The sequence below is a fragment of the Anabaena sp. 90 genome, from assembly GCF_000312705.1.
Classification (GTDB): Bacteria; Cyanobacteriota; Cyanobacteriia; order Cyanobacteriales; family Nostocaceae; genus Dolichospermum; species Dolichospermum lemmermannii.
The window spans coordinates 1,721,201-1,836,543 of sequence record NC_019427.1; the positions used below are offsets into that span (position 1 = coordinate 1,721,201).

At 38.1% G+C, this 115,343-nt stretch carries 100 protein-coding genes, 1 tRNA gene and 11 pseudogenes (2 of these 112 running past the window's edge); 50 read left to right on the plus strand and 62 right to left on the minus strand.

Annotated elements, in window-relative coordinates; all coding sequences use genetic code 11:
* Positions 1-1,781 carry the 3' portion of a type IV pilus secretin family protein gene (locus ANA_RS07785; RefSeq protein ID WP_015079514.1) on the plus strand. 520 nt of this gene lie to the left of the window's left edge, so the window shows 1,781 of its 2,301 coding nt (coding positions 521-2,301); its start codon lies off the left edge, out of view; the stop codon is at positions 1,779-1,781.
* Positions 1,782-2,083: 302 nt separating this feature from the next.
* Here ANA_RS07785 and pyrR read toward each other — a convergent pair whose 3' ends face one another.
* The 3 genes from pyrR to ANA_RS07800 form a co-directional block, all read right to left on the minus strand.
* Positions 2,084-2,620, minus strand: a complete 537-nt coding sequence (gene pyrR, locus ANA_RS07790) for a bifunctional pyr operon transcriptional regulator/uracil phosphoribosyltransferase PyrR (RefSeq protein ID WP_015079515.1) — start codon at positions 2,618-2,620, stop codon at positions 2,084-2,086.
* Positions 2,621-2,793: 173 nt separating this feature from the next.
* Positions 2,794-3,744 (minus strand): adenosylcobinamide-phosphate synthase CbiB, encoded by a 951-nt coding sequence (cbiB, locus tag ANA_RS07795; RefSeq protein WP_015079516.1) that lies wholly within the window; start codon positions 3,742-3,744, stop codon positions 2,794-2,796.
* Positions 3,745-3,807: 63 nt separating this feature from the next.
* A complete protein-coding gene (locus ANA_RS07800) occupies positions 3,808-4,251 on the minus strand; it encodes an Rrf2 family transcriptional regulator (protein WP_015079517.1) in 444 nt (147 codons plus the stop codon).
* A gap of 303 nt (positions 4,252-4,554) precedes the next feature.
* On the opposite strand from ANA_RS07800, the gene ANA_RS07810 reads away from it, so the two are divergent.
* Positions 4,555-4,965: an AbrB family transcriptional regulator gene (locus ANA_RS07810; protein WP_015079519.1), complete on the plus strand. Its 411-nt coding sequence runs from the start codon at positions 4,555-4,557 to the stop codon at positions 4,963-4,965.
* A gap of 18 nt (positions 4,966-4,983) precedes the next feature.
* Here the strand turns inward: ANA_RS07810 and ANA_RS26480 are convergent, their stop codons facing one another.
* Together ANA_RS26480 and ANA_RS07815 are read right to left on the minus strand one after the other, a co-directional pair.
* Positions 4,984-5,148 carry a hypothetical protein gene (locus ANA_RS26480; RefSeq protein ID WP_015079520.1) on the minus strand — a complete coding sequence of 55 codons (165 nt, stop codon included), beginning with the start codon at positions 5,146-5,148 and terminating at the stop codon, positions 4,984-4,986.
* A 57-nt stretch (positions 5,149-5,205) separates the two neighbouring features.
* Positions 5,206-7,122, minus strand: a complete 1,917-nt coding sequence (locus ANA_RS07815; protein ID WP_015079521.1) for a chloride channel protein — start codon at positions 7,120-7,122, stop codon at positions 5,206-5,208.
* A gap of 415 nt (positions 7,123-7,537) precedes the next feature.
* Between ANA_RS07815 and ANA_RS07820 the strand changes: the two genes are divergently transcribed.
* Complete coding sequence (locus ANA_RS07820) at positions 7,538-7,915, plus strand: hypothetical protein (RefSeq protein WP_015079522.1); 378 nt, start codon at positions 7,538-7,540, stop codon at positions 7,913-7,915.
* Positions 7,916-8,065: 150 nt separating this feature from the next.
* Here the strand turns inward: ANA_RS07820 and ANA_RS07825 are convergent, their stop codons facing one another.
* Positions 8,066-9,679, minus strand: a complete 1,614-nt coding sequence (locus ANA_RS07825; RefSeq protein ID WP_015079523.1) for an ArnT family glycosyltransferase — start codon at positions 9,677-9,679, stop codon at positions 8,066-8,068.
* 258 nt (positions 9,680-9,937) lie between these two features.
* On the opposite strand from ANA_RS07825, the gene ANA_RS07830 reads away from it, so the two are divergent.
* The 3 genes from ANA_RS07830 (at position 9,938) to ANA_RS26975 (ending at position 13,358) form a co-directional block, all read left to right on the plus strand.
* Positions 9,938-11,464, plus strand: coding sequence for a hypothetical protein (locus tag ANA_RS07830; RefSeq protein ID WP_015079524.1), 1,527 nt, complete (start codon positions 9,938-9,940; stop codon positions 11,462-11,464).
* A gap of 331 nt (positions 11,465-11,795) precedes the next feature.
* The gene (locus ANA_RS07835; RefSeq protein WP_015079525.1) at positions 11,796-13,169 is read left to right on the plus strand and encodes an MFS transporter; all 1,374 of its coding nucleotides are present in this window, start codon (positions 11,796-11,798) and stop codon (positions 13,167-13,169) included.
* Between the two features lie 24 nt (positions 13,170-13,193).
* Positions 13,194-13,358: a hypothetical protein gene (locus ANA_RS26975; protein WP_168204347.1), complete on the plus strand. Its 165-nt coding sequence runs from the start codon at positions 13,194-13,196 to the stop codon at positions 13,356-13,358.
* On the opposite strand, the gene accD is transcribed toward ANA_RS26975, so the two are convergent.
* From accD to ANA_RS26985, 9 genes and pseudogenes are all read right to left on the minus strand, one after another.
* Positions 13,345-14,298: an acetyl-CoA carboxylase, carboxyltransferase subunit beta gene (gene accD / locus ANA_RS07840; RefSeq protein WP_015079526.1), complete on the minus strand. Its 954-nt coding sequence runs from the start codon at positions 14,296-14,298 to the stop codon at positions 13,345-13,347. The genes ANA_RS26975 and accD overlap by 14 nt on opposite strands.
* A 1,387-nt stretch (positions 14,299-15,685) precedes the next feature.
* A complete protein-coding gene (locus ANA_RS07845; protein ID WP_015079527.1) occupies positions 15,686-16,507 on the minus strand; it encodes a prepilin peptidase in 822 nt (273 codons plus the stop codon).
* 26 nt (positions 16,508-16,533) lie between these two features.
* A complete protein-coding gene (locus ANA_RS07850; protein WP_015079528.1) occupies positions 16,534-16,794 on the minus strand; it encodes a hypothetical protein in 261 nt (86 codons plus the stop codon).
* A gap of 88 nt (positions 16,795-16,882) precedes the next feature.
* On the minus strand, positions 16,883-17,977 hold the full coding sequence (gene leuB, locus ANA_RS07855; RefSeq protein ID WP_015079529.1) for a 3-isopropylmalate dehydrogenase: 1,095 nt from the start codon (positions 17,975-17,977) through the stop codon (positions 16,883-16,885).
* Positions 17,978-18,064: 87 nt separating this feature from the next.
* Positions 18,065-18,289, minus strand: a complete 225-nt coding sequence (locus ANA_RS07860; RefSeq protein ID WP_015079530.1) for a DUF167 domain-containing protein — start codon at positions 18,287-18,289, stop codon at positions 18,065-18,067.
* Positions 18,267-18,431: pseudogene (locus ANA_RS27470) on the minus strand (DUF2809 domain-containing protein); the annotation flags it as partial. The pseudogene ANA_RS27470 and the gene ANA_RS07860, both read right to left, overlap by 23 nt.
* Before the next feature lie 64 nt (positions 18,432-18,495).
* Complete coding sequence (locus ANA_RS07865; RefSeq protein WP_015079531.1) at positions 18,496-19,371, minus strand: hypothetical protein; 876 nt, start codon at positions 19,369-19,371, stop codon at positions 18,496-18,498.
* A gap of 3 nt (positions 19,372-19,374) precedes the next feature.
* The gene (locus ANA_RS26980; protein WP_200863844.1) at positions 19,375-19,632 is read right to left on the minus strand and encodes a hypothetical protein; all 258 of its coding nucleotides are present in this window, start codon (positions 19,630-19,632) and stop codon (positions 19,375-19,377) included.
* A 35-nt stretch (positions 19,633-19,667) separates the two neighbouring features.
* Entirely contained in the window at positions 19,668-19,973 is a 306-nt protein-coding gene (locus tag ANA_RS26985) for a hypothetical protein (RefSeq protein WP_015079533.1), read from the minus strand.
* Between the two features lie 630 nt (positions 19,974-20,603).
* On the opposite strand from ANA_RS26985, the gene ANA_RS07880 reads away from it, so the two are divergent.
* Positions 20,604-21,008 (plus strand): DUF1308 domain-containing protein, encoded by a 405-nt coding sequence (locus tag ANA_RS07880; RefSeq protein WP_041458306.1) that lies wholly within the window; start codon positions 20,604-20,606, stop codon positions 21,006-21,008.
* Positions 21,009-21,010: 2 nt separating this feature from the next.
* Positions 21,011-21,304, plus strand: coding sequence for a DUF3349 domain-containing protein (locus ANA_RS07885; RefSeq protein WP_015079535.1), 294 nt, complete (start codon positions 21,011-21,013; stop codon positions 21,302-21,304).
* A 306-nt stretch (positions 21,305-21,610) separates the two neighbouring features.
* Here ANA_RS07885 and ANA_RS07890 read toward each other — a convergent pair whose 3' ends face one another.
* From ANA_RS07890 to ANA_RS07905, 4 genes are all read right to left on the minus strand, one after another.
* On the minus strand, positions 21,611-21,925 hold the full coding sequence (locus ANA_RS07890; RefSeq protein WP_015079536.1) for a hypothetical protein: 315 nt from the start codon (positions 21,923-21,925) through the stop codon (positions 21,611-21,613).
* A gap of 125 nt (positions 21,926-22,050) precedes the next feature.
* Positions 22,051-23,241: a M20 family metallopeptidase gene (locus tag ANA_RS07895; RefSeq protein WP_015079537.1), complete on the minus strand. Its 1,191-nt coding sequence runs from the start codon at positions 23,239-23,241 to the stop codon at positions 22,051-22,053.
* A 31-nt stretch (positions 23,242-23,272) separates the two neighbouring features.
* On the minus strand, positions 23,273-23,458 hold the full coding sequence (locus ANA_RS26485) for a hypothetical protein (RefSeq protein ID WP_015079538.1): 186 nt from the start codon (positions 23,456-23,458) through the stop codon (positions 23,273-23,275).
* 105 nt (positions 23,459-23,563) lie between these two features.
* The gene (locus ANA_RS07905; RefSeq protein ID WP_015079539.1) at positions 23,564-23,803 is read right to left on the minus strand and encodes a hypothetical protein; all 240 of its coding nucleotides are present in this window, start codon (positions 23,801-23,803) and stop codon (positions 23,564-23,566) included.
* 232 nt (positions 23,804-24,035) lie between these two features.
* Between ANA_RS07905 and ANA_RS24305 the strand changes: the two are divergent.
* The 4 genes and pseudogenes from ANA_RS24305 to glp all read left to right on the plus strand — a co-directional run.
* Positions 24,036-24,188: pseudogene (locus ANA_RS24305) on the plus strand (HlyD family secretion protein); the annotation flags it as partial.
* 206 nt (positions 24,189-24,394) lie between these two features.
* Positions 24,395-25,120 carry a DevA family ABC transporter ATP-binding protein gene (locus tag ANA_RS07910; protein ID WP_015079540.1) on the plus strand — a complete coding sequence of 242 codons (726 nt, stop codon included), beginning with the start codon at positions 24,395-24,397 and terminating at the stop codon, positions 25,118-25,120.
* A gap of 57 nt (positions 25,121-25,177) precedes the next feature.
* Positions 25,178-28,765, plus strand: coding sequence for a hydantoinase B/oxoprolinase family protein (locus ANA_RS07915; RefSeq protein ID WP_015079541.1), 3,588 nt, complete (start codon positions 25,178-25,180; stop codon positions 28,763-28,765).
* A 309-nt stretch (positions 28,766-29,074) separates the two neighbouring features.
* Positions 29,075-30,301: a molybdopterin molybdotransferase MoeA gene (gene glp, locus ANA_RS07920; RefSeq protein ID WP_015079542.1), complete on the plus strand. Its 1,227-nt coding sequence runs from the start codon at positions 29,075-29,077 to the stop codon at positions 30,299-30,301.
* 68 nt (positions 30,302-30,369) lie between these two features.
* Here glp and ANA_RS07925 read toward each other — a convergent pair whose 3' ends face one another.
* The 8 genes from ANA_RS07925 to ANA_RS07950 form a co-directional block, all read right to left on the minus strand.
* The gene (locus tag ANA_RS07925; protein ID WP_015079543.1) at positions 30,370-30,747 is read right to left on the minus strand and encodes a hypothetical protein; all 378 of its coding nucleotides are present in this window, start codon (positions 30,745-30,747) and stop codon (positions 30,370-30,372) included.
* Positions 30,748-31,001: 254 nt separating this feature from the next.
* Positions 31,002-32,846, minus strand: coding sequence for an ATP-dependent zinc metalloprotease FtsH3 (gene ftsH3, locus ANA_RS07930; protein ID WP_015079544.1), 1,845 nt, complete (start codon positions 32,844-32,846; stop codon positions 31,002-31,004).
* 236 nt (positions 32,847-33,082) lie between these two features.
* Positions 33,083-33,229, minus strand: coding sequence for a hypothetical protein (locus ANA_RS24310; RefSeq protein WP_235081980.1), 147 nt, complete (start codon positions 33,227-33,229; stop codon positions 33,083-33,085).
* Positions 33,174-33,308, minus strand: a complete 135-nt coding sequence (locus tag ANA_RS28130; protein ID WP_256370256.1) for a hypothetical protein — start codon at positions 33,306-33,308, stop codon at positions 33,174-33,176. Before ANA_RS28130 ends, ANA_RS24310 begins: the two co-directional genes overlap by 56 nt.
* Positions 33,309-34,094, minus strand: coding sequence for a hypothetical protein (locus ANA_RS07935; protein ID WP_015079545.1), 786 nt, complete (start codon positions 34,092-34,094; stop codon positions 33,309-33,311). It lies immediately after the preceding gene.
* Positions 34,095-34,155: 61 nt separating this feature from the next.
* Positions 34,156-35,370: an acetate kinase gene (locus ANA_RS07940; RefSeq protein ID WP_015079546.1), complete on the minus strand. Its 1,215-nt coding sequence runs from the start codon at positions 35,368-35,370 to the stop codon at positions 34,156-34,158.
* 44 nt (positions 35,371-35,414) lie between these two features.
* A complete protein-coding gene (locus tag ANA_RS07945) occupies positions 35,415-36,089 on the minus strand; it encodes a DUF4231 domain-containing protein (RefSeq protein WP_015079547.1) in 675 nt (224 codons plus the stop codon).
* 10 nt (positions 36,090-36,099) lie between these two features.
* Positions 36,100-36,840: a hypothetical protein gene (locus ANA_RS07950; protein WP_015079548.1), complete on the minus strand. Its 741-nt coding sequence runs from the start codon at positions 36,838-36,840 to the stop codon at positions 36,100-36,102.
* A 77-nt stretch (positions 36,841-36,917) separates the two neighbouring features.
* Here ANA_RS07950 and ANA_RS07955 point away from each other — a divergent pair, with 77 nt between their 5' ends.
* The 4 genes from ANA_RS07955 to ANA_RS07970 all read left to right on the plus strand — a co-directional run bounded on the left by ANA_RS07955 (position 36,918) and on the right by ANA_RS07970 (position 49,386).
* Positions 36,918-41,495, plus strand: coding sequence for a two-partner secretion domain-containing protein (locus tag ANA_RS07955; RefSeq protein WP_015079549.1), 4,578 nt, complete (start codon positions 36,918-36,920; stop codon positions 41,493-41,495).
* Entirely contained in the window at positions 41,492-43,258 is a 1,767-nt protein-coding gene (locus tag ANA_RS07960) for a ShlB/FhaC/HecB family hemolysin secretion/activation protein (RefSeq protein WP_015079550.1), read from the plus strand. The genes ANA_RS07955 and ANA_RS07960 overlap by 4 nt, the downstream gene beginning before the upstream one ends.
* 198 nt (positions 43,259-43,456) lie before the next feature.
* Positions 43,457-46,123, plus strand: a complete 2,667-nt coding sequence (locus ANA_RS07965) for a CHAT domain-containing protein (RefSeq protein WP_015079551.1) — start codon at positions 43,457-43,459, stop codon at positions 46,121-46,123.
* Between the two features lie 110 nt (positions 46,124-46,233).
* Complete coding sequence (locus ANA_RS07970) at positions 46,234-49,386, plus strand: TIR domain-containing protein (protein ID WP_015079552.1); 3,153 nt, start codon at positions 46,234-46,236, stop codon at positions 49,384-49,386.
* 124 nt (positions 49,387-49,510) lie between these two features.
* Here ANA_RS07970 and ANA_RS27475 read toward each other — a convergent pair whose 3' ends face one another.
* Both ANA_RS27475 and ANA_RS07975 read right to left on the minus strand, forming a co-directional pair.
* On the minus strand, positions 49,511-49,810 hold the full coding sequence (locus ANA_RS27475; protein ID WP_235081987.1) for a hypothetical protein: 300 nt from the start codon (positions 49,808-49,810) through the stop codon (positions 49,511-49,513).
* A 144-nt stretch (positions 49,811-49,954) separates the two neighbouring features.
* The gene (locus ANA_RS07975) at positions 49,955-51,841 is read right to left on the minus strand and encodes an exonuclease domain-containing protein (RefSeq protein WP_235081990.1); all 1,887 of its coding nucleotides are present in this window, start codon (positions 51,839-51,841) and stop codon (positions 49,955-49,957) included.
* Between the two features lie 151 nt (positions 51,842-51,992).
* On the opposite strand from ANA_RS07975, the gene ANA_RS07980 reads away from it, so the two are divergent.
* Positions 51,993-52,736: a DUF928 domain-containing protein gene (locus ANA_RS07980; RefSeq protein ID WP_015079553.1), complete on the plus strand. Its 744-nt coding sequence runs from the start codon at positions 51,993-51,995 to the stop codon at positions 52,734-52,736.
* 265 nt (positions 52,737-53,001) lie between these two features.
* On the opposite strand, the gene ANA_RS07985 is transcribed toward ANA_RS07980, so the two are convergent.
* Positions 53,002-54,342: a DEAD/DEAH box helicase gene (locus ANA_RS07985; RefSeq protein WP_015079554.1), complete on the minus strand. Its 1,341-nt coding sequence runs from the start codon at positions 54,340-54,342 to the stop codon at positions 53,002-53,004.
* Positions 54,343-54,621: 279 nt separating this feature from the next.
* A complete protein-coding gene (locus ANA_RS07990; protein ID WP_015079555.1) occupies positions 54,622-55,536 on the minus strand; it encodes a DUF4351 domain-containing protein in 915 nt (304 codons plus the stop codon).
* Positions 55,537-55,688: 152 nt separating this feature from the next.
* Here ANA_RS07990 and ANA_RS07995 point away from each other — a divergent pair, with 152 nt between their 5' ends.
* The gene (locus ANA_RS07995) at positions 55,689-56,423 is read left to right on the plus strand and encodes a DUF1995 family protein (protein WP_015079556.1); all 735 of its coding nucleotides are present in this window, start codon (positions 55,689-55,691) and stop codon (positions 56,421-56,423) included.
* A gap of 95 nt (positions 56,424-56,518) precedes the next feature.
* Positions 56,519-57,670, plus strand: coding sequence for a DNA polymerase III subunit beta (dnaN, locus tag ANA_RS08000; RefSeq protein WP_015079557.1), 1,152 nt, complete (start codon positions 56,519-56,521; stop codon positions 57,668-57,670).
* A gap of 231 nt (positions 57,671-57,901) precedes the next feature.
* Here dnaN and psbV read toward each other — a convergent pair whose 3' ends face one another.
* Together psbV and ANA_RS08010 are read right to left on the minus strand one after the other, a co-directional pair.
* Complete coding sequence (psbV, locus tag ANA_RS08005) at positions 57,902-58,393, minus strand: photosystem II cytochrome c-550 (RefSeq protein ID WP_015079558.1); 492 nt, start codon at positions 58,391-58,393, stop codon at positions 57,902-57,904.
* Positions 58,394-58,531: 138 nt separating this feature from the next.
* On the minus strand, positions 58,532-58,972 hold the full coding sequence (locus tag ANA_RS08010; protein ID WP_015079559.1) for a hypothetical protein: 441 nt from the start codon (positions 58,970-58,972) through the stop codon (positions 58,532-58,534).
* An 864-nt stretch (positions 58,973-59,836) separates the two neighbouring features.
* On the opposite strand from ANA_RS08010, the gene ANA_RS08015 reads away from it, so the two are divergent.
* Positions 59,837-60,679 carry a lysophospholipid acyltransferase family protein gene (locus tag ANA_RS08015; RefSeq protein ID WP_015079560.1) on the plus strand — a complete coding sequence of 281 codons (843 nt, stop codon included), beginning with the start codon at positions 59,837-59,839 and terminating at the stop codon, positions 60,677-60,679.
* Between the two features lie 241 nt (positions 60,680-60,920).
* A pseudogene (locus tag ANA_RS08020) lies at positions 60,921-61,813 on the plus strand (bestrophin family protein).
* A 154-nt stretch (positions 61,814-61,967) separates the two neighbouring features.
* Here the strand turns inward: ANA_RS08020 and ANA_RS08025 are convergent.
* The 5 genes and pseudogenes from ANA_RS08025 to ANA_RS25735 form a co-directional block, all read right to left on the minus strand.
* The gene (locus ANA_RS08025) at positions 61,968-62,888 is read right to left on the minus strand and encodes an alpha/beta fold hydrolase (protein ID WP_015079562.1); all 921 of its coding nucleotides are present in this window, start codon (positions 62,886-62,888) and stop codon (positions 61,968-61,970) included.
* A gap of 21 nt (positions 62,889-62,909) precedes the next feature.
* Entirely contained in the window at positions 62,910-63,734 is an 825-nt protein-coding gene (locus ANA_RS08030) for an NAD-dependent epimerase/dehydratase family protein (RefSeq protein WP_015079563.1), read from the minus strand.
* Between the two features lie 357 nt (positions 63,735-64,091).
* A complete protein-coding gene (locus ANA_RS08035; RefSeq protein WP_015079564.1) occupies positions 64,092-64,766 on the minus strand; it encodes a pentapeptide repeat-containing protein in 675 nt (224 codons plus the stop codon).
* Positions 64,767-65,676: 910 nt separating this feature from the next.
* Positions 65,677-66,459 (minus strand): DUF5331 domain-containing protein, encoded by a 783-nt coding sequence (locus ANA_RS08045; RefSeq protein ID WP_015079565.1) that lies wholly within the window; start codon positions 66,457-66,459, stop codon positions 65,677-65,679.
* Positions 66,460-66,488: 29 nt separating this feature from the next.
* Positions 66,489-66,611 (minus strand): annotated as a pseudogene (locus tag ANA_RS25735) (ferredoxin:protochlorophyllide reductase (ATP-dependent) iron-sulfur ATP-binding protein); the annotation flags it as partial.
* 149 nt (positions 66,612-66,760) lie between these two features.
* On the opposite strand from ANA_RS25735, the gene ANA_RS08050 reads away from it, so the two are divergent.
* Positions 66,761-67,039, plus strand: coding sequence for a TIGR02450 family Trp-rich protein (locus ANA_RS08050; protein ID WP_015079566.1), 279 nt, complete (start codon positions 66,761-66,763; stop codon positions 67,037-67,039).
* 76 nt (positions 67,040-67,115) lie between these two features.
* On the opposite strand, the gene ANA_RS08055 is transcribed toward ANA_RS08050, so the two are convergent.
* The 3 genes from ANA_RS08055 to tmk all read right to left on the minus strand — a co-directional run bounded on the left by ANA_RS08055 (position 67,116) and on the right by tmk (position 70,206).
* Complete coding sequence (locus ANA_RS08055; RefSeq protein WP_015079567.1) at positions 67,116-68,003, minus strand: hypothetical protein; 888 nt, start codon at positions 68,001-68,003, stop codon at positions 67,116-67,118.
* A gap of 622 nt (positions 68,004-68,625) precedes the next feature.
* Positions 68,626-69,576, minus strand: coding sequence for a DNA polymerase III subunit delta' (locus ANA_RS08060; protein WP_015079568.1), 951 nt, complete (start codon positions 69,574-69,576; stop codon positions 68,626-68,628).
* A gap of 3 nt (positions 69,577-69,579) precedes the next feature.
* Positions 69,580-70,206, minus strand: a complete 627-nt coding sequence (tmk, locus tag ANA_RS08065; protein ID WP_015079569.1) for a dTMP kinase — start codon at positions 70,204-70,206, stop codon at positions 69,580-69,582.
* Between the two features lie 551 nt (positions 70,207-70,757).
* Here tmk and ANA_RS08070 point away from each other — a divergent pair.
* From ANA_RS08070 to ANA_RS08085, 4 genes and pseudogenes are all read left to right on the plus strand, one after another.
* Positions 70,758-71,147, plus strand: a complete 390-nt coding sequence (locus tag ANA_RS08070) for a hypothetical protein (protein WP_015079571.1) — start codon at positions 70,758-70,760, stop codon at positions 71,145-71,147.
* 3 nt (positions 71,148-71,150) lie between these two features.
* Entirely contained in the window at positions 71,151-71,579 is a 429-nt protein-coding gene (locus tag ANA_RS08075) for an NUDIX hydrolase (RefSeq protein WP_015079572.1), read from the plus strand.
* 73 nt (positions 71,580-71,652) lie between these two features.
* Positions 71,653-72,735: an AI-2E family transporter gene (locus ANA_RS08080; protein WP_015079573.1), complete on the plus strand. Its 1,083-nt coding sequence runs from the start codon at positions 71,653-71,655 to the stop codon at positions 72,733-72,735.
* A gap of 31 nt (positions 72,736-72,766) precedes the next feature.
* Positions 72,767-72,958 (plus strand): annotated as a pseudogene (locus ANA_RS08085) (Uma2 family endonuclease); the annotation flags it as partial.
* 60 nt (positions 72,959-73,018) lie between these two features.
* Here the strand turns inward: ANA_RS08085 and tnpA are convergent.
* Positions 73,019-73,294: pseudogene (gene tnpA / locus ANA_RS24320) on the minus strand (IS200/IS605 family transposase); the annotation flags it as partial.
* A 51-nt stretch (positions 73,295-73,345) separates the two neighbouring features.
* On the opposite strand from tnpA, the gene ANA_RS08090 reads away from it, so the two are divergent.
* From ANA_RS08090 to ANA_RS08110, 4 genes and pseudogenes are all read left to right on the plus strand, one after another.
* Positions 73,346-74,512 carry an RNA-guided endonuclease InsQ/TnpB family protein gene (locus ANA_RS08090; RefSeq protein ID WP_015079574.1) on the plus strand — a complete coding sequence of 389 codons (1,167 nt, stop codon included), beginning with the start codon at positions 73,346-73,348 and terminating at the stop codon, positions 74,510-74,512.
* A 47-nt stretch (positions 74,513-74,559) separates the two neighbouring features.
* Positions 74,560-75,426: pseudogene (locus ANA_RS08095) on the plus strand (iron-containing alcohol dehydrogenase); the annotation flags it as partial.
* A 214-nt stretch (positions 75,427-75,640) separates the two neighbouring features.
* Positions 75,641-76,918: a phosphoribosylamine--glycine ligase gene (purD, locus tag ANA_RS08100; RefSeq protein WP_015079576.1), complete on the plus strand. Its 1,278-nt coding sequence runs from the start codon at positions 75,641-75,643 to the stop codon at positions 76,916-76,918.
* 218 nt (positions 76,919-77,136) lie between these two features.
* The gene (locus ANA_RS08110; protein WP_015079578.1) at positions 77,137-79,164 is read left to right on the plus strand and encodes a cation:proton antiporter domain-containing protein; all 2,028 of its coding nucleotides are present in this window, start codon (positions 77,137-77,139) and stop codon (positions 79,162-79,164) included.
* A gap of 121 nt (positions 79,165-79,285) precedes the next feature.
* Here ANA_RS08110 and ANA_RS08115 read toward each other — a convergent pair whose 3' ends face one another.
* The 3 genes from ANA_RS08115 to ANA_RS24325 all read right to left on the minus strand — a co-directional run bounded on the left by ANA_RS08115 (position 79,286) and on the right by ANA_RS24325 (position 80,040).
* Positions 79,286-79,513 carry a hypothetical protein gene (locus tag ANA_RS08115; protein ID WP_015079579.1) on the minus strand — a complete coding sequence of 76 codons (228 nt, stop codon included), beginning with the start codon at positions 79,511-79,513 and terminating at the stop codon, positions 79,286-79,288.
* Between the two features lie 144 nt (positions 79,514-79,657).
* Positions 79,658-79,816, minus strand: a complete 159-nt coding sequence (locus ANA_RS08120) for an Hfq-related RNA-binding protein (protein WP_235081992.1) — start codon at positions 79,814-79,816, stop codon at positions 79,658-79,660.
* Positions 79,816-80,040 (minus strand): hypothetical protein, encoded by a 225-nt coding sequence (locus ANA_RS24325; RefSeq protein WP_162471193.1) that lies wholly within the window; start codon positions 80,038-80,040, stop codon positions 79,816-79,818. The genes ANA_RS08120 and ANA_RS24325 overlap by 1 nt, the downstream gene beginning before the upstream one ends.
* A gap of 68 nt (positions 80,041-80,108) precedes the next feature.
* Here ANA_RS24325 and dapF point away from each other — a divergent pair, with 68 nt between their 5' ends.
* The 9 genes and pseudogenes from dapF to ANA_RS08165 all read left to right on the plus strand — a co-directional run bounded on the left by dapF (position 80,109) and on the right by ANA_RS08165 (position 90,527).
* On the plus strand, positions 80,109-80,948 hold the full coding sequence (dapF, locus tag ANA_RS08125; protein ID WP_015079581.1) for a diaminopimelate epimerase: 840 nt from the start codon (positions 80,109-80,111) through the stop codon (positions 80,946-80,948).
* Between the two features lie 236 nt (positions 80,949-81,184).
* On the plus strand, positions 81,185-81,403 hold the full coding sequence (locus tag ANA_RS08130; RefSeq protein ID WP_015079582.1) for a hypothetical protein: 219 nt from the start codon (positions 81,185-81,187) through the stop codon (positions 81,401-81,403).
* Positions 81,404-83,527: 2,124 nt separating this feature from the next.
* Complete coding sequence (hetF, locus tag ANA_RS08135; RefSeq protein WP_015079583.1) at positions 83,528-86,014, plus strand: cell division protein HetF; 2,487 nt, start codon at positions 83,528-83,530, stop codon at positions 86,012-86,014.
* A 137-nt stretch (positions 86,015-86,151) separates the two neighbouring features.
* The gene (locus tag ANA_RS08140) at positions 86,152-86,490 is read left to right on the plus strand and encodes a P-II family nitrogen regulator (RefSeq protein WP_015079584.1); all 339 of its coding nucleotides are present in this window, start codon (positions 86,152-86,154) and stop codon (positions 86,488-86,490) included.
* Positions 86,491-86,890: 400 nt separating this feature from the next.
* Positions 86,891-87,036 (plus strand): annotated as a pseudogene (locus tag ANA_RS27480) (M23 family metallopeptidase); the annotation flags it as partial.
* A 49-nt stretch (positions 87,037-87,085) separates the two neighbouring features.
* Positions 87,086-87,158 (plus strand) — tRNA-Arg (locus ANA_RS08150).
* Between the two features lie 363 nt (positions 87,159-87,521).
* A complete protein-coding gene (locus tag ANA_RS24335; RefSeq protein ID WP_235082019.1) occupies positions 87,522-87,695 on the plus strand; it encodes a MerR family transcriptional regulator in 174 nt (57 codons plus the stop codon).
* Positions 87,696-88,058: 363 nt separating this feature from the next.
* Complete coding sequence (locus tag ANA_RS08160; RefSeq protein WP_015079586.1) at positions 88,059-90,086, plus strand: ATP-binding protein; 2,028 nt, start codon at positions 88,059-88,061, stop codon at positions 90,084-90,086.
* Positions 90,087-90,302: 216 nt separating this feature from the next.
* A complete protein-coding gene (locus tag ANA_RS08165) occupies positions 90,303-90,527 on the plus strand; it encodes a hypothetical protein (RefSeq protein WP_235081993.1) in 225 nt (74 codons plus the stop codon).
* Between the two features lie 84 nt (positions 90,528-90,611).
* Here ANA_RS08165 and ANA_RS27485 read toward each other — a convergent pair whose 3' ends face one another.
* The 3 genes and pseudogenes from ANA_RS27485 to ANA_RS28465 form a co-directional block, all read right to left on the minus strand.
* The gene (locus ANA_RS27485) at positions 90,612-90,848 is read right to left on the minus strand and encodes a TniB family NTP-binding protein (RefSeq protein WP_235081994.1); all 237 of its coding nucleotides are present in this window, start codon (positions 90,846-90,848) and stop codon (positions 90,612-90,614) included.
* 39 nt (positions 90,849-90,887) lie between these two features.
* Positions 90,888-91,016 (minus strand): hypothetical protein, encoded by a 129-nt coding sequence (locus ANA_RS28135; RefSeq protein WP_256370257.1) that lies wholly within the window; start codon positions 91,014-91,016, stop codon positions 90,888-90,890.
* A gap of 140 nt (positions 91,017-91,156) precedes the next feature.
* Positions 91,157-91,255 (minus strand): annotated as a pseudogene (locus ANA_RS28465) (hypothetical protein); the annotation flags it as partial.
* 317 nt (positions 91,256-91,572) lie between these two features.
* On the opposite strand from ANA_RS28465, the gene hrcA reads away from it, so the two are divergent.
* The 4 genes from hrcA (at position 91,573) to ANA_RS08190 (ending at position 94,901) form a co-directional block, all read left to right on the plus strand.
* Positions 91,573-92,649, plus strand: coding sequence for a heat-inducible transcriptional repressor HrcA (hrcA, locus tag ANA_RS08175; RefSeq protein ID WP_015079588.1), 1,077 nt, complete (start codon positions 91,573-91,575; stop codon positions 92,647-92,649).
* A gap of 13 nt (positions 92,650-92,662) precedes the next feature.
* Complete coding sequence (locus tag ANA_RS08180) at positions 92,663-93,331, plus strand: hypothetical protein (RefSeq protein WP_015079589.1); 669 nt, start codon at positions 92,663-92,665, stop codon at positions 93,329-93,331.
* 74 nt (positions 93,332-93,405) lie between these two features.
* A complete protein-coding gene (locus tag ANA_RS08185) occupies positions 93,406-93,987 on the plus strand; it encodes a DUF1517 domain-containing protein (RefSeq protein WP_015079590.1) in 582 nt (193 codons plus the stop codon).
* 47 nt (positions 93,988-94,034) lie between these two features.
* A complete protein-coding gene (locus ANA_RS08190; RefSeq protein WP_041458312.1) occupies positions 94,035-94,901 on the plus strand; it encodes a hypothetical protein in 867 nt (288 codons plus the stop codon).
* Positions 94,902-95,052: 151 nt separating this feature from the next.
* Here ANA_RS08190 and ctpB read toward each other — a convergent pair whose 3' ends face one another.
* On the minus strand, positions 95,053-96,387 hold the full coding sequence (ctpB, locus tag ANA_RS08195) for a carboxyl-terminal processing protease CtpB (RefSeq protein WP_015079592.1): 1,335 nt from the start codon (positions 96,385-96,387) through the stop codon (positions 95,053-95,055).
* 817 nt (positions 96,388-97,204) lie between these two features.
* On the opposite strand from ctpB, the pseudogene ANA_RS08200 reads away from it, so the two are divergent.
* The 5 genes and pseudogenes from ANA_RS08200 to minE all read left to right on the plus strand — a co-directional run.
* Positions 97,205-97,567 (plus strand): annotated as a pseudogene (locus ANA_RS08200) (hypothetical protein); the annotation flags it as partial.
* Positions 97,568-97,577: 10 nt separating this feature from the next.
* On the plus strand, positions 97,578-98,906 hold the full coding sequence (locus ANA_RS08205) for a four-carbon acid sugar kinase family protein (protein WP_015079595.1): 1,329 nt from the start codon (positions 97,578-97,580) through the stop codon (positions 98,904-98,906).
* 125 nt (positions 98,907-99,031) lie between these two features.
* On the plus strand, positions 99,032-100,210 hold the full coding sequence (minC, locus tag ANA_RS08210) for a septum site-determining protein MinC (protein ID WP_015079596.1): 1,179 nt from the start codon (positions 99,032-99,034) through the stop codon (positions 100,208-100,210).
* Positions 100,211-100,418: 208 nt separating this feature from the next.
* Positions 100,419-101,225, plus strand: a complete 807-nt coding sequence (minD, locus tag ANA_RS08215; protein WP_015079597.1) for a septum site-determining protein MinD — start codon at positions 100,419-100,421, stop codon at positions 101,223-101,225.
* 37 nt (positions 101,226-101,262) lie between these two features.
* The gene (minE, locus tag ANA_RS08220) at positions 101,263-101,568 is read left to right on the plus strand and encodes a cell division topological specificity factor MinE (RefSeq protein ID WP_015079598.1); all 306 of its coding nucleotides are present in this window, start codon (positions 101,263-101,265) and stop codon (positions 101,566-101,568) included.
* Between the two features lie 60 nt (positions 101,569-101,628).
* Here the strand turns inward: minE and aroF are convergent, their stop codons facing one another.
* Positions 101,629-102,669, minus strand: coding sequence for a 3-deoxy-7-phosphoheptulonate synthase (aroF, locus tag ANA_RS08225; RefSeq protein WP_015079599.1), 1,041 nt, complete (start codon positions 102,667-102,669; stop codon positions 101,629-101,631).
* 501 nt (positions 102,670-103,170) lie between these two features.
* Here aroF and ANA_RS08230 point away from each other — a divergent pair.
* The gene (locus ANA_RS08230; RefSeq protein ID WP_041458313.1) at positions 103,171-103,983 is read left to right on the plus strand and encodes a DUF2887 domain-containing protein; all 813 of its coding nucleotides are present in this window, start codon (positions 103,171-103,173) and stop codon (positions 103,981-103,983) included.
* A gap of 322 nt (positions 103,984-104,305) precedes the next feature.
* Here ANA_RS08230 and ANA_RS23470 read toward each other — a convergent pair whose 3' ends face one another.
* The 10 genes and pseudogenes from ANA_RS23470 to ANA_RS08265 all read right to left on the minus strand — a co-directional run bounded on the left by ANA_RS23470 (position 104,306) and on the right by ANA_RS08265 (position 110,596).
* Positions 104,306-104,764, minus strand: coding sequence for a tetratricopeptide repeat protein (locus ANA_RS23470; protein WP_371260402.1), 459 nt, complete (start codon positions 104,762-104,764; stop codon positions 104,306-104,308).
* A gap of 24 nt (positions 104,765-104,788) precedes the next feature.
* Positions 104,789-105,019, minus strand: a pseudogene (locus ANA_RS28140) (tetratricopeptide repeat protein); the annotation flags it as partial.
* A gap of 15 nt (positions 105,020-105,034) precedes the next feature.
* Positions 105,035-105,679 (minus strand): hypothetical protein, encoded by a 645-nt coding sequence (locus ANA_RS26990; RefSeq protein ID WP_015079602.1) that lies wholly within the window; start codon positions 105,677-105,679, stop codon positions 105,035-105,037.
* A 148-nt stretch (positions 105,680-105,827) separates the two neighbouring features.
* A complete protein-coding gene (locus tag ANA_RS08240; protein WP_015079603.1) occupies positions 105,828-106,616 on the minus strand; it encodes an NB-ARC domain-containing protein in 789 nt (262 codons plus the stop codon).
* 141 nt (positions 106,617-106,757) lie between these two features.
* Positions 106,758-107,156, minus strand: a complete 399-nt coding sequence (locus tag ANA_RS08245) for a hypothetical protein (RefSeq protein ID WP_015079604.1) — start codon at positions 107,154-107,156, stop codon at positions 106,758-106,760.
* 711 nt (positions 107,157-107,867) lie between these two features.
* On the minus strand, positions 107,868-108,338 hold the full coding sequence (locus tag ANA_RS08250; protein WP_015079605.1) for a PAM68 family protein: 471 nt from the start codon (positions 108,336-108,338) through the stop codon (positions 107,868-107,870).
* Positions 108,339-108,350: 12 nt separating this feature from the next.
* Positions 108,351-108,620 (minus strand): 30S ribosomal protein S15, encoded by a 270-nt coding sequence (rpsO, locus tag ANA_RS08255; RefSeq protein WP_015079606.1) that lies wholly within the window; start codon positions 108,618-108,620, stop codon positions 108,351-108,353.
* Between the two features lie 153 nt (positions 108,621-108,773).
* Entirely contained in the window at positions 108,774-109,184 is a 411-nt protein-coding gene (locus ANA_RS08260) for a YggT family protein (RefSeq protein ID WP_015079607.1), read from the minus strand.
* Between the two features lie 80 nt (positions 109,185-109,264).
* Positions 109,265-109,420, minus strand: coding sequence for a lmo0937 family membrane protein (locus ANA_RS25750; protein ID WP_148279107.1), 156 nt, complete (start codon positions 109,418-109,420; stop codon positions 109,265-109,267).
* A gap of 699 nt (positions 109,421-110,119) precedes the next feature.
* Entirely contained in the window at positions 110,120-110,596 is a 477-nt protein-coding gene (locus ANA_RS08265; RefSeq protein ID WP_015079608.1) for a hypothetical protein, read from the minus strand.
* Positions 110,597-110,723: 127 nt separating this feature from the next.
* On the opposite strand from ANA_RS08265, the gene ANA_RS08270 reads away from it, so the two are divergent.
* Entirely contained in the window at positions 110,724-112,007 is a 1,284-nt protein-coding gene (locus ANA_RS08270) for a hypothetical protein (RefSeq protein ID WP_015079609.1), read from the plus strand.
* A gap of 130 nt (positions 112,008-112,137) precedes the next feature.
* On the opposite strand, the gene ANA_RS08275 is transcribed toward ANA_RS08270, so the two are convergent.
* Entirely contained in the window at positions 112,138-113,283 is a 1,146-nt protein-coding gene (locus tag ANA_RS08275) for a SpoIID/LytB domain-containing protein (protein ID WP_041457843.1), read from the minus strand.
* 130 nt (positions 113,284-113,413) lie between these two features.
* On the minus strand, positions 113,414-115,343 hold the 3' portion of the coding sequence (locus ANA_RS08280; protein WP_015079611.1) for a GumC family protein. 275 nt of this gene lie beyond the right edge of the window; only the last 1,930 of its 2,205 coding nucleotides appear in the window; the start codon falls outside the window, past its right edge; its stop codon occupies positions 113,414-113,416.

Consider the following 115,343-nt stretch of genomic DNA (forward strand, 5'->3'; position numbering starts at 1 on the left):
AACCAGATGAACCAGGTAAACAGCCGGATGTTCTAGTTCCTAACCCCCAAGTTACAATTGACGGGAAAATTACCCAAACCCCAAATCCTGGTCAAGCTTATAAGCAAAGTCCTGTTTTTTTACCTAAGGCTGTCGCCCCACCTGTAGGAGATATTACTCAATCTAATATTGATACATCTCCTGTGGTGATTAATTTAGGTACAAAAGAACGAGTTCGTCGGTTGGTGTTGCGTGATGCACCTGTAAGAGAGGTTTTATCTTTATTAGCTCGTGCTGCTGGGCTGAATTTGGCTTATATAGGTGGGGAAGCAGAAAAACCGCAAGATGCTGAAAATGTAACTAAAACATCTCAGAAGATTTCCTTGGATATAGAAAATGAACCCGTACAAGATGTTTTTAATTACGTCCTGCGTTTGAGTGGTTTGGAAGCTAACCGCAGTGGACGGACAATTTTTGTTGGGACTCAATTACCTAATTCTAGTCGTAATCTTGTGATGCGTAATCTCCGACTAAATCAGGTAACGGTGGATGTGGCGTTAAATTTCTTAGTAGCTTTGGGTGCGGAAAGTGCTGTCAGTCGAGAACGACTAGTTACTAGTGTTAATGCTGTACCTGTGGGTGGTGCTGCTAACACCGCAGTTACTCAAGCTCAAACGACGACAGAAACAAAAATTGAGACTCAACGGATTACATATACAGATTCAACACCTATACTCAGAGGGTTACAAGCTTCAGGAGACGAGCGGACAAATTCTGTTACATTAATTGGTAGTCCTAAGATGGTTGAGATGGCAGTATCTCAATTAACACAGCTTGATATCCGTCGTCGTCAAGTGGTAGTGAATGTCAAAATTATTGATGTCAACCTGACAGGTACTCAAGGGTACAATACCAGTTTTTCTTTTGGGGTTGGTAACAACTTCTTTGTTAATGATGGTGGTGCTGCATCTTTAAATTTTGGTGGTTCTCGACCAGCTAATTCTAATGAAGTAAACAATACTGTGACTGAAACACCAGTTACAAATAATCCACTTCAGGCTGGAGATGTTGTGAACTCTGCTGCTGGTATTAATCGAGATCCCACAGTTGCAGGAAACAAAACGGGAGGTATACCAACTTTATACCAATTCCCTAGACGGCTTCTTACGAGTTTACAAGCTCAAGTTATCAGTGGTAACGCTAAGATTCTCACAGATCCTACCTTAATTGTTCAAGAAGGACAAAATGCAGTAGTTAACTTAACTACAGAGGTATATGCTGGATTAAAAATTTCATCACAAAGTACAGGAACTACATCATCAACCACATCATCCTCTGTCAGCGAACCTATCATCAAGAAAGCAGGTCTATCCCTGAATGTGAAGGTAGAAAGAATTGATGATAACGGTTTTGTATCTTTGTCCGTTGCCCCTACTGTATCTGCTCCGGGTGGTACAGCACCAGCCGGTGGTGATAATGGCACAATAACTCTTTTATCCGAAAGAAGCCTGGCATCCGGTGTATTGCGTTTGCGGGATAGTCAAACGCTTATTCTTTCCGGTATTATTCAAGACACAGATCGAACAAGTGTTTCTAAATTACCTATTTTGGGTGATATTCCCCTGCTGGGTGCGCTGTTTAGGAAAACAAACAAACAGAACGAACGTAGAGAGGTAATTATTTTACTGACACCGCAAATAATGGATGATTCCCAGAGTTCTGGCTATGGTTATAATTATACACCCAGTCCCACAGCGCGGGAAATGTTGGAACGTCGGGGGGTGAAGCTGCAACCGCGTTAGTTAGTTCTTAGAGGGTGTTTGAAAAGTTATGGTTGATGTATCAAATATTTTTTACCCCACCCTAACCCTCCCCTTGTAAAGGGGAGGGAACTGGATTTTTATTGTTTCCCCCCTTGTAAAGGGGGGACTAAGGGGGGTAGCAATGTGATGAAAATTACGGAATACCACTTTTCAAACATCCTCTTAGTTCTTGTTTTCCAAATACCCGATTTATGGGAGAAGTAAATAATGTAGAGACGTTACATGGAACGTCTCTACAACTAGAAAATATACTTTTGAGTTTAAGTCTAAAAAAGGAAATTTCAATTACTAATTAACTCCACACCATCTCGTCCATCACTATCCTGTAAATAAACTTTAACAATTTCCTCCTTAGCTGTGGGTAACTTTTTACCGATGAAATCTGGATGGATTGGTAACTCTCTATGACCTCTATCTACTAATATAGCTAAACGAATTACCTCTGGTCTACCATATTCATTCACGGCATTTAAAGCAGCCCGAATAGTTCTCCCTTTAAAAATGACATCATCTACAAGTACCACCGTTTTTCCGGTTAAATCAAAGGGAATATCCGTTTTTTCTGGAGTTCTCAAGCCGATTTTATCAAGATCATCACGATAAAATGTAATATCCAAAGAGCCTACAGAAACATTAACATCTTCCAGAATTTCTATTTGACGGGCTAATGAATAAGCTAATGGGACTCCTCTAGTATGAATACCCAGAAGTAACAATTGAGATAAATCTCGCGTTCTTTCCACAATCTGAGAAGCCATACGAGTTAATGTCCGACGCAGTTCTTCTGATGAGAGAATTTCAACTACTTTGGTAGACATAAGATAGGTAATTGGTGATTGGTAATTGGTGTCAACTTAAGCTACAGATGTCTTATTTTTTTCTCGTTCCCATACTCTGTATGGGAATGAATGCTAGAAGGCTCTGCCTTCAATCACACTGGAGGCAGAGCCTCTTTGATAGCATTCCCAGTCAGAGACTGGGAACGAGATAACTAACGAATTAAAAATATTGCTAGTCCTAACCATAGTAAAAACGCATATCGGGTTAATTGTAAAGCTTGATCAATGGAATCTGGGGTAATGGGATAAATAGCATCTCCTAAAAGTGGTTTCTCTTTAGCTACTCCACGATACCAATTTATTCCTCCCACTTGCACACCTAAAACCGCAGCATAAGCGCATTCACTCCAACCAGAATTGGGACTGGGATCTTTAATTGCGTCGCGGCGACAAATTCGCCAAACATTTAAGGGTTTTAAGGATAGTAATGATAAAGTGATCACTGTTAACCGACAGGGCAACCAAGTAAAACCATCTTCCCACCGCGCACTAAACCAACCAAGATAAGTATAAGGTAGTTCTTTATAACCGACCATTGAATCTAAAGTGCTACTAGCTTTATATGCTAAAGCCAAAGGGACAGCACCAATAACAGGGATAAATGCACCAACAATAGTATAAAAAAGAGGAGCCATTACGCCATCAGTGGCATTTTCTGTAACGGTTTCTAACACTGCTCTGAGAATTTCCGCTGGGGAAAGATTGGCTGTGTCTCTCCCGACGTAATTACTTAAAACCTGTCGCGCTGATTCTAATTCTCCATTTTTTAAAGGTTGGAGAACTTCCACTGCTGCATTTCGTAAACTTTTGAAAGCAAAACAACTAGCTAGAAGAATACTTTCTACAGCAATTCCTAACAATGGATGTACCCACTTGGCACTTTGAACTATTATCCAACCTACCAAGCCACTACCAGTAATTACAATCACACCTAGGAAAATTCCTGCAAGCCTCTGAGAAAGAGGATTTTGGCAATATTGCAGAGCTAATTTACTCAAGTGGGAAATTACCCATCCCATGACTCGCACCGGATGAGGCCAACCCCAAGGATCTCCGATTAAGTAATCTAACAATGCAGCCAAAACCAAAACAGTAGATGTCATTTTTTATTGATTGTTGATTATTTATTCTTCTTTCTTGCTTTTTCCTTTCTTCTGACTCGGTGACTAAACCACAAAATTGGCTTCTTCCCCTTGAGATGCTTGCCAACTGCGAGCATCATAATAAAGGTCTGCCAGGGTAATATTGTACAAGGCTTCTTTGAGCTTTTGGTTGAGTCTGTTCCAGAGACTGGATGTCACCCAATCTGCTGTTTGAGCGGGTGTGGGATTATTTAGAGGTAAGTTAGTGATATTTTCACCAACAGCCTCTAAAATTTGGCCAATAGATATTTGTGCCGGTTTTTTTGCTAATTTATATCCACCGACGCTACCACGAATTGAAGTTACTAAGCCGGCACGACGCATTTCTATGAGCAGCTTTTCTAGATAGGGAGCAGGAATATCTTGACGTTTAGCGATCGCTCTGACCGATTCAGGTCCATACTTGGGCTGTAAACTCAAATCTAGCAATGCTTTCACGCTGTAATGTCCTCTCGTAGTTAGTTTCATATAGCAGTTATGATTAATTTGATTTCCCCAATCGTTCTGCCCTCATCCCTCTTAATCTGCCTATCTTTAATAATTTAAAGAATCAAAACCGGATTCCTCTCTATAGTAGCTATCAGCATCATTGTAATTATATTTCATATAATTTTTTAAGAATATTGATAATAATGCAACAATTTTGTCTATGAGTGTAATATACTTGGCTAGGCTGATCCCAAAACTCAAGAATTCTGTTCTTATTAGTTCAATGTCAGCTAAAATAAAATCCACTTGACAACAAACAACATTCATTTTCGACCTAAGTTGATGCCTAAACAAAAAAAAATTGAACTCCTAGTCGGTGACGAACTGCTCAAAAAAGTTAAAGAGCTAGAAGCCATCAGCAAAGACGAAAAAGCTAAACAGTGTGGCTACTATACTGTTACCAAAAATGGTATAGAGCGCGTCAATATGATGAAATTCTTGAATGCCCTAATTGATGCTGAGGGTATTCAGTTGGATAGTTCACCCAGTGCGAATGGACGTGGTGGACGCAGTGCCAGCTATAGAATTGGTGTGCAGTCAAACGGCAACTTATTAATCGGTGCAGCTTACACAAAACAGATGAATCTTCAACCTGGTGATGAGTTTGTCATCACTTTAGGCAAAAAGCACATTCGACTCCGACAAGTAGATTCGGAATCTATAGAAGATGTGGAAGTAGAAGCTACAGCTTAATGAATATTCATTAGTCAGTTATGGGTTGTCAGTTGTCAGTGGTTTTGTTTTACCCCTGACTGCTGCATAACTAATAACTGACCAATTACCAAAATTTAGAGAACAAGGAATAGGGAACAGGGAACAGGGAACAGGCAATAAGAAGATATTTGCCACTGACAACCAACAACTAACAACTAACAACTAACAACTAACAACTAACAACTGACCAATCACCAATCACCAATCACCAATCACCAATCACCAATTCCCAATTTCCTCTATATATTCAGTGGTTGTAATCACTGGTAGATATTGATGTAGTACCTTAGTGATTGCCGTTAAATTACAAGTTAATTCAATTTGTTCTCTTTCTAATAAACCCAGAATAAAATCAGGATTGTCTTTAGCTACCACTGGTAATTGATGTAACCCACGTAATGCCATGCGGTCTAAGGCTTCAGATAAAGGTTCATCTTCCCAAGCATAGAGAATATCCGTAGTACAAATATCTATAAGTTTTTGACTAGATAAATATTCCTGAATTTCAGTAGATGAATTAGAAAGATTTTGCCATAGAGCCAGAGTCCGTTTAATATCTTCTAAGGACAGAATTCCCACCAACTTGCCAGCATCATCATCAATTATCAACGCACTGCGAATTCGTTCCCGTGTCATTGCTACCGCAGCTTCTAATACTCCCAGAGTAGCTGATAATTTTTTGGGGTAAGCGTGCATAGCATCTGCGACTAACATTTGCTGCCAAAGTTCTACTTTTTCATCTTTCAATTCTGGCAAACCAATCTGTTGCAGATTAGCATTAGCATCTAAAGTTGGTTTAATTCGTTCTACTAACCAAACACTTAAACCCACCGCTGCCATTAAAGGTAAAACAATCCGATAATCGCGGGTTAATTCAAATAACATTAAAATTGCTGTCAATGGCGCTCTGACACTACCTGCCAAAACCGCTGCCATACCTACCATTGCATAAGCTGGAGGAGCAGCCATATAGTCTCCAATTCCTGGTGCTACCAAAGCCAAAAATTTAGCATAAGCGGACCCAAAGGACGCACCTAAAAACATCGCTGGTGCAAATAATCCACCGACAAAACCACTCCCTGAACTTACCGCTGTCATCAGCAATTTTAACACCAGTAATATTAGTAACAGGTTCAGCGAAAAATCCTCATCCTGGAGCATAGCTTCTACGGTTTCATAGCCAATCCCCAAAATTTGCGGGTAGCGCCAACCGACTATACCAATGATTACACCACCGAGAATAGGCTGAATTGATTGAGGAATTTTACCTAGTAATTTCAACCCTGGTAAATTACCAGCAAAGGCGGATTTGGCTAACCGAATTGATTCAGTATAGGTGAGAGAAATTAAACTTGCACCTAAACCTAAACCCAGATAAAGAGGTAATTCTAGGTAACTGCGAACTTGATAAGCAGGTAAAGCAAAAGCCGGTTGTGAACCTAAACCAATTTGAGCAATTAAGGCGGCGACAACGGCGGCAAGTAACACCACACTTACCGCAGAAGTAGCAAAATATGTAGTTCCCATGACTACTTCTAAGGCAAAAAATACGCCAGCAATGGGGGCATTAAAACCAGCAGCTAAACCAGCCGCCGCCCCAGCACCTAAGAGCAACCGCTGACGTTCTTGAGAAACTTGTAATATATCAGACAATAAAACTCCGAAATTAGTCCCAATTTCTACACTTGGACCTTCGGGACCCAAGGATGCACCACTGCCGATAGAAACAGCCGCAGCGATCATTTTTGTGACCGGTCGGAGGGGTTTCTTGGCTTCTTTGCCTTGAGCAACAGCTATGAGAGAAGAAAGTCCTGGACCAAAATCCTGAGTGCGCCAACGCATGAGGCCAACAATGATACCACCCAAAGTGGGAACAGCAGCTAAAGTCCAAGCACCCCAGATCCCAATTTGTCCCATGAGATTTTCCAGCATGAAGTTGTTAATTAGCTGGATTAAATAGTGAAAGGTGACTATCCCCATAGCTGTACTACCGCCAATTAGCACGGCCAAAAAAAGCACTACTGTTTCTGAGGAGGGCTGAAAACGATTAATTAACTGAGTGAACCGCATGGAAGGTGGGGAAAAAGTATCGGATTCCGTGACCTTCGTCTGCGAAGTCGGAGGCAAGAGAGTCATTGATAACCGAGGTAAATGTCAGAAAAAACGATTTTTTATCTGTTATTTCTTATTGTGGTTTATTATGGGAAAAACTGCCTGCTCAATAATTAATTAGCAAAAATCACAAAATATTTAGAAAAAAATAATTCCGTCCTGCGGTGCTAGCAACTTGAGTTAGTATATAAGGGAGTATGTCCTTAGGTCAATTTCATTCTTAAAGTCTACATAGTAGGGAGCAGGGAATAGGCAACAGAGTTGAAAGTCTTTTGGTGTTTCAGTTTTAGGTAAATTTTGGATCTCATGCAATTGCATATCGCTATCATAGTATTTTGCCAATAACTATCAGTGACTATGGCATAACCGCTGGATTTTCAGTAAAATTCAATACAGATATTGTTATAAATAGAATCAAGGGAATAGGCGGACGAGGTAGATGAGTACAAATACTTTTCATGATCATTATGTTACTTGCCCAATTTGCCAAAGAAATAACAGAACCACGCCAATAAAATCCTATATTGGTTTGTTTTCCTGTCCTTATTGCCAAGAAAAGTTAGTTGTTTGTCAAAGCGGACATTATGTCCGTGACCCATTTATTTGGAAACAAATGATGATCTCTTCAGCTTTACGTCGTCAAAGCCGACCTTTGGCGCGGATAATCAGAGATTTTATCTTCATTAAGCGTCCTTTTTTGTCTTTGGTTGTGGGAAGTGCGATTTTTTTCGGGATTGTGACTATGACTCAAGATAATATGAGTCATGATGGCCAAGAAATTCCCCAAATTGAAAGAATGAACAAGGGTGAAAAATAGATTTCTTGTGGAACCTTAAAAAATACTTTCGCCAAATTGAAAAAAGCCTGAATTCCCAGGTTGGGTTGTATTACAGGAAAGACAACATCAGCGTTGGATTTTGCTTCGCTCAACCCAACCTCCGAAACAATAAAAATGGCGAAGGTATTGTTAAAATGAGTTATTTTCTTTGGTAATTAATTGCCAATCTTCTACTTGATCTATGACTTTGATAGAGTTGAATTGGAGGTTTTCTAAGGTAGATATATTGAGGAGAAAATAAGGTTGGCTATCATACTGCCAGTAATATTGTAACTCACCAATAGAAGCAGGAATAATAGTGCGATCGCTATAAAAATCCAAAGAAGCACGATGGTAGGGAAAAGATGTATAGATTTCCTTAATTGCTGGATTTATTTTAGTGATCATTGCTGCTACTGGTTTAACAGGATAAGCTGTATTTAATTCCCCAACCCAGTAATGAGATTTCATTAATAACAATAGAGAAATATAACTTCCCCAAATTAAAATTTTCAGAAATTGTCTATCACCTCGCTCTGCTAAAATTGCCGCTAAAGTCATGGTTAAAGCCACTGCTGCAAAAATTATCTGTAATTCTACTTTGTCTAAAGTTCTCCAACTAAAATAAATACTGCCTGCAGAAGCCACCACAGCCAATATTGCTAAACTCGTTACCCAAGCGCGGGGATAGCCAGAAACTACAGGCACATTTTCTATTTCTGCTAATTGAAACCCCAAAGCTAAAGCTAAACTTGGATAAATAGGAACTATATACCAGGGAAGTTTAAAGCTAATGAGGGAAATAATTAATAGATAAACACCACACCAAACAATAATCAATTTTGCCCAACTTAAATTATTATTCTCCCAGGTAATGCGGATAGTTTGAGGGAGAAATATCAACCAAGGCCATGTCCACTTGGCGATTTCTAAAAGATAATACCAAGGTGCTTGGAAACTGCCATTAGTAATAGTTTGGATATGGTTTAAAGATGTATTCACATCAATATTGAAGGGATAGCCATAGTGCCATACTTGAAATCCGTACCAACAGCATACAGGTAGACAACCGATGAAAATACCTGTCCAGAAATAATAACTTGCGAGTAGTCTAGGTGTATCCCAGTAAAGAAAGACTAAAACAACTGCACCTAAATAAACACCCATCACGCCTTGGGTTAGACAAATTAACCCGAAACTAATGCCTACACCTAAGCAGTAACGCAAATCCCGGCGCGATCGCAAGACAAACCACATCATCAAAATCAAAAAACTGGCAACTGCCCCATCTAACACTGCTAACCTGCCATAACGCACCACTGGCAGCATTGTTAGATAAATTAAGGAACTATAAATAGCTGCCCAACGGTGCCGAAATATCTCTCTCCCCATGCAATACAACAAAGGTACAGAAGTTGCCATCAAAATTGCACTAGGTAGGCGAGTTGTCCATTCATTAACACCACCCAGAGCATAAGCCCCAGCAATTAACCAGTGCATTAGCGGTGGGGTGTGGTGATATGGTTCACCGCCCAAAGTGGGGTAAAGCCAGCGCATTGAATCTGCTGGAGCTTGCCAAATTTCCCGCGCTACCCTGGCTACAGTTGCCTCATCCCCATCTTGTAAGGGCAAACCGCCAAGATTGATGCTAAACAAGATCACCGCTGCCAATAACAAGAGGATTAGCCATAGCCAATCAATCTTTCTTTCAACCACACGGTGCTGTTTTTCTAGATGAGTCCAAATAAAGCTTCCTTCTTGCATATTCTATGCGAATCTTATAATTGTTAGGTTTAATCACATAGAGATCAAAGCGAATCTCCTATGTTGCCATCCGGGAACAATCTATTTTTAAAGGCAATGGCTAGATCCCAAATTAGCTCAGTTTCTCAGGAACAGAGATAATTTTTTGGCGAAGATTTTCTGATTAATTTTTTTCAGGAAGTTTACAGGCATCCTGCCGATTAAATGATATAAATACTACCATTAGCATTTGCTCAATTACCCTGAAGGAGAATGTCAATGAACCTACCTTTTATTTTAGATGTGGCACTGGGTTTAATTTTTATTTACTTAATTTTAAGTTTACTGGCTTCAGAAATTCAAGAACTATTGACAACTGTACTGCAATGGCGGGCTGAACACTTGAGAAGATCAATTGAAATTCTTTTAGCTGGTGATGCTCAAAACTCAGAAAAACCGGAAGTAATTCAACTAGTTAATAAAATTTATGGCAATCCTTTAATTCAAAGTATTAATCAAGAGGCTAAAGGTTTATTAGCAACTTTACCTCGGCAAGCAACTTGGGCAATTGGCTCATTCTTTAGTCTGTTTAGAAAGTCTACTTCTAGATTTAGAAAAGAAACTGTTTTTGGTGATCAAAAACGCAGTGCGCCTTCCTATATTGGTGGTGAAAATTTTGCTAATACTTTTATGGATACACTCCAACTGCCAGTATTGGTCAAAAAATTAACTGAAATCAGACTAGAACAATTCAAAAATGAACGTTTAGATGATATCAGACAAATTTTAATTCAGTTGCAGGTTTACATTAATAATCAAGAGTTATCTAGTGAATTTGCTACTGATATTGCCACAGATTATAAACAGTTAGAATTAGAGTATAACCGCATTACTGATGAGTTTAATAAGGATAAATATGATATCTACATGGCGATAAATAGGATGAGAGATAGCCTAGATAAATATATAGATAGTTTCCAAGCAAACATAGGCAATCATGAAGATATTTTAGATAAACCTTTGCGGGAACTAAAATTCGTCAGACAAGATATTTTTGCAGATGCAGAAAAAGCCATAGTGCTAGGAGGATTAAAACCTAATATCAATGAAATTGTCAAATCTATTAAAAAAGGTAGTGATATTCATGGTGAAGTTATAGCAGCTATTCAAGATAAAGATAGTGAAACCTATAAAAAAGTTCAAGAACTAATTGATATTCTGCCAGATTCTGTTGTTGATAGTATTGAAACTATGGCAAAACGCGCCCAAATGAGAGCTAAAAGCACGGAAGAAGGGATTATTCTTTTACGGAAAGAAATTGAAAATAGTTTTGATAGCTCTATGGAAAGAGCCGGTGGTGTTTACAAACGTAATGCTAAGGGAGTAGCAATTATCATTGGCATAACTTTAGCTATTACAGCCAATGCCGATACTTTTCATATCATTAATCGCTTATCTAAGGATTCTTTATTACGAGAAATAATTATTAATAAGGCTGTACAAGTAGTACCACAAGGATCTAATCCTTCAGATATGAGTAAAGTAGATCCTAACGAGATTTTAAAGGAAGTTGAATTACCAATTGGTTGGACTAACGCTAACGTACGACAGCAAATCAACGTAACAAAATATAGAATTCATGGGTTGCCTGTTTTCAGTGTTTTGAGTATGATTGCTGGTTGGCTTGTGAGTGGGATTGCGATTGCTATGGGTGCGCCTTTTTGGTTTGATTTACTGGGTAAAGTCATGAATGTGCGGAATGCAGGTAAAAAAGGCAAACAAGCTCCTAGAAATCAAGATGAATAATTCAGATCCCCGACTTCTGAGAGAAGTCGGGGATCTGGTGTTATGGTTTCGTTTTCCCAAATCTTCATAAATTTTATCTACTTCCCAACCCCAGTCATTTTGGTTGGGAACAGTATCTAGGAATGGATCAGTATAAATATAAACAATTATTTTCATAAAGAGAAATGGGGAAGAATTAGATCTTTTCCTCAATTATTAATTGCAAAAGCTTGATTAATCTCCCAATTATGAAATACTGATGACATTTTTTCAGGTGTTTTATAGACTGTGAGTCTGCAAACTGATATTGAAAAATATAAGAACAAAAGATAGCTCTGTAATTTATGATAATATGAATTCCCTTCCGGTTGACACAGTTGAAGCACTGGATATTCAAACTCCCAATCTTGACTCTTTACTAACTAAACAGTTTCCTCAGCAATTTACTAAAAACGATATTCGTACCAGTTTACAAGCTTCTACCATAGATGCTGTTTTTGCATCTATTTTTGGTCTGAGTACCGGGGGAATTTTAGTCAGTAATTTGTTAGTCGAGTTGGATGCTACTCCGGTGATCTTTGGAATGTTATCCTCAATTCCCATGCTGGTAAATTTTATTCAACCTGTGGGGGCTTACATTTCTGAACAAACTACCAGTAGATTTCAATATTCTCTATTAACTTTTGGAACTTCTCGGTTATTGTGGTTAATTCTAGTTATTGGCATTTTTGCTAACAATTCCAGTTTACTAGATTCTCAACAATTGGTAGTATTAACACTGTCAATTGTTCTTTTTAGTCATCTTCTGGGAGGATTAGGAAGTGCATCTTGGCTAAGTTGGTTAGCAATTATTGTTCCCCGCAGGTTACGAGGGAGATATTTTGGTATTCGGAATAGTGCTTGTAATCTGACTAATTTAGTATGTGTACCTTTAGCGGGATTAGTAATATCAAATTGGCATGGTGGAACTATCCAAGGTTATGGATTAGTTCTATCTTTAGGAACTATTTGTGGAATTATTAGTTTGTGTTGTCAATATTTTCAAGCAGACGTAAATCCGCAATTACAAAATCAGCATAGTTTGAATTTTTGTGAAAATCCTCCTCAAGATATTTGCAAAGAAGAAATTAATTGGACTACTATTATTGGGCAGAACTCTAAATTTTTACTATTTCTGCTTTATTTCAGTATCTGGATGTTGGCTGTGCATTTGAGCGCACCTTTTTTCAACTTCTATTTATTAGATACTTTAGATTTAGATGTGACTTTAGTAACTATTTATAGCAGTCTTCAGACCGGGGCAAATCTGTTAGTGTTGATTATATGGGGGAAATTAGCCGATAGAATCGGTAATCGTCCTATTCTTATCTGTGTGGGTATTTTAGTCGCAATTACGCCATTATTATGGTTAGGAATTGGTCATCATCAACTTGATTTTTGGTTATGGTTGCCGCTTTTACATATTTTTACTGGCATCACTTGGGCAGGAGTTGATTTATGTAGCACTAATATGTATTTAGGAATTGCCCCCGTGAGAAATAAATCTATCTATTTTGCCATTGTTGCGGCTGTCGGGGGCGTGAGTGGAGCTTTAGGGACAACTATCGGCGGTTTTATTGCCCAAAATCAGGAATTTGGCGGTTTATTAGGCTTATTTGCGCTATCTAGCCTATGCAGACTACTAGGGCTAATTCCGCTAATTTTTGTCCAAGAACCGGGTAAGTAGAAGGAGTCAGTTGTCAGTTGTCCGTTGTTAGTAGGGGCGAAGCATTTGGAAGATAAATTATCGGTCATTGCCAAAAATAGTTCTCCAAATGCTTCGCCCGTACAGTTGTCAGTTGTCAGTTGTCCGTTGTTAGTTGTTGAAGGAAGAAGGAAATTTCTTCCCTCATTTCCGTTTTTTATTCAACAGTAGCGGAACTTAATTTCATTGTTTCCCACAAAACCATACTTGGTGTCGTTGTGGGGAGAGGTTGATGTAGCGCAATTAATTGTGTCAAAGTAGTTTTTAATTGAGTACGGGAGACGATATCATCAACAAATCCGTGTTTAAGTAAGTCCTCAGCGGTTTGAAAATCTTCAGGGAGTTTTTCTCTAAGAGTTTGTTCAATTACCCGTCTTCCCGCAAAACCAATAGTTGCTTTGGGTTCAGCGATGATAATATCACCCAACATGGCGAAACTAGCGGTAACACCTCCGGTAGTTGGGTTGGTTAAAACAGGAATATATAATAGTTTAGAATCTCGGTGACGTTGGAGGGCGGCGGAAATTTTCGCCATTTGCATTAAAGACAGCATTCCTTCCTGCATTCTCGCACCACCTGATGTGCAAATAATGACGACAGGATAACGCCGTTGGGTGGCTTGTTCAATCATGCGGGTGAGTTTTTCCCCGACAACAGAACCCATGCTTCCACCCATAAACCGGAAATCCATGACTCCTAAAGCTATGGGTAAGCTGTTAATTTGTCCTAACCCAGTTTTAACAGCATCTATCAGTCCTAGTTTTTCTTGTGTTTCTCGCAAGCGATCGCTATATAGTTTACGATCACGGAATTGTAAGGGATCAGTGGGGCGCAAATGCTCATCCAATGGATTCCAGGTATTAGCATCAATTAATTGGCGAATTCGTTCATCACTATCAACGCGATTATGATGACCACAATCAACGCAAACCATTTGATTAGCTTTTAAATCTTTTGTATAGCTAAGAACACCACATTTAGGGCATTTATGCCATAAACCATCAGCAATTTCCCGTTCTTGGCGTTCTGAATTGGGACTTCCTGATTTACGCCGATTTGCGAACCAATCAAATAGAGACTTTAAACCGCGTGATTCTTCGTTGTTTGCCATTTTTATCTTATGTAATTAGGTGTGAGGACAAAATCAGAACTATGATTTAGATGATTAAATGTCTTAACTATGATTGATTTGATTATTTTGATTTGGATGATTAGTTAATCATAAAAATCACAAAAATCATAAAAATCATAGTTTAGACATATTTAAATCTCAATGGGGTAATCACAGCTACAGTCAGGTGCGATACAGGTTTAAGTGGATAAAACCATAAGCAATGTCATAACTATGATTTGCGTGATTGTTTTGATTGGGATGATTGATTTGATTATTTTGATTTGGATGATTAGTTAATCATAAAAATCATAAAAATCACAAAAATCATAAAAATCATAGTTTAGACATATTTAAATCTCAATGGGGTAATCACAGCTACAGTCAGGTGCGATACAGGTTTAAGTGGATAAAACCATAAGCAATGTCATAACTATGATTTGCGTGATTGTTTTGATTGGGATGATTGATTTGATTATTTTGATTTGGATGATTAGTTAATCATAAAAATCACAAAAATCATAAAAATCATAGTTTAGACATATTTAAATCTCAATGGGGTAATCACAGCTACAGTCAGGTGCGATACAGGTTTAAGTGGATAAAACCATAAGCAATGTCATAACTATGATTTGTGTGATTGTTTTGATTGGGATGATTGATTTGACTGTTTTGATTTGGATGATTAGTTAATCATAAAAATCACAAAAATCATAAAAATCATAGTTTAGACATATTTAAATCTCAATGGGGTAATCACAGCTACAGTCAGGTGCGATACAGGTTTAAGTGGATAAAACCATAAGCAATGTCATAACTATGATTTGTGTGATTGTTTTGATTGGGATGATTGATTTGACTGTTTTGATTTGGATGATTAGTTAATCATAAAAATCACAAAAATCATAAAAATCATAGTTTAGACATATTTAAATCTCAATGGGGTAATCACAGCTACAGTCAGGTGCGATACAGGTTTAAGTGGATAAAACCATAAGCAATGTCATAACTATGATTTGCGTGATTGTTTTGATTGGGATGATTGATTTGATTATTTTGATTTGGATGATTAGTTAATCATAAAAATCACAAAAATCATAAAAATCATAGTTTAGACATATTTAAATCTCAATGGGGTAATCACAGCTACAGTCAGGTGCGATACAGGTTTAAGTGGATAAAACCATAAGCAATGTCATAACTATGATTTGTGTGATTATTTTGATTTGGATGATTAGTTAATCATAAGAATCACAAAAATCATAAAAATCATAGTTTAGACATATTTAAATCTCAATGGGGTAATCACAGCTACAGTCAGGTGCGATACAGGTTTAAGTGGATAAAACCATAAGCATGAAACAAAAAAAAGATTTAAAAAATGATATTAAGATCCAGGCAAAAATAATCTCATATATGGGGACAAAATAGCTTCACCGCAAAAAACAGTGATTACCGCACCTAACGCTAGGAAGGGTCCAAAAGGCATTTTTTGTCCCATTTGGTGACGAGAGAGGATAATTGCACCACCACCGACGAATACTCCCAAAATGCAGGAGATAAAAACCGCTAGTAGTAAATAACGCCATCCTAACCATGCTCCCATCATAGCAGCTAATTTAGCGTCACCTGCACCCATGACCGTTTTGCCAAAAGCCATAGAACCTAAAAGGGCGATCGCATCAAACAGCCATAAACCCAGAACTGCACCGGCTATTCCGGTTATTAAGCGTTTTGATAATCCCACCGCAGTCGGTTCTGATAACCAACCCACAGCCATTTGAAAGACTATTCCTAAAATTAAACCCGATTTAGTTAAGGGGTTAGGTAAGGTCATTGTATCTAAATCTATAAGAGATAAAGCCAATAACCAACTACAAAAAGCCCAATATCCCAGGGTGAAAATTGAAAATTGAAAAACCCAAAATACTATTAAAAATATTATCCCTGTTAATGCCTCCACTAATGGATAACGGCGAGAAATCTGAGTTTGGCAATAACGACACCGCCCTTTTAACCACAACCAACCGAAAACCGGGACATTATCATAAGCCTTCAACCTATTTAAGCACTTGGGACAGCGAGAAGGTGGCCACAGCACTGATAAGCCAGCGGGTAGCCGATAAACCACAACATTAATAAAACTACCCAGAGATGCACCCAAAACAAAGACAATGATACTGGCTGAAATATTCATTAAAATGTCCATATTATTATTTGTCAGTTGTCAGTTGACTAATACATATAGGACTCAATTTGATTCAACGGCACAAAACATTCCTGTGGTAATAACACTGGGTACTTAGTAAAAATCACTTTACCCCGATGAGTTACCCGACTAATTGCTACTCCTGTAGCTTTTCCTACTATTTCTGGATGGACTTCACAGTAGGTATAGTAGATGTGACTAGCTGCTCTAATTACAGTAGGATCAATCAAAGAAGGATGCTTTTTGGAGTGGGTAAAGTTTGCCTGTTCTTGTTGTAAAGCGTACACAATTGGCTTTTATATTGAGATTTACAGATTTGCTTTTAGTGTATCTGAAAGTTTTCACAATAAATAGTAAAACTTCCAGATTTACACTTTAACGTGATTTTAATTGCAGAATTTCCATTAGTGCTGCGCCCATAGCTCGACAACCGACAAGTTTCATTCCTGGGGACATAATATCTCCTGTGCGATAACCTTGTTCTAAAACTTGTAACACGCTATTTTCAATTAAGTCTGCTGCTGCTGCTTGGTCTAAAGCATAACGCAACATCATGGCGGCGCTTAAAACCTGTGCTAAGGGGTTGGCTTGATCAAGTCCGGCAATATCCGGGGCCGAACCATGAACTGGTTCATAGACACCGGGCCCATCAGCCCCCAAACTGGCAGAAGGTAACATTCCTATACTACCTGTGAGCATTGCCGCAGCATCAGAGAGAATATCACCAAATAAGTTTCCTGTAACAATTGTATCAAATTGTTTGGGAGCGCGGACTAATTGCATGGCGGCATTATCTACATACAAGTGAGATAACTCAACATCAGTATATTCTGAGGAAAGTTGTGTAATTTTTTCCCGCCATAATTGAGATACTTCTAACACATTGGCTTTATCCACTGAACAGAGTTTACCACCTCGTTTCCGCGCTGTTTCAAAAGCTACGCGGCCAATGCGTTCAATTTCTGATTCTGTGTAAACCATCGTATTTACACCGCGTTTTTCTCCGGTTTCTGTTGTAAAAATGCCTTTGGGTTTACCAAAATAAATCCCGCCGGTGAGTTCCCGCACCACCATAATATCTACTCCTTCTACAACCTCTCGTTTCAAGGTGGAAGCGTCAATTAACTGGGGGAGAATTTTCGCAGGACGTAAATTAGCAAATAGTTGTAAACCAGCCCGCAACCCTAATAAACCTGCTTCTGGGCGTAAATTTGAGGGGAGAGAATCCCATTTGTAACCACCAATAGCAGCGAGTAAGACAGCATCGCTATTGCGGCACATATCTAAGGTAACAGCGGGTAGTGGTTCGCCGGTTTCGTCAATAGCAGCACCACCAATTAAAGCTGTGGAGAATTCTAAGGAAAAATCAAAGCGTTTACCGACAAATTTCAGCACGTCCACTGCTACGGACATAATTTCCGGACCAATGCCATCTCCAGGTAGTAGGGTAATGCGGTAGTTTTGAGTCATAGTCAGGTTTTACTGGGTAAATGTTTGCAGATAAAATATCATACCTAGCAATTGTGCCAAATGGGTGATTGGTAATTGATAATTGCCCTAAATTCCATCAATTTCAATTACCTTTTGTCGAGATGTTGTCCCAGATTTAATTCTGATAGAGGATTTAGCAACATCAAATTTTTTGGCTAGTAGTTTAATTAACTCTTCATTAGCTTTACCATCTACTGGTGGTGATTTAAGATGTACAGTTAAACTACCATCTGCTAATTCTTCAATCTTTTGCTGTTGAGAATTTGGTTTAACTTTTACTCTTTTTTGCATTATCTATTCCTCGCAGTTTTTCTATCCACAACCAACCCAAAATAGAACCTAAAAGATAATGGGGAAAATCCCACCAAGCAAAGGTAGTCCCTAATAACTTATCTATTAAGGTAGCACGGATGGCTTCTAATAATGGTGGATGCTAAAGAAGAAAAAGAGGTTCTTGTATAGGATAAAATATGAGTTGAAGAATATTCCCAATATTTTTATTTTAGGTGTTTACCTATTTCTTGAATAAACCAGTTCATTGTATGTTTTATTTCTGCATAATCTTGTTGTTCAAAAAATATTTTAAGTTCATTTGGATGCTGATGTTTATCTGGAAGTATTTTGAACTCATTGCCTAGCTTATGTCTCAATGTAGTTCTATTGCTTTCAATATAATGGATAATTGAATTACAATCAAAATATTTATCTTTTAAATTAGATAAGGTGATAACTGTATATCCCTCTTCAGTTCTATCAGTAATTTTTGGATTATTAGTTTTTGGATTATATTTATCGTAATAAGATACAAATTCAGAGAATATATTTTGTATTTCTTTCGGAGAAACCGTATTCTTTGTTTTTTGTAGTTTGATTTTTATAGATTTACCTTTCAACTCTATTCTTTGTAAGATTGATCTACCATTATGATCTCCATGACTGCCAACATTTCTAATTTCCATAATATAACTAATTAACTTATATTCCCTATCTTGATACTGGTTAAAATTTTCTTTTGCAGTTTTAAAAAAATCTCGTAATTTTTTATATTGACTATCTTGAAGTTTTTCATCACCATATCGCTTCTCTGTAAATTTATTCACCAAAATTTCTATTTGTAAACATACTTTGCGGCAATACTCCGCAAAATTATTTTTCATACTAGCATCAGTTGATTGTTCATTATATTCTTCAAGTCTTTTTTTTAAATCTTGATATTCTAACATATTTAGCCATTCATGATTTGAATAATGAATCAAATCTATTTTATTAGAATCTAGTTTGATTTCTGCCTTAGATAATTTTTCTATATATAGGGAAATACTTTGCAAATTAAAATTTATTTGTTCTAGTATTTTTTGCTGTATTATATCCATCAATTAATCTTCCTCTCCTTTATTAATCATTGATAACCCTGATAAAATTTTATATTGGTTAATATATTTCTGATAAATAGAATCTTCTTTGCCTTTTACCATACCAATAAACTCTATTTTTCCTCTTAATACTTTCTGAAATTTCAGTGTTTCTTTTAAAGGTGATCTTGATTTCAATAAATATTTCTCAAAATATTCATTTTCCGCAGATTCAAGTCCAAACTTAGCCCAGGCATAAAGCATTGCTCGAACTTGACGCACATATTTTCGATTAACATTAGGAAAAAGATTAGTTGTTAAACCTGTGACTTCTTGATGATTGGCTTTGTTTGATATACAGCTTGTAAAACTTGATTAAGTTTTTTTTGAATAATTTTAATTGCAGTTATCGGAGTTGATATTTGACGAATACCACCAGATTTTTTGGGAATTTCAAAAGTTGTGTAACGATGCTCAGATTCAACAAGATATATATGATAAATAAGATGATCATAGGAAACTTCTAAAAGTTCAGCTATATCCAATACCCTTCTGAGATCATAAAATTTTTCTCGTAAAGTTTCGGATGTGAGTTTTAGAAGTAACTGAGAGTCTTGTTGCATTATATTTGTAATGGATAATTAAGAAAAAATATCACTTGCGGATGTATTCTTAACTTTACTCCCCCCCGGCCTATCCTTTTTTTCTGATTCCAGGAGAAGGAAAGTATAAGGCTGGCTAACCGTGAAATACACCGTCGCAGGATCAACAACGGAAATCAATACTTGTTACCGCAAGTGATTTAAGTAGCTAGTATAAGCAATCATCGAAACTTGATGATTTGTGTTTAGCTGTTATATATTGTGTAGCTAAATGTACGCCAAAAGTCAAGACATAAATTTGCAAAATCTTGAACATTTAATCAGATAGTTTTATGGTATGCGATAGCGAAGCGCTCCGTAGGAATCGCCTATTTTTGATGGTAGCAGCTTAACTACTAAGTAATCTCATAATCATCTTCATTTTTATCTCTCCTGCTGTGTGGGAGATTTTTTTTTACAGATAAAACGCATACATATAAAATATTTTTTAGCAAGTAGTAATATCACTACCTCTAAGTACGGTATTTTACCATGTGTAGCACTTTGACTAACTTATAGAAAGCATCAAGTTAGTTATATACATCTATAAGAGAAGATTCAATGAACTCCCAAATCAACCTTTCTGCTCCAATTAATATTGAGGCTAAACAAGTGCTTAATCTAGATACTGGAACTGCTATAGCTCTTATAGCGGAAAATTCCCCTCATCGCTATGAATTGCGACAATACGTAAACGGAAAAGAAATGGTAATGACTCAAACTGCTTTTACTGAGTTCACTAACATAGTGAAAACTATTGCTAGACTATCAGAACAAAACAGAGCTAATCGCCTTTTGCAAAGAGTAACTATCATCCCCGATAACCCATCACCTAAAGCTTTAAACCTACAACCAACACGAAAATTAGGAATAAACGATATTATTATATTAGGTACAGGTGATCAACTAAATATTGTCACCACCACAGCAGATGCAAAAGCAGTCAGAGCCGCTTCTGCTCAAGGTGTGGATTTTCATGTATATATTCATCCACCTTTTCCTTTAACTGGTAATTAATCATGCAAATCACTATTTCACCACATCTACAAAGTACATATAAATTAATTCAAAATGCTTTCCCCAAGGGAATAGAATCACAATTTTACTTACCGCTTTTATCATTACTTAGTGAGGAAATGTCAGATAGAAATTTAGCTGAAGTTGTAGCTTACTATAGCGGTAAAGATTATAGTCTTGTTCTCAATGATGTATATCGGGTACAGTCAATTGATGTACCCACATCCGAAGCTATTGCTAATTTAAAGGAAAGATTACTTATGTGTGGTTATATACAGTGGCTTGATGAAGGATAATAGATATCGCTTTTGAAAGTAGGCTTTTAGCTGCGGAATTAGTGTGAATTAGTATATGAGGTAGGGGAAATTATGACTAGGACAAAACCTGTGCGTTGTCGTCAACAAGGTAGAATTTTTCCAGAGTTTACAATATCAGTAGGGGTTTAGCATTGCTAAACCCTTACCATATTTGTCTGTTTACGATCAATACAATCATTAATCACAGCCTAAAACTGGCTATTTTTGTGAAAACATAAAATGATTAATTTGTACAGTGCGTAAGTCATAAAGACGTTGGGGATATTATCATCAATGACGTAAACTTTATCCAATACCCAACATTCTATTTACTTGTGGTAATGCTAAAGGTTTTCGTTCGATATTTTGGAAACATTCGATTTTTTTAAGTTGTATATAGGCATTTTTGAAATTACTGATATTTAATAAAACAATATCTTGATAAACTGCATCTTGGGGACTTTTTATCTCTATTACCAAGTCTTGTAATTGATTTTGGCTAATAGCTAAATTCAGATATTTCAAAAATACTTCTCTTTTTTTAGAACGGACAGTGACTAAATACCAATTATTAGTGCTTTGTTCTGATGAGTTGGAATCTATAGTTTCGATTGGTGGCATGATTGACAGTGTAATTTTCTGGAATTTATTTAAAGAGCAATTTCTGGACTGTGATTTTTGTGATTTCTGTGATTTTTGTGATTTGTTTGACTAATTAATCATCTAAATCAAACCAATCACACAAATCATACTTCTGACTTATTTAGCCAATATTTATAAGCTGCATAAGCTAATGTGACTACTCCAGTAATAATAGCAGATTCATCAACTTCAAATTGAGGATGATGCAAGGGATGATTAATTATTCTCTCTTCATAGCCTACACCTAAGCGAAACATTGAACCAGGGGCGTGTTCTAAATAAACAGAAAAATCTTCTGCACCTAATGATGGTTCTGGTAAAATTTGGACACGATCATTAGTCCAAGCTTCTTCTGCGGAGGATTGTAATAATTGTGTTAAGGCATTATCATTTTGGACACTGGGGACACCTTGATGATAATTAACTTGATATTTGGCGTTGAAAGAATTACAAACATTAGCCACTATGTTTTCAATCCACTGTGGTAGTTTATCACGGGTTTCTGGGTGAAGCGATCGCACTGTTCCTAATAACTGTACTTTATCAGCAATTACATTTGGCGCTCTTCCGCCATTAATTTGTCCAATACTCAACACTACGGGACGCAAAGGATTCTGAGTTCGACTAATCGCTTGTTGTAATGATGTAATCACTTGTGCTGCAATCCAAATTGCATCTATGGCTTCATGGGGACGCGCACCATGTCCAGATTCACCAATAATAATAATTTCTAAATTGTCTGCGGCGGCTGTTAACGCACCGTAACGGATACCAACTGAACCAGCGGGAATGGAAGGAAAAACGTGTAACCCTAAAATAGCCGCAACATTATTCATCACTCCATCTTGTACCATCCAATTTGCACCTTGGGCAATTTCCTCAGCAGGTTGAAATAAAAACCGCACCTTTCCACCCAATTCAGGGGCAATTTGGGAAAGTACCATCGCTGTCCCCAAACCTACTGTAGTATGAATATCATGGCCACAAGCGTGCATGACTCCTTCAATTCGAGAAGCATATTCTAAACTTGTGCGTTCTTGAATGGGTAAAGCATCCATATCAGTGCGAATTGCCAATATCCTATCACTAGGTTGAGTTCCTTGTAATTCACCAATGACACCTGTTCTACCTATTCCCTCTTCTACGTGCAAGCCATTGGCAGATAACACACCTGCAACAAAAGCAGCGGTTTGATACTCTTGCCCACTAAGTTCTGGGTGTGCATGAATATGGCGACGGATTTCGACTAAGCGGGGTGCTATATTTGTTGTTAAGTCTTTGAGTCGGTTCAGCATAGCAATAATTTTAATTCATTCACCTTATATTTCACTCTAGGATTTTGACAGCTTTAACTGCTACCCGCATTCTGACTAATTTTATCGGCTTACCTGCTAACTTTTCAGCATCCAGGAATACATATAAACTAATCACGATAGAATTGATGCGGTACTTGACAAATTCAACCGCAATATCGTATTTACAACTCAGATTCAAATAGCGAGAATTTAACACTTTCTGGTAATAAGAATTGGGAAGATGTTGTCAAAAATAAATCAAGAAAACCTAAGGAAGATAAGAAAATTAAAGGAGAAGAATTAAACACTATTTTCATCATGCTTACCAGATTTTCTCTATAGCAATATATTCAACTGTAAGATATGAAAAATCTATCCCCATTAATTCTAAAACTTTCAAAAACATTTCTGTATCCATTTCCATTATTTCGGAAGCTTTATGTAAACTAATTAACCGCGATGTTAAAGCACCAATTACAAATATAAATCTTTCTTTCTGTTCTATACTTTGGAATAATTGCACTTGAGAAGCAATTTCTTGAAAGGTAGTTTGGTGATTCATTTATTTGATACTCATAAATGGATTAAGGCTTCTTTTACAAGAATACCAATTGCTGGAGCAATAAGCAATAATAACTTTATATCTCTCCCAATAAATTATATTTACTCATCTATTTCAATCTCATATTTATTTTAACAATTTTTCAATTTCCTCATCTTTAAAACCGACAAATTAATCAAATTTGCGGCTTTGCTTCTTTGCACCTCTGCGCGAAATAGAATGTATTTTATTTACCATATTCGCAGCCCAACAGGCAAAAGCCGACTTAGATCCAACTTATGTTAAAGCTCCCCAGAATGGTGTAATTTTTGACATTTATACTCGTGCAGGTGAAGTAGTATCCAATAACGGCATTGTCGAACTTGGACAAATAAATCAGATGTACATATGCTAATTTTTATGCAGCTTGACCTTAACCAGAGCATTAGTAGTTTTCCTAATGACAATAATAATGTGTACAATTTCCGGTGCAATAGCCACAAATAAACTACAATCAGCCGACCCAGCCGATATGTTTTAAATTTCTCAAAATTACTCTGGAGTGCCTCTGCGTCTCTGCGGGCAAAAAAATCCTGAAAACCTCAATCAAATATGCAAACTCTTAACTCTCCCAAACCTGTAATCTCCATCCAAAACCTCGATCATTATTTTGGAAATGGACAACTGCGAAAACAAGTTTTATTTAATATCAACCTCACCATTAATACAGGTGAAATTGTGATTATGACAGGTCCATCTGGCTCAGGTAAGACCACATTATTAACCTTAGCTGGTGGATTGCGTTCGGCTCAATTTGGCAGTTTGCGGATCTTAGGTGACGAACTCTGTAAAGCCAATGCAAAACAACTTACCCAAGCGCGACGGACTAACGGTTATATTTTTCAAGCTCATAATTTACATGGTAGCTTAACAGCAATTCAAAATGTGAGAATGGGTTTAGAATTACATCCGAAAATGTCTGGAAAAGAAATGTTAATCCAATCACAAAAAATGCTAGAAGAGGTAGGATTAGGAAATCGGCTTAATTATTATCCAGATAACTTATCAGGGGGACAAAAACAACGAATTGCGATCGCTCGTGCATTGGTAAGTCAACCAAAAATAGTTCTAGCAGATGAACCTACCGCCGCACTTGATAAACAATCGGGACGAGATGTAGTAGAATTAATGCAGAAACTAGCAAAAGAGCATGGTTGTACAATTTTGCTTGTTACCCACGATAACCGCATTTTAGATATTGCTGACCGAATTGTTTACATGGAAGATGGCCATCTTGTCCGAGAAAAAAGTGATTCTTTGCAAGATGTAGTTGGTTAAAATATTGTTAATACCGTTTTCTCTAATTTATAAATTCTGTAAGAGGGTTAATCTACAATGACTTGGGAATTTTGGATTGATAGGGGTGGTACATTTACTGATATTGTCGCCAAATGCCCCGACGGTAAATTACAAATTCACAAACTATTATCCGAAAATCCCGAACGTTACACCGATGCAGCAATACAGGGAATGCGTGAACTTTTAGGCATTTCAGATCATGAAACTATTCCTTCAGAGGAAATCACAATTGTCAAAATGGGAACAACAGTAGCTACAAATGCCCTACTGGAAAAAAAAGGGGATAGAACTGTTTTACTCATCACCAAAGGCTTTCGAGATGCTTTAAAAATCGCCTATCAAAACCGTCCCGATATTTTTGCCCGGCAGATTATTTTACCAGAAATGTTATATGAACAAGTAATTGAAGTAGAAGAACGTTACAACGCCCAAGGTGATGTATTAGTTAATTTAAATTTAGATGCCATTCGTCCTCAGCTGCAAACAGCTTATAATAGCGGGATTCATTCCTGTGCAATTGTTTTTATGCACGGTTATCGCTACACCAACCATGAAAAACAGGTTGCTAACCTCGCTAAAAACATTGGCTTTACTCAAGTTTCAGTATCTCACGAAATTACCCCCTTAATGAAATTAGTCAGTCGTGGTGATACAACGGTAGTTGATGCTTATTTATCGCCGATTTTACGAAGATATGTGAATCAGGTAGCGAGTCAGTTAGGAAAAAACGTTACTCTCCAGTTTATGCAATCTCATGGAGGCTTAACTGACGCAGCAACTTTTCTTGGTAAAGATAGTATCTTGTCCGGTCCGGCGGGGGGAATCGTTGGTGCAGTCCAAACTAGTCTGATGGCAGGATTTCATAAAATTATCAGTTTTGATATGGGTGGTACATCTACGGATGTTGCACATTATAATGGTGAATATGAACGTACCTTAGAAACAGAAGTGGCTGGAGTTAGGTTACGAACTCCAATGATGGCTATTCATACCGTTGCAGCGGGTGGCGGTTCAATTTTACATTTTGATGGTTCTCGTTATCGCGTTAGACCAGAATCAGCCGGTGCAAATCCCGGTCCTGCTTCCTACTCCAAAGGCGGACCCCTAACGGTGACAGACTGTAATGTCATGGTAGGTAAGTTGCAACCTGCTTTTTTCCCTCAAGTATTTGGAGCAAATGCTGACAAATTATTGAATGTAGAAATTGTCAAGAGTAAATTTGCGGAATTGGTAGAAGAAATTGGTGATAATCGCACAGCGGAACAAGTAGCAACGGGTTTTCTTACCATTGCCGTTGATAAAATGGCCAATGCGATTAAAAAAATCTCCCTCCAACGTGGTTATGATGTCTCTGAGTATACTTTATGCTGTTTTGGTGGTGCAGGTGGACAACACGCTTGTTTAATTGCTGACGCTTTGGGAATGAAACAGGTATTTATTCATCCCTATTCTGGAGTTTTATCTGCTTATGGTATGGGTTTGGCAGATGTGAGGGTGTTAAAAGAAAAAGCTATTGAAGCGGTTTTAGAATTAGGGATATTGTCAAATTTAAAAGTAGTATTCACAGAATTAGCAGCAGAGGGAAAAAAAGAATTAAACCGTCAAGATCCTGGTAATACAGGGATTCAAATGTATAAAAAGCTGTATTTAAGATATGAAGGAACAGATGCGGCTTTGGTTGTAAATTTTGCCGATTTAGCAGCAATGCAGAATCAGTTTGCAGAGTTACATCGTCAGCGTTACGGCTTTATTGCCGAGGAAAAACCCTTGATTGTGGAAGCGGTGACGGTGGAGTTAGTATTACATCATGATGCCCCATTTCCATCTGTAATTTCTCGGATAAATGATAATTTACCGATTGCAGATACAACCGTACAGATGTTTACTGCTGGGAAATGGTGGGATACCCCAGTTTATCGTCGGGAGAATTTACAACCGGGAGACTGTATTTCTGGACCTGCAATTATTGTAGAAGCGACGGGGACAAATATTATTGAACCCCATTGGCAAGCGGAATTAACTAATATTCAGAATTTGGTTTTGTCAGTTGTTAGTAGTCAGTTGTCAGTGGAAAATACAAATGAGAAAATTGAAAATCCTGATGCTGTCATGTTGGAAATTTTCAATAATTTGTTTCGGGCAATTGCTGAACAAATGGGAATAACATTACAAAATACCAGTTCTTCTGTGAATATCAAAGAAAGGCTCGATTTTTCCTGTGCGATTTTCGATAACCATGGACAATTGGTCGCAAATGCCCCCCATATTCCTGTACATTTAGGTTCCATGAGTGAAAGTATTCAGGCTTTAATTTCCACTCATAAAAATAATATTCAACCTGGTGATGTTTTCGCTGCTAATAATCCCTACAATGGGGGAACTCATCTTCCAGATATTACAGTTATTACTCCGATATTTCTTAATTCTCATCTTCCTATTTTTTATGTAGCTTCACGGGGACATCATGCAGATATTGGGGGAATAACTCCCGGTTCTATGCCACCTTATAGTACAAGTGTCACAGAAGAAGGGATTTTATTAGATAATTTTCAATTAGTTAATTCTGGGGTTTTCTGCGAACAGGAATTAATTAATTTACTCAGCAGTGAACCTTACCCAGCGAGGAATATTCCTCAAAATATCGCCGATTTAAAAGCGCAAATTGCAGCGAATGAACTGGGAGTTAAAGAATTATTGAAAATGGTAGAACACTACAGCTTAGAAACTGTGCAAGCTTATATGGGTTTTGTCCAAGATAATGCCGAAGCATCAGTTCGTCGAGTAATTGAAGTTTTAAAAGATGGGAGTTTTAGTTATGCTTTGGATGATGGAAGTATGATCAAAGTTAAAATTACTATTGATAAAAAACTCAGAAATGCTAAAATAGACTTTACTGGGACTTCACCGCAATTAAATAATAACTTTAACGCACCATCAGCAGTTTGTAAAGCAGCAGTTTTATATGTTTTCCGCACTTTGGTAAATGATGATATTCCTTTAAATGCAGGATGTATGAAACCGTTGGAAGTGATTATTCCTCAAGGTTGTATGTTAAATCCCCATTATCCGGCTGCGGTAGTTGCGGGAAATGTGGAAACTTCCCAAGCAATTACAGATGCTTTATATGGGGCTTTGGGTGTGTTAGCTGCTTCCCAAGGAACGATGAATAATTTTACTTTTGGTAATACGAAATATCAATATTATGAAACTATCTGTGGTGGTTCTGGTGCGGGTGAAGATTTCAATGGAACAGACGCAGTTCATACCCACATGACTAATTCTAGATTAACAGATCCTGAAGTTTTAGAATGGCGGTTTCCGGTAATTTTAGAAAGTTTTGCAATTCGTGAAAATAGCGGAGGAAAAGGTAAATATCACGGTGGAAATGGTGTAATTCGACGGTTGCGGTTTTTGGAAAATATGACAGCGGGAATTTTAGCAAATCATCGGGTTATTCCCCCTTTTGGTTTATGTGGTGGGAAAGCAGGTATGATAGGTAAAAATTATGTAGAAAGAAATAATGGAACTGTGAAAAAATTAGGAAGTAAAGCTGTGGTAGAAATGAATCCTGGAGATATATTTGTCATTGAAACTCCAGGAGGTGGTGGTTATGGGGAGATATAAAATATCCCCAACTTCTTAAAAGAATGCAGAATTTAGAATTTAGAATTTAGAATTACGTTTTGCAACGGGGATTTTACCCCGACGCAAAACCCGCTGCTTGTAGAAGCAGGGGACTTTAACCCCCAAAGGTAAGTTAAATAAATATATGATACATAATCTAATTCTAAAGTAGAAGTTGGGTATCTGCTCACTAATTAACTATTAAATTTCTATTCAGTGTAAAGAAATGTAAAATCGCTGAAAACTTCTTCCCCCTTGCCTTTTGCCTTGCTATAACGACAATTTTTAACGCTAACCTACTTATTCATTATGTTATCAGTCCAAGATGCCGAAACTATTATTTTCAATGCTGTCCAACCTTTAAATCAACAACATGATATTGAAATTGTGGATTTATTAACAGCATCTCACCGCATTTTAGCAACTTCTGTCATTAGTTCTTTAGATTTTCCCCATTGGGATAATTCCGCAATGGATGGTTTTGCAGTGCGTTATGAAGATGTACAAAATTCAAATCCTGAAAATCCTACCATATTGGCAGTTGTCGAAGAGATTCCCGCAGGATATCAACCCCAAATTACTATTAAACCAGGACAAGCAGCCAGGATTTTCACTGGTGCAATCATCCCAAAAGGTGCGGATACTGTAATTATGCAGGAAAAAACTAAATTGCAGGAAAATCAAGTTTTTATCTTAGCTACACCGCAACCCCAAGAATTTATTAGACACCAAGGAGACTTTTACCAAGCCGGAAAAGAACTTTTACCAGCAGGAATTCCCCTGAATGCAGCGGAAATTGCCATTTTAGCGGCTGCACAATTGCCTAAAATCAGTGTTTTACGTCGTCCACGGGTGGCAATTTTTTCTAGTGGTGATGAATTAGTCACACCAGAACAAACCCTAAAACCTGGACAAATAGTAGATTCTAACCAATATGCTTTAGCCGCTTTAGTCAAAGAATCAGGTGCAGAAGTGTTAATGTTAGGAATTGTTAAAGATAATCCAACTGCATTAACAGAGACTATAAATTATGCCATTAATCATGCTGATATAGTTCTTTCTTCTGGTGGAGTTTCTGTAGGTGATTATGATTATATTGATAATATATTAGCATCTTTGGGGGCAGAAATCCATTTTCGCGCCGTGCAAATGCGTCCAGGAAAACCTCTGACATTTGCCACATTTCCCAATTCCCTTTATTTTGGTTTACCAGGAAATCCCGTTTCTGCATTAGTGACATTTTGGCGATTTGTCCAACCGACAATCAAAAAACTTTCAGGAATTAATCAAAGTTGGGAAGCAAAACTTTTAAAAGTAAAATCCCATTCCGAGTTAAAATCTAACGGAAAAATGGAAACTTATATTTGGGGTACTTTAAATTTAAATGATGGTATTTATGAATTTCATCAAACAAGTGGTAATTTAAATTCTGGAAACTTAATTAACTTATCCCAAACTAATGCTTTAGCAATTTTACCATTGGGAAAAACCTTAATTTTACCAGGAGAAGAAACCTTAGTTTTGCAAATAAGATAAAAGACAATTAACTCTCTGAGACTCTGCGCCTCTGCGTGCAAGAATAGATTAATTTCATAACCATTATCTTAGGTGTTAGTAACTTGTCTTTTATTAAGCAGAGGAGAATCTATATCTAAAAGCCAATTTTCATCAACCAATTCCAGATTTTCATTATAGATAAGAACTAACTCACCTATATTTTCAAGAAAATTCATAATAGAAAATTGGAGTTTTAGAAAGTGTTTATCTTCGGTAACACCGACAAAACTGCTGACTAATTCTGCTTCTATAGTGTGAGGTAAGCTAATTGAGTCATAATATTCATCCTGTTCATCCCAATAACCATTGATTGTATAACAGCATTGTTGAAGATGTTTTTGAACAAGAGAATTAGTATCTAAATTTTCTAATATCTCAGTTAAATCTTGCCAGATTTGGTGATTTTTCAATTGAAGTGTAGTCATAATCTATTCTAGATTAATGTTGTCTTACAAAACCAGGAAAATGTAATATACCATAAAAAAATGTCCCAAAACTGATGCAAAAAACTCTCTATTTTCTCTCTCTGTGTCCTCTGTGCCTCTGTGGTTAGATAAATTATTTTTGAATCGAACCACAGAGACGCAGAGAGCGCAGAGAGAAAAATTCAATTATAACTTCAAAAAAAAGGGTAATTCCAGAAAACCCAGAATTACCCTTTTTAAAAGGTTAGAAAAAATTACGCAAAAGCCGCCATTTTCACATCGTTATTACCAAGGATTTCTTGTAATTCCTCAGCGTCAACGGTTTCCTTTTCAATCAGCATTTGAGCAATTTCATCTAAAACCTTGCGGTTATTAACTAAAACTTCTTTAGCTCGAATGTAAGCCGTATCAACTAACTTCCGCACTTCTTCATCAATAGCAGCAGCGGTTTCTTCTGAAAAGTCGCGTTCTGACATAATATCTCGACCCAGGAACATATTTCCTTGTTGACGACCAAGGGCTACTGGACCCAAGCGATCGCTCATGCCAAACCGAGTTATCATTTGTTTAGCTACTCTGGCAACTTGCTGTAAATCATTAGAAGCACCAGTAGTAACTTCCTCTTCACCAAAGATGATTTCTTCAGCCAGACGACCACCTAAAGCCACAGCCATTTGATTTTCCAAATAAGCACGGCTATATAAACCAGTGTCCATACGGTCTTCACTAGGGGTAAACCAAGTTAAACCACCAGCTTGACCACGGGGAATAATGCTAATCTTTTGCACAGGGTCATAGTCAGGCATTAAAGCCCCAACTAAAGCGTGACCTGCTTCATGGTATGCAACCAAAGTTTTGCGCTTTTCGCTCATTACCCGGTCTTTCTTTTCCGGACCCGCTAATACACGATCAATTGCATCATTAATTTCATCCATCGAAATTTCCGTTAAATTCCGACGGGCGGCTAAAATTGCCGCTTCGTTGAGTAAGTTAGATAAATCTGCACCGGTAAAACCAGGAGTCCGACGGGCAATTTTATCCAAGTCTACATCTTTAGATAAAGTTTTACCACGAGCATGAACTCGGAGAATTTCGCTTCTTCCAGCGTAGTCAGGACGGTCTACCACAACTTGACGGTCAAAACGACCAGGACGTAATAAAGCCGCGTCTAATACGTCAGGACGGTTGGTAGCAGCAATAATAATAATGCCAGTGTTACCTTCAAAACCATCCATTTCCGTTAGTAACTGGTTGAGGGTTTGTTCCCGTTCGTCATTACCACCACCCAAACCAGCACCCCGTTGACGACCTACCGCGTCAATTTCATCAATAAAGACGATACAAGGAGCATTAGTTTTTGCTTGTTCAAATAAATCACGGACGCGAGAAGCACCCACACCCACAAACATTTCCACAAATTCAGAACCGGAAATTGAGAAGAAAGGAACACCTGCTTCTCCAGCAACAGCCCGCGCAAGCAGGGTTTTACCAGTACCAGGAGGACCAACTAAAAGTACACCTTTAGGAATTTTTGCACCAATAGCGGTAAAGCGATCGGCATTTTTCAAAAAGTCTACAACTTCATTTAGTTCTAATTTGGCTTGGTCAATACCCGCAACGTCCCCAAATGTCACTTGAGTTTGGGGTTCCATTTGCACTCTGGCTTTAGATTTACCAAAGTTCATGGCTTGGCTACCTGGTCCACCTTGAGCGCGACGGAGAAGGAAAAATAGACCAACTAGCAGCAATACAGGGAAGAATAAGCTGCTGAGAGCTTTAAACCAAAATCCTTCGTCTGCTTGAGGTAATACGGCAATATCAACACCTTTATTTGTCAGAGTATTGATTAAATCTGGGTCGTTAACTAAGGTAACGATCTTTTTATTAGGATCATATTTGGGTGTTACCAAAGCTGTAGAACGGTCAGAACTCAAACTAACTCTCTCAACTCTGCCTTGTTTAACTTCTTGGATAAACTGGCTGTAGCGCCATGTTTCCCGGCTTTGGGGTTGTTTGTCAAAAAATGCTGTTCCTAGGGCAATAACAACTATAAAAAGGAGCGCGTACAGCCCCGTATTTCTCCATCTTTTATTATTCACTGATGTTGATTCTCCTGTACTGGTTTGCTGCTTATACTTAGCTTCTCTAAGAAAGAGGACATTATGATAATTATGTTAACTTATTTTAAGATATCTCAAAATAATCCTCCTGTCATGCTAAAAATTATCTCCCACCTCCTGCAAGTCTAAAACATGAGAATGATAGGAGTTCTATTGTAGCGATTCTCAGCAGGAGTCAGGAGAAAAGAGGCAGGGGCAGGGAGCAGGGAAAATATTTATTGCCTATTGTCTATTGCCTCTTTCTTGACAACTAACAACTGTACGGGCGAGGCATTTGGAGAACTATTTTTGGCAATGACCGATAATTTATCTTGCAAATGCTTCGCCCCTACTGACCACTGACAACTGTACGGGCGAAGCATTTGGAGAACTATTTTTGGCAATGACCGATAATTTATCTTGCAAATGCTTCGCCCCTACTGACCACTGACCACTGACCAATTAATCTTTTTCTGGTAATTTAATACTACTTGTACCGTTGGGATTAGTGACTATCTCCCCTCCTAAAGCTTCAATTTCCCGAATGGCTCGTTTGCGAGTTTTTTGATCAACTTTATTATTTAAAACCATCATCCATGTAGAAATACGGGCTGATTTACTATCTGGGTTTTTACTGAGAAACTCAGCGGTTTTTTGAGAACTAAATGCTGCTTGCTTGCTTTCCGCGTCAGTATAAGTGTTAGCCCACTCTGCGGCTTTGAGAAAAGATGTTTGGGCTGCTTGAGCATTACCTAAAAACAATAACTCATCTGTGCCTTTATAACGCCAGATATAATAGGATTTGTTGGGTAATTGTGGAGATAAAGATTTTAATCCTTTGTCCATTAAAGCTATAGATTTTTCTGGCATCCCACCGTATAAAGAGCTACTTACAGAAAGTCCTAGGTAAGCGTCTAGAAAACGGGGGTCACGTCCTAAAATAACTTCAAAATATTCTGGACTGAGACGATACCCTGTTCTATCTCTGGCTTCATCATCGCCAAAGAATTGCAAAAAATCAATATATACCCAATCTGCAATCAGGTTTTTATAACTAAAACTAGGTACATTTTTCAGTAAGTTCAAGCGAAGACTTTCTTTTTTGAGGTCTTTTTCCAGAGTTTCAACAGAAATAGATTGTTGACTGGTTAATAGTTTTTGCAGCTTTGGTATTTGTATTAAGCTAATACTGGTAATACACAAGCAAACGACTAAAGGTGTGGTAATAGCTTCACGAGATAAGAACATACTTCCAGTAATTAAAAATTCATAATTAAAAATTAAAAATGACCATAGTCCCTCAATTTTATTATTGTTGCACCAATTGGCAACATTTTTGAGCTATTGCCCAATCTTCTTGAGTTTCTATGACTAATACTCGCACGGTTGAATCAGATGTGGCAATATCAACATCAATAGGTTGGCGCTGGTTTTTATCAGCATCAATTTTTAGTCCCAAAAATCCCAAGGCTTCACAAGCTGCTTGACGGATTCCTGGGGAGTTTTCACCGACTCCAGCCGTAAAAACTAAAACATCTAAACCGGCTAAACTAGCCAACATTGCCCCGATACCAGCCCGGAGACGATGTACGTATATATCCCAAGCTAGTTGAGCGCGCTGATTACCTTGGTCTTTTGCGGCTATCACCTCCCTTAAATCACTTGATACTCCAGAAATACCTTTTAATCCAGAAGATTTATTTAACACATTATCTAATTCTTGACTAGAGTAATTATACTGTTGCAGTAAATAAATTAAAATCCCTGGATCAATTGAACCACTGCGGCTACCCATCATTAAACCATCTAGGGGAGTAAATCCCATTGTTGTGTCAATACTGCAACCATTTTTGATGGCGGCTAAAGAACAACCATTACCTAAATGACAGGTAATTAACCGCAGAGATTGTAAATCTTGACCAAGAATTTCCGCGGCTCGATTTGCACAATACTGATGACTGATACCATGAAAGCCATAACGACGGATACCTTGTTCTACTAATTGATAGGGGATAGGATAGATGGCTGCGGCATCGGGTAACGTGTGGTGAAATCCGGTATCAAAAACTGCAATTTGGGTGATATTCCCCAGACTATTTTCAATGGCTTCAATGCCAGCTAAAGCGGCTGGATTATGGGCTGGGGCTAGATTACATAGGTGAGCGATCGCCTGTTTCACATCTTCCGTAATTATTACAGCATTCTGGTAATCTTCACCACCATGTACCACTCGATGTCCTACCACATCTATGGCTGCTAAATCATCAATTACCTTGGTTTCACCATTAATAAGAGTAGATAACAAATGAGTAAATTGCACCTGTCGAGAATCACCAGAAATGGTTTCTTGCAGTGTTGCACCCGTAGCTGTTTTGACTGTAATTTCTGCCTGATTTTGGTCTTGAGTCCAATTTATTTTTCCTTCCCACAGAGGTTGGGGGGCTAAATTAGGAATCGGGGTTGTAATGTTATACAGACAACTCTTTTGGCTGCTAGAACCGGCATTGAGGATGAGTATTTTCATAAATTCCAATTCCCTGTTCCTAATATTTAGCTGTCCAGCTACCGTTAATTAACCGCAGATTTGCCACCTTTAGAAACGGAATTATCACCCCAAGTTAGGGCGACAGAATCATCTTTATAAGTGGTTGTACTAGAACTGCTTTTAGAAGTTCCTGATTGATCATTATTACTACCATTTTCATTATTCTTGTTTTCTTCCTGTTTCTTCTCTTGTACAACTTGGGTAGCGTAAATTTCTACATCCCGTTGAATAATTTCTTCTATCTGGCTGGCAAAAATGGTAAATGCCTCTTCATGAGTTTTATAAGTTACATAAGAACCACTCAATTGAAAAAATTGCCAACCTTGGGTTTTCAAAGATTCTACTGTGCGGCGATAGTGTCGCCAGCGTTCTCCATAGTGAAAAAATTCTTCCACCGCAGCGCTAATTGCTACAACTTGACTAAGACCAAAAGTTGACCAAACAAGAGTATCTCGGACTTTACCATTATTCAGATTTAGACTCACCAAAGCAGGAAGAACTATACCACCAACAATCGTCATCAGCCTAGCGGTGTAATACCGATTTCGCGCCTGGCCTGCTTGTGCTTCCATCCAGAGAACTTGATCTAACCACCGAGAATTTAAAAACTTTCTTTGTAAAGCTGGCAGTTTCAATGTATCAAAAATCTCGCCAAAATCTTTCTTTAAAAACTCCCGATAAGGGTCTTTTTTAGCCATGATGCACTCCTTAACTAGAAAGTAAATTAGTAATTGTTTTGGTTAACTCTTCTTTTTCCGCGTCTAAGTTAATTGTTTGCAATTTACCTGATGCAGCTAATTTTGTAGCTCGTTCATCGGTAGTATTTCCACCTACAGCCAAAGCAAGTTTATCTGCGGTTCTGCCACTACCAGCGATCGCCATTACCAACCTACCAGCAGTAACACTATTCAAAGCATCCACAAATGTAATTTCCCCCCCGTTAATCAGCACCGTTAGTGATGGAGAAGCCTCTGCTAAAACAGTGGCAACCTCTACTATCCAAGGAGATTCATCGCCCCAATTGTTGCCAGGAACTAACACAAAATGAGTATGATCAGCCTGTAGGGGTGAAGCATCATCAGATGGTGTCGTAGTTTGCTCAGGTAGAATCACTTTGCCGATTGGTGCTACACCAATCAAAGCAAATTGGGCATTTATTTGATTACGGGCATAACCCATTAATCGCATTACCCCCGCATCTGTACCTCCATCAACAACATAAGCGCCCAAGGTTTCGGCAATTGGGGCTAACACTTCCACAAACAAGCTTTGGATACGGAGAAAATCAGCATCGCTAATCTGACTTGCACCCCCGACTATGACTAAAATAGGACGGGAATCACCAAGGCTCATTTGTCCCAGTGCAGTAGGCAATTCAGCAACTTCGGATACCCTAATTGCGATCGCTGTTTGCTCTTGATTAAAAGCAAGCTTAAAAAAATTTTCCATTTATCCAACTTGACTTATTTTAAGTTAAAACTTAGTATATTTAATTGTCAATAACAGTACAATATCATTAATTTACTGTGAGTAACACTAAAAATTTTAGTCAATGCAAAGTTAGTTTTTCTGCTATAGGGAAAAATCAGGGATCTTCTTCGGCACTGAGGACACTTGCCTTATTGGCTGTCTTGCTTCTATCTCCTGCAAAAATAGCTATAGCACAAATTACACCTGATGCCACTTTGGGCAATGAAAGCTCCCGTGTTACTCCTGCTAACTTAATAGAAGGTGGCGCACAAAGGGGAAGCAGTCTATTTCATAGCTTCTCAGAATTTAATGTCAATAACCTACAGTCAGTATATTTTGCCAACCCTTCAGGGATAAATAATATTTTTAGTCGAGTGACAGGAAATAACGTTTCTCATATTTTGGGAACGTTAGGAGTAAATGGAACTGCAAATTTATATTTACTCAATCCCAATGGGATTATTTTTGGGAAAGATGCCCAGTTAGATATTAAAGGGGCATTTTTTGCCAGTACAGCTAATAGTTTTATATTTCCAGGTGGTAATGAGTTTAGTGCAACTAATCCTCAAATGCCATTATTGACAATGAGTGTACCTGTTGGGGTGCAGTTTGGTTCGCAACCTGGAGATATTAGTAGTCAGGGGAATTTAGAAGTAGGAAAAGATTTGACATTCAGTGCGGGAAATGTGAAGTTAGAGGGGCAATTACAAGCTCAAACAGCTACATTAGAGGCAAACCAAGATTTAAACATTGGAGACTATACAGGAATTTCTCTCCAAGGAAAAGCCGGAGGAAATATTAATTACGGAAAAATAGAAATTAATAATACAGATCCGAATATTACCTCTAATGATCCCAGTTTATTATTAAATGCAGTTGGGACAATTACAGGAAGCGGAAATATATCAACTACAATACCTGGATTATTAGTAGATTTGCAAGCAAAAGACAATATTAATATCAAAGATATTAGTACCAAAGGAGGGGAAATAAATATCACCTCGTCCAGTGGCGTTAATCCTGGATTGATCACTGTAAATGCCATCCATGATATTACTACGGGTAATATTAACTCCTCTTCTATTTCAGAAAATGGGGGTGCAATCTCCCTTAAAACCACTCAAGGCAATATCTCTACTCAATCCCTAAACTCCTCAACATATTCAGATTCAGGCACAGCAGGAAATGGCGGGGAGATTACTCTGACTGCTGGTGGCAATATCGAGACTCAATCGCTAAACTCCTACTCATATTCAGATTCAGGCACAGCAGGAAATGGCGGGGAGATGACTCTGACTGCTGGTGGCAATATCGAGACTCAATCGCTAAACTCCTCCACATATTCAGATTCAGGCACAGCAGGAAATGGCGGGGAGATGACTCTGACTGCTGGTGGCAATATCGAGACTCAATCGCTAAACTCCTCAACATATTCAGATTCAGGCACAGCAGGAAATGGCGGGGAGATTACTCTGACTGCTGGTGGCAATATCGAGACTCAATCGCTAAACTCCTACTCATATTCAGATTCAGGCACAGCAGGAAATGGCGGGGAGATGACTCTGACTGCTGGTGGCAATATCGAGACTCAATCGCTAAACTCCTACTCAGATTCAAATTCAGGCACAGCAGGAAATGGTGGGGGGATGACTCTGACTGCTGGTGGCAATATCAACACTCAATCCCTATACTCCTTCTCATATTCAGGTTCAGGCACAGCAGGAAATGGTGGGGGGATGACTCTGACTGCTGGTGGCAATATCAACACTCAATCCCTAGACTCCTCCTCAGATTCAAATTCAGGCACAGGAGGAAATGGCGGGGAGATGACTCTGACTGCTGGTGGCAATATCAACACTCAATCCCTATACTCCTCCACATATTCATCTTCAGGCACAGCAGGAAATGGTGGGGGGATGACTCTGACTGCTGGTGGCAATATCAACACTCAATCCCTAAACTCCTTCTCATATTCAGGTTCAGGCACAGCAGGAAATGGTGGGGGGATGACTCTGACTGCTGGTGGCAATATCAACACTCAATCCCTATACTCCTCCTCATATTCATCTTCAGGCACAGCAGGAAATGGTGGGGGGATGACTCTGACTGCTGGTGGCAATATCAACACTCAATCCCTATACTCCTCCTCATATTCAGGTTCAGGCACAGCAGGAAATGGTGGGGGGACGGGAAAAGGAGCAAATGGCGGAACAATTGAACTTACTGGAGATAAATTAAATATCAATGGTATTGTGATTAATAGCGATGGAAATGATGGTAGCAATGGCGGTCTAATTAAATTAGATTCACCCTGGATACAATTAATAAATAGTGATCTTAGTAGTTCCAGTTATGGTAGTGGTAAGTCTGGACAAATAGAATTAAATTCAACAGGGGATATTAACTTAAATAATAGTCGGTTATTTACCACATTAGAACCAGGTAGCACAGGACAAGGTGGTAATATTGAGATTAAAGCACAAAATCTTAATCTCACTAACTATGCTGTGATTAATACCGGAACTTATAGCAGTGGTAATGCAGGTAATATTAAAATTATTGCTGAAAATGTCTCTTTAAAAGATGGTAGTAGTTTGCAAAGTTTAACCACCGATAAAGGCAATGCGGGGAATATCTCTTTAGATGTCACCAATGGCAACATATCTCTGACTCATAGTATTATTAGTACATCAGCCACAAAAACAGCATCAGGAAATAGTGGCAATATAAAATTAAATTCTCGGATATTATCCTTATCAAAGGGCAGTCAAATTCAAGCCTTAACAGAAGGGAAAGGAACATCAAAAGCAGGGGAAATTACTGTTAGTGCTAGTGATAGTATCATCATCAATGGAGTTGATCCTGATTCTAGTAATCCCGATCCTAATGCTTTACCACCGCAAAATATAGTTAAAAGTGATTATAGTAGTCAAATAATCACAGATATTGGGACAAATAATTCTATCACCACAGCACAGCAACTTCAAGCCAGTGATTTTCACTTGGATAATCCGAATCAAATAAATCTCAATGTAGAATATTCTACTAGAGTTCCCTATACCTCTATCCGTGGCACAGGGGATGATCAAATTCATGTTTATGCTATCAAAGTAAATGCTGGGACAAAAGCAGTTCTTGATATTGATAATACTGGTAATAATTCCTCTGGAACTGAAGATACTCCTAACTACAAAACCTTTCCAGCAGTGAATACAAAATTAACCCTATTAGATAGCCAGGGGAAAGAATTAGCATCTAATGATGATAGTCCCCATGCTCTTGGTTCGACAGGAAGTGATCCTAGAATGACTGTGCAAGAAGACCCCTATTTGAGATATGCTTTCACTCAAGGGGGAACTTATTATATTCAAGTTAGTAATTCTGATGGCAAAGGTGTTCCTAGTAGTTATTATGATAATGACTCAAAAACCAATAAACCAACATCCTACAATCTGCAAATCTCTCTAGAACCTAATCCCATTCAAGCAAATATTACTAATCAAGGTCAACCTTCAGGCATTTTTGCCTATACAACAGGTGCAGGAAAAGCCGGAGATATTATCTTAAAAACTGGTGATTTAAAATTAGAGAATAGTGGACAAATATCAGCTTTTACTAAAGGTAGTGGTAATGGTGGTAGTGTCAATATTACAGCGTCGCAAAATATTAACATTACCGGACAAGGAAAATTAGCAGTTGAAAGTTCAGGAACGGGTAATGGCGGTGATATTTCCATCATTTCCCCAGCCATTAATTTAACAGATAATGCCAAAATAGAAGTTGATAGTAGCAGTTCTGCAAATACAAGTTCTGCGGGAACTATTACTATGAAAACTAATTTTCTCAAACTAGATAATGCTGCTATTACTGCTAAAAATGCCAGTGGTAATGGTGGTAATATTGACGTGACAACAGAAAATTTACTCCTGCGTCATAACAGCGAAATTTCCACTACAGCAGGTTCAGCAAATAATCCTGGCAATGGGGGGAAAATTACTATTAATGCTAAAAATGGTTATGTAGTTGCTGTTTCCACAGAAGACAGTGATATCATTGCTAATGCTTTTGGTGGAAATGGTGGCAAGATTGATATTAGTGCGATTCGAGTGCTGGGATTAGAAACAAGAGGAAGATTAAATACAGCCCAATTACAAACCATTCGGACTAATAAGACAAGTGATATTACTGCTAGTTCTGATGTGGGAACAGATGGAACTGTAGCAATTCAAAGTTTAGGGATTGATCCTAGTCAGGGACTTGTGGCCATACCTGTAAATTTAATAGATCCATCAGGATTAATTGCTCAAGATTGTAATTCTAATAATAGTAACTCGGCTCAGAGTCAAAGTGAATTTGTCATTACTGGACGGGGAGGACTGCCACCTAGTCCTGATGATGTGCTGACTGTTGGGGCATTGCCAGCTAAATGGGTGACAAGAGAAAAAGGTGATCGAGCAATTTTACCGATAGGAGTAGTACCTACTACTACTGCTCCTTTAATAGAAGCTCAGGGTATGGTACGGAATGCAAATGGTGATATAGTTTTAATTGCTCAACCTGTAATTTCTACTAATTTCTACTCTGGGTTATCTAGTCAATTATGTAGGATTACTCAGAACCATCATAAACTATGAATTTTCTTGGTGTCGCATCTACTCGCATAACTTTAGAAACCGCTACAAAACCTCATCTATTTGGGTTTTGGCGGGTGATATTCCCATTGGTATCAATTATTGTTCCCAGTCTCCATGCACAACCTTTATTAGCCCAAATACCTCCAGAGGTTAAACCGCCTTCGAGAGAATCGCTACCAGAAGCCCAACCGCTGCCAGTATTACCACCACCTGACCAACTCCTCCCAATTCCATCACCAATACCGAACCAACCCCAAGTGACTCCAGAGACCCTATCTACAACATTGGTAGTGGAACGGTTTGAGTTTGTTGGGAATACGGTTTTTAGTGCTGAGGAATTGGCGAAAGTAACTGCACCCTATACGAAGAAGCAAATTAGCTTTACTGAACTGCTGCAAGTCCGTTCCCAGATTACGAAATTATATGTTGATAAAGGCTATGTGACATCTGGGGCAATTATTCCCATCCAAACTATTAAGAATGGTGTGGTGGTGGTGCAGTTGGTAGAAGGAAGTTTAGAGAAGATTAATGTTACTGGTACAAGCCGTTTAAATCGTAGCTATATTAGCGATCGCCTTTCCCTAGCTGCTGGTAAACCATTTTCACGCGATCGCCTCCTCATAGGATTGCAACTCTTACAACTTGACCCTCTAATTAAAAATATATCTGCGGATTTACAAACCGGTATCCGTCCAGGGACAAATATTTTAGAAGTTAAAGTTACTGAAGCTGATTCTTTCCAAACTCAACTATCTATAGATAATGAACGCAGTCCCAGTGTCGGCAGTTTGCGAAGACGAATTAATATTAATGAAGCCAATTTATTAGGACTGGGAGACGGTTTCAATTTTGGTTATACGAATACAGATGGAAGTAATGGCATAGATATTAGTTATAGTTTGCCCGTAAATGCCCGCAATGGTAAATTAATTTTCAACTATGGTGCGACAGGAAATAATGTAATTGAACGTCCTTTTAATACCTTAGATATTACCTCTCAGTCCCGCTTCTACGAGTTACAATTTCGGCAGCCACTCGTACAAACGCCTACTCAAGAATTTACTTTGGGACTCACGGCCAGCCAACAAATGAGTCAAACATTTTTGGGAACTGACAATATTGGCCCTTTTCCTCTAGGAGTTGGTGCAGATAATAATGGGAAAACGAAAATTTCTGCATTGCGATTTTTTCAAGAATGGAGTCAACGCAGTAGTAAACAAGTTTTAACAGCCCGTTCTCAATTTAGTTTAGGGTTAAATATTTTAGATGCCACTATTAATAATGATGAACCTGATAGTCGCTTTTTTAGTTGGCGAGGACAAGGACAATGGCTGCGTCAATTAGCACCAGATACCATATTGTTAATGCAAACAAATTTACAATTAGCAAATAAGCAGTTGTTGGGACTAGAACAATTTGGTTTAGGTGGACAAAAAACCCTGCGCGGATATCGTCAGGATAGTTTATTAACAGATAATGGTTTTTTAGCGTCTACAGAAGTAAGATTACCAGTTTTGCGAGTTCCAAAACTCCAAGGACTTTTACAAATAGCACCTTTTTTCGATTTAGGAACTGGCTGGAATAATGGTGGCTCAAATCCTGATAATAATACTTTACTAGGAGCAGGTTTAGGACTAATATGGCGACAAAGTAGTAAATTTAATGCTCGTTTGGATTGGGGGATTCCCTTAACAGAAAATAATTCCAAAAAGGAAACATGGCAAGAAAATGGTTTGTATTTTTCTCTCACATACAGTCCTTGATAGATTTAATTGTTCAATATTCTCTATACACACCCACCAGGGAATAAATTCCCTGTCTCATAGCTCAAGTCCGTTAAAACGGACTAATAAAATTTCTGGGTTATTTAGTCATCTTTAGATGACTTTTACTATAAGACTGGGAATTAATTCCCTGGCTGGCTTCTCCCCTTACATATAATCCACATTCACTAACTAAAAATGAATTTATCAATCACCCGTTTTCTTTTATCATTGCCTCGCTGGCTTCGCTATGTATTTTTAGCTTTAATCATAGCTATAATTTGTATATTGACATCACCAGTAATTGCGAAAAATAGTCCTGAATCAGTTATTAATTCCCAAGAAAGTCAGGCACAAATCTTATATACAGAGGGACGATTTGCTGAATCAATAATTTTATTAAAACAATCTTTACAAGATTATCAAAATAATGGAGATCAGGTAGGAAAGGCTGTTATTTTGATAAATATGGCTCTGAATTATCAGCAAACTGGAGAAATTCAAGAAGCTAACAAAACCATTGTAGAAGCTATGAATATTCTACAAAAAACTCCTAATTATTCACAAAGTTCTGCTATTTGGGCGCAAGCCTGGGATGTTAAAGCTAGTCTACAATTGGCACAGGGAAAACCAGAAGATGCTGTATTATCTTGGCAACAAGCTGAAGCTATTTACAAAAAGTTAGGAGATAGTAACAAAGCTATCCTGATGGGAATTAACCAGGGTCAAGCATTACAGAATTTAGGATTATATAAACGGGCAAATGCTGTTTTTCAAAATTTAGCAGCAACCTTGCAAAATCAACCAGATTCACTCACTAAAGCTATTAATATTCGTAATGTAGGCGGCGCTCTTCGGGTGTTAGGTGATTTGGAAAAAGCAAAATCAAACTTTGAAGAAAGTCTCAGAATTGGCCAAAAACTACAATCACAAGAAATTATTGCATCGGCTTATCTTGCTTTAGGTAATGTTGTCCGTGCTGACGCAAATGTAAAAACTGCCCAGGGAAATATTGCAGCAGCAAGAGAAAAAAAAGTTGCAGCAATTAATTTTTATCAAAAAGCAGAAGTTGATAAAACTCCTATACAAATTCAAATTAAAGCCAAAATTAATCGGTTGCGATTATTGATAGAAATAGAAAAATGGCAAGAAGCTGAATTACTTTATCCGCAAATCCAAAATCTAATTCCTAAATTATCTCTGGGTCGTGCGGGGATATATGCTCAGGTAAACTTTGCTCAAAGTTTGATGAAATTAAATGAAGAAAAACCCGTAAATTTACAAACAATTGCCCAAATCTTAGCTGTCGCTCGTCAACAAGCCGAACAAATTCAAGATGTGCGATCGCAATCTTTTGTTTTGGGGAATTTAGGACATATATATGAATTAACAAAACAGTGGAATATTGCTCAAGACTTAACTCAAAAAGCCCTAAATTTATCACAGTCAATTCAAGCCCAAGATATCACCTATCGTTGGCAATGGCAAATCGGACGGATTCTTTGTCAAGGTGAAAATGAATGCTATCAACAAGGAGATATTAAAGGGGCGATTCCTACGGAGCGCCTCGCTATCGCCACATATACTGAAGCATTTAATACTCTCCAAAGTATTCGGGGTGATTTAGTTGCTAGTAGTGCAGATGTGCAGTATTCATTCAAAGAAAGTGTCGAACCTGTATATCGCCGATTAGTAAATTTGTTATTACAATCTCCAGAACCTAGTCAAGACAACCTCAAACAAGCTCGTCAAGTATTAGAAACTTTGCAAGTAGCGAAATTACAAAACTTTTTGCAACAAGCTTGTCAAGATAGTAAATTACAACTTGATGAGGTGATTGATACTAAAGACAAAACAGCCGCAGTAATTTACTCAATTATTTTGAATGATCGCTTAGAAGTTATTCTCAGAGAACCTAATAATCCCAACTTATATCACTATCCTGCGACCAAATTATCCAAACAAGAAATTGAAAATACTTTAACCAATTTGTATAAATCTCTTCAAGATCCTGGTGCTTATGAAGAAGTCCAAACCGCTGGTCAAAAAGTCTATAACTGGCTAATTAAACCAATAGAAGAAAAACTAGAAAAAAGCAAAATTAACACTTTAATTTTTGTTTTGGATGGTTCACTGCGGAGAATTCCTATGGCCGCACTTTATGATGGAGAAAAGTATTTGATGGAGAAATACGCCGTTTCTTTAGCTTTAGGTTTACAAGTTCGTGATCCTATGCCTTTACAAAGAAAAGAAATGAAAATATTGGCAGCTAGTTTAATAGATCCTCCTAAGAGCGTTCCTGGTTTTGCTTCTTTGCCAGGTGTTGCTCAAGAAGTTAGAGAAATCCAGAAAACAGGAGTATCTGTGAGTTGGATTGCTGAACAAGAATTTACCAATCAAAACTTCAATAAAAAACTCAATACTGCTAAATTTGATATCGTCCATTTAGCCACTCATGGTTTTTTTGGTGCTGATAGAGAAAATACATTTGTGGTGACAGCAGATGGAAAATTGAAAATTGCTGAATTTGATAGACTGTTCAGAACCCAAAGGAAAAGTGCTAATGAAGGCATTGAACTATTAATTTTGAGCGCTTGTCAAACAGCTACAGGAAACGATCAAGAAGTCATGGGTATTGCAGGGACAACAGTGCAAGCAGGAGCGAGTAGTGCGATCGCTAGTTTATGGGATTTAGATGATCAGTCAAGCGTACCCTTTATTAAAGAATTTTACCAGCACTTAGGAGAACCCAACATCAGCAGAGCCGAAGCACTGCGTCTAGCACAACAGGCTTTACTAAAAGATCCCAACTATGATCATCCGCGTTTTTGGGCGCCTTATGTATTAGTTGGAAGTTGGCTTTAAAAGAGGTAGGAGGTAGAAGGCAGGAGGCAGGAGGCAGGGAGAAAGAATTTACCAATGACTAATGACTAATGACCAATGACTAAGATCACTTAATTTTTTGGAGATGACTAATGAACGATTTTCAAGATGCATTTATATCTTATGGCAGAGCCGATAGCAAAGCCTTTGCTACCAAACTTCATAACCGACTCAGAGAAGAAAAACTAGAAATTTGGTTTGACCAAAATGATATTCCTCTGGGTGTTGATTTCCAGAAGCAAATTGATGATGGCATCGAAACATCAGATAATTTTCTCTTTATTATCGCTCCCCATTCCATTAACTCACCATATTGCGGTAAAGAAATTGACCTAGCACTCAAACGGAACAAACGGATTATTCCCTTGCTGCACGTAGAGCAAATTACCGAAGAAATTTGGCAGCAACGTAACCCTGGCAAAGATCCCAGCGAGTGGGAGATATATAAATCAAAGGGATTGCATTCTAGTTTCCCGAATATGCACCCGGCTATTGGCAAAATTAACTGGGTATATTTTCGTGAAGGCATAGATGACTTTGAGCAATCCTTTACGGGATTATTAGAACTGTTGACTCGTCATCAAGAATATGTGCATCAACATACCTATTTTTTAGCCAAGGCTCTGGAGTGGGAACGGGAGCAACAACAATCCAGTTGCCTCTTAATTGGCGATGAACGAGTAGAGGCAGAAAAATGGCTAAAAATCAGGTTCAAAGAGGAACAGCCACCTTGTGAACCCACAGATTTACATTGTGCTTTTATTTGTCAAAGTGTTAAAAACGCCAATAATTTGATGACTCAGGTGTTCCTTTCCTATTCGGATAAAGAACGGGAGTTCATGGAGAAAATTACCAAAACCTTGATGCGGGAAAGCTTCACAGTTTGGACAAATAAAACTGATATTCAAACTGGGACAGATTTTCAAGCAGCAATTAATCGCGGGATTGAAGAAGCAGATAATTTAGTTTTTCTCATGTCTCCATCTTCTTTAGCATCAGAATATTGTCAACAGGAACTTACCTATGCGTTGTCTCTAAAAAAGCGGATTATTCCCCTATTAATACAACCATTAGACTTAGATCAAATTCCCCAAGAATTGCGTAATATCCAATTCATAGACTTTACCGACAAGGAAGAAGAGGGCAAAGAATCGGCTGATACCGATAATTTAATTAATATTCTCCATCAAGATGCGGCTTACCACCACCAGCACAAACTGATTCTGACAAAGGCTTTAAAGTGGGAACGACAAAAACGTAATCCTAGTATTCTGGTACGAAATAACGATCTCCGTAATGCGGAAGCCTGGTTAAAGGTAGCAAAACCAAAAACACAGCAACCGTCTTTACCTATACAAGAAGAATTCATTGCGGAAAGTCTCAAGCAACCACCCAATGCGGTTTTAGATGTATTTGTTTCCTACTCTAATGCTGATGCAGACTTTGCCCGTAAACTCAACGATACACTGCAAATTCAAAATAAAACTACCTGGTTTGATCAGGAAAGCATCATCTCTGGGACTGATTTTGAGGAAGAAATGTATAAAGGAATTGAACTTGCTAACAATTTCTTATTCATTATTTCTCCTAATTCGATTAGTTCCAACTATTGCGCGACAGAAGTGGAATATGCAATTAAACTGAATAAGCGTATTGTCACAGTTTTGTATTTACCCGTTGATGTTGATAGTCTTCACCCTGGTTTAGCAAAAGTACAATGGATTGATTTTCGCAAACATGGCGGCGATTTTCTCACCAATTTTGGGGAATTAACCAGAACCTTGGATGCAGATCCAGATTATGTCAAAAATCACACTCGTTTATTGCTCAAGTCTAAAGAATGGGAACAGCAGAAACGTGATGATAGTTTCTTGCTGCGGGGAAAAGATTTAGCAGCATCTGAGGAATGGCTAAAAGAGTCTGAAAACAAACAACCAAGTCCTACCAACCTCCAGCTAGAATATCTTACTGCTAGTCGCGCTCTCCCCTATCGCAAAATTAAACTTCGCAGCGTATTTTTAACTAGCTTAGGTGTGACAATTTTCATGTTCATAGCGCGGTTGTTGGGAATCATGCAGCCATTAGAATTAGCGGCTTATGACCAAGTAGCGCGGCTACGTCCTAATGAACCACAAGATGAACGATTTTTGATGGTGGATGTTGATCCTGAAAGCATTGATAGGATGAACGAAAACCCGAAATATCAACAAGGAAGAGGTTCAATTGCTGATGCTGCTGTGGATGATTTACTGAAAATCCTCTCCCCAAATCAACCCAGTATGATTAGTTTAGATTTCATTCGGAATTTTCCAGCAGAAGGCGGTTTGGGTAAACGTCTCCGAGAAACGACAAACTTTATTGCATTGTGTAAAAACAGTTATATCAATGAACGTGGTCAAAATATTCCGGGCTTTAAACATCCCCCAGAAGTGCCATTAGAACGGGTTGGATTTAGTGATTTGGTGGATGATGATTCTCAAGGCGCTCGCTTTGTTCGCAGACATTACATGATGCAAAAATCAGAACCTAAATATTGCAATGTTCAGGAAGCTTTGAGTTTAGTAATTGCGCGTCGTTATCTGGAAGCACAAGGTCATAAATATATTTCTCCTTTAAATCCAGAAACGAGAGAATATGATCAAGACATGGCCTTTGGAAAAACCGCAATTCCCCTACTAACGGGCAATGGTGGTGGCTATTCAGGGTTTAATAACAACCAGCTTCAAGGTTATCAAACCATGCTGAAATATCGCGTTTATCAGGGTGATGCTGATAAGTTTGCCCCCAGAGTCAATATTTTAGATGTTCTGAACAACAAAGTACCAGCGGAAAAGATTAAAAATCGGATTATTTTAGTTGGCTTCACAGACAGACAATTCCGACAAGCAGATTATTGGAATACGCCCTATGGGGATGTGCCAGGGGTGACATTGCATGGACAAATGATTAGCCAGATTCTCAGCGCTGTCTTGGATAATCGTCCCTTGATTTGGTGGTGGCCTTTTGATTATGAAATCCCTTGGATTTTTGGTTGGTCTTTGGTCGGTGGTATCGTCTGTTGGCGACTTAACCGCACCTCTTATCTAGTTATGGGTATGGTTGGTTCTGTAGCTGTCCTATACACCGCTTGCGCTGTGATTATGGTGTCCCAAAGCGGTTGGGTTCCTTTAGTTCCTCCGGCTTTATCCTTGATTGCTACAGGAAGTGGAGTGATTTATCTAACTTACAAATTACGTAATTTGTAACCTTTCATCTCGTTCCTAGTCTCTGACTAGGAATGCTATCATTGAGGCTCTGCCTCAAGTACAAAGGAAGCCAGAGTCTTCCTACATTCATTCCCATGCAGAGCATAGGAACGAGATGATGATTTTATTTTTTGGGTGGAGTAAAACCAAACTTTGTAAACATCCAGTGATACCATTCTTGATGAGTAGTAACAAAAGTTAAAGCTGATTCCAAATCTATCTCTAAATCTTTATTATGAATACTGATAATTAGATCATAAATCAAATCGAAGAGAATTCTATCTTCTTTATTAAACAGAACAAAATTCCCATTAGCACTGTTTTCTAGTTGTTGTATTCTTTCTTTACCGACTTTAGCAGTAATGCCTGGTTGACGTTCATCTCTGATTAAATAAAATTGGCTTTGAGGATTATTAATCACCAATTCATTAAAATTACTAATCCGACTCGTAAAGGGAGTACCACTAATTTCTAAAAAAGCAATTACATGATATTGATTACCCTTTTCTATGACAATATGTTCTGGTAATACCTTTTTCCCTAAACGATATTGTGTTAATTTAAACGACTAGATATGAGTTAAAGCTTCAGCAATATTCCTCAACTTACCAACATCATCACCATCACTAACAATAGATGGATTATGATATTTTTGTTCTAACTCAATTCTATGTTCATTGAGATATTCAATTACAGGATTTACAGGAATTGCAGTTTCACCAGATAAATAAGTTGCTAATCTATTCTGTAAGTTGCTTAAATCAACAGCATTAGGTGATTGTATAGCTTGAATTAGCTGACTTAAAACTTCCATTGATGTTTGTTGCTGTTGCTGTACAAATTTTAATTGCTGTTCTATTTTTTCATTACTATCTAATTCCCGAATTGGTTTTCTTTCCTCTGGTAAAGGAATTCCATTAACTCTATAGTCATAGTATTTAGCCGCACGATTTAAAGCCGCACGAATAGGTTTCTTTCCTAAGATATCATCTAAATCTTCAGGTAAAAATAACTGTTCTAAGGTAATATCTACAGTTTGTATTTTCACTTTGAGAATAGATTTAACTTCCGCTTCTGTCGGTTGACGTAAAGAAACCTGATATTGAGATACTCTCCCAATAATAGATTGATCAAATGTTGTTTGAAATTTTTCCCACCTATCAGGAAATAAATTCAAAATAATTAAACTATTGGGAACATGAGTGAAAATTTCTTTGATAGCTTCCCCAAAATTTAACAAGATTTCTTGATTGTGAGGAAGTCCTAAACCTTCTAATTGATCAAAAATAATAATTAAAGGTTCATCTAAAACAGATAATTTACCTAAAACTGAAATAGCTTCTAAAGAAAAAGCTTCTTTACTAATTTCTTCTCCCCAATTTGGTAAACCAACGGTTTCAGCTTCTTCGTCAGTTAAAACATTTCCTGCTAACCAACGAGTGGTAATATTTCTATATTTATAATCTGTATAACTGCAATATTTAACCATGCCTTTAATGATAGATAAAGCAAAACTACCCGGAGCATAATTACTCATCCACCATTCATTAATCGTCTTTTCTATATATTGCCAATATTCTCGTTTTCGTTGTGTATTTTCTTTACTTAAAGCACTAATACTATTATCTTCTAAATCATATAAGGCTTTTAAAATATCTATATCTTTTTGTGTAACATCTCTATCATTAAGACTAACTATTTTCCGAAAAGTGTTAATAATTAAAGAGTATAATTGAGGTAAATTTCCGGCTTTCTCAACTAGGGATTCTAAAATTCTACTATAAATATGATAAAGTACAAATTGGGCATTATTCGGTTGACGAATAAATAGTAATCTATTACTTGATAATCTCTCATTAGCAAGTCGCATCATTAAATGAGTTTTACCAGTACCTGGTTCTCCAATAACAACTACACCTTTACTCTGATGATTAGGATCTAATTTAATATTATTTAAAGCAGTTTGTAAAATCTGAAATTCTCGATGATAAGTATCAGCATAATCTGGATGATGCTGAAAAGGAGTATCAACTCGACTGCTAGTAAAGGGATTAGGTTGTTTTTTGAGATTTTCTAACATTATCTTTCTATAAAGATGATAAGTAAATGTGGCATCATAACTAGCGGTATGTGCCATATTCGGCAGAAAATATTGATTATTAGCTCGCAGATTCAAATATTTACTCAGATACTCTAAAGAATAACTTTCTAAATTTGGAAAACAGTCTTTTGCCAAAATCCAAGTACAATCAAATTGTAAATTTTGCCAAGGTAAATCAACTTGTCGAAAACTATGCTTGAGGATATCAATATCATGTTCTGCATAGTGACAAATAATTTTTTTATTTTCAACAATAGTCAGAAATTCTGTTAATAAGGTTTTGAGACTTTTGAGATTTAAAACATTCTGAAACCCATGAGAATTACCATCACAGAAACCTTCATAAATTACCACACCTTGACTATCAACAATAGCTAATTCAGTTAAATTTGGTTTACCCTCAGTATCTAAAATAACAAAGTCTATATGAGTTTACTTTTAAGTATAACACCTGTGATAGTTCCATTGTAAACTATAAAAGACTTATTTCACCAGATATCTACCTATGAAACGTCAACAATTATCACTTTTTTCTCGAACTGTTTTAGTCTGCACCTTGACAACGATTTTCTCTAGTAGTCTGCTATCTTTGGTGTCTCCTGTACAGGCTTCAATTTTTGACGGTCTCTTTAATAACAAAGCTGAAGGAAACGCTTCTGGACGGTCTAGAGGTGGAGCAACTCGTTCTCAATGTTCGCAAATCAGCGACAAAAGCCTCATGGCCTTAGTTCCTCAAAGTAATGAAGGATTAACTACTAAGGACTATCCTGAATTCTGGTTTTATATCCCATTTGATAGAACGTCTCAATCTCCCCCAGGACAATTTAGATTATTAAATGAAAAAAGAAAATCTGTTTTGCAAAAACCACTTTTATTCCCTTTACCTGATAAAAAAGGGATTGTCCATTTTAGTCTTCCTACTACCGAAAAACCACTATTAGCAGGAGAACGATATCGTTGGTTTTTCAAAATTGCTTGTGTGAATGATCAAGGTTCACAAACTAATATTACTATTGATGGTTGGATTAAAAGAGTCGAACCAAGTCCTAAACTTGTAGAGCAACTAAAGAAAACCAGTTCTCAAGAACAATATGTTCCCTATGCGGAGAATAATATCTGGTATGAAACTTTGAGTAAGTTGGCGGAAAATCGGACTACTTATCAGCAGGAGTGGAGTGAAATGTTATCGCTGTTTAGTCTGACAGAATTCAAAGAATCTTCTATTTCTGAACTCAAGCCGCAAAAGTAATTTAAACAAGAGGTGATAATTGATAATTGTCAATTTCTAATTATCACCAAATGTTGGTAATTTTTAATGTTTCCGTCCCCTTGCGGGGATTAGTTATAGTTGCTGCTTGTCTAAGTAAGTAGACGAAAATAAATCAAAGTAGATTAAGTAATGTAAAAAATCTGGAGATGATTTCGTAGTAAGGGCTTCAGCCCTCAAATGAGGAATAAATTCCTCACTACAAACTTTGAATTATTCAAGCCGTTCTACTTAAGTAAATCAGACATTACCTACGTTTACCAGAACGACGTGGTGTAGGAGAAGTAGAACCAGGCTTTTTATCACCTGCTGCTGTGCGTGAAGAAGGCTGTCTAGGTGATTTTGAAGAAGCAGATTTAGGCGCAGAACGACGAGTTCGCTGATTTCCACCACCAGCAGGGGCTTTGCGTCCATTGGGAATTGGTTCGGCCTTAATTTCCGGGTTGACTCCAAAACCAGCCACCACCTCTTTCGGTAAACGCTGCTGAATTAGTTGCTCAATATCCGCTAACAAATGATGTTCATCAACACATACAAGGGAAATCGCTTGACCTTCCGCACCTGCGCGTCCAGTCCGACCAATACGATGCACATAATCCTCTGGGACATTAGGTAAATCGTAATTAATAACGTGGGGTAGTTCGCTGATATCAAGTCCACGCGCAGCAATATCCGTTGCTACCAATACCTGCAAAGTCCCATCTTTGAACTTAGCTAAAGCGTGAGTTCGCGCTCCCTGACTCTTATTACCGTGAATAGCCATCGCTTGAATGCGGTCTTCACCCAACTGCTTCACCAACCGGTCAGCGCCATGCTTCGTGCGGCTAAACACTAATACTTGATACCAGTTATTTTCCTGAATCAGATGAGAAAGTAATTGCCGCTTGCGATCGCGGTCAACATGATAAACTTTCTGTGATATCGTTGCCGCAGTTACGTTCCGACGTGCAACTTCAATCATTGTCGGGTTATGTACTAACCCAGCCGCGAGAGTTTTCACCTTATCTGAGAATGTCGCAAAAAATAGCAAATTCTGGCGTTGTTTGGGCAAAAGCGAAAGAATGCGGCGAATATCATTAATAAAACCCATGTCCAGCATTCGGTCTGCTTCATCCAGTACCAACACTTCCACACGGGACAAGTTCAGAGTCCCTTGTTGAACATGATCTAACAATCGTCCTGGAGTTGAAACCAAGATATCTACGCGGGTTCGCAATTTCTGTTTTTGGGGACCAATACTGACTCCCCCAAACATCACCATTGAATTCAGATTTAAGTATTTACCATAATCACGGACACTTTCTTGCACCTGTGCAGCGAGTTCACGGGTAGGTGTCAGAATTAACGCCCGAATTGGGGAAAATCCAGTAGAATGACTGGGAACGTTCTTATTTGCAGATAACCGATGTAACAGCGGCAAAGTGAAGCTGGCAGTTTTGCCTGTACCAGTTTGCGCTCCAGCCATAATATCACCACCAGCCAATACCACAGGGATAGCCTGTTTCTGGATTGGTGTGGGTTGATTATATCCTCGCTCAGTGACAGCACGGACAATTTCCGGGGACAAGCCGAGATTAGAAAAAGACATAGAACTCCAAAAATAACATCGGCCTGTCGCCACTCACGGCTTCAGTCTTAGGCGGACGAATGGTTTAAAATGCTAAATGGGCGGTAAGCACCAAGACTAGGAGCAAATGCCACAGTCAACCATCATAGCAGAATTATTGTTAAATCTGAAACTATGTTTAGTATGAAGTTAATTTCCAGAAGGAATTAAATATACGCTTTCTAAAACCTTTGTAAAGACGTTCCATGGAACGTCTCTACTTTTTTACCAGATGTGTCATTCTCAATAATTAGAGAATCACTATTGTTGGCTGGCTTTTTCCCTTAACCAAACTTCTAAATCACCAACTTTTGAAAAATCTAATAATACATCTCCTAATGACTCCAATTCATCAGTAGATAATCCTTGAATTTGCCCTATTAAAGATAATTCAAGTTCCCCAAATCGGTGCTTTAATAACCGGAGAATTATCTGTTGTTCTCCTAGTTGCTGTCCTTGTTGTTTTCCTTCTTGTCTAGCTTTTTCTCTGTCTTCTTGATAAAGCGGTGCTAATCTCATCACTAACTCCCTATCATCTGTTTCTATTTGTTGATTAATGTTCAAGTTTTTTTGGAGGTTGTATAGCAATTCTAGCGTCACTTTCCGAAATGGATGATTTGCCGGTAGTGCTGCTAATTCATCAATTGCCTGTTTTTGAACTGTGCCACGTCCCAATACTCTCAACCACAATGTTTCTTGAGTACATGGTAACTGATGCAAGGCAACGATGACTGTCCGTAAATACTCAGGTAAAAAATGTACTCCTGCAACCCAGTCTGGTTTTTGAGTTGCACCAAATCCTGAGAGGATAGTGGAAGATGCAGTAGGAGTGAGAATCCATAATTGCGGGACTTCTATATTTTGAATAGAAGTTTTATTGCGGTTTGCTTCTCGTTGTAATGCACTCCGCACTTCCAGTAATTTTAACAGACAATCACATATTTCTTCTTTGGCTGCTGGATTGCGAAAAGGTTCAAAGATTGCAGGTTTAGTGGCTATCTTCCCCAATAACCCTAATATTTTTAAACTAGGATTTTGTGGAGAAAAAGGCGAAAATAATACATCTATTTCTCGAACTTCTGCCGCAACGCGACTAGGTGCTTGAATTTCTCCATAGGGTTTGAGTAATTCTTCTAAATAGTCCTTTGAAAATTGGTCATGAATAAATCGCGTCATTGAAAATCATGTCAGACAATGTGCTAATTACTCGGATCTTATCTGTTTTTCAGTAGCTTTAGAAAAAGGTTTGCAGAAAATAACTTTAGAAACAACTCTTAATAATAACTATAGTGAGATAATTAAAGATTGATATAGAGACTTTGTAAACTATGGCTGAACTACCCAAAACCCTAGAAGATGCGATCGCTCAATCAACTGAAGCGGTAAAATCAGCTTTAGCTGATGGTATGACTCGGATTCAAGTTGAGTTATTATTTCCAGAACTCAAATTCATGACAGTTGCAGAACAGTTTCTTCCCCTGTTCACTGAATATGAATCCCGTCTCAAAGTCTTCTTTGCTGATGCTGGTGCGGCTGCATTAGCCCGTCGTGATTGGACAGATGCCCAATTCCAAATTTCCGATATTGGTACAGGTAGGGCTGCATCTTTAGAAGCGAAAATTCAGCCAGAAGATGAAATTTTCCTATTTATTGCTCCCACCTCCGTAGAAGTCCCACAATTAGAAAAGTTGTGTGAACTGATTGGGGAACGTCCCGTCATCATGTTAACACCCAGGCTAGAAGATTCCAGCGTAGTTGGTATTGGTTACACAGCCAGAGAAACCCGTCGTCGCTTCATTAGTACCATCGAATCTTGTTACTATATCCGTCCTGTAGATGATGAATCTGCCCTTTTCCGCTGCTACCCTGGACTATGGGAAGTATGGCTAGAAACAGCGGGTGAATATCAAAAAGTTGCCGAACTCCCTAAAAAACCCTCCGGTGATGAATTAGACGCGATTCTCATGGGGGGACAAAGGGAAAACACTACGGACGCTACACCTACGAGAAAACCCAGTGTGTTTAAGAGTTTGCAACGGTTTATCAAGGCTTTGAGCAGTTAGGATTACGAAGTAATGGGGAAATCGGTTAATCACCCAATTACCCATTACCAATTACAATTACCAATTACCCATTCTTTTGATTATTTATTTTAAAGATGAAATTAATCTGTTCTCAAAGTGATCTTAGTAGCAATCTTTCCCTCGTCAGTCGTGCAGTCCCGTCCAGACCAACTCACCCTGTCCTTGCCAATATTTTATTACAAGCAGATGCCGAAACTAATCAAGTCAGTTTAACGGCTTTTGACCTCAGTTTAGGTATCCGTACCAGTTTTACTGCCGAGGTATTAGAAGGTGGGACAATTGCTCTCCCTGCCAAACTGCTTGTAGATATCACCTCTCGCTTACCAGAAGGGGAAATTACCCTTGATGACCAATCAGGAGATAATACTGGAGAAGGTATAATTGTTACTCTCAAACCCAAAAGCGGACGTTATCAAGTGCGGGCTATGGGGGCAGAGGAGTTTCCTGAATTACCAGTGATTGAAAACGCCGAAGCAATTCATCTTACTACTGCGGCACTAATTGAAGGGTTGAAAGGTTCTTTATTTGCTACCAGTTCAGATGAAACCAAGCAAGTCCTCACAGGTGTACATTTAACCCTGAAACAAGATACTTTAGAATTTGCAGCCACGGACGGACACCGTTTAGCAGTTTTGGAAACTACTAATGAGCGTCCTGTGGAGGGAAGCGAACAGGTAGAGGTGACAGTACCTGCAAGAGCATTACGAGAGCTACAACGGATGTTAGGACATAATTCTACATCAGAAGAAACTGTAGCTGTCTATCTTGATCAAGGGCAAGTTGTCTTTGCTTGGCAAAATCAACGGTTAACCAGCCGCACTTTAGAAGGACAATATCCCGCTTATCGGCAATTAATTCCTCGGCAATTTGAACGCCAAGTCACATTAGAAAGAAAGCAATTTATCAGCACTTTGGAACGAATTGCTGTATTAGCAGATCAGAAAAATAATATTGTCAAAGTCAGTATTGATCATGCCAATCAAGAAATTACTTTATCTTGTGAAGCGCAAGATGTTGGTAGTGGTACAGAATCAATGCCAGCCCAAATATCTGGAGAAGATATAGACATTGCTTTTAATGTCAAATATCTGATGGAAGGTTTGAAGGAATTACCATCTTCAGAAATTCAAATGCACTTAAATCAAAGTTTAACTCCAGTAATTTTCACGCCTTTGGGTGGTTTGAAAATGACCTATTTAGCTATGCCTGTACAACTGAGAAATTAGTTTTTAAGTCAGCATTTAGCTATCAGGTCATACAGCAGATTTCGCTCTAATGAGGTACTTGAATCATGAAACTCTTGTAGTGCGGGCATACTTCGACAAGCTCAGTACAAGTCTTGCCCGCTGGATATATACCTCATAACACCGGAAAGTGCTGTAACTAGAATATCCTAGATTTGTAAGGGTTTAGCAGTGCTAAACCCCTACCTATAGAATCAAGCCTACGGGAATAATTTAGTAATAAATTTTACCGCCACCCCATTTAGTCCCAACAACTTTTGGTTGGAGGAGAATGTGTCCAGAGATAGCCACCAAGTTATCTTCCGTCAGATTTCGCATTTGTGGGAAAATATCCGCACTCTTGATACTGGGGTGGATTTCAGAAATCTCGGTTTCACCATCATAGGTAGTGGGATTTTTGATATAGTCCACCAAACCTACAATATTATTGCGTTTAGGTAAAGCTCCTGCCAAAGCTTCTGGGTCAAGTCCCACGTTTTGGTTAGTCTTAGTTACACCACCAGCATGGCATTGAGCGCAAGCAAAATTAAAGAGTCTTTTGCCTTCTTTGACTTGTTTTAAACTGAGAACGACGGTATTACCTTGATCATTTAATGGCACCGTACGGATAGCTTCATCTAGTTGCATTGCTGTTGCAGTACCGACAACCATCTGTAATGTCAGCAAAATAGTAGCAACAACAACACCAATTAGTCTTTTAAACATATTTCCCCTCAAAGATTTTATTGAGTCACTGTAATACCAATATCATGTTAGGAGTCCAATTTGTTGCCAAAAATACGATATGTTAGACTCTCAAAATCTAAATTTCTGGATAGGATTGGGGAGACAAAGCTAAAATCGCTATTTTTGGTGTTGTGAAATGGAAATGGTATAGTTGTACTTTTGTTTCGACAATTCACCCACATACACTGAGTATTTGCCTACTGTCCAGTAGCCAGAATGTTTTGGTTTATTCGCAATATCATCATTACTGAGTACACAGAAGCGCCCTCCTGGTCCCTCAACCAATAGTGTTGGCTGTCCTTCAGCCTCTACTGTTAACTGTAGATAAGGTAGTGGCTCTGTCACTTCAATCACTTGACTGGGTGCAGTGGAAGTATACCCGCAATCAGTTTTTGCCTGTCCTCCAGAGATACCAGTTAAAGTTATGGGGTCTATATCAAGAGGATTTTTAATTTTAGTAGTTGGGGGTTGTGGGGGTTGGGCAAAACCGGACTGAGTCAGCAATAAACTCATGGTTAACCCGACGGGAACAACTGTAAATATCCTGAAAGTTTTCATGTTATTTCTATGACCTTAAATGTTGAGAACGCAATTTATGCATATAGTAATCTTGAATAGTCTATATTCTCAAGACGAAGGCAATCAGATGGAGTTCCTATGGGATATTTTCAAAACTAAGGCTGTAATTGACTAAATTAAGAATATTTGGAGGCGGAGAGGATGCCTAAAAAGTATCATGCAAGTAACTGAACAAAATTAATTGCACATTTTTTTCATAAACAGAAATCTCTGTATTCCTTTCCTGTTCCCTCTCCTCAATCTGAAATTTATTTTGCACGACTACTTATATCTGAATTACTGCTTCAGAGTGCGGGAAAGAATGGGAGGATTGCGTTAGGCTGGATAAAACTGAAAAACAACGGGTTGTTCCATCCGTATAAATCCTGTTGACACTCCCCGGTCTAAAGACACGAGGATTCTTGGTTCAACGAGACCACTTAAACTAGATTCCTTGCGTTATCTAGCTCAGAGGTGGGACTCTCCCCAAGCGTTAACTTTCGGTCTGTCCGACCGTAGTTGCATGACTGCAAGTCCTGTTTAACTTGAAACGAGAAAGTTTCAAAATTCTGATTCGTCTAGTTCCTATAAATCTTTTACCTACTGCTAGGAGGAAACTAGAACAATGCAGTAGAACCGCATAGATTTAATTGTCAAGGTACAGAAAAGCCGTTAGGCAGTTAGGTTTTTAGACAGGTTGATTACCCTTCCTGTTACAAATAGTGTAACACTAATCGTCACTGGGGGATAAATCCCCTAGATGGCTTTCATCCCCGTCTTAAAAGACATTGACACCTAAAAACTTTTTGGATTTTTAGGTGTCAATTCCGGGGTTTTCAGCTTATTTTCTTATAAAATTTCCTGATGTTCAAACTAAAACATCCTCAAAACACTAACACAGGGTGGTCTTTGGATCAACGAGATCCAAAGTTCATCGAGTCTATGATGCCTATACTAGGCTTGTTATATAATTTCTATTTTCGAGTCCAAACCAGTGGCTGGGAAAATGTCCCAGATGAGAAAATTCTCATTGTCGGTTCTCATAATGGCGGACTGGCTTCTCCGGACACATCCATGATGTTATATGATTGGTTACGTCGCTTTAGTGTGAAAAGACCGATTTATGGCTTGATGCACCCTAAAGTTTGGGATGTGTTGCCACCGGCGGCGGAAATGGCGATGAAGGCTGGTGCAGTGAGAGCGCATCCGAAAATGGCTTACAAGGCCTTGCGGGCTGGTGCTAGTGTCTTAGTCTATCCTGGTGGCGCTGAGGATGTGTTTCGACCCCATGCAATGCGGGATAAAATTTATTTTGCCCAACGGAAGGGGTTTATTAAGTTGGCACTCCGGGAAAATGTCCCGATTATACCAGCAATTTCCTGGGGATCACATGATACTCTGATTGTCTTGGCTGACATATATGAAATTATGCAGCAATTTCATAAAATGGGGATGCCTTGGCTGTTTGGGATAGATCCTTTGGTGTTTCCTGTTTATCTGGGATTACCTTGGGGATTGGCTTTTGGACCTTGGCCGAATATTCCTTTGCCCGTGCCTATCTATACTAGGGTTTGTCCCCCGATTGTGTTTGCAAGGTATGGAAAAGAAGCCGCAAGCGATCGCATTTATGTGAACGAATGCTATGAATTAGTCAAAAGCAAAATGCAGCAAGAGTTGGATAGTTTAATTCAAGAAGCTGGTCATTAATATTATCCTGGCGGTGCTTTTGTCGCCAGGTATTTTAAAACGTTAATTAGGTATTTGTAGGTGTAACAATTGCCTGTATATTAAGTAAGTGGACGGGAGATAAACAAAACTTGTAACAATATGTAAATTTGCCTCTATGCGTTATTGTGGTTGAGTTTTAGCCATTCCCCAAAACGAAATATATTTTGATTTTCCTCCGCCCACCTACTTGGATTTCATATTGAATATATCAGAGAGTTTTATGGTACAGAAAAAACCGCAATGGTTTGAAACCGCTCTACAAATTAAAGGTTCAGTCATTGCTGCTATCTACAAACGGGTGCTGTTATGTGGTGCTTTTGGAGTTTTAATTTCTCTACTTTATCATCTTCAAATTCCCGTTTCTCAGCCAATTTTAGGGACTGTTATTCCCAGTATTGTTTTAGGTTTATTATTAGTATTTCGCACGAATACAGCTTATGATCGCTTTTGGGAAGGGAGAAAATGCTGGGGGCAATAGTCAATACTACCCGTAATTTAGCCAGACAAATATGGGTATCTATTGATGAAAAAGAACCAGAGGATAAAAATAATAAAATTGATGCCTTAAACTTACTTGTGGCTTTTGGCGTAGCGACAAAACTACATTTACGAGGTGAGCCTATCAATAATGATTTAGAAGAATTAATGCCAGACTCTTACTATATAAAATTAAAGATTATGAATAATCCTCCTTTAGAAGTAGCTTTTTGGATTAGCGATTATTTACAACAGCAATACAATCGTCATTGCATTAATAGTTATCAATTGACATCTCTACAGGAATTATTAAATATCTTGGTAGATAATTTAGGTTCTTGTGAACGAATTTTAAGAACACCAATGCCTCTAGCTTATGCTATTCACCTTAAACAATTATTATTACTGTATTGCTTCCTCTTGCCATTTCAAATAGTTCAGAGTCTTGGCTGGTGGACTGGGTTAATTTCTGCTTTGGTTAGCTTTACGTTATTAGGTATTGAAGCCATTGGTTTAGAAATAGAAAATCCCTTTGGTTATGATGAAAATGACTTACCTTTAGACGCAATTTGCATAACAATGAAACGGAATATTGATGATTTAATCAGCTTAACTCCTACTGTGCATAAATCATGAAATTTCAAATAGCAGTGGCAATTAAAAGAATGCAGAATTTAGAATTTAGAATGACGTTTTGCAACGGGGATTTTACCCCGACGCAAAACCCGCTGCTTGTAGAAGCAGGGGACTTTAACCCCCAAAGGTAAGTTAAAAATCTCATCTTAGATTATCAGGAAATATCAGCTATAAATGGAGATACTGCCTCAACAAATGCCTGAGTATATTCATAGGGCATGACATTTTTGCCAATGATTTTTACTCCCTGACTTTGAGGTAAGCAATTCAGATAATATGCTAATCGTTCGTCGGGAGCTTCTGGTTTACTTTCTTTACTAATACCGCGAGCTTGTTCTCCCACAACCAATAATGTCCGGTGCGAAATTGAGGCAATATCACTACTGTAATCTCTTTGCCAAAATCTCGCTAAAAAAGCAAATACAGCATAACGCCCTCGCATATTTTTAGCATCTGCTATGAGAGTATTTAGCCATTCATCATCAACGTTTTCACTAACAGCAAACAATTTTTCAACAGAGAAAGAATATAAAAATTTGCGGGTACGGGCATAGCGGAAAAAAGCATTACCTATGGGAGATGTAAAAATGCTCCAAAGTAAGTTCTGTTGCCATTTGGGGGCATTTTTAGTAATAACTGGACGAGATGTAGGATCAGATAATACTAACCCAGCAATTAAGTCTTTTTCCAGTTTCACTAATTCAATGGCAACGGGTAATAAAGCTCCTTGGACTACGATAATAACGGGTTGTTTAACCACAGTTTGCAAGAAGTGTTCTAACTGTTTTGCCCAGTTAATTGGTGTATGCGCTAAAGCTGGCATATCACTTTCACCACATCCCAATAAGTCGGGATTATAAATAAGATTTTGGTGCTTTTTATCATACCATTCTCGGCAAAATCGCTGCCAAAATTGCCGTGATAATCCTACTCCGATAGGATGAATTAAAAGTAACGGAATACCTGAAGCAGTAGAATTGAGAGGTTGATGAATTTCATAAGCACAGCGGTAGTTTTGCCAACTATAATACTGGGTTGGAGATGCTGTGGAGTTGCTGATTGTAGATGATGACATGATGGCAATTTTTAATAGTAACTAAAAAATCATGTGAGGATGAATGAATTGATATCCAGCATCTTTCAGTTTTTGATTGGACACCCAGGCATTATATGGGCGGGTATTTTTATTATCTGCATCCCAAATAACATTAGGTAAATTATTTTTTGTCATCACATTATTAAGTAATTCTTTATTCGTGAGATGACTATCATCTACAAGATTATAAATACCTTGTAAGCGCTGCTCACGAGCAAATTCTATTGTACTAACAATGTCATCAAGATGAATCCAATTGCTGATATCTTCCCCATTACCAGGACGGGTTGTTCCTGACGCTCTACTAAATAGTTTTACCAGTTCTCTACCGGGTCCATAAATACCTCCTAAACGTAAAATACAAACGCGGGTATTGTCATTATTTGCTGTTAATAATATATCTTCTGTTTTTCGCAGTAGTTGAGAATTGCGATTAGCTGGTGCTGGTGGGCTTTCTTCGTCTACCCATACACCGTTTCTATCTCCATAAATTGAATAACTACCTGTATATATTACTTGGTGAATATTAGGAAATTGGGGGAGGAGAGAAACTAGATTTTTGGCAGTGTTTACATAAGTTTCTTCATAAGAATCAGCGGTTTTTGCGCCGACACTTAATAAGATAACTTCTTGATTTTTTAATACAGCTTTCAAGCTTTCTAGATCATTACCTGAAGTGACAATAACCCTTTGTGCTACTGCTTCTAAAGTAGATATCCTTTGGGGATTAGTGGTAGTTGCCGTCAGCATAAAATTACTATTTGACTGCCAATATTTGCTAACGGCACAACCGACATAACCACAGCCAATAATTGCAATGTTCATGATCATTAATAGAACTAAAATAATTTATTTTTAACAATTACCAGTCAATCATCAATAGTACAGGAATCCAGAAGCTTTTGGCTAATAAGTATTAGTCTAACTTTAAATTTTCCTACCTATTCAGATGTATAACGGGAGCAGGAAGCCACATTGATAATTAAATTTGGTGAATATAGCAGCCCTATTTTCTATTTAAACTTGACTGATGCACTCAAGCAGCAGGAAATAGATTCTCTCACATATTATGGAGTATGGCTATATTATTAATTTCAGTGGCTATGAACTGTTACTCACTGGTGATTTAGTTTGTAAGTAATTTTAACTTACTTTTTTACTTTTTATCCTCTGAAGTCGTTTTTAGTTATGAATTATACCATCTGGCATGATTGCTCCAGTTAATTTAGCACCAATTAATTTTACCAGCAGGCGATCGCCTGAACGAATTCTCGCCCCTGTCAAGTCAGCACCCCGCAAGTCAGCACCGCTAAGATCCGCACCAATCAAATTAGCCGAGCGTAAGTTGGCATCTCTTAAATCTGCTAACAGTAAGTTAGCTCTAAATAAATTGGCTTCTGACAAATCCGCACCTCTGAGAATCACCTTGTGCATAAAAGTATCACTGAGATTAGAACCGCTTAAATTTGCATAACTCAAGTTTCTTCCTGATAAATCCCGATTACTCAAATTAGCGCGGCTAAAATCTTTACCACTTAAATCTGAATTTGCCTGTGGTTGTTGATAGGTTTTTTGTGGTGAGTAAGAGTATGTAGATGATGGTTTATCGGCTTGAGGTGGTGGAGAATAAGCGGGAGTGGGCTGTTTATTCCGGAAAGAGCGCAATTTATCACGAGCTTCATTAAATAATTTCAGCTTCTCATGTGCCTTGTTTTGTAAGCGCAGGTTGTCTTTGGGGAGGCGGTCCGGGTGCCAAACAAACACTAAATCTTTATAAGCCTGGTTGATTTCTTCAAGTGTGGCCCCTAGCTCTAATTCTAAAATTCTGTAGTACCGCTCCAGTTCGCTGCTCGTCATAGTGTATTGATGAATATTAATTAATAATTGAACAAATGATGAGTTATTTGTTCATTCTACAACTTTCTTATTCAATGAACTTACGTTGAATAGGAGTTTGACTGCTTTTACAGCCACTAGCATCTTGACTAATTTAACTGGTTTACTTGCTATTTTTTCAGCATCAAGGAACACATCTAAATTTTCCAAAATTTACATTACAAAAAAGGGAACAGGGAATAGGGAACAGGGAACAGATAAGAAACTCAAGTTTCACCAGTTTAAAGCTCAGTCAAGAAAAAGATATTTTTCAAAGATGCGTAGCCCGAAAAAAACAGTATCATTCAAAAGCGAAACCCAACAGTATCATATAATTGATTGTTGAGTTTCTTTTGTCAACTTGATCAAATAATGTATTTTCTATGAGCTTATGTGGCAACTTTCATAAAAGAGATAAATTGAGTTTATTGCCAGATTAATAATATTTATTTGCCATATTTTGAGAGAGTTGTAAAAAGGGGTATTCGATATATTAAAAATAAATTTTGTTGCCGCAAAATTTTCGGCAGTAGTATTTGCATTTTTGATAGCAGCTACAATGGACTCATCAACTTTGTTCCAATCAAATTGTTTATCAATAAATACTAAGTAGGTGAACGGAAAAAAACCGTAGACGCGGAGCGGCTTCTCGAAGAGTAATATGTAACGAAAAGTAAAATATTTAGCATGAGCCATACCAGTAATTACCAAATCAGGTTTCAATTCATAAATCCGTTAAATTTGATTGTAATTATCAGGTTTTTCCACAATTCTGAATTTTTGGAAATTGGAAAGTAGATGATTGGGTATTGGGGAATGGGTACTAAAAACAGGTTTTCACCCTGATAGAAAGCCCCCTGATCCCCTGCTTCCTCTCGCCCACCTTCAACAATTAATTGTTGGGGAAGAGACGAGCCATTTCTGATTCATTAAAAACCTCAGATGGCAGTTCTTCCAAATTGTCGTCACCATTCTGAAACGAAGTTTCATCACCCCAGATGTCCGAAACTACATCATCAAATCCATTTTCTGCAGATGTATTCAGCCCAGTCAAAGCATGATCAGGTATTTCCCCAAAGGGATTTTCACCAACTGAAGTGAGGCTATTAAGGCTCTGATCATTGCTTTCATCAGTTAAAGACATGGAAGTAAAGGAAACATGACCAAAATTACCCATTGCTTCTGAGTCATGGGCAATATCTTCATCAGATAAGGAAATATCACCAAAGCCATCATCATCTTGTTCTACAGCCCAAGTCGCTTGTGTTTCGTTTCCCAACTCATTCAGACTCATTTCAGGGATTGAGAAAGATTCCGCTTCTGGTTCAGGTCCATCCACCATGACCACAGCCTGCTGACGGGAGTACATCTGTGGTTCTACTGTAGGACTGAGACGATTACCAAGGGCAATATCGGGGTCAAAATGTAAATTCAGAACTTCAATTAAAGTATCCGCATCTGGATTCAGTTTGGCAAAGGGAAGCATTAGCTGGGCCAATTTCGGTTCTAGAGCATTAATAACTCCCAGGATAAGGTAAGAAGAAGGTCGCTTGCCGCCATCAGGGGTATAAACTGATTCAACAGTCATCTGAAGCGTAATCCATTCACGATTAGCTTGAAAGAATTGCAGCCACTTTTGTTTGATCGAATCGGTAAAACTATCAAAGAAAGCCATAAACCCATCCTGAGAGGTAAAATGTTTGATACAATCATCAAGTCTAATTCCTCTTCAGCATTTCTGGGTTGAACTTTTACTGAATTGAGATAAAAATCTGACAATAAAGAAAAAAGTTCACGATCTGAAGTATCGGAGGGAACAACATTCTCATAGTCATCATCACTGCTGAATTAGTAAATATTTTTAAATTAGAAAATACCTGATATAAAACTTAATAAATGATGCGTAATAGGTAACGGGTAAGGGGTGAAAAAAGAAAGTTCTTCACAACCGACAACCGACAACTAACAATTGACAAATGACTAAAAAACAAAAATTTCCTTACCTACTGGGTTCTAAATGGACTGCACAACAAAAAGTTGATGGCTGGCGACATTTTCAGGTTGTTAACCGTAAAAATCAGGGTAAATGGGTATATGCAGAAATGGTAGCAGCTTGTGATCCTCAAGTGCGCTTTTGGTTAAATGCTAAATTATTGCAAGATAATTCCCAGTGGTATGCTGGGTGGCAAACTTTGCAAGAAATTAATTCTATTGAATCCGATCCAAAAAAGCTAACAAAAGCTAACAATTGTTAGCTAACCCTAATTGATAAAAAAACAAGGGATGATCAAAATATAGGAAAATTTTGATCATCCCTTCCGACTAGATATTTTATTGTAAAATCTGATTCCGACAGTATTCTTGCGTAGGTGTCACAGAAGCAACTTCCACCTCTACAGGTTTCTCTGGAGTGGGGTTAATAATAAACTCACTGGGTCCTTGATGAGGTTTTTGAGAATTTCCCCAGTCATAAGTATAACCTAAACCAGACCAAGGATAATATTCCTTTTTAGCATTGGTGTAGGAATTGGTATATATTGCCTTGACTACAGGACTACTATCAGGAACAGGTAAAGGTAAAAGATTACAACTAGCATCGTTAATTTCTGCATCAATACATGGTCTAGTTAGATCTTCTGCTTTTACCCACATTTCGACAAAATGGGTTTTCGTAGAATATTTATTTAAGATTAATCCCAAATACTGTTGTAACCGCAATGAAAGTTCAACATTATCAGGAATATTGCTATCAATAGCTTGATATTTCTGACAAAATTCTTTCACTTGTGGAACTGCTGTAAACCAAGTTTGATAAGGTAGCAGTTTTTTTGTACCTATTGGCCAATCTGAACTTGGGCTACTTGTATATTTCCAAGTTGACATCAAATATTCTATTTTGCCATTATTTTCTCTCCATTTAACCTGTGGATTATTTGGAGATAAAGCCAAAAGATTATTCACTACTTCATCTGCTAATGGTTGTTTAGCATCTTCAATACTTTCTGCCAATTTTTTTGTCAGAATATTATAAGTTTCTGGTTGATACTGCAATAGATAATCATAGACATTTTGAGTTACTTCTAATTGTGATAATTGGGTTTTTGCTACGGGTGTACTATAGCTAGTCATTCCTTCAGCTAATACCCTAGTTTGCCATCCAAAAACTAAAAATGCACAACAAAGTAAGCCCAAAAATAATTTATGCTGCCAATTTCTCATGATTAATCACTTGGTACGTTAAATTTTCCGTCAAAGATGATTCTACATGAAAACACTATCAATTCTGTAACAATAATTGTTAATAAAACATTAAAAATACTTAAAAAAATATCGTAACCATAAATTTCATATATTCAGAATTTTTACTAGCGTATTAATACTTAAAAAAGATAATGTGTCAGCACTTTTCCAGGACATTGACTAGTAGTCTGTCAGAGGATGTTTGAAAAGTTTTTAATGTATCAATAAACCCCTCTCCAAACCTCTCCCCGACGCGGGGAGAGGCTTTGAAACCCCCATTCCCTTGTAGGGAAGGGGGGAAGGGGGGTTAGGTTTCGGAGATTGTTGGTTTCATCTAATACTTTTCAAACAACCTCTCAGGATAAAAATGATGGACTGTAGTGTGAGCGTCTCGCTCACGCGGGCAAGACTTGTACTGAGCTTGCGATGCCCTGAGCCTGTCGAAGGGTCGAAGTATGCCCGCACTACAAGAGTTTCATAATTCAAGTTTGTACCTCATTAGAAGTCAACAAAAGTATTGCAGGTGAAGTTGCTAGTTTCAAAGGGGTTATGAATATTCCCAGGAAGGAAATTGTCAACAGAAATTAACTACAGAAATTAACTATATTTGCGATATCTGAAATAAAGCTAAAAACGCACATTCCCAAACCAAGCGAGGTTGGGCATAACAAAGTAAATGTTTCCGAGTTTTTTCTAACTGTTGAATAATTTTTGGTTCATGTATTTGTTGCCAATAGTATTGTTGCAGATAATCAATTAACCATAATTGAGCTTCAGTATCTAATTCTTTATCAATTTTCTTGGCTAATTCTAAAGCATGACGGTAAGAAGTCGGGGTTTTTTTCACCTGGGCGATGAACTCGCTAGGAATTTTTTGTAATTGTTGATAAGATAAAATCGCATTTCCTGGACTACCTGCGGCTATATTTAAAACCTCTGGATGTTGCAAAATTTCGGCATTTCCTGTTTGCGTCAATACCTGACTCATCACAGCAATATCCAACCGATAAAAAGGAATCTTTTGACAACGGGATACTAAAGTTGGTAACACAGATTCTGGTGAAGGGGCAATTAAAATTAATGTCGCTTTTCCCGGTTCTTCCAAAGTTTTTAACAACGCATTAGCCGCAGATTCCGCCATTGTTTCCGCTTGTTCTAGGACTATGATATTTCTCTCTGCTGCCAAGGGTGGCCGAGAAAGAAATTGCGTAATTTCTCGAATTTGTTCCAAACGAATCACTGGTGGGGCTTTGCGTTTAACGCCCTTTTCTGCTGCTTCTGCTGGTGTAAGTCTTTGTCCTTGAAATTGATAAGTTGGTTCTACCCACAATAAAGCCGGATGATTTCTTTGACGAATCCGATTTTGTAAAAGGGGAATTTGATCAGGTGCTACAGAACTGGAAAAAAGTAATTCAATAAAACACCGGGCTGCTAAACTTCTACCTACACCATCTGCACCTACAAACATATAAGCAGGTGCAACTCGATTTTGTTTAACAGACTGAGTTAGTAATTCTACTGCTTGCTGTTGTCCGACTAATGGTGAGAACATAAATTATGAAAACAGGCGATTATGTAAAATTTCCTGTATACTTTGTTGCACATTTTCTTGACTATTATTCCCATCTATCCGTACAATCTGAGACGGATAAGATACAGCTAACTCCGTATATCCCCGCTGTACCCGCCGATGAAAAGCAATTGTTTCTTGTTCAATCCTGTCTAATTTAGCTTGTCCACGTTTGCGAGACAGCCCTATCTCCACATCTACATCTAACCAAATAGTTAAATCACTAGCTAAACCACCAGTAGCAATTTGATTAAGTTGATTAATTATACTCATACTTAAACCCCTGCCATAACCTTGATAGGCAATAGTAGAATCAGTATAGCGATCACACAAAATATACTTCCCTATGGCTAAATTAGGTTTTAATTCCTCTTCAATGTGTTGCGCCCTATCCGCAGCATACAATAACAGTTCCGTCACTTCCCCCACGGGCTTATTAAGTGACTTTTCCAATAATAACATCCGTAAATCCTTTCCTAACTCTGTTCCCCCCGGTTCACGAGTCAGCACCACAGATATATTTAAACTTTCTAGCCACTGAGAACACAGTTGCATCTGAGTAGTTTTACCACAACCTTCTACCCCTTCAAATACAATTAATTTACCACTCATATTGTCAAATTTTGCTACTACCGATTTTATGAACTCATTTTCTCACGTCTCAAACCATACCTAATTCCCGAACGACTGTAAAGGCATATAGCAGCTTTCAGCGGTTAGTAGTCAGAACTAAATTACTTTCAGTCTAAGCTTCTATGATTGAAATTAGAATTTCATTTAACTGCATACCGCTATAGTATTTACCTATATTAATTTACCATGACTATAAAGAGTTTATTGTCAACTCCTGAATCTGGCAATAACAAATATTTAACCCCCTTCCAAGTGGAAACCTATAGTTTTTTAAGCATAATCAACCTCCCAGTAGATTGGACTAAATTACGAACTTAGTTAATTACATAAAAAGTCATCAAATCCAAAAAGAACTTACCTGAAAATAAAAAATACAATAATGCCTATAACTGGAGATACCAATGAAAATTTATTCATGTCTTCATTATTTTCACAAAATCACTATCTTTTTTGGACAAAACAGTATTATGATAAATAATAAATAGCAAGCCACTTATATAAACTGGAGATAAAATATAAAATTGCCAATAATGCAACAAACAAAAATTTCTACCAGGGGATTACTTCACCTGGGATTATCTTTTTCCCTATTAACAGGACTTTATGCCTGTGGTAAAGAAGGCAATTCTAGGATCAATCTTGAAAATTTAAATATTGGTGTGAATGTAACACAGATTCAAAAAGTTACCAAACAAAATCAGGACACTACAGTTTACATTCAAGGTAAAATAGAAAAGATTGCTCCTTTAATTCAGAAAAAAGCATATCAAATCAACGACTCAACTGGAAAAATCTGGATTATCACTAATCAAGGCAATTTTCAAGTTGGAGAACAGGTAGTATTGAAGGGTAATGTGCAGTACAAAAGTGTCCCTTTAGCTGGCAAAGAATACGGAGAAATTTATTTAGAGGAAAAATAATTTATGAATAATCAATTAGTTCATGTAGCCGTTACCATTCTCTATCGAGAAAATAAATTTTTGATGCAATTGCGGGATAACATTCCTAATATTATCGCTCCTGGTTGTTGGGCTTTGTTTGGTGGACATATCGAACCTGGAGAAACTCCAGAAATAGCAGTTCAGCGAGAAGTTATGGAAGAAATTGGTTATGAGTTAACTGACTTTACTCAATTTGGAATTTATAGCGATGAAAAAGCTGTTCGTTATGTATTTCAAGCACCATTGTTAATAACAGTAAATCAACTTGTTCTTTCTGAAGGTTGGGATCTAGATTTGTTAACAGCAGAAGATATCTATAGAGGTGAATGTTATTCTCTAAAAGCAGGAGAAGTAAGACCTTTAGCAAGTTTACCTCAGAAAATAATGCTGGATTTTATCAAAAACCTATAGTTCGATTACTCGATTTACAGACCCTTTAAAGTTTTCCAGAAATTTTGCAAAAATTAGACTATTAATAAATTCCATGCAGCCAGTAAACAATCTACCAAATCTACCTAAATGGTTAAATATAGGATTAGCCTTTCCTGTTATTCTTCTGAATGGTTGGCTATTAATTCAATTTATTAACTACTTTCAACCTTTAGTCAGTGTTATCTCTGTCGCTATTCTCTTAGCTTTTGTGCTAGATTATCCGATTAAACTGCTCCAAAAACGTGGAGTACCTCGCATTTTAGCAGTTGTCGTAGTATTACTGTTATCTATTATTATTTTAGGTGCTGTAGGTGTTATTCTCTTACCACTTATTCTGGAACAACTGAATGAGTTAGCTAATCTTCTTCCCTATTGGATTGAATCGGGAACTCAACAAATAGAAGCTTTGCAAAATTGGGCAGCTACCCAGCAGTTACCAGTAAATTTAAGTGGATTAGCTAGTGAATTTTTAGGAAAAATATCTAGTCAACTACAATCTTTGACTGGAAAAATTCTCGGTTTTGCTTTTGATACTATTGGAAATTTATTTAATTTACTAATAGCCATAGTTCTGACTATTTATCTAGTATTGAATGGTGAAGCTTTATGGGATGGAATTTATCTGTGGTTTCCGTCCCAAATTGCTAAAAAAGTTCGAGAATTACTCCGAGAAGATTTTAATAATTATTTCATTGGTCAAGCTACACTAGGTGCTATTTTAGCCGTGTCTATAACATTGGCATTTGTCCTCTTACGAGTCCCTTTATCACTCCTTTTCGGGATAGGAATTGGTTTATTTTCTTTATTTCCTTTTGGGACTGGTATTGGGGTTGGTATTGTCAGTTTATTAATAGCTTTAAAAGATTTTGGCTTAGGATTAGAAGTTGCGGCTATAGGTGTAGCTATTGACCAAATTAATTCTAATATTATTGCCCCACGCATTTTAGGAAATTTAACCGGCTTAAATCCTGTATGGGTGGTCATTTCTTTATTAATAGGCGCAAAATTAGGCGGTGTATTGGGTGTATTGGTTGCTATTCCTCTCGCTAGTTTTATGAAAGATATGGCTGATAGTTGGCGGAATGGTGAATTTAATAAAACCGCTGTTGATAGTGAATATCTGCAAGAATCTTGAATAGCATTGAGATTTTCACAAATTCAACTAGTCTGGTCTAGGGGAAGCTGTAACTACTCCTGGAATTGTTTTTACTGATGCTGATAATGTTATTCCTGATGTGGTGTGGATAAGTAATCAACGTTTAGCAACTTTATTAGATAATGATGGACATTTAACAGGTGCGCCAGAATTAGTAATTGAAGTTCTTTCTGCGGGGGGAGAAAATGAACGTCGAGATAAATAAGTGAAATTAAAACTTTATGCTTCTAGAGGTGTGCAAGAATATTGGATAATTGATTGGCTCTCCATACCTGCGACTAGATACGCCTTTTAGAGCATTTACTATTTGAGAAACAGATAATTTAGGAGGATATTCAATTAGTGTATGGACGTGATTTCCTTCACAATTGAATTCAAGCACTTGAAAATTCATTTTTTCAGCCACCTCACGAAATGTTTTTTGAATTAAATCAATACTTTCACCAGTGAACACAGACCGACGATATTTCGTAACGCAGACCAAATGAATTTTTAAGTCCGTAACGCTGTGTCTTTCTCTTCTGAGGAGACTTGCCATTTTGTGTAGACCAATATATAATTAATTTACAGTCTAATTATATCATTAACGATGAAAGCCAGATATCAATTCCGTTTCTACCCGACAGACCAACAGCAAAAGCTTTTAGCTCAATTGTTTGGTTGTGTTCGCGTGGTTTGGAATGATGCACTGGCTATTTGCAAACAAGTAGAAAAATTACCAAGTAATAACGATTTGCAAAAATTAGTTATTACCCAAGCCAAAAAAACTGTTGAGCGGCAATGGTTGTCCGATGTTTCTAACATTCCTTTGCAACAATCGGTCGCAGATTTGGGAGTTGCCTATAAAAACTTTTTTGATTCTCTAAAAGGGAAACGCAAAGGTAAAAAGTTAGGCCGCCCTAAGTTCAAAAAAAAGACTAATCAGCAGTCAGCACGATTTAGAATCGGTGGGTTTTCAATCAAAGGGGATGAGGTTTATCTAGCCAAAATTGGTAACGTTAGCCCGATTTGGTCAAGAGATTTACCCTCCGCTCCTAGCTCTATTACAGTCATAAAGGATTGCGCTAACCGTTATTTTCTCAGTTTTGTAGTAGAAGTTAAACCCGTAAATATTGATGCTAAAAACCAAAGTATCGGTATTGATTTAGGAATCAAAACTTTTGCTGTTATGAGTAATGGAGAAAAAGCCCAAAGCCCCGATTACTCAAAATTGGATAGGAAGATTCGCAAACTTCAGAAAAAACTAGCGAGGCAACCCAAAGACTCACAACGAAGAAATAAAACCCGAATTCAAATTGCAACACTACATAACGAAATAACTGATACCCGAAAAGACTTTTTGCACAAACTATCCACCAAAATAGTTAGCGAAAATGAAGTTATCGTTTTAGAAGATTTGAATGTATCGGGCATGATTAAAAATCATAAACTTGCTAGGGCGATTAGTCTTCAGGGATGGAGAGAATTTAGGACTTTATGTGCAGCTCAATCACAGAAATTTGGTAGGACATTTCACATTATTAGTAGATGGGAACCGACTAGCCAAATTTGCTCTGAATGTGGCTACAAATGGGGGAAACTTGATTTAAAAATTCGGTCGGTTAAGTGCCTGAATTGTGGGACTGAACACGACCGAGACGAAAACGCCGCAAAAAATCTAAATAAAGCTTGCACTGAGCCAAGCCGAAGTGTCGGGATAGGGCATTGCCACGACTCTAAACGGGCGCAGAGACAGAGTAAGACTAGCAACGGTTAGCGTCAGTCGGTGAAGCGTCAAGAATCACCGCACCTTTAGGTCGGTGAGTATGTCAAGGGACTAAATTTATCGCTGCTGCTGTTCCTTTTGTGGGCGACCCTTGGGATATTTTAGCAAAAGCCGCACCCGTAACTGCGGCTTTATCAATGGGGGTGGTTTTGACTTTACCCGCAACTGGTTCGGAAATGAACACAAACTCAGTTGTGACTAAGTGGGAAACTCAAGAAAAGTTATTTTTCGCTAGTCCCTTCGTGTTTCCTAAATTTTCAGTTCTTGACCCAGAAACGACTTTCTCCCTACCTCCTCGGCAAATTAGCAATGGTATTGTTGATGCTTTTACTCATGTAATGGAGCAATATTTAACCTATCCAGTCAATGCACCATTACAAGACCGCATGGCCGAATCAATTCTGAAAACCCTGATTTGCGAAGGACCAAAAACCTTAGCAAATCCCACAGATTATGATGCCAGGGCGAATTTAGTTTGGTCGGCAACAATGGCATTAAATGGGTTAATTGCTGCTGGTGTCCCCCAAGATTGGACAACTCACATGATTGGTCATGAGTTGACAGCGTTGCATGGTTTAGATCATGCTCAAACTTTGGCGGTTGTACTACCTAGCACTTTAACAATTCGCCGCGATCGCAAATGGCAAAAACTTCTACAATATGCAGATAGAGTCTGGGAAATTAGCGGTGGTTCGGAAGAAGAACGGGTAAATGCAGCAATTACTAAAACTCGTGATTTCTTTGAATCAGTTGGTGTTCGGACTCACCTATCTGACTATGGTATTGGATTACAAACTATTCCAGCCGTGATCAAAAATTTAGAAAAGCATGGAATGACAGCTTTGGGGGAAAATAAAGATGTTAATCCGCAAGTTATTGAGCAGATTTTAGTTCTTTGTGCTTAGAGGTTGTTTGAAAAGTATTATATGAAACCCATAATCTCCAAAAACCTAACCCCCCTCCCCCCCTTCCCTACAAGGGAATGGGGGTTTTAAAGCCTCTCCCCTGGTAGGGGAGAGGTTTGGAGAGGGGTCTGTTTACACATTAAAAACTTTTAAAACATCCTCTTAGGAATGCCAGAGATATTCTCGTTTTGCTTGCTTAGATATGAGGAAATAAGTGAAAGTTTTAGTTATCGGTAATGGGGGACGGGAACACGCTCTAGCGTGGAAATTGCTACAATCTGAAAAAATAAACAAGCTTGTTTGCGTACCAGGTAACGGTGGTACAGCAACTTTGCCAGGTTGTGAAAACTTGCCTTTAGCAGTAGATGATTTTGCTGGTATCAGCGAATATGCGATTAATCATGGGATTTCTTTAGTAGTTGTCGGTCCAGAAGTGCCTTTAGCTCAGGGAATTACCGATTATCTGCAAAATCAAGGCTTAATGGTATTTGGTCCAAATAAAGCAGGGGCGCAAATAGAAGCAAGCAAGGCTTGGGCTAAAGCTTTAATGGAGGAAGCCGGAGTTCCTACTGCGAAAGCTGCGGTATTTACTGAAGCAGCCCCGGCAAAAGCTTACATTCAATCTCAGGGTGCGCCCATTGTTATTAAAGCCGATGGTTTAGCTGCTGGAAAGGGGGTTACAGTTGCCGAAACTATTGCCCAGGCTGAAGAAGCAATTGAGGCAATTTTTCAAGGACAATTTGGATCTGCTGGCAGTTCCGTTGTCATTGAAGAATGTTTAGTAGGGCAGGAAGTATCTGTTTTAGCTCTAACCGATGGTTTAACCATTCGCCCATTGTTACCTGCTCAAGATCATAAGCGCGTCGGCGAAGGTGATACAGGAGAAAATACTGGTGGGATGGGTGCTTATGCTCCTGCACCAATCGCCACACCGGAGTTAATGGCACGGGTACAAACAGAGGTGTTAGAAAGAACGATCACAGCTTTACAGTCCAGAGGCATTGACTACCGAGGCATTTTGTATGCGGGGTTAATGATTTCACCAGATGGGGATTTTCGGGTTTTAGAATTTAACTGTCGTTTTGGTGATCCCGAAACACAAGTAATTTTACCGATGCTAGAAACTCCTTTGGAAGATTTAATCTTGGCTTGTATAGAACAGCGGTTAGGAGATATGCCGCCGATTGCTTGGAAACAAGGGGCTGCGGCTACGGTGGTGGCTGCTTCTGGTGGTTATCCAGGAGAATATGCCAAAGGTCAGGTAATTACTGGCTTTGAGGCAGCCCAGACAGCAGGGGCGACGGTTTTCCATGCGGGGACAAGATTAAATGCAGCCCAGAAAGTTGTTACAGATGGCGGTAGGGTGTTAAATGTGACGGGTTTGGGTGAGGATTTCCGGGAAGCTTTAGCTCAAGCTTATGCAGGTATCGAACATATTCAGTTTGATCAGATGTATTATCGCCGAGATATTGGTTATCGGGTTTTAGGCTGATTTATTTTTGGATAAATAATTTGTTTCGCGCAAAGGCACAAAGGAGCAAAGGCGCAAAGGAAGAAGGAAGAAATACATTTATGATGCTGTGGGGACTTGATCACTTTTTGGTGGTCGGTCCAAATTTTGTTTTTCTTGTATCCCAGTCCTCCCCGCAAATTGAGAAAACTTTGTATGCTGATATCTATATGGTTCTTTATAGTTTTTAATTAAAATTAGTGCAAGAAGATTTTCGCTTAATTGTTGATTTGGTTTTGGTGTTTGCTGTCGCTGCTTGCGGTGGACTCTTAGCTGCACTGTTAAAACAACCTGTTTTGCTGGGATATATCATCGGTGGTATAGTTGTTGGTCCCTCTGGACTAAGGCTGATTAAAGAACTTGTCCAGGTGGAAACCTTGGCTCAGTTTGGAGTCGCGTTTTTGTTGTTTGCTTTGGGTGTGGAGTTCTCTTTAACGGAACTCAAAAAAGTTAAGGCGATCGCTCTCGGTGGTGGTACTTTACAAATTATCCTCACTATTCTCATCACTGTTTTGGTCTGTGGTGTCACTGGTGCTTGGGGAACTCTACCGGCTAAAGGTGTATTTTTGGGTTCGATTTTGTCTTTGTCTTCCACTGCTGTGGTTCTCAAATGCCTCATGGAACGCAATGAAACTGAAACACCTCACGGACAGGTAATGCTGGGGATTTTAGTGGTTCAGGATTTGGCTCTGGGGTTCATGTTAGCTGTATTACCAGCCCTTCATCAACCAGGAGAAGCCATTGGGGTGGCTGTGGTGATGGCATTGGTGAAAATTGGTTTATTTGCAGCGGGTGCAGTTGTGGCTGGGATTTGGTTAATTCCCCCTTTACTCAGATTATTAGCCAGCACTGAAAGCAAGGAGTTATTTTTATTAGGTGTCGTCACTATCTGTTTAGGAATTGCTCTGCTCACAGAATATTTAGGACTATCCATTGAAATGGGGGCATTTGTCGCCGGTTTGATGATTTCTGAGGTGGAATATGCTGATGAAACTTTAACGATTGTTGAACCTTTACGGGATATATTTGCTAGTTTATTTTTTGTGGCCATTGGGATGTTAATTGATCCAGTATTTTTGTGGCAAAATCTGGAGTTAATTCTGGGATTAGTGGCTTTAGTTTTTGTGGGTAAGTTTTTAATTATCACCCCTTTAGTCAAGTTATTCCGTTACCCTTTAAAAACAGCTTTAATTGTCGGTTTAGGACTAGCGCAAATTGGGGAATTTTCTTTTGTTTTAGCTAGTGAAGGACAAGCTTTGGGTTTGGTTTCCCGACGCATATATTTACTAATTTTAGGAACTACCGCAGTGACTTTAATGCTGACTCCTTTTGTCTTGCGGTTAGTCCCATTTTTATTCGATTTTGCTGAATCTATGCCTTGGCTAAAACCATATTTGGTGGATGATCAAGCTCATGATTTTTCGGAAGATCTACCACAGAAAAATCATATAGTAGTTTGTGGTTATGGACGGCTTGGTAAAAATTTGGTGAAGCTGTTACAGCAATATCAATTACCTGTAGTAGTGATTGATCAATCAGAAAGTCGAATTCAGCAATTACGGGATGCCGGAATACCTTATGTTTATGGTAATGCGGTGAGTCTTCATGTATTAGAAACCGCCGGTGTCAGTCATGCTCAAGGTATGGCGATCACTCTCCCTGATCCTGCCAGTATTCGTTTGTGTTTAAAACGGTCTTTGGAAGTATGTCCAGAATTAGATACAGTTGTCCGTGCTACCCAAGATAAAAATATTGAACTACTTTATCAATTAGGTGCAAAGGAAGTAGTACAGCCAGAATTTGAAGCTAGTTTAGAAATGGCAACTCATCTATTAATTGGGGTGGGTTTATTACCAGAGATGGTACAACAGAAAATGCAACAAATTCGCCAAGATCATTATTTGGATTTACGTCCTGAAAGTTCCGCTGCTGAAGTTTCTAAATATTTACAAAAAGTTACCCGTGATTTAAATCGTCGTTGGTATGATTTACCAGCAGATTCACCTTTAATTGGCATGAGTTTGGAAGAAGTGAATATGCGTTATTTAACTGGGGTGAGTTTAATGGCTATTCGTCGCGCTGATGGGGAAGAAATTGATTATCCTCATAATCAAACTACACTTCTTTTAGGCGATCGCTTGTTAGTGGTAGGATCAGCCGAAGAACTCACTGCTTTAGTGGAGTTTGCTGAAGGTAAAATTAATATTTCTGACGAAATAGAAAAATGAATACTCAAGTGTATTCAGTTATAATGTCAGAAATAATTACAAAAAATATGTGGTAATGTTTTAAAATACCACATATTCATATTCAGCTATAAAGCCGATATTTTTTAATGGGTTATAATCATCATATAATTGGGAAATTTATGTTTAATCCCCAACTATTTAAGTATTTTGTCAAGTCACCAGGATTTAATTCTAACCCGTTAAAAACAGCCTCTAGTATGGGGTTTAAAGGAACAGAAGTTAAAGAGTCTGTAGCGATATCTGTAGTTGTACCACCTACTATAATTTCTTGTTGTTTAATAGGTATATCTGTGAATAAAGGTATATCTGTGATTAGTATTTTAGACATTCTAGAAATATCCTTAACGTTGATTAGTCTCGCTAAATTCCACCGTTGATTTAAATAGTAGAAAAACTAATAATAGAAAGTCAATACGATAAGCAACACGGTTTTATCTAAGTTTTACTGATAGCGGAGCGAGACTAACTCTCTTTAACCTACCATATTACCTAAAGTTTTCATGTAGGCGATCGCCTGTTTCCAAACCATAATCTGCTCATTATTGCCATCAAAAATACAGATACAATTGTGATCTTGCCAAAATATTCGACCTGTAATCAAATCACCAGTCATTAATCTAAATTCGACCATTAATTTTTCTTTAATACACTTCTGGACTTGACGAGTGCTAGGTAGGGAAGTATCAAATTGATTGGTTGCCATATATTATACTGGTGATTGGTAATTGGTAATTGGTAATTGGTAATTGGTGATTGGTAATTGGTGATTGACAACTGTACGGGCGAAGCATTTGGAGAACTATTTTTGGCAATGACCGATAATTTATCTTCCAAATGCTTCGCCCCTACTGACAACTGACCACTGACAACTGACAAATTTTTTAATAGTATGAATGAATCTTTAATAATTCATTTAGAGCAAAATGGCAATCGAATTTACTAAGTATCACGGACTCGGTAATGATTTTATCCTCATTGATAACCGTTCCTCGTTGACACCAGTATTGACACCAGAGAAAGCGATACAGTGGTGCGATCGCCATTTTGGTATCGGAGCAGATGGTGTTATTTTCGCACTTCCTGGACAAAATGGCACTGATTACACCATGCGGATTTTTAACTCCGATGGTTCAGAACCAGAAATGTGTGGCAATGGAATTCGCTGTTTAGCGGTATTTCTGACGGAATTAGAAGGCATTTCTCGCACCAAGGATAAATATCATATTCATACCTTAGCAGGTGTGATTTCACCCCAACTCACAGATGAGGGTCAAGTTAAAGTAGACATGGGTGAACCCCGATTATTAGCAGGGGAAATTCCCACAACTTTATCACCTACAGAGTTTCAAGTCATTAATCAACCCTTAGAACTAGCCGACAAAACTTGGGATGTTACCTGTGTCAGCATGGGAAATCCCCACTGCATCACCTTTGTCGAAGATGTTGCGGCTATTGACTTAAAAAGCATTGGACCTAAATTTGAAAATCATCCCGTGTTTCCTAAAAAAACCAATACCGAATTTATTGAAATAGTCAATCGTAACTATTTGAAAATGCGAGTTTGGGAACGAGGCGCTGGAATTACTCTAGCTTGTGGAACAGGTGCTTGTGCGTCCTTGGTAGCGGGAGTATTGAATGATTTATGCGATCGCATTGCTACTATTGAATTACCCGGTGGCCCCCTAGAAATCGAATGGTCAGAACTTGATAACCGGATTTACATGACAGGCCCCGCAGAACGAGTATTTACAGGCAAATATTAAATTCAGCCTGTTTTGAGTTCTAAGTTATAAGAAAATAGGCTGAAAACCCCGGAATTGACACCTAAAAATCCAAAAAGTTTTCAGGTGTCAATGTTTTTTAAATACCTTATTTTAGTTAAATACTGATAGAAAATCAAGATTAATGATGTCAGTGATCATTTGACCAAATATTAGCCAGTATCTGTTAAGATTGATGAAGAATTAATAATTTTTAAGACCAATACTTGGAGAGTCTAATGTTTATTAGTGAATTATCGCCCCTATTTCAAGAACTTGCCCAACATCCAGTTTCATTTTTAGGTGGGTTTGTCTCTGGTGTTCTCCGACTTAATCTCAATGAAGATCCCGTCAAAAGTTGGCTAAATAAAAAATGTTGTGGAAATAGTTCCAGCAACCTCAGTACAGAGGCAGAAAATGGCAAAGCCAATGGACCGCAACAAATTACAATTGACTAAATAACGCAAGTTGTTAGTTATCTAAAATTGAAGCTGGTAATGGGTAATTTGTCAAATTTTTACCTATTACCTATCCAATAGGTTAACTAAAATTTACCAAAAAATCTAAATTTAATTGAGGATTCGTGATAAAATGGGAGCAGACTCAAAAATATCTGTTAACTTCAGTAGTTATAAAGAAATAATTAAGCGTCTTATTATCTATCACAGTGATCATTCTAGAGTTAGAGCAAAGGATCACAATAGAATGAAAGTGATTCAGAGAAATTTGTCAGGTTAGCTCATCCCAAAGGTTAGTATTCAGGCAATCACGAGCTATATCTTGTAGTGAAACTGCACGATCAACAGTAAAGTTCGCTATTGTGCAAGTTAATATTGCAGTCTGTGGGTGCAACTGGACAAAGTAACCAAAAACTTGTTGAGCAAGGATATTGCCAGAGGCTGGTTTTGATGATAGGGTAGGTTGAGATTCCGTTTTTGAGAAAAAACCCCCAGTGGAAGTTAGCCAGCTAGGGGAGTTTAGTTATCAGGGTGCATCTACCAATTAAATGTTCTCAAGTGCATAACGATCCTCCGGATAAATTTATTTTTAACAAATTTGTTTTGAGTTCGCGATTCAAGTACCCAGATGTTTTTGACACCTGGGAGAAAAGAAAAAACCCCCAGTGGAAGTTAGCCAGCTAGGGGAGTTTAGTTATCAGGGTGCATCTACTTGTTAATTGTTCTAGAGTTCTATGTAATGCTCCGGAAAAAATGGCTGGGTAGCAATAATTATTTTGTGCTAACCACGGACAAAAAAACCCTCAGTGGTGTTAGCCAGCTAAGGGAAGTTAGTTATCAGGGTGCATCTACTTGTTAATTGTTCTAGAGTTCTATGTAATGCTCCGGGAAAAATGGGTGGGTAGCAATAATTATTTTGTGCTAACCTACAGACAAAAAAACCCTCAGTGGTGTTAGCCAGCTAAGGGAAGTTAGTTATCAGGGTGCATCTACTTGTTAATTGTTCTAGAGTTCTATGTAATGCTCCGGAAAAAATGGGTGAGTGGCAATAATTATTTTGTGCTAACCTACAGACAAAAAAACCCTCAGTGGTGTTAGCCAGCTAAGGGAAGTTAGTTATCAGGGTGCATCTACTTGTTAATTGTTCATTGTTTTTAACTTATGCTCCGGAAAAAATTACCCAAAGATTGCAGCTTGTCACATACCGAAAAAAATCCTGTGGCTGGTAGTTGGGTAGGGGAGTTAGTTGTTAGGATTTTATCTACTTAATCTACTTAATAGTTTATCTATCAATGCTTATAAACGCTCTTGACAAACAAGAGCGTTTTTTATTTGCCAAATTGACAATCTCAGGGAGCCAAGCCGCTGAGATTCTTCAGAGATTTTCACTCGTAAAGGCTGTGCCAAACAGCCACTAGACACTCCGCTTAAAGCATTGTGCTTACTTTTTCACAAGAATGCGATTATCCTAGCGAAAAATATGGAGGCTGTCAAGATACACCAAAAACCACAGCGGTTAAAACCGTGGTCAGTGAGCAGTTCGACAAGCTCACTGTAACACTTGTCGAACTGCCCGTGTCGTTTCCCTCTCAGGTCTAAAGACACGCTCGTTTCCCACTTATCACCAGGTCTTATGAAAAAAGAAAACCCCCAGTGAGTTTTAGCCAAACTAGGGGAATTGAAGATCAAGGTGCATCTACCAATAAACAGTTCTCGACGGGGATCAATCAATCCGGATAAAGTGGTTGCAGCCAACAGACACAAAACCCTTGTGAAAAAGTAGATTAAGATCAATAGGAAGGCATCTTTGAAACTTTAGAATGGCAAAAAACATCTAGAGTATTGGCAGGATTAGCCACTTGTGGCATGATTCTCAAAAACAATACTGCTAATTGTTCTATATTTCCTAGTGTCGGGTGAACAAGATCATGTCTACCGATGCCAGAACAGTTAATGTTTAAGGCATATAATCACAATGGGTGGAGATTTAAATGTGGCTGATAAGTAGGTTGGCGTTGAAAATTGTCGTTATAGCACTAAGTAAGAGACAAGAGGCAAGAGGCAAGAGTAAAGAAGTTTTCAGCGATTTTACGTGCATTGTATAGGTTTTATGGAGCAGAAATTGTGACCCAGGAATTTCACATTTCCGCAACGCAGGTGGGGCAAAATGACTATCTGGTGCGAACGGAACAAGTTGCACCTGGGGTACCGGTGGCAGAAGAACTGGTGCATTGGCCTGTGGCTGAGTGGTTGGCGGCCGCAGGCGATTTGATGGATGATCCTTTGCAGTTAATGTTGCAGGGGAATATGGTAGCCAGAAACTCTGTTAACTTGGTGTCCTTGGGTCAGGAGTTATATAATGCGCTGTTTCAAGGAACACTCAGGGATAGTTGGATTACTGCCCAAGGTATAGCCCAAAATCACCAACAGGTGCTGCGGCTAAGATTGGGATTGAAGGATACGAGATTGGCGCGGTTACCGTGGGAAGTGATGCACGCAGGCGATCGCCCATTGGCTACGGGTCCTTATATCACCTTTGCCCGTTACCAAAGTGGCATCGCCCCAGGCTCACGGTTACTGACTCATAATCTGCCCACGTCGCCGGAAGTACGGGGGATAAGAGTGCTAATGGTGATTTCTTCACCTACCGATTTAGCGCGGCTAGATTTGCTCAAACAAGAAGCTATTAATCTCAAGGCAGAATTGCACCGCCCAGCATTAAGAGTGGCTGATGGTAATCATCATCTTCCAGAAATTGAATTGACCGTTCTTGACGGGCCGGGGAGGGAAGAACTCACCCAAGCTTTAGAACAGGGACATTACCATATTCTCCACTATTCTGGTCATAGCAACTTGGGGGGCAATGGTGGGCAAATTTATTTAGTGAGTAAAAAAACTGGCTTAACAGAAACTCTCAGCGGAGATGATTTAGCTGGGCTACTGGTTAATAATAATATTCAAATGGCAGTGTTTAACTCCTGTTTGGGGGCATATCGGGCTAGGTCAGAGACGGAGTCAGACTCAGCAGAACGGAATTTAACTGAAAGCTTGGTAAAACGGGGAATTAGAAGTATTTTGGCGATGTCAGAACGCATACCTGATGAGGTAGCACTGACGCTGACACAATTGTTTTACCGCAATTTGAGTCAGGGCTATGCTGTAGATTTATGTGTAAGTCGGGTTCGTCAAGGCTTAATTTCTGCCTATGGTTCTCAGCAGATGTACTGGGCTTTACCAATTTTGTATCTCCAGCGAGAATTTGATGGCTGTTTGACACCAGAAGTTATGGCTACGCCACGGGGGCTATCGGAGTTACTGAACCAATATCAGCCCATCAAGCAGCCAAATAGTTATAATTATGCTGATATGGGAACTAACCCAGAAATTCCTTTAGCTATTGATGATATTCTCAATCCTAATTTTGGAGAGGAGACGACGGAGGTAGACTGGCTAGGGGAGAATACTTGGGGTGATCTGGGCGATGAAATTGAGTATGATGATCCCACTTATAATGAGGATTTGGCAATAGTTTCTGATTTGTTTCGTCAGCTTGGCAATCCGGTTGCTAAAACAGAAGAACCAAGTATGAAGACGGAATTAATCGCGGAGAATCATCATTATTTGTCGGAAATGCAGGTTGCCCAACCGAAACAAAATTTAGATTGGGAAAATGTCCCAACTCAGATTACCCCAACTCCCTTGAATCTTGAGAAGCGTGAGGTAAATCCTCAGTTATCACCGTCACCTGTCCCTCCAAAGGGTAATCGTTTTCACCGAACAAAATCACCATTGTTAGTGTATGGTTTGGTGGGAGCAAGTGCAATTACTGTCATTGTTGGTATTGGTTGGTGGTGGCATCAACGACAAGTGCGGAAGTCTGCTGATGTGCCGCCGATTCCTGGACAAAATCTCACAAGTAATCAGTATCCACGGATTAATTTAGCTAATTCAGCTACGGGAATTGTCACGGCAACGGCGACGGCTCAGTTGAGTCAAGGTCATTTAACGGCTGGGTTAGATGCTGTTAATGAATTACTGAATCGTGGTGCTTTGACGGCTGCGGAAACAGCTTTAAATTTGATTCCTACTCAGGATGCTGAAAATCCAGCTGTGAATTTTTTCCGGGGGCGTTTAGCTTGGCAGTCAGTCCAAACTAAAAATAATAAATATAGTATTGATGATGCTCGTCGTTATTGGGCTAGGGCTGTAGAAAAGCAGCCAGATTCTCTTTTGTATAATAATTCTTTAGGATGTGCCTATTATGCGGAGAATAATCTCAATTATGCTAATGATGCTTGGTTCAAATCCCTGAGTTTGGCATTAAAGCCCCAACGGAATAAAAGTTCTGATCCAATGAAATATCCCCAAATAGCTGGAGAACCGGAGGCTTTGACGGCTTATGCTGGATTGGCTTTGGGTTTATATAAATCTGCTAACAGTCAACCCGCTGATAAACGCCAGCAATATTTACGGGAAGCGATTAAACTTCGGCAAATGGTGATTCAAAATGCGCCCGCAGACTTTACCATTGAGAGGTTATCACAAAATTGGCTGTGGACAGAACAGGCGATCGCTGATTGGAGAGCGCTTTTGCAAGAAAATAGTCCATAATTGTGGACAATGATCAAAAAACCTTGTAATCCCATACATCAGGCTAAAATTAAATAACTATGACTATATTTACAGCCTGAGACAACGAATCTGCTTAGATATATAAACGACGTTATTAGAAGTCAGGAATCAAAAAAATGAAAAAAGTAGAAGCCATTATCCGTCCATTTAAACTAGATGAAGTGAAAATTGCCCTAGTTAATGCGGGTATTGTTGGGATGACAGTTTCTGAAGTTCGGGGTTTTGGACGGCAAAAAGGGCAAACCGAACGCTATCGGGGTTCGGAATACACGGTAGAGTTTCTCCAAAAACTGAAAGTGGAAATCGTTGTTGAAGATGCCCAAGTTGATATGGTTGTAGATAAGATTATCTCCGCAGCCCGGACTGGTGAAATCGGTGATGGTAAAATTTTCATCTCCTCTGTTGAACAAATTGTCCGCATTCGGACAGGAGAAAAAAATACGGAAGCCGTATAAGTATTAAGTATTGGGTGTTGAATATCCAGAAAATTGGCGTTGCTGAGTCTGTAAATGTGAAAACAGAAAATCAGCAGCGCCTTTTATACACCCTCTAAGGGTCTTCCAATTAAATTTTGCCAAAGTTGACATACTCACCGACCTGAAGGTGCGGTAATTCTTGACACTTCGCCAGAACCCGCCACAAGTGGTCTTATCGTCCCTCCATGTCCGTTTAAAGTCTCCCAATGCCCTATGGCGACTATGACCAAATTTTAACATAAAGCCGTCCTGGAAGGACGGGACACAAGCCCCGTCCTTTCGGTCAGGCATAATACTGTTTATGTCTGCACTTTTTGGGCTAAATGTAACTAGTTGAAAAGGGTATTAAGGGTATTTTTGCAAAAAATTAGATTGTGGTAGCGAATTATATATCAGTGAAGGACAAACTGTACAAAAAGGACAAGCGATCGCTGCCGTCGGTTCTACAGGCTTCTCCACGGGTCTCATCTCCATTTTAAAGTCCGCCGCGATGGTACACCTGTTGACCCAGCAAATTACTTATAATTAAATGCTGTTTAAATTCAAAAAGTATGTTATACTATCAAATGTATAAGGGCGCGTGGCTCAGTGGATAGAGCAACAGGTTCCGGTCCTGTAGGTCGGGGGTTCGAATCCCTCCGCGCTCATTTTTTATGATGTCACTTGTCAGATTATTTGACCGGGTCGACAAGTTGGTGTCCGTCTTACCAAATTATTGTCCGCGTTGACAATTTATTTGTCAGGCATCAATAATTTCTTTGCCACACTTCTTATAGTATGGCAAAACTTTTTATTGTGTCTAAAAAAATATTTGGTTATTTTTAACTGGCATTCCGCACTTCAAAATGTCACATACTTATGCTTCAAAAAATCGCTATCTTTTCTCTACCATTAACTGCCATAGCTGTTGACGGGTAGTTTCACTGGCTACTAAACGACACTGAATAGTGATTTGGCTCATACTTAATAAACATATTTGTATTGTGTTGGTTTTCTGTAAAATATTTTTTATGCAAGAAACTTTTTTCACAAGTAAGGAAGCGGCTCAAATTACAGGTTGTACTCTTCGCCAGATCCAGTATTGGCGAGAGAAGGGGATTGTTGTGCCTGTAATTAGTGATACGGAAGACGCAGTGGGAAAGAGCGATTCCTACGGAGCGCTTCGCGGGAGCATCCCTGGATGAAGGTAAAGTTGTGATTGCGGTGTGATTAGATGTTATTTATCAAGATTTAGCAAGTAAGTTGATACATTAGGATTTATATACTCAAAATCTTAATGTATGACTAGTATTAAATGAGTCATTAACGTAACGTATATTGAACGTGCTATAAAAGAGGGACACGCTGGAATTATATGTGAAGTAAAGTATGTAGTGTTTTCGTGTGTTACTTGGGTCATCAGCTTCTGTGATAGCTAAGTTTGGTTTGTTAATTAAAGTTTCAGGATAATACTTTAATAGCAGTTCTATCATAAAGTAGTATTTCTATTTATATGTATGATAAGATGTTGTTGTTGTTTATTCGGATTGAAAAATACTGTTTAAATTATGGATATCAGTTTAGAAGGAAGAGTCAATAACATTCCTTTACCAGAAAGCAAATCTTTGTTTCCTTTGTTTGAAGCAGTTATTAATTCTATTCATGCTATTGAAGATAGAAAAATTAGCAATGGATTTATTGACATTACTCTTATACGAGAAGATTATCAATCAGGGCTTATTGATCATGGAAATTTTGCTAAGGTAGTAGGATTGTCTGTTATTGATAATGGCATAGGATTTAATTCTGATAATTTTCAATCTTTTTCTACTTCTGACAGTTTATACAAGAAATCAAGAGGCTCAAAGGGTATTGGTAGATTTCTTTGGCTTAAAGCTTTTGCAGACATTCATATTGAAAGCATTTTTTCCAAAAATGGCTTTTATAAACGAAACTTAGAATTTAATTTTCAACATAACGGTGTTAAACAAATTTCCTGTATTTCTTTATCTGATGAAGATTGTCAAAATTTTACGAAGATTGATTTTTTAAATTTTTTACCTCCTTATAGAGATAATTTTCCACAAAAAGTTGAAACTATCGGAAGAAGGATTTTAGAGCATTGCATATCTTATTTTGTTTTAGGTAAAGCTCCTAGAATTAATGTAATTGATGGAAATAATAATTTTGATATAAATGATTATTTTTGCAAGTATTTAGAAGCTTTTTCTAATAGTTATTCTATCAATATTAAAAATAATGAATTTACTGTAACAGGAATTAAATATTATAATTCTTCCGATTTAAAACATACTCTTTATTATTGTGCTAATCATCGCACTGTAATTTCACACCAATTACACAAATTGATTCCAAATTTATTAGAAAATAGTAAGATAGAAGATTATCAAAATGGTAAAAAATTTGTTTATTTAGCTTTTGTTTCTAGTAAATTTTTTGATGAAAATGTAAATCAAGAAAGATTGGGATTTAATAACATTATTGAGGTTCACGAAGGTTTATCAGAACAATTAGGTTTAATTTCTTATCAAGAAATTCGTGAAAAATTAGTGACTTTGTTGTCTCAAGAGTTATCACCTTATTTAGAGAAAATTCAGGAAAATAAACTTCAAGAAATTCAAAAATATATTGTGCATGAAGCTATTCAGTATCGTCCATTACTGAAATATGCTAAAGAGGACTTGGCTTCGATTAAACCAGGTTTATCATCTGAAAAATTAGATACTGAATTGTATAAGATTAAATCACGCCTTGAATTATCTTTAAAACAACAATCTGAAGAAATACTAAGTGAGCCTATAGAAAATTTTGATAAATTTCCAATATATCGTCAAGAGTATTCTAAATTTTTAGAAAAACATAATGATTTTGGCGTTAATAAACTTGCGGAATATGTTGTTCATAGAAAAATTATAATTGAATTATTCACTAGGCATCTTGCGCGTAATGATGAAAATAGATATCCTTTGGAAAGTGAAATTCATGAAATTATATTTCCTATGAGAGCTACCTCAGATGATATAAATTCTTTTCAAAAACAAAATCTTTGGATTATAGATGAAAGATTATCTTATCATTATCATTTGTCATCTGATATTCCTTTAAATAAATTACCAGATCCTCTTAGGGTAGATAGCTCAAGCAGACCAGATATTATTATTTTTAATAATCCCATTCTTCTTGTTGATACTCAAAATACTCCTTATTCTTCTATAACAATAGTAGAATTTAAAAGACCTATGAGAAAAGATTATGATAAAGAAGATGAAAATCCTATATCTCAAGTCTCTTCTTATATTGCTAAAATAAGGGCTAATAATTTAGAAGATAGAAATGGCAGATTAATTCATGTGACTCCAACAACACCTTTTTATGTCTATGTTATTTGCGATTTAACAAGTAATGTCAGAAATATTTTAGAAAATACTTTTGGTTATATTATAACTCCTGATCAAAATGGATATTTTAACTTTAATAAAAATACAAATGCTTACATTGAAGTTTTATCATTTGATAAAGTTATCAAAGATGCAAAATTGCGTAATAAGATTTTATTTGATAAACTTGGCATTTAATATTTATGATTCTACCGCTACCCTTGTGATTAAATATCACTTTTAGATGTCCAAAACCATTGCTATATATGGGTTTTATCTAAATTAAGAGCGATAACGAATTGCTCCGTAGGAATCCCTATTTTTGAGAATATTAAAGCCTCAAACCTAATCAGGATAAGGATTTACGCCATATTTTTCCGGAAAAATCATAAAGGGAGAGCTAGAACGATAATTGTGATGGTAAATTTATCTAAACCACATGAAATGCAGGTTGTTGATTACTACCTATGGGCTTTACAAAGATTATATGAACGTCACGAAGATAAGTATTTTATGCCACTTGCTCAAAAATACAGGGTGATTATGGATTTAGATGATCGGCGAAATAAGAACTATGGAGAGTGGTATACCGATTCCAATCCGCTATTACTAGATAAACTAAAATGGTTTGTGGGCTAGGTCTAAGTAGACAAGCTACCCAAACACACGGCATGAAGCCGACGTTCGCCCACACCTATATTATATCATTTATAATTGGAAATTTCAAATATTTGGCTTGAGCATTTCCACCCCACAACCTTTGAGAACCCGCAGTGTTCTATCTCTAATCTCTGCTACCGTTCCCTTAGTCATTTGATACTTCAAATGCTCAATAATTGCGGCAAATAACTCCTTAGCACTACATTCTTGCGGTATTTGGATATAAGCAACAGGCACAGTTGGCGGTTTTCCTGCTTCTTGTTTAGGTTTATGCCTGAGTCTGTAGGCATCACAACCCATAGTTTTACCCGTTCTTGACTCTCCTAGCACCCTACCAGACTACCGTGATTGTCGCTTACCATCTAACCAATCATGGAGCATTTTCACCTGTTCCAATAGAATAAAACTTTTCCGATTCAATCGGTGAATTTCTGCTTGTAATTTCTCATCATTCGGGAAGAATATCACCTAATTCTTGAGCAACACTTTGGGCTTGTTGTGAAGTCATGATTTACCACCCGTAATCTTCGCGCATTTGTTCATCATCAAAAACCGAGAGAAAAACCAATGCAGATTCAATATAGTGAATATGTACTATCGCCGCTGGAGAATAGCAGCAAAAGCATGGTTCGCACCACCTTAACCAACCCTCGAAAAGCTTGATCAAGAGGATTTTTCCGACTATAGCTACCCAACTTACGCAGTAGCATCTAATATTCTGTAGCTAAAATTACAGTTTATTTGAGGATGTCATGAGATGATCCAGAAAAACATAGAGATTTATGTAAGTTAGACACTGAAACAACCTAGTTTCGGTGACAGAAATATAAATTACGACTAAGGAAAAAGCTACAACCTTTGATATTGCTTGCAAATTTTTAATTTACATAAAGCGGACAATATTAAGTATATAATTTGCTATCTTGCATTAATTAATAATTAATACTTTTTTGGGGTTTGGTGGTAAAAACCACGCATTTTTTCAGATTTTGATTAAGGTTTGCCTTCAGTAAAAATATCACCTATGCAAGTCCATCTAACTAATCGGCAACAAAATATACTTTGGGCGACTATACGTCATTACATTGCGACAGCAGAGCCTGTTGGCTCTAAAGCTTTAATTGAAGGATTTGATTTAGGTATTAGCTCGGCTACTATTCGCAATGTGATGGGTGTTTTAGAAAAATCAGGGTTACTTTATCAACCACATACTTCTGCGGGAAGAATTCCTTCTGATTCTGGTTATCGGATTTATGTTGACCAACTAATTAAACCATCAGAAACTTTAGCTAAAGAGGTAGAAACGGCATTACAAAGACATTTGCATTGGGAAGATTGGAGTTTAGAGGCTCTATTACAAGGTGCAGCCCAAATTTTAGCAACATTAAGCGGCTGTATTACTTTAATTACTATGCCACAAACCACGACAGCAAAGTTACGACATTTGCAACTAGTGCAAATTGAATCCGGGAAGATTATGTTGATTGTGGTGACAGATAGTTATGAAACCCATTCTAAGGTGATGGATTTATTTTCAATATCATCAGTAACTAAACCTGAACCGGAGGTAATTGATCATCAATTGCAGATAGTTTCTAACTTTTTGAATAGTCATTTGCGAGGAAGGAGTTTATTAGAATTAGGCTATCTTGACTGGAGTGAATTAGATCAAGAATTTCGAGTTTATGGCGAATTTTTGAAAAGTTCTTTGGTAGAATTGACTCATCGCGCTCTTGCACCAACGACTACACAAATTATGGTGCGGGGGATTGGAGAAGTCTTACGACAACCTGAGTTTTCTCAAGTACAGCAGGTACAGACAATTATGCAATTGTTGGAAGAAGAACAAGACCAACTTTGGCATTTAATTTGTGAAAAAACAGAAATGGATGATACAAATAAGTCTAAAGTAACGGTGCGGATTGGGACAGAAAATCCTCTTGAACCTATTCGCACCTGTACTTTGATTTCTGCTATTTATCGTCGGGGTTCTGTGCCAGTGGGAAGTGTGGGAGTTTTAGGTCCAACTAGGTTAGACTATGAGAGTGCGATCGCTGTGGTCGCAGCAGCAGCAAATTATCTCTCGGAAGCTTTTAGTTAATTTCCATAAATTCATGATCAGAAAAATCACTTTTGGCTTACTATGGCTAGGATTTGTTTCCTATGCCTTTTTCTTTGCTCCTCCTGAACAACCGGATACTTTTGAGTTGATAAAAAATCTCTCTACAGGAAATTGGCAAGGGATTAATCCGCTGATTATATGTTTATTTAATATCATGGGAATTTGGCCTTTTATATATAGTGCAGTGGTATTTTTTGATGGTAGAGGTCAAAAAATACCTGCTTGGCCATTTGCTAGTGCTGCTTTTGCTATTGGGGCTTTTGGGCTTTTACCATATTTAGCTTTAAGAGAACCCAATCAAAAGTTTGTAGGGAAAAAAAAATTATTTCTCAAATTACTAGATTCTCGCATTTTTGGAATTTTATTAACTTTAGGTGCGGCGGTTTTATTTACCTATAGTTTACAGGGAGACTGGGATAATTTTCGACAACAGTGGGAAACCAGCCGATTTATTCACGTCATGAGTTTGGATTTTATCATCTTGAGTCTATTATTTCCCACGTTGTTAGGAGATGATATGACAAGACGAGGTTGGCAAAATAATCAGTTATTTTGGTTATTTGCGATCATTCCTGTGTTTGGAGCTTTGATGTATCTGTGTGTGCGTCCACCTATAGATATAGAAAATCAAAAAGGAGTTGAGACAACAATACTCCACTAACTCCTGACTACTAAAATTAAAAAGGTAAGTATCCAGTTGTGAACAACATCTACTGAAATTACAGGAGACAAAAAATGTTTAATCGCATGATGGGAAAAACTCGCTATATTGTCTGTCGTTTGTTCTTGCATTTAAACGGAGAAGAAGTAGCGCCAATCTTAGGTGTCCTCAACAGTAGTGCTAGAACAGCGATTAATGCTGACGGTGATCTGGATATTTTAGGAGAAGAATTGGTGCAACTGTGCCAAACTTTCCTACAATATGATGAATATTGGTTTGCTGCTGCTAATGAAGGTGATGTCTTTTGGAATCAAGGGGAAGCAGGAGATTATGTCAATGAACTATTCACAGACTCAGCCCAAAGATATGGGGCTAATCTTGATTTTAATTCCACTTCCTCAAATCAGCCCTTATCACTTCCTGTCACCCGTAACATCGTTGTCATGATTACAGTCGCTGCTGAAGGGGAAATTACCGAGTTAGAAACTGATTTAGCCAACATCCCAGCTTTGAAAGCAGCCTTTAAAGCCGTAATTAATCTACACTACAAACATAAACTCCGCGCTATCCAAGTGCATTTTTCTCCAGCCCAATTAGGTGATGAACTTTCCAGTGATCAATTATTGGAATATTATCCAGAATTGATCCCACTGTAAATGATTCGTTAGTCTGTAATTAGTACCCGAAAACAAACATGAACACAATGATTATCAGTATACTACGTAAACTTACAGTTGTTTGTTTAGCCTTAACTTTGTGCTTAACAACTGTCGCTTGCGGGGGAGGAAACCAAGCTAATTCTCCAACTAAGAATATTAGCCAAACTGCTACTCCCACCAAGTTAAATGATGGTCAGTATGAAGTACAACAGGGTACATACAATGATGCCAATGGTGAGTATACCTTGTTTTTACTCAATAACAATCCCCCCAGCTTTGCCACAGAAAAGCTGCAAATGGCACGATTGACTGATGATGAAATCAAAGCAGGTAAGAAAACTTACTTAAAAGTAGAAAATAGTCAGCCAGTCTTATACATGACCGAGGACTTCAAACTTGAGTACGTCCACAACGTCACCGAAACCAGAAACAATCCCCAAACCGGACAACCGGAAACTGTGATTGTGCGCCAACAAAGTAGCTTTTGGGCCCCTTTTGCAGGAGCTTTAGTTGGTAACGTCGCTGGTCAAGCTATTGGTAGTATGTTGTTTAGACCTCAATATTATGTTCCCCCCGTTTATCAGCCAGGTGGGATCATGAATGGTCATGGTGGCTATGGTTCTAGCTATGATTCGGCTGTTTCTAGTTACCGTTCTCGCTACAATGAACCACCCGCAGCAGTGAGAAATCGCACCACTTTCCGCACTACAGGAAACATCAGAAATTCGTCTTCAGGAACCGCCAACCGGACTACAACAACTGGACGAGCTTCTGGTTCTGGTTTTGGTGGTAGTACCCTTACACCTTCTGGTAATTCTAGCTCTACTCGCCGCAATTCTGGTAGTAGTTTTGGTAGTGGTGGCCGTTCTTCAAGTCGCCGTTCTTCCGGTTTTGGTAGTAGAAGAAGATAGGAAATTTATGTATTAACTCTTGATTCCTAGGTTGGGTTGTGGAACGTTTACTTTCGCCCAGCAATGGTACGTATCTCTGACGGGAGGCGTTAGCCATAACCCAACATGAGCGTTGGGTTGCGCTATCGCTTCACCCAACCTACACAAAATGCTAAAACTTCAAGTCTTGAGCATTGACACTAATAGACTGAGGATTTTGATTTGTCACTGATTGTGCTAATTTGCCATTAGAAAGAACAGCAATGGCACGGGTATATTGGGGATCGCTATTTGTACCAATTAAATTCGGATTAGAAGCTAATTGGCGTTCTTGAGTTTGGGTCAAGTCTAGCTTGATATCGGGGGCAATCCCTTTATGATTGATATCTGTACCATTGGGTGTATAGTAATGGGCAATAGTCACTGCTAAACCTGAACCGTCTCCTAGTTCATGGACTGACTGTACCAAAGCCTTACCGAAGGTTTGACTACCAACAACTACAGCCCGTTTATTATCCTTGAGTGCGCCGGTGAGGATTTCACTAGCACTGGCGGAATTACCATCAACTAAAATTGCTAAAGGTAGTTTGGTAATGGCTGTCCGATTAGCTTGTGTTTGAGCGCTCGATCCTTTGCGGTCTACGGTTTTGACGATATGACCGTCATCTAACCACATCCTGGCAATTTCTATACTCGCATTTAACAAACCACCAGGATTACCTCGCAAATCTAAAACGTAGGAATCAACTTTTTGGTCGTTCAACTTGCGAATGGCTACACGCATTTGATCAGCGGCATGAGAGCTAAACTCTTGTAATCTAATATACCCAACTTTCCGACCAGCTTCTTGTTTGAGGGTATATCGGACTGTGGGAACTTCTATTGTCACCCTGGTTAATTTAACTTTAAATTTGTTATTTGCTCTTTCTAAATCCAAACTAACAGAAGTACCTATCTGCCCACGAATCAACTTTGAGGCATCTTCCACGCTCATTTTCAGGGTAGATTTACCATCAATTGCGATAATCTCATCACCTGATTTGAGTCCGGCTTTCAGGGCTGGAGAATTTTCTATCGCTTCAATAACGGTCAGGCGTTTGGTTTTTTCGTTTAGTTGCATCCGAATCCCAATCCCGGATACTTCCCCAGATGTTTGACTAGTCAAGGATTCATATTGTTTGGGGTTCATAAACCGGGTGTAGGGATCACCTAGTTTCTGTAAAGCTTCGCGGATTGCTACATAAGCCTCGTCTTTAGAAGTATAGTCTTTACTTAATAGGCTTTGTCTGATTGCTTGCCAATCTTGTTGGTTAAATTTTTCATCAACATATTCACGATTCACCAACTGCCAAACTTGGTCAACTAAGGCTTTCGGACTGTCTTGTAAAGCCGCATGAACTGAGCGTGTCAAAGCTTGACCAAATACGGATATAGTAGCAGTTGTGGCGATCGCTCCACCAATCAGGGCAGCTTGGAGCGGTGAGTAACGTTTCACAGATTGGTTCATGTATATTAGCTGAAATAGTTGTGTTTTTGACAGTTTATCAATCAGAATTTTCTGATGTTTTCTAGTTTTTTTTATCCTAATAACCTTGATACTTCATCTATCTTTTGGTTTTTTGTTAATGATGAGTCAGATATTGTATTTGTTGGTTAACAAATACGGTTCGATTTTATCAGTTTTTTTACAGAACAACACGAGTATTTAACACTTAGGTGAGTGTCATTTGTAAATGCCCAATTATCTTCTTCACCATAGCACTTTCTTGGCTTAGTAGCTGAGATTTACATCAATAGATAGTTAAAGTTTTATTAAAAATTTATCTTAATTAATTCATTTTCAGGGCAAATTTAAGAAATTGTGGCAATTGTTACAAAAATTATTTTGGGGGTTAAAACTGCTCCTGATTATTTGGCTGGTTTTGGGGCGTTGGCATAGCCCGTCCTAGACATCGCTCTGGCGGAAAAAATCTGTCCCCACGCACTGACAATCCTACTAGTAGTCTGTCAAATTTATTTTGACGGGTTTTTGGTAGTGCGGTCAAGATGCCCGCGTGAGCGAGACGCTCACACTACAGTCCATCATTTTTATCTTGACAAACTACTAGACGAAGTTGAAAAATATCATCAAGTCGTTCAAGTTTTTGGTAGTGCGGGCAAGATGCCCGCGTGAGCGTCTCGCTCACACTACAGCCCATCATTTTTATCTTGACAATCCTACTAGACGAAGTTGAAAAATATCATCAAGTCGTTCAAGTTTTTGGTAGTGCGGGCAAGATGCCCGCGTGAGCGTCTCGCTCACACTACAGCCCATCATTTTTATCTTGACAATCCTACTAGACGAAGTTGAAAAATATCATCAAGTCGTTCAAGCTATAGATATTCATGATCAACTGACTAATTCTGGTAACTCCCAAAGTAGCATTAGCGACAGAGAACAGGTAATATCTGCACTATAACTGATTAGAGAAGATTTACTTCGCGCCTTAAAAAGTGAACGGATTTTGCGCGATAATAAAAAATTGCTTGCTAATAACCAAGATTTAGTGGTAAATAATTTAGCTAATCTGCAAACCTTACCAGTTAGTAGTCAAGCTAGTGAATATGCTCAACTTCTTAATCAATCATTACAGATTGCCTTAGATGTGCAAGCAGAACTTGTGAAAATTACAGAAAGTCTAGTTTAAATTTCCTAAAATGAATAACCAACCTAAAATAATTGTCCTTGATGATGATCCCACTGGTTCACAAACCGTCCATAGTTGTTTATTATTGATGCGTTGGGATGTAGAAACTTTACGTTTAGGATTAAAAGATGATGCTCCCATTTTCTTTATTTTAACTAATACTCGTTCTCTGACTCCAGAAGCAGCCGCATTTGTAACTAGAGAAGTTTGTCATAACCTCAAACTTGCCTTAGCAGCCGAAAAAATAGAGGATTTTCTCGTAGTTAGTCGTTCTGACTCCACCTTACGCGGACATTATCCTATAGAAACTGATGTTATTGCTGAAGAACTCGGTCCATTTGATGCTCATTTTCTTGTGCCGGCATTTTTTGAAGGGGGAAGAATTACCCGCGATAGTATTCACTATCTAATTATTGATGGTGTTCCCACTCCCGTACATGAAACAGAATTTGCTCGTGATTCTGTCTTTGGATATAATTACAGCTATCTGCCTAAATATGTGGAAGAAAAAACCAAGGGACGGATTAAAGAAGATACTGTTACTAGATTTTTACTCGCAGATATCCGTGCTGGTAGTTTAGAAAGCTTGTTACAACTTGAGAATAATCACTGTGGTGTCGTAGACGGAGAACATCAAGATGATCTTAATATCTTTGCGGTAGATGTATTAACAGCCGCAAGTCGGGGAAAACGGTTTTTATTCCGTTCTGCTGCGAGTATTTTAACAGCTTTGGCTGCCTTACCACCCCAACCCATTGCTGCTGAAAGTATGGCAAAATATGTGCGCGATGGTAAACCTGGTGCAATTATTGTGGGTTCTCACGTTAAAAAGACAACTCAACAGTTAGAATCATTATTACAAGTTGAGGGAACGGTAGGCATAGAAGTTAATGTTGGCAGATTAATTGATGGTGGGGTAAATGAATCTGCTAAACTGCTAACGGAGATTCTCGAAAATGTCAAAGTAGTACATAATGCTGGTAAAACACCAGTAATTTATACTAGTCGGCAGGAATTGGCTTTTAAAGATGTCAAAACTAGGTTAGATTTTGGCAGTACAGTTTCCGCTTTACTTATGGATATTGTCCAGGGTTTACCATCTGATCTAGGATTTCTCATCAGTAAGGGGGGTATTACTTCTAATGATGTTCTCAGTACGGGACTGGCTTTAACTTCAGCCCGATTACTTGGTCAAATTTTAGCAGGTTGTTCAATGGTAATTACACCATCTGATCATCCCCTGTTTCCTAATTTGCCAGTTGTATTGTTTCCCGGTAATGTCGGCAATGCTGATGCTTTGGGAACGGTTTATCAAAGATTGATAGGAAATAGGGAATAGGCAAGAGGCAAGAGGCAAGAGGCAAGAGGCAAGAGTCTTACCAATTACCAATTACCAATTACCAATTACCCATTCTCAATCTTTTATGAAAATCTCAAATTTTAGTGTATTTTGGCTAGTGCTGCATGAATTCTGATTCTGCTAAATCTGAGGAAATAAAGGCTGAATTTCCTAATTCAGAATCTATTTCTCATCAGATTGATCAAGAGGTAAATAATTCTCATTCTGTCGAAAATAATGTAGATGCTGGTAATTCTGCTAAATCTGAGGAAATAAAGGCTGAATTTTCTAAATCAGAATCAGTTTTTCATCAAGTTGATCAAGAGGTAAATAATTCTAACTCTGGCGAGATCAATCCAGATTTTGCTGATCATAAAGTAGAATCTGATCCTGTTATCCCTAATTCAGAGTTAAATTCAGTAATTGCCTTTTTAAAAGGTAATTCTGCTGCTGAAAATCCAGAATCTAAGATTCCTAATGGGGGGGAATCTGGTTCGATTTTATCTGATTTACCAAGTGCTGATTTAGAATTACTAGGACAAAAGGTAGATCATAATATTCAAGTTCAGTTAAAGACTGAAGGAGAGCGACTATTATTGATTTTGCCCACGGAATCTCAAGTATCACCATCAGAATTCAATTGGTGGGAAATTTGGCAACAAATGAAACAGCGTCTCAATGCGGGCGATCGCTTACGGAAACCAAATACATCCCTGCATCTAGTAGCAAAAGATAGATTGTTAGATAATAGACAATTGCAAGATTTGGCAGAAACTTTAAATACATACCAAATTCAACTAAAATCCGTAGCTACCAGTCGGAGACAAACGGCGATCGCTGCTTGTACCCTGGGTTATTCCGTAGAACAAACCCAACTCCACACATCCCTCACTTCCGATATTCAACCGACTCCCAGCGCCCTAGCAGATGCCCTCTATCTGCAAATGACAGTGAGATCAGGTGTAGAAATTCGTCATCCCGGTACGGTAGTTATCTTAGGAGATATCAATCCTAGTGGTATCGTCATTGCCGATGGGGATATTCTCATTTGGGGAAGATTGCGGGGAGTTGCCCATGCTGGTGCCGGTGGGAATCGGGAATCTCTGATCATGGCCTTGCAAATGGAACCAACCCAATTGCGAATTGCTGATGCTGTCGCTAGATCACCAGAAAAAACCCTCACCAGCTTCTTTCCTGAAGTTGCACATATTACATCTGAAGGAATTCGCATTGTTAAAGCCGCTGATTTTTCCCGCAGTCAATTAAGTAGTCGGACGCAATTAGTTACACAAAATCTGATCTAAAATTCTTGCTTAGTTAAGAATCTACAGCAGCTTTCAACATTCAGCAGTAAAATCCTTTCGGTGCAAGGCTTGATGATTAAAATTTGTACCTCATTTACCTGCAATATGCTGTATATGTAATTAATTTCTGTTAGGTTACTAAAGTTAGAATCAATCAATAGCTTTAAATATTTTATTGTTGTTCCCTGAACTCTCATAAAGCATTATCATGACCCGCATTATTGTCATTACCTCCGGTAAAGGGGGAGTGGGTAAAACCACAGTTTCAGCTAATTTAGGAATGGCTTTAGCCAAAATAGGCAAACAAGTAGCCTTAATTGATGCAGATTTCGGACTGAGAAATTTAGATTTACTTCTGGGACTAGAAAATCGGATTGTTTATACAGCGGTGGAAGTTTTGGCTAGGGAGTGTCGTCTAGAACAAGCTTTGGTTAAAGATAAACGACAACCTAATTTGGTACTCCTCCCAGCTACCCAACATCGCAATAAAGAATCCGTCACACCTGACCAAATGAAGTTACTGGTAAATGCCCTAGCACAAAAGTACGAATATGTAATGATTGACTGCCCCGCAGGAATTGAAATGGGGTTTAAAAATGCGACTGCACCAGCCAAAGAAGCCCTGATTGTCACCACTCCCGAAATTTCCGCTGTCCGTGATGCTGACCGGGTAGTAGGATTACTCGAAGCCCAAGGTGTCAAAAAGATTAACTTAATAGTTAATAGAATTAGACCAGCAATGGTAGAGGCAAATGATATGATGTCTGTACAGGACGTTCAGGAACTTCTCGCCATTCCCATAATTGGAGTCATCCCCGACGATGAGCGGGTGATTGTCTCTACCAATCGGGGCGAACCTTTAGTATTATCAGACACTCCCTCTTTAGCTGCCACCGCTTTTGAGAATATTGCTCGGAGATTGGAAGGGGAAACTGTCGAATTTCTGGAGCTTGACTCATCTAGTAAAAGTATCTTCTCTCGGTTGAGAAAGATGTTGTGGTCAAAAATTGTTTAATTTATTTGCCAGTGTTTCTGCCTTACACATACCCGCAATGATTCTTGAAATTTTAGAAAAATTTTTTGCTCGTAGTCCCGATAACAGCCGCGATGATGTTAAACGTCGTCTGCAAGTGGTAATATCCCATGACCGTGCGGACTTAGACCCCCAAACTTTAGAAAAAATGCGTCAGGAAATCCTGGAAATCGTTTGTCGCTATGTCGAAATAGAAACAGATGGTTTGGAGTTTTCCCTAGAAAGCAGCCAACGGACAACGGCTTTAATTGCTAATTTACCAATCCGTAGGGTTAAAGAAAGCCTAGATGAAACAGTTCTAGAAAATAGTGATATCCTACTGTAGGGGCGCAGGGTCTGCGCCCTGAATTGTCTTGGATTGGATATTAAAAAGCGAATGGGGGCGTTAATTTGGCCACCGTCCCATGAGGTGACCAATTACGGATAATTCTGACATTAATTTATCAAACAGGTCTGGGGTTAAAGATTGGGGTCCATCCGATAAGGCTTTAGCTGGGTTGGGATGTACTTCTATCATTAGCGAATCTGTACCCGCAGCGATCGCTGCCTTCGCCATAGCAGGAACAAACTCAGACCAACCCACACCATGACTAGGATCAATCATAATCGGTAAATGGGTCAATTTTCGCAAAACTGGCACAACCGATAAATCTAGGGTATTGCGAGTATACTGACGGTCAAAAGTTCTAATTCCCCGTTCACACAAAATCACATTGGGATTACCCGCCGCTAAAATATACTCAGCCGCCATTAACCAATCTTCAATAGTTGCCGCCATACCCCGTTTTAACAGCACTGGTTTCGGTTGCGCTCCTACCTTCTTGAGCATGGCAAAATTCTGCATATTTCTCGCCCCCACCTGAATCACATCAGCAACTTCGCCAATTTTCTCCAAGTCTTCCGTATCCATTACTTCTGTAATAATCCCCAGTCCGCTGACCTTTCGGGCTGTAGCTAACAATTCCAAAGCACTTTCACCATGACCTTGAAAAGCATAAGGTGAAGTACGAGGTTTATATGCCCCACCGCGTAAAAACTTAGCTCCTGCCGCCTTTACCCGCAGTGCTGTTTCTACAATCATTTCTTCATTTTCCACAGAACAGGGTCCAGCGACAACTACCAAAGGATGATGTTCACCAAACACCACATCACCTTGAGGACTATTCACCACCACTTCAGAAGCTTCTCCATGACGGAATTGGCGACTGGCTCGTTTGTAGGGTACTTCCACTCGTAATACTTGCTCAATCCATTGACTCAATTCTTGAATGCGGGGCGGGTCTAAATCCGCAGTTTCCCCAACTAAAGCAATGACTACTTTATGTTGACCAATAATTTTTTCTGGTGTTAGTCCCCAGCCTGATAATTCTGTGGTAATCCGATTTATTTCTTCCTGTGGGGAACCAACTTTCATGACGATAATCATTTACAAGTTCCTTTTTTAAGTAGATTTTTGATTAACTAACTTTAGATTAACAACAAAAACTTATGAAAAAAAATGTAGCGTCAGGTACTTTCTCCTAAATAGAGAGTAATTTGTGCTGAATTTTACTAGAAAAATTGGCTCTACCGTTCCCTTTATGTAAAACAACATTTATTGTAGGTTGGGTTGACGCAAGGAAACCCAACAAATCTTACTATCCTACTGCCAATATTGGGTTTCACTTCATTCAACCCAACTTACGAAAATTAAATTAATATTCTTTTCCATAAGGGGAGGAGTAGAAGCATAAGTTTTTGATTACAATTAAACATTTTAATCTATCCAGTCATAGTGTTTACAAATCAAATATAGCAATTCCCATTCAAGTGAGGTACAAGAGTTAATAATCAAACGCAGATGGACGCAGATAAACGCAGATAATTTTGTACTTCATTAGACTAGGAAATGCTATATAATTGTTATACAGTAGAATTTTCATTAATAATGCGACGGGATTCGATTTTTTATAAATTGTTCAAACAATTTCCTAGTTTGTTGTTTGAATTAGTAGATGAACCACCAGCAGAAGCCGATAGTTATCAGTTTGAATCGGTGGAAGTCAAAGAAACAGCTTTCCGAATTGATGGGGTGTTTTTACCTCCAGCTAATGCGGTTTCTCCAGTGGTGTTTTTTGCAGAAGTGCAGTTTCAAAAAGATGAAAATTTATATTTTCGCTTCTTTTCAGAATTATCCCTGTTTCTCCATCGCCATTCTATTCGTTATGATGATTGGTATGGTGTGATAATTTTTGGTTCGCGGAGTTTAGAACCATCAAATTTAAAGATTCATCGGTCTTTATTAGCAGGTGATCAAGTTCGTCGGGTATATTTAGATGAATTGGGGGATGTACAGCAGCAACCGTTGGGATTAGGTTTAATGTTGCTGACGATTAAGGAAGATACTGAAGCAATAGAAGCAGCAAAGTTTTTGTTAGCTGAGGCGCGGAAACAGTCGGAAGCAGCGATAATAGATTTAATCACGACGATTATTGTTTACAAGTTTAAAAAATTTAGTCGCAAGGAGATTATAACTATGTTGGGATTAGATTTAGAAGAGCCAAGAGCGATACAGGAAGCCAAGGAAGAGGGAGAAAAAATAATCACATTACGTTTTTTAAAACGGCGTTTGGGTAATATTCCTGATGAGTTGTTGTCGCAGGTACAGCGGTTATCATTAGTACAGATTGAAGATTTATGTGATGTGCTGTTGGATTTTGTAACTGTAGCAGATTTGGAAGGTTGGTTACAGCAGCAATAATTTTATTAACTCAAGTTGCTAGTTATTTAGTTAAGGCTGGTAATGGATAATTGGTAATAGGTAATTGATAATAAAATTCATCTTTTAATCCTGTTCATCCTTTAATCCTGAACATCCTGATTCTGACAATGTGTCTAACTAGCAACTTACGTTATTAGTTTAATACAATACAATAAAACTGCAAAATAAAATTTTAATTCTGTAATATAATGCAGCAAGATTGCAAATTAATCTAATTTAACTGTTAAATAAAAATTTATCTTTGTAATGCAATACAATAAAACTGCATAGTAATACTTTATTAAAGTTGGGTAAGCTGTTGTTAACGTCGGAACAAACGCCAGGAAAAGATAATAATACGTTTGATTAGTAGTTGTAGACGATGCAATAGTAAGGTTAACACAACTGATAGGTTATTCAACAAACGTTTATAAAAAGAAGGAGGTATGAGTTGCTGTTGTAAAAGTTGCAAGTTGTTCCGAAAGATTATTGTATTAGGGTGATTAGTTCCTTGCACTCGTTCAGACATAGCTAAAGCTTCAAAGTAAAGAGGTTCAGCTTCACTGTATTTTCCTTGGCTATCGTAAAGACCTGCTAAATTGTTCAAGCTAGTAGCAACATCAGGATGGTCGCCTGTAAATAGCCGCTTTCTCATTTCTAAAGCATCAAGGTAGAGAGGTTCTGCTTTACTGTATTTTCCTTGGCTATCGTAAAGAAGTGCTAAATTGTTTAAGCTAGTAGCAACATCAGGATGGTCGCCTGTAAATAGCCGCTTTCTCATTTCTAAAGCATCAAGGTAGAGAGGTTCTGCTTTACTGTATTTTCCTTGGCTATCGTAAAGAAATGCTAAATTGTTTAAGCTAGTAGCAACATTAGGATGGTCGTCTGTAAATAGCCGCTTTGTCATTTCTAAAACATCAAGGTAGAGAGGTTCTGCTTCACTGTATTTTCCTTGGTTACGGTAAAGAACTGCTAAATTGTTCAAGCTAGAAGCAAAATCAGGATGATCGCCTGTAAATAAAGTTTGACAAACTTTTACTAATTTCTGACATCAAAATTCTGCTACTTGATATAATCCTTGTCCTTGATAAAATCTTCCTAACCCTTCAAATACCCAAAGGATTTCATCAGCAACCATAGATACTGGTAAATTATTCTTTGCTGCTGTTTCTTGGTTAATTTCATCTATTAACCGTTTTCCTAAATCTTCCCAATGAACAACAACTAACTGGAAATTTTCAATATCTTGAGAAGTGGGTGATTGAGGAAGGATTCTAGCAACGAATATCATAAAAGTAATAAAAGTTCTTTCGAGAATTAGCTGCTTTTCTCCAACTTCTGCTAACTGTTCTTGCAAAAACAACCGCACTAAATTATGAATTGTATAAGCTTCTGGTGATTCTTGTCCTGTTTGTAAAAAGTTAACTTGATAAAGTCTTTTTTTAGAGGTAGTTAATTCTTCCTTTGTCCAAATTAGTTGTTTTTCCTTATTCTCTACTTCAAACTCAATTACCTCAACTACCAAATCCCAAAGAATAAACTGAGGAGAAAATAAACTTAAAAATGCTCCCAGATATTGAGTTTGAGTATCCAGTGTTTCCCAAGTTAAATTAAAAGCGGCTTTAATTCCCAATTGAGTTTGATTGATAGTTTCTCTTTTTTGTAAAGCTGTTTCCGCTAACTTACGTTTTTGCAACCGTTCTAAGAGGATGTTTGAAAAGTATCAGAATTAATCGAGATCCCCCCAACCCCCCTTACAAAGGGGGGCTAAATTCCTCAAAGTCCCCCTTTTCAAGGGGGATTTAGGGGGATCTGCGGGTGTCAGATCCCACACGAAAAAGTTTTCAAACAACCTCTAACATTTGAGTTAGAGAAAGTCCCAAATCTGTTGTTAAATAACTTCCGACTAAAATTATCCCCAAAGGTAAATTTCCCAAAAACTCACATATTTCTGTAGCAGTTTCTGGTTCATTGACAACTCGCTGATGATTTTTTCCCAATTGCTTTTGTAAAAGTTCTAATGCTATTGGTGGTAATAGAACCTCTAAAGGTAGTTCTTGAATATAATTAGGGTCTAAATGTTGTTGTCGAGTGGTTATCAAAACCCGAAAGCGTGTTTCTGGGGGAACAACATCTTGTAACTGTGTTAAATCAGTTAAATCATCAACGACAATTAAAACAGGTTTTTGTGTTTCTGGATATTGTAACCAACACCAATCTACCTGTTGTTGGAGAGTTAGCAGCTTTTCTCCCTGAGTTTGGGGAATTTCCAGACCGAATTTTAATGTAAAAAGCTCAAATACTTCTGCTGCGAGAATACGTTGTCTAGCATTAAACCAAATTATGCCATCATAATGATCTTGATATTGTGTTGCGTATTGAGTAACTAATTCAGTTTTACCCAAACCACCCATTCCGGTTATTGCTACATAATTTCCCCGTCGCAAATCTTCATGGATAGTTGTCAGTTCTGTTTCTCGTCCGACAAAATGAACAGAACCACGATAGGGTATATCTTTAGTGGGAGTTAACTTTTTTTGTCCGTCAATATTTTGTGTGTTTACCTGAACTGTACCACCTGGTAAAGCAACAGCACCTATTTTATCTGCTAACTTGCTAAAGTTGTCATTCATAAAGCTTATAATGTATCAAATATTTTTAACCCCACCCTAACCCTCCCCTTGCTAAGGGGAGGGAACTGGATTTTCTTGTTTCTCTGCTTCATAAGAGGGGGTAAAAATCCCACAAGCAGAAGTTTTAGTTTTTAAATCTGGTTAAAGGTTCATAGTATTAATTGTTCCTGTCCCTCCAGACATGACAACCATACCAATTTTGTCCGCTAATTTCTCTAAGTTCGGTGTCGCTAGAATGTCCGCTATTTTAGGATTTTGTGCTGCTTTTGCTGCTGCGACCAATTCCTGGATAGCTTGACTAATATTAGGGTCTGTTTTCGCTGCGGTTTCTATTTCCAGTACAGCTTGACCATAATTAAGGGGTTGTTCTGGTGCTTGTTCAATAGCTGCGAAAGTTCCAGGTAGTCGCTGTTTCAACAATTCCAAAAACTGCTGAGTTTTGTGAGATAAGGTGTCTCCAATGTTTTCGCCAATTTTTTCCAATGCTTTGGTAGCAAGTACGGTCGCAACAGCAATAGCACCAGTTGTTAATGGTTCCATTTGTAATATTGGTTAAGGTATCATTTTTCTCCTCATGATTTATGATACATCTTTTTTGCCAACGCTTCACTACACCTTATATATTCCTCAACGCAGTCCTGTCTGAATTGTGGTTTAATCTATCTGCTATTTTTTTCTAAGTAAGTAGACGAAAATAAATCAAAGTAGATTAAGTAATGTAAAAAATCTGGAGATGATTTCGTAGTAAGGGCTTCAGCCCTCAAATAAGGAATAAATTCCTCACTACAAACTTTGAATTATTCAAGCCGTTCTACTTATAACTAAGAGGGTGTTTGAAAAGTTATGGTTGATGTATCAAATATTTTTTACCCCACCCTAACCCTCCCCTTGTAAAGGGGAGGGAACTGGATTTTTATTGTTTCCCCCCAAAGCATAGGGGAAAGGGGGGTAGCAATGTGATGAAAATTACGGAATACCACTTTTCAAACATCCTCTAAATTGGAAAATTAAATATTAATAATATCTTCATATATTTCTGCTATTTCTAGAATCAAGCCATTTCAATGGGTCAAAAATATCTGTGGTTAAATATATAAATACAAATGTAGCGCCAGGTATTTTTTGCTGAATATTGGGTATAAACTAGAAAAATACAGTCTTTTAAACTTGAAGTTAAAGTGATATAAATTCCACTTCAAAACTCATTTTCCAAATTACCCCACATTACAGTTATTACCTGGACGCTGCTTGTTAGACGTTCTTTTTCTGGGTATCACGCCAAACTTCGGTCATCCTTCCCCAGTTAGTGCTAAATTCATCAAAACCTAGAAAAGTTCCCGGTGTTTCTTCATCCCAAGAAGCAGAAAGAACACCATAAGTAATTCCCACCACACCTAACCCAAACAATCCCATATTCACCAATAAAACGGCGATAGGCGGAAGTTGGATATCAGCCAAGGTAACTAATAGATAGCTAACTATCAAACTAGTAATCCCTAAAGCTGTGGGAATACCGCAAAAACCAGCCACTCTGCGAATCATTCGCTGGCTGACTACTTCAGGAATCGCCATTTCTTGTTTAGAATAACGACGTTGCTGTTGCGGTTTTTCCTGGGTTTCTTGATTTTTAATGACGGACTTAGTTACAGTCTTAGCGGGTTTGGGACGCTTTTTGTTTGGCTCAAAAGGCAATGGACTACGTTCCGATTCTTCAGCAGCCATAAGAATTAGTTCCTAACCGCGAATACCGAGACGAGTAATTAAAGCTTTATATTTTTCTTGACTACCTGCTTGGATATAAGCCAGAAGACTCTTTCTTTGACCAATCATCTTCAACAGTCCTCTGCGGGAGGAATGGTCTTTTTTGTTAGCTTGCAAATGTTGACTGAGCTTGTTAATGCGGTCAGTTAGCATGGCAATTTGGACATCAGCCGAACCGGTGTCGGTTTCATGAACTTGGAAGCCAGAAATTATTTCTTGTTTGCGCTGTTGAGTCAGAGCCATGGTCGCTTAAATTGTGATTGTTTTTAAATTTGTGTAGCAGTTTCCTATAATATCACACCCATCCATTGCTGTGGCAAATTTCTCTAGAACTCTTGACACTCTCAGGGCTTAACAATAGTATTAAATTAAATCCGTTCATTTTTCAACTTTTCTCTACCGACCAGCGAGAAATTTGACCAGCCATACACTGAGCCAGCCTAAGAGAGCATACACGATAATTGCAATTAGGACATTGACATCAAAAACATTCGCTCCACCACCAGCAACAGGACTAATTAACAAGGTGGAAAATGGCGCAATGAAGGGAGCAGAAAGATTGTAAATAAACTGGGCAAAAGTATTTTGCGTATTTGCCCCGGAAAAACGCAGAAAGAAGCGTAACATCAGCAGGATTTCCAGCATTCCCACTAGCAGGTAAATGCTATTGATAATCCAGGCAAATATAGATCTCCGTTTGCCAGATTCAAGTCGTCCCTCTTCCTGTTGCAGTCGGAAACTTTCTTCTTCACTACGAAGTTCTTGCCTTCGCGCAGAATTGCTTCGTTCATGAGGATTTCTATTCATAAGTTTGGGATTTTTATTAATATGGCTATAACTTCAGTGCTTGTATTCAAACCTCAGATACAGCCTTGCATCCTCAAAAATTAGACTATGCGGCGACCAACTAGTAAATTGTAAACTATTCCAATTAGAGCTAAAACTAAAAGCAGATGAATTAAGCTACCTCCGACATGAACCGAGAATCCTAACAGCCAGAGGACAAAGAGTACAACAGCAGCCGTCCAAATTAGATTAATCATCAATACTATTGCCAAAATAAGAGCCTTGATAATTTTTGGCAAAAACGGCAAAAATAATCATATATAAGCGTTTCGATGAAAAGGTAGTTTAGAATCTAAAACCCTTATCCTACCGTCAATACATTTAAAAAATCCTTGTCGGAAACCTTTAAGGAATTTTTAGGGGTGATTGTTTTTGCCAAGCAAGAGCGAGGAACGGGAGTTCATGGTTAAAGCATTATCATCTCACCCTCGTAATTTGACTAAGGTATTGATCATATTTCCCTTTTATTATATAGGGCTTGCTGAATAAACCGAAAACCTAGATATATTAGGAGTTTCAGAGTTGAAAAAGGTGAATTAGGTGCAAGGAATAAGCGTTAAAACCATCAAAAACTTATCACTTTCTCAGATTTGAAACTATTCTTACCTCCTTCTAATTCTTCCTCCTGACTCCTGACTCCTGACTCCTGACTCCTAGCCCTCACCAAAAGACTTTTTCAGCAAACCCTATATAGTGTGTTACTACAGAAGTCTTTGGTTATGCAAATATCTTATCTGAATATGATTGAATCTCAATCCTCAAGAAGAGATAGTCCAACAGAAAGAGAACAAATTTAATAGACAACGACCGAATTTAAATATGCGTATCCTAAAACCCTTGTAGAGACGTTCCATGGAACGTCTCTACATTATTTTCTGGAGATATCCAATCTAATATTACTCCGGTGATTTGAGAGCTTGATCTAAAACTTGTCTAGCTTGTTCTGCTTTTCCCCTCGCTTCCTGGTAACGCAGATTAGCTTGAGCAAAATTTTTGAGAACTTTAAAACCTTCTTTAAGATGGGTTATTTCTTCCTCGGTGACAGATTTATCGGAAAACAGCACATCAATGGCTTGACGAATTTCTAAGGCTTCAGTGCGTGATTCTTGGACTTTTAACTTCAAGGAAGCTAAATTACTGAGAATTTGCACGGCTTGGGTAATTTCGTCTTCACGGCTAGAAGTATCTGTAGTTGGTTCTTTCACCTCAATTAATTGTTGCGGACCAAATCCCTCTTCTAGTTCCGTTGGTAATTCACCAGCCTCCATGAGTTCCATTAGTTGATCCATGGCTTTATCACGGGCTTTAGCGGAATCTTTACCAGGAACAATCAGGATAAGTTCCGGGCTTTGAGCGAGACTGTACTGAACCATAGGTGTATATATAAATCCTAGCTAATTTGTGAAAAGTATGATTGCAATTAAGAATTGCAAAGAAAAGAAATTTTAGTTCAATTATACTGAATAAAGGTAAACCAAAATATAACAAAATGGCAAATTTATGACTCCCAATCCCGCCATTATGCGTTCTGTGGAACAACTGGGCTACCGAGTCACAGTTGGTGATGTAGCCACCCAGATAGGATTAAATATAGCTGAAGTCAACCAAAGTTTATTAGCCCTTGCTGCTGACGCTGGGGGACATTTGCAGGTTGCAGAATCAGGTGATGTTGTTTACCAATTTCCCAAAAATTTTCGGGATATTATCCGCAATAAATACTTGCAAATCCGGTTGCAAGAATGGTGGAAAAAAGTTTGGTCTGTGCTATTTTATCTAATTCGGATTTCCTTTGGTGTCCTTTTAGTTGCTTCTATTTTGCTGATTACTCTGACTATTATCATTATCATGACTGCTAGTTCAGATCGGGATAATGACAATCGCAGTAATAATTCTAAAGGTTTTAATTTCTTTTTCTTTCCAGATTTATTCTGGTATTTTAGCCCAAATCATCGTGATAGCTACCAAGAACGACGGGGGGAACGGGGTGAAAATAATGAAATGAATTTTTTTGAAGCTGTGTTTTCATTCCTCTTTGGTGATGGTGATCCTAACGCCAATTTGGAAGAACGTCGCTGGGAAGAAATTGGGGCTGTGATTAGTAATAATCAAGGTGCTGTAGTTGCAGAACAAATTGCTCCTTATTTAGATGATATTGGCGCAAAATATCAACAAGAATATGAGGATTATATGCTGCCTGTGCTGGTAAGATTTAATGGAATGCCCCAGGTAAGTTCTGACGGGCAAATAGTTTATTATTTCCCTGAGTTACAGGTAAGAGCAAGTAAAAAACAGCGGCGCTCAATATCTGAATATTTGCATGAATTTTCCTGGAAGTTTAGTTCTGCCAGTTCTGGACAACTTATGCTCAGTGCTGGTTTGGGAGGAGTGAATTTTGTTGGGGCTTTAATCCTGGGTAATTTATTGAAAAATGGCACAATTGCGACTCAAATTGGGGGATTAGTCGCTTTTGTGCAAGGGATTTATGGACTTCTATTAGCTTATGGTATTGGTTTTTTAGCTATTCCTTTAATCCGGTATTTTTGGATTAAACGACGCAATGATCAGGTTTCTACTCGCAATCTTCAACGTCAAGAACGAGCTAGATTATTAGCAGGTGCAGATGCTTCTTTGCAGAAAAAGATCGCTTTTGCTCGTGAATTTGCCACAGAAAAAGTTATTGGTAAAGAAGATTCTGTTTATTCTACAGAAGCAGATTTGTTAGAACAGGAATTTCAGAATAAGCAAATAGGGAACAGGGAACAGGGAACAGGGAATAGGGAATAGGGAATAGAAGAGAAATTTGCTTGTTTCTTCTTTATTCTTTCTTTATTCCTCCTGACTCCTGACTCCTGACTCCTGACTCCTGACTCCTGACTCCTGACTCCTGACTCCTGACTCCTGACTCCTTCTTCTGCTACTTTGCCTGAATAGGTGTCAGGGCTACACCTTTGTAGTAATATCCTAAAATTTGCAAGTGGTTTGCACCACGTTTTGCTAATTCGTAAGCTCCCCATTGGCTCATTCCTAAACCGTGACCAAAACCTAATCCTTGCAGAACAAAACCGCCATTTGCATCTTTACTAACAATAAACCGGGTACTTTTAATTTTGAGTGCGGTTCTCACTTCTTCACCTTGGAGAACTTTAGTCCCTTTATCACCAATAATTTTTAAGGATTTGACACTTTTGAAAGGTGAAAGAGTTTCGATAATCATGTCTTTGACATTACCAACACCGGAAATTCTGGCGCTAATTTCTCCGGGAGTGAAGGTTTTTACCCAGTTACATTCTTTGATCTTTTGGTCAAAGTCGGGAACAGCCCGCAGGTAAGGTTCTTTGCTAACCCAAACATCTTCAACGTTTTCAGTGTGTCCACCAGAACAAGCGTGAAAGACGGAAAGAATGATTTGGTTATTGTAGGTTAAGACTTTGCCTGCGGTGGTATCTGCTGCGGTGTAAGTTTTAGGAGATTCACTACTTACACCTTTATAAATTTGCCAACGGTCTGGACTATCCCCTAAATCGTAAACGGGATTTTTCCGCTGTCTTTCCCGTTCATAAAGGGCATAGGTACGGGCAGCAATGGCTTGGGCCTTGAGGGCTTCTTGTGGCCAGCTAGTATCCATTTCTCCACCAATGACGCTGTAGAGATATTCTTCTAAATCTACCCAGTTAACGGCAGTTAAACCGTTGGCTGTGGGTACTACTAGGGTTCTACCACGAAACCAGCGATCGCCAATATAAACATATCCCTTATTGGTGGGTTCTATCCAAAATAACCCGGATTGCCATCTATCTAAAGCTACACCTCCAGGAACTGCTTGAGCCGCAAAGGCACTCATTCCTGGTAATTCTCCCAGAGTCTTACCACTACTATCTTTGACAATAGCGGTTGTGGAAGCACCGACTTTTACCTGTTTGACTTCTCTTTCAATTGCCACACGCAGAATTACAGATGCTTGTGCAGGAGCAAGTAATACAAACCACATCAGGATACCTATCCACCAATGTCTACCTTTAATCTCAGAAAACAAATTGCCTAATAACAGTGGGAATTTCATACTATTGTTTGATCACAAGCGTCTACTATTCTAGTTCAGCAATTCTCTAAACAGACAGATTGAGAACTGGAAACTCGGTAATTTTCTTTCTTCTTTCTTCTTCTAAACTCCTGACTCCTGACTCCTTTTTTCATGGTGTCAATATTTGGGGAGCATCATAAACTTCATTCCCAATAATACCAATTAGATTTAACTTGCTTAAAATTTCTGTAGCTTCCATCAGTTTATTGGGAGTAACTTTACCAATGCGTCCTACCATAATAATCCCATTACATAAAGAAGCGACAATTCTACCATCAACTGTATCTAAAACAGAGGGCGCATCTATCAGCACTAAATCATAATTTTGGGCAAATAAATCCATTAATTCTTGCATTCGCTCAGAACTCAACAAATTTGCCACATCTTCTGGTATGGGGCCAGCAGTCAAAACATCAATAGCTGGGTGAATGGGTTGAATATAATTATGAAATGATGGATTAATATCATCAACAAGTAATAAAGATAAACCCCAATCATTGGTCAGCCCTAGAGTTTTATGTAAACTGGGAGAACGCAGGTTAGCATCAATTATTAATACTCTTTGGTGCATTCGAGCCGCACTAGACCCCAACCCTAAAGCCAAAGTTGTTTTTCCTTCTCCTGGTAGTGCAGAAGTTAACATCAATGATTTTAAAGGTAGAGAATTATTTAACATCTGAATATTCTGGTAAATAATATCTAAGTTCTGATGATTAGGTAAATTTTTAATAATTCCCTGATGAGAAATATCCAGATTTTTAGATTTATCTCTAACTATAGATTGGAGTTGGCTTGTCCAACTATCTTTACGTTTTCCTAATCTTGGTACTGACCCCAATAACTGAATATTTGTGAGATTTTGTAAGTCCTGAGTATAGAAAATTGCATTATTAAATTTTCCCCAAATTAAAGCTGCTGCTAAACCCAATATTGGACCAATTAATATGCCGCCAACAATTAGCAACCAGCGCAAATTTCCTATATGTATTCCCAAAGCGGGTTCTTCTAAAATTTGCCAATTAAAACCTTCTTGAGCAATTTTTACACCTAATGAATTTTGCACTTGCGTCAATTGTTGCAGTGTTTTGCGATAAATTTCTACATTTGCAACTAACCTCTTATATTCTGTAATCAAATTTGGGTATGTACTCAGCAAGGAACGAATTTCTTGTTCGGATTTTGCCAAATCACGATCATGAGCAATTAGTCCTAATGCGTTCACTTTTAATTGAGTTAAATCATTTTCTAACTTAGGTATTATTTGTCCTGATAATTTTGATTTACTATTGATATCAACGGCTTTATTTTGTCCTTGTTGTTGTAATAGTGTGACGATAATTTGTTTTTTTTGTTTCAGTTGTTCAATAATTGGATATTTTTCTGTGTAAAGTATCCGAGCTTGAGTTAATTCCTTTTCTGTTTGCTTAAGTTCACGAATTAAGGCTTGATATTGGCGAGATTCAAGGGAATCATCAATATTTATTTGATTTTGATGAGAAGAAGCAATTGCTTCTTCTATACTGTTATGTCGAGTCTGTACATCTTGCAGTTGAGCGCGAGTTTTTTGTCGCTGCTTTTGAATATCTGCTAAAGACTGTAGTGAAATTTTACTTTGTAAAATTGGATCAATTAAATTATTCTGTTGACGAAATTTTTCTAATTTTTTCTCGGCTTTTAATACATCTTTTTGCAGTTGCGGTAGATGGTTATTAACAAATACTAACCCTTGATTAATCCGCTGATTTTTTTGATCGGTATTATAGTCCTGATATACTTTCTCTAAAGCTTGTAATACTCTTTTACTTTTCAGAGGATCTTTGTCTGTAAAAGAGATCGAAAATACTTGGTTTAAATTTTGATTAACTTCTGTATCTACTGGTAACTGAGTTAGTGATAAAGATGAAGTTCTATCAATTTTGCTGTTACTATAAATATCTTCTATGGTCATCTGTGGATAATCAGTATGAAGTAAATTTACAGCTTTTTGCACTAATTTAGCACTCAGCATTAATTTCACTTGACTACTGTAGTCAATAGAT

Coding starts and splice junctions, on each gene's coding strand:
- pyrR (WP_015079515.1), bottom strand. CDS start 2,620: ATGTCTACCAAAGTAGTTGAAATTCTCTCATCAGAAGAACTGCGTCGG.
- cbiB (WP_015079516.1), bottom strand. CDS start 3,744: ATGACATCTACTGTTTTGGTTTTGGCTGCATTGTTAGATTACTTAATC.
- ANA_RS07800 (WP_015079517.1), bottom strand. CDS start 4,251: ATGAAACTAACTACGAGAGGACATTACAGCGTGAAAGCATTGCTAGAT.
- ANA_RS07810 (WP_015079519.1), top strand. CDS start 4,555: ATGCCTAAACAAAAAAAAATTGAACTCCTAGTCGGTGACGAACTGCTC.
- ANA_RS07815 (WP_015079521.1), bottom strand. CDS start 7,122: ATGACTCTCTTGCCTCCGACTTCGCAGACGAAGGTCACGGAATCCGAT.
- ANA_RS07820 (WP_015079522.1), top strand. CDS start 7,538: ATGAGTACAAATACTTTTCATGATCATTATGTTACTTGCCCAATTTGC.
- ANA_RS07825 (WP_015079523.1), bottom strand. CDS start 9,679: ATGCAAGAAGGAAGCTTTATTTGGACTCATCTAGAAAAACAGCACCGT.
- ANA_RS07830 (WP_015079524.1), top strand. CDS start 9,938: ATGAACCTACCTTTTATTTTAGATGTGGCACTGGGTTTAATTTTTATT.
- ANA_RS07835 (WP_015079525.1), top strand. CDS start 11,796: ATGAATTCCCTTCCGGTTGACACAGTTGAAGCACTGGATATTCAAACT.
- accD (WP_015079526.1), bottom strand. CDS start 14,298: ATGGCAAACAACGAAGAATCACGCGGTTTAAAGTCTCTATTTGATTGG.
- ANA_RS07845 (WP_015079527.1), bottom strand. CDS start 16,507: ATGGACATTTTAATGAATATTTCAGCCAGTATCATTGTCTTTGTTTTG.
- leuB (WP_015079529.1), bottom strand. CDS start 17,977: ATGACTCAAAACTACCGCATTACCCTACTACCTGGAGATGGCATTGGT.
- ANA_RS07860 (WP_015079530.1), bottom strand. CDS start 18,289: ATGCAAAAAAGAGTAAAAGTTAAACCAAATTCTCAACAGCAAAAGATT.
- ANA_RS07865 (WP_015079531.1), bottom strand. CDS start 19,371: ATGGATATAATACAGCAAAAAATACTAGAACAAATAAATTTTAATTTG.
- ANA_RS26985 (WP_015079533.1), bottom strand. CDS start 19,973: ATGCAACAAGACTCTCAGTTACTTCTAAAACTCACATCCGAAACTTTA.
- ANA_RS07885 (WP_015079535.1), top strand. CDS start 21,011: ATGCAAATCACTATTTCACCACATCTACAAAGTACATATAAATTAATT.
- ANA_RS07890 (WP_015079536.1), bottom strand. CDS start 21,925: ATGCCACCAATCGAAACTATAGATTCCAACTCATCAGAACAAAGCACT.
- ANA_RS07895 (WP_015079537.1), bottom strand. CDS start 23,241: ATGCTGAACCGACTCAAAGACTTAACAACAAATATAGCACCCCGCTTA.
- ANA_RS07905 (WP_015079539.1), bottom strand. CDS start 23,803: ATGAATCACCAAACTACCTTTCAAGAAATTGCTTCTCAAGTGCAATTA.
- ANA_RS07910 (WP_015079540.1), top strand. CDS start 24,395: ATGCAAACTCTTAACTCTCCCAAACCTGTAATCTCCATCCAAAACCTC.
- ANA_RS07915 (WP_015079541.1), top strand. CDS start 25,178: ATGACTTGGGAATTTTGGATTGATAGGGGTGGTACATTTACTGATATT.
- glp (WP_015079542.1), top strand. CDS start 29,075: ATGTTATCAGTCCAAGATGCCGAAACTATTATTTTCAATGCTGTCCAA.
- ANA_RS07925 (WP_015079543.1), bottom strand. CDS start 30,747: ATGACTACACTTCAATTGAAAAATCACCAAATCTGGCAAGATTTAACT.
- ANA_RS24310 (WP_235081980.1), bottom strand. CDS start 33,229: ATGCTTCGCCCGTACAGTTGTCAGTGGTCAGTAGGGGCGAAGCATTTG.
- ANA_RS07935 (WP_015079545.1), bottom strand. CDS start 34,094: ATGTTCTTATCTCGTGAAGCTATTACCACACCTTTAGTCGTTTGCTTG.
- ANA_RS07940 (WP_015079546.1), bottom strand. CDS start 35,370: ATGAAAATACTCATCCTCAATGCCGGTTCTAGCAGCCAAAAGAGTTGT.
- ANA_RS07945 (WP_015079547.1), bottom strand. CDS start 36,089: ATGGCTAAAAAAGACCCTTATCGGGAGTTTTTAAAGAAAGATTTTGGC.
- ANA_RS07950 (WP_015079548.1), bottom strand. CDS start 36,840: ATGGAAAATTTTTTTAAGCTTGCTTTTAATCAAGAGCAAACAGCGATC.
- ANA_RS07960 (WP_015079550.1), top strand. CDS start 41,492: ATGAATTTTCTTGGTGTCGCATCTACTCGCATAACTTTAGAAACCGCT.
- ANA_RS07965 (WP_015079551.1), top strand. CDS start 43,457: ATGAATTTATCAATCACCCGTTTTCTTTTATCATTGCCTCGCTGGCTT.
- ANA_RS07970 (WP_015079552.1), top strand. CDS start 46,234: ATGAACGATTTTCAAGATGCATTTATATCTTATGGCAGAGCCGATAGC.
- ANA_RS07980 (WP_015079553.1), top strand. CDS start 51,993: ATGAAACGTCAACAATTATCACTTTTTTCTCGAACTGTTTTAGTCTGC.
- ANA_RS07985 (WP_015079554.1), bottom strand. CDS start 54,342: ATGTCTTTTTCTAATCTCGGCTTGTCCCCGGAAATTGTCCGTGCTGTC.
- ANA_RS07990 (WP_015079555.1), bottom strand. CDS start 55,536: ATGACGCGATTTATTCATGACCAATTTTCAAAGGACTATTTAGAAGAA.
- ANA_RS07995 (WP_015079556.1), top strand. CDS start 55,689: ATGGCTGAACTACCCAAAACCCTAGAAGATGCGATCGCTCAATCAACT.
- dnaN (WP_015079557.1), top strand. CDS start 56,519: ATGAAATTAATCTGTTCTCAAAGTGATCTTAGTAGCAATCTTTCCCTC.
- psbV (WP_015079558.1), bottom strand. CDS start 58,393: ATGTTTAAAAGACTAATTGGTGTTGTTGTTGCTACTATTTTGCTGACA.
- ANA_RS08010 (WP_015079559.1), bottom strand. CDS start 58,972: ATGAAAACTTTCAGGATATTTACAGTTGTTCCCGTCGGGTTAACCATG.
- ANA_RS08015 (WP_015079560.1), top strand. CDS start 59,837: ATGTTCAAACTAAAACATCCTCAAAACACTAACACAGGGTGGTCTTTG.
- ANA_RS08025 (WP_015079562.1), bottom strand. CDS start 62,888: ATGTCATCATCTACAATCAGCAACTCCACAGCATCTCCAACCCAGTAT.
- ANA_RS08030 (WP_015079563.1), bottom strand. CDS start 63,734: ATGAACATTGCAATTATTGGCTGTGGTTATGTCGGTTGTGCCGTTAGC.
- ANA_RS08035 (WP_015079564.1), bottom strand. CDS start 64,766: ATGACGAGCAGCGAACTGGAGCGGTACTACAGAATTTTAGAATTAGAG.
- ANA_RS08045 (WP_015079565.1), bottom strand. CDS start 66,459: ATGGCTTTCTTTGATAGTTTTACCGATTCGATCAAACAAAAGTGGCTG.
- ANA_RS08050 (WP_015079566.1), top strand. CDS start 66,761: ATGACTAAAAAACAAAAATTTCCTTACCTACTGGGTTCTAAATGGACT.
- ANA_RS08055 (WP_015079567.1), bottom strand. CDS start 68,003: ATGAGAAATTGGCAGCATAAATTATTTTTGGGCTTACTTTGTTGTGCA.
- ANA_RS08060 (WP_015079568.1), bottom strand. CDS start 69,576: ATGTTCTCACCATTAGTCGGACAACAGCAAGCAGTAGAATTACTAACT.
- tmk (WP_015079569.1), bottom strand. CDS start 70,206: ATGAGTGGTAAATTAATTGTATTTGAAGGGGTAGAAGGTTGTGGTAAA.
- ANA_RS08070 (WP_015079571.1), top strand. CDS start 70,758: ATGCAACAAACAAAAATTTCTACCAGGGGATTACTTCACCTGGGATTA.
- ANA_RS08075 (WP_015079572.1), top strand. CDS start 71,151: ATGAATAATCAATTAGTTCATGTAGCCGTTACCATTCTCTATCGAGAA.
- ANA_RS08080 (WP_015079573.1), top strand. CDS start 71,653: ATGCAGCCAGTAAACAATCTACCAAATCTACCTAAATGGTTAAATATA.
- ANA_RS08090 (WP_015079574.1), top strand. CDS start 73,346: ATGAAAGCCAGATATCAATTCCGTTTCTACCCGACAGACCAACAGCAA.
- ANA_RS08115 (WP_015079579.1), bottom strand. CDS start 79,513: ATGTCTAAAATACTAATCACAGATATACCTTTATTCACAGATATACCT.
- ANA_RS08120 (WP_235081992.1), bottom strand. CDS start 79,816: ATGGTCGAATTTAGATTAATGACTGGTGATTTGATTACAGGTCGAATA.
- dapF (WP_015079581.1), top strand. CDS start 80,109: ATGGCAATCGAATTTACTAAGTATCACGGACTCGGTAATGATTTTATC.
- ANA_RS08130 (WP_015079582.1), top strand. CDS start 81,185: ATGTTTATTAGTGAATTATCGCCCCTATTTCAAGAACTTGCCCAACAT.
- ANA_RS08140 (WP_015079584.1), top strand. CDS start 86,152: ATGAAAAAAGTAGAAGCCATTATCCGTCCATTTAAACTAGATGAAGTG.
- ANA_RS24335 (WP_235082019.1), top strand. CDS start 87,522: ATGCAAGAAACTTTTTTCACAAGTAAGGAAGCGGCTCAAATTACAGGT.
- ANA_RS08160 (WP_015079586.1), top strand. CDS start 88,059: ATGGATATCAGTTTAGAAGGAAGAGTCAATAACATTCCTTTACCAGAA.
- ANA_RS27485 (WP_235081994.1), bottom strand. CDS start 90,848: ATGGGTTGTGATGCCTACAGACTCAGGCATAAACCTAAACAAGAAGCA.
- hrcA (WP_015079588.1), top strand. CDS start 91,573: ATGCAAGTCCATCTAACTAATCGGCAACAAAATATACTTTGGGCGACT.
- ANA_RS08180 (WP_015079589.1), top strand. CDS start 92,663: ATGATCAGAAAAATCACTTTTGGCTTACTATGGCTAGGATTTGTTTCC.
- ANA_RS08185 (WP_015079590.1), top strand. CDS start 93,406: ATGTTTAATCGCATGATGGGAAAAACTCGCTATATTGTCTGTCGTTTG.
- ANA_RS08190 (WP_041458312.1), top strand. CDS start 94,035: ATGATTATCAGTATACTACGTAAACTTACAGTTGTTTGTTTAGCCTTA.
- ctpB (WP_015079592.1), bottom strand. CDS start 96,387: ATGAACCAATCTGTGAAACGTTACTCACCGCTCCAAGCTGCCCTGATT.
- ANA_RS08205 (WP_015079595.1), top strand. CDS start 97,578: ATGAATAACCAACCTAAAATAATTGTCCTTGATGATGATCCCACTGGT.
- minC (WP_015079596.1), top strand. CDS start 99,032: ATGAATTCTGATTCTGCTAAATCTGAGGAAATAAAGGCTGAATTTCCT.
- minD (WP_015079597.1), top strand. CDS start 100,419: ATGACCCGCATTATTGTCATTACCTCCGGTAAAGGGGGAGTGGGTAAA.
- minE (WP_015079598.1), top strand. CDS start 101,263: ATGATTCTTGAAATTTTAGAAAAATTTTTTGCTCGTAGTCCCGATAAC.
- aroF (WP_015079599.1), bottom strand. CDS start 102,669: ATGATTATCGTCATGAAAGTTGGTTCCCCACAGGAAGAAATAAATCGG.
- ANA_RS08230 (WP_041458313.1), top strand. CDS start 103,171: ATGCGACGGGATTCGATTTTTTATAAATTGTTCAAACAATTTCCTAGT.
- ANA_RS23470 (WP_371260402.1), bottom strand. CDS start 104,764: ATGAGAAAGCGGCTATTTACAGGCGACCATCCTGATGTTGCTACTAGC.
- ANA_RS08240 (WP_015079603.1), bottom strand. CDS start 106,616: ATGAATGACAACTTTAGCAAGTTAGCAGATAAAATAGGTGCTGTTGCT.
- ANA_RS08245 (WP_015079604.1), bottom strand. CDS start 107,156: ATGGAACCATTAACAACTGGTGCTATTGCTGTTGCGACCGTACTTGCT.
- ANA_RS08250 (WP_015079605.1), bottom strand. CDS start 108,338: ATGGCTGCTGAAGAATCGGAACGTAGTCCATTGCCTTTTGAGCCAAAC.
- rpsO (WP_015079606.1), bottom strand. CDS start 108,620: ATGGCTCTGACTCAACAGCGCAAACAAGAAATAATTTCTGGCTTCCAA.
- ANA_RS08260 (WP_015079607.1), bottom strand. CDS start 109,184: ATGAATAGAAATCCTCATGAACGAAGCAATTCTGCGCGAAGGCAAGAA.
- ANA_RS25750 (WP_148279107.1), bottom strand. CDS start 109,420: ATGATTAATCTAATTTGGACGGCTGCTGTTGTACTCTTTGTCCTCTGG.
- ANA_RS08265 (WP_015079608.1), bottom strand. CDS start 110,596: ATGGTTCAGTACAGTCTCGCTCAAAGCCCGGAACTTATCCTGATTGTT.
- ANA_RS08270 (WP_015079609.1), top strand. CDS start 110,724: ATGACTCCCAATCCCGCCATTATGCGTTCTGTGGAACAACTGGGCTAC.
- ANA_RS08275 (WP_041457843.1), bottom strand. CDS start 113,283: ATGAAATTCCCACTGTTATTAGGCAATTTGTTTTCTGAGATTAAAGGT.